General features: G+C 61.8%; 63 protein-coding genes and 1 pseudogene. 34 read left to right on the plus strand and 30 right to left on the minus strand.

What is annotated here, in order from left to right; translation table 11 throughout:
• The first annotated feature begins 4 nt into the window (after positions 1-4).
• The 9 genes from R4P65_RS21175 to R4P65_RS21210 all read left to right on the plus strand — a co-directional run bounded on the left by R4P65_RS21175 (position 5) and on the right by R4P65_RS21210 (position 7,955).
• Positions 5-190, plus strand: coding sequence for a hypothetical protein (locus tag R4P65_RS21175; RefSeq protein WP_317827995.1), 186 nt, complete (start codon positions 5-7; stop codon positions 188-190).
• 457 nt (positions 191-647) lie between these two features.
• Positions 648-1,070, plus strand: coding sequence for an HNH endonuclease signature motif containing protein (locus tag R4P65_RS33190; protein ID WP_411742572.1), 423 nt, complete (start codon positions 648-650; stop codon positions 1,068-1,070).
• 275 nt (positions 1,071-1,345) lie between these two features.
• Positions 1,346-1,780 carry a hypothetical protein gene (locus tag R4P65_RS21180; protein WP_021332926.1) on the plus strand — a complete coding sequence of 145 codons (435 nt, stop codon included), beginning with the start codon at positions 1,346-1,348 and terminating at the stop codon, positions 1,778-1,780.
• Entirely contained in the window at positions 1,777-3,804 is a 2,028-nt protein-coding gene (locus tag R4P65_RS21185; RefSeq protein ID WP_317827996.1) for a hypothetical protein, read from the plus strand. Before R4P65_RS21180 ends, R4P65_RS21185 begins: the two co-directional genes overlap by 4 nt.
• 58 nt (positions 3,805-3,862) lie before the next feature.
• On the plus strand, positions 3,863-5,188 hold the full coding sequence (locus R4P65_RS21190) for a phage portal protein (protein WP_317827997.1): 1,326 nt from the start codon (positions 3,863-3,865) through the stop codon (positions 5,186-5,188).
• Complete coding sequence (locus R4P65_RS21195; protein WP_317827998.1) at positions 5,185-5,592, plus strand: phage scaffolding protein; 408 nt, start codon at positions 5,185-5,187, stop codon at positions 5,590-5,592. Before R4P65_RS21190 ends, R4P65_RS21195 begins: the two co-directional genes overlap by 4 nt.
• Positions 5,593-5,746: 154 nt before the next feature.
• On the plus strand, positions 5,747-6,607 hold the full coding sequence (locus tag R4P65_RS21200; protein WP_317828082.1) for a phage major capsid protein: 861 nt from the start codon (positions 5,747-5,749) through the stop codon (positions 6,605-6,607).
• Between the two features lie 539 nt (positions 6,608-7,146).
• Positions 7,147-7,527, plus strand: coding sequence for a hypothetical protein (locus R4P65_RS21205; protein WP_317827999.1), 381 nt, complete (start codon positions 7,147-7,149; stop codon positions 7,525-7,527).
• 35 nt (positions 7,528-7,562) lie between these two features.
• Complete coding sequence (locus tag R4P65_RS21210) at positions 7,563-7,955, plus strand: hypothetical protein (RefSeq protein ID WP_075833149.1); 393 nt, start codon at positions 7,563-7,565, stop codon at positions 7,953-7,955.
• Positions 7,956-8,049: 94 nt separating this feature from the next.
• Here R4P65_RS21210 and R4P65_RS21215 read toward each other — a convergent pair whose 3' ends face one another.
• From R4P65_RS21215 to mptB, 6 genes are all read right to left on the minus strand, one after another.
• On the minus strand, positions 8,050-8,682 hold the full coding sequence (locus R4P65_RS21215; RefSeq protein ID WP_317828000.1) for a hypothetical protein: 633 nt from the start codon (positions 8,680-8,682) through the stop codon (positions 8,050-8,052).
• A 3-nt stretch (positions 8,683-8,685) separates the two neighbouring features.
• Positions 8,686-9,351, minus strand: a complete 666-nt coding sequence (locus R4P65_RS21220; RefSeq protein ID WP_317828001.1) for a hypothetical protein — start codon at positions 9,349-9,351, stop codon at positions 8,686-8,688.
• 378 nt (positions 9,352-9,729) lie between these two features.
• Positions 9,730-11,124, minus strand: coding sequence for a hypothetical protein (locus tag R4P65_RS21225; protein WP_317828083.1), 1,395 nt, complete (start codon positions 11,122-11,124; stop codon positions 9,730-9,732).
• 47 nt (positions 11,125-11,171) lie between these two features.
• Complete coding sequence (locus R4P65_RS21230) at positions 11,172-12,011, minus strand: ABC transporter permease (RefSeq protein WP_317828002.1); 840 nt, start codon at positions 12,009-12,011, stop codon at positions 11,172-11,174.
• A gap of 14 nt (positions 12,012-12,025) precedes the next feature.
• Positions 12,026-12,967, minus strand: a complete 942-nt coding sequence (locus R4P65_RS21235; RefSeq protein ID WP_230815577.1) for an ABC transporter ATP-binding protein — start codon at positions 12,965-12,967, stop codon at positions 12,026-12,028.
• Positions 12,964-14,718, minus strand: coding sequence for a polyprenol phosphomannose-dependent alpha 1,6 mannosyltransferase MptB (mptB, locus tag R4P65_RS21240; protein WP_003944776.1), 1,755 nt, complete (start codon positions 14,716-14,718; stop codon positions 12,964-12,966). Before mptB ends, R4P65_RS21235 begins: the two co-directional genes overlap by 4 nt.
• Positions 14,719-14,848: 130 nt before the next feature.
• On the opposite strand from mptB, the gene R4P65_RS21245 reads away from it, so the two are divergent.
• The 8 genes from R4P65_RS21245 (at position 14,849) to R4P65_RS21280 (ending at position 36,126) form a co-directional block, all read left to right on the plus strand.
• Complete coding sequence (locus tag R4P65_RS21245) at positions 14,849-15,595, plus strand: helix-turn-helix transcriptional regulator (protein WP_269455348.1); 747 nt, start codon at positions 14,849-14,851, stop codon at positions 15,593-15,595.
• Positions 15,596-15,765: 170 nt separating this feature from the next.
• Positions 15,766-17,226: a Fe-S cluster assembly protein SufB gene (gene sufB / locus R4P65_RS21250; protein WP_230815580.1), complete on the plus strand. Its 1,461-nt coding sequence runs from the start codon at positions 15,766-15,768 to the stop codon at positions 17,224-17,226.
• The gene (gene sufD, locus R4P65_RS21255; RefSeq protein ID WP_230815581.1) at positions 17,226-18,446 is read left to right on the plus strand and encodes a Fe-S cluster assembly protein SufD; all 1,221 of its coding nucleotides are present in this window, start codon (positions 17,226-17,228) and stop codon (positions 18,444-18,446) included. Before sufB ends, sufD begins: the two co-directional genes overlap by 1 nt.
• Before the next feature lie 61 nt (positions 18,447-18,507).
• Positions 18,508-19,314 carry a Fe-S cluster assembly ATPase SufC gene (gene sufC / locus R4P65_RS21260; protein WP_003944795.1) on the plus strand — a complete coding sequence of 269 codons (807 nt, stop codon included), beginning with the start codon at positions 18,508-18,510 and terminating at the stop codon, positions 19,312-19,314.
• A gap of 5 nt (positions 19,315-19,319) precedes the next feature.
• Positions 19,320-20,585: a cysteine desulfurase gene (locus R4P65_RS21265; protein WP_317828004.1), complete on the plus strand. Its 1,266-nt coding sequence runs from the start codon at positions 19,320-19,322 to the stop codon at positions 20,583-20,585.
• A gap of 3 nt (positions 20,586-20,588) precedes the next feature.
• Entirely contained in the window at positions 20,589-21,092 is a 504-nt protein-coding gene (gene sufU, locus R4P65_RS21270; protein ID WP_230815584.1) for a Fe-S cluster assembly sulfur transfer protein SufU, read from the plus strand.
• A complete protein-coding gene (locus R4P65_RS21275; protein WP_003944963.1) occupies positions 21,089-21,511 on the plus strand; it encodes a metal-sulfur cluster assembly factor in 423 nt (140 codons plus the stop codon). The genes sufU and R4P65_RS21275 overlap by 4 nt, the downstream gene beginning before the upstream one ends.
• Before the next feature lie 335 nt (positions 21,512-21,846).
• Complete coding sequence (locus tag R4P65_RS21280; protein WP_317828005.1) at positions 21,847-36,126, plus strand: non-ribosomal peptide synthetase; 14,280 nt, start codon at positions 21,847-21,849, stop codon at positions 36,124-36,126.
• Between the two features lies 1 nt (position 36,127).
• Here the strand turns inward: R4P65_RS21280 and R4P65_RS21285 are convergent, their stop codons facing one another.
• Positions 36,128-36,985 (minus strand): Ku protein, encoded by an 858-nt coding sequence (locus R4P65_RS21285; protein ID WP_317828006.1) that lies wholly within the window; start codon positions 36,983-36,985, stop codon positions 36,128-36,130.
• Between the two features lie 140 nt (positions 36,986-37,125).
• On the opposite strand from R4P65_RS21285, the gene R4P65_RS21290 reads away from it, so the two are divergent.
• Positions 37,126-38,097, plus strand: coding sequence for an alpha/beta hydrolase family protein (locus tag R4P65_RS21290; RefSeq protein WP_317828007.1), 972 nt, complete (start codon positions 37,126-37,128; stop codon positions 38,095-38,097).
• Positions 38,098-38,127: 30 nt separating this feature from the next.
• Here the strand turns inward: R4P65_RS21290 and R4P65_RS21295 are convergent, their stop codons facing one another.
• A complete protein-coding gene (locus R4P65_RS21295; RefSeq protein WP_317828008.1) occupies positions 38,128-39,258 on the minus strand; it encodes a lycopene cyclase family protein in 1,131 nt (376 codons plus the stop codon).
• Between the two features lie 10 nt (positions 39,259-39,268).
• Positions 39,269-40,054, minus strand: a complete 786-nt coding sequence (locus R4P65_RS21300; protein WP_317828009.1) for an SDR family oxidoreductase — start codon at positions 40,052-40,054, stop codon at positions 39,269-39,271.
• A gap of 129 nt (positions 40,055-40,183) precedes the next feature.
• On the opposite strand from R4P65_RS21300, the gene R4P65_RS21305 reads away from it, so the two are divergent.
• Positions 40,184-41,815 (plus strand): ABC-F family ATP-binding cassette domain-containing protein, encoded by a 1,632-nt coding sequence (locus R4P65_RS21305; RefSeq protein ID WP_020907739.1) that lies wholly within the window; start codon positions 40,184-40,186, stop codon positions 41,813-41,815.
• 60 nt (positions 41,816-41,875) lie between these two features.
• On the opposite strand, the gene R4P65_RS21310 is transcribed toward R4P65_RS21305, so the two are convergent.
• A complete protein-coding gene (locus R4P65_RS21310; RefSeq protein ID WP_214886600.1) occupies positions 41,876-42,442 on the minus strand; it encodes a TetR/AcrR family transcriptional regulator in 567 nt (188 codons plus the stop codon).
• A 180-nt stretch (positions 42,443-42,622) separates the two neighbouring features.
• Positions 42,623-45,424, minus strand: a complete 2,802-nt coding sequence (gene acnA / locus R4P65_RS21315; RefSeq protein ID WP_019748421.1) for an aconitate hydratase AcnA — start codon at positions 45,422-45,424, stop codon at positions 42,623-42,625.
• Between the two features lie 456 nt (positions 45,425-45,880).
• Between acnA and R4P65_RS21320 the strand changes: the two genes are divergently transcribed.
• From R4P65_RS21320 to R4P65_RS21355, 8 genes are all read left to right on the plus strand, one after another.
• Positions 45,881-46,471, plus strand: a complete 591-nt coding sequence (locus R4P65_RS21320) for a DUF6676 family protein (RefSeq protein WP_317828010.1) — start codon at positions 45,881-45,883, stop codon at positions 46,469-46,471.
• A 451-nt stretch (positions 46,472-46,922) separates the two neighbouring features.
• Entirely contained in the window at positions 46,923-48,467 is a 1,545-nt protein-coding gene (locus R4P65_RS21325; RefSeq protein WP_317828084.1) for an NlpC/P60 family protein, read from the plus strand.
• 152 nt (positions 48,468-48,619) lie between these two features.
• Entirely contained in the window at positions 48,620-49,798 is a 1,179-nt protein-coding gene (locus R4P65_RS21330; protein WP_411742570.1) for an AAA family ATPase, read from the plus strand.
• Positions 49,795-50,787, plus strand: coding sequence for a DUF58 domain-containing protein (locus R4P65_RS21335; protein WP_003944991.1), 993 nt, complete (start codon positions 49,795-49,797; stop codon positions 50,785-50,787). Before R4P65_RS21330 ends, R4P65_RS21335 begins: the two co-directional genes overlap by 4 nt.
• Complete coding sequence (locus tag R4P65_RS21340; protein WP_019748426.1) at positions 50,784-51,764, plus strand: VWA domain-containing protein; 981 nt, start codon at positions 50,784-50,786, stop codon at positions 51,762-51,764. Before R4P65_RS21335 ends, R4P65_RS21340 begins: the two co-directional genes overlap by 4 nt.
• 70 nt (positions 51,765-51,834) lie before the next feature.
• Positions 51,835-52,584, plus strand: coding sequence for a 3-oxoacyl-ACP reductase FabG1 (gene fabG1 / locus R4P65_RS21345; RefSeq protein ID WP_317828011.1), 750 nt, complete (start codon positions 51,835-51,837; stop codon positions 52,582-52,584).
• 57 nt (positions 52,585-52,641) lie between these two features.
• On the plus strand, positions 52,642-53,439 hold the full coding sequence (gene inhA, locus R4P65_RS21350; RefSeq protein ID WP_003944803.1) for an NADH-dependent enoyl-ACP reductase InhA: 798 nt from the start codon (positions 52,642-52,644) through the stop codon (positions 53,437-53,439).
• Positions 53,440-53,523: 84 nt separating this feature from the next.
• Positions 53,524-54,576, plus strand: a complete 1,053-nt coding sequence (locus R4P65_RS21355; protein ID WP_411742573.1) for a ferrochelatase — start codon at positions 53,524-53,526, stop codon at positions 54,574-54,576.
• Positions 54,577-54,587: 11 nt separating this feature from the next.
• Here the strand turns inward: R4P65_RS21355 and R4P65_RS21360 are convergent, their stop codons facing one another.
• A complete protein-coding gene (locus tag R4P65_RS21360) occupies positions 54,588-55,196 on the minus strand; it encodes a transcriptional regulator (RefSeq protein WP_230815595.1) in 609 nt (202 codons plus the stop codon).
• A gap of 106 nt (positions 55,197-55,302) precedes the next feature.
• Entirely contained in the window at positions 55,303-55,644 is a 342-nt protein-coding gene (locus R4P65_RS21365; RefSeq protein ID WP_317828086.1) for a metallopeptidase family protein, read from the minus strand.
• A 77-nt stretch (positions 55,645-55,721) separates the two neighbouring features.
• Between R4P65_RS21365 and R4P65_RS21370 the strand changes: the two genes are divergently transcribed.
• Positions 55,722-56,213 carry a hypothetical protein gene (locus tag R4P65_RS21370; protein WP_003944993.1) on the plus strand — a complete coding sequence of 164 codons (492 nt, stop codon included), beginning with the start codon at positions 55,722-55,724 and terminating at the stop codon, positions 56,211-56,213.
• A gap of 85 nt (positions 56,214-56,298) precedes the next feature.
• Here the strand turns inward: R4P65_RS21370 and R4P65_RS21375 are convergent, their stop codons facing one another.
• Together R4P65_RS21375 and R4P65_RS21380 are read right to left on the minus strand one after the other, a co-directional pair.
• A complete protein-coding gene (locus R4P65_RS21375) occupies positions 56,299-56,451 on the minus strand; it encodes a hypothetical protein (protein ID WP_317828013.1) in 153 nt (50 codons plus the stop codon).
• Between the two features lie 138 nt (positions 56,452-56,589).
• The gene (locus R4P65_RS21380) at positions 56,590-57,381 is read right to left on the minus strand and encodes a hypothetical protein (RefSeq protein ID WP_317828014.1); all 792 of its coding nucleotides are present in this window, start codon (positions 57,379-57,381) and stop codon (positions 56,590-56,592) included.
• 67 nt (positions 57,382-57,448) lie between these two features.
• Here R4P65_RS21380 and R4P65_RS21385 point away from each other — a divergent pair, with 67 nt between their 5' ends.
• Genes R4P65_RS21385 through R4P65_RS21395 form a run of 3 tightly spaced genes read left to right on the plus strand, consistent with a single transcriptional unit; the run spans position 57,449 to position 60,027 of the window.
• Complete coding sequence (locus R4P65_RS21385; protein ID WP_166810193.1) at positions 57,449-58,276, plus strand: DUF3097 domain-containing protein; 828 nt, start codon at positions 57,449-57,451, stop codon at positions 58,274-58,276.
• A gap of 42 nt (positions 58,277-58,318) precedes the next feature.
• Positions 58,319-58,750 (plus strand): NfeD family protein, encoded by a 432-nt coding sequence (locus R4P65_RS21390; RefSeq protein ID WP_003944877.1) that lies wholly within the window; start codon positions 58,319-58,321, stop codon positions 58,748-58,750.
• Positions 58,750-60,027: an SPFH domain-containing protein gene (locus R4P65_RS21395; protein ID WP_317828015.1), complete on the plus strand. Its 1,278-nt coding sequence runs from the start codon at positions 58,750-58,752 to the stop codon at positions 60,025-60,027. The genes R4P65_RS21390 and R4P65_RS21395 overlap by 1 nt, the downstream gene beginning before the upstream one ends.
• A 52-nt stretch (positions 60,028-60,079) precedes the next feature.
• Here R4P65_RS21395 and R4P65_RS21400 read toward each other — a convergent pair whose 3' ends face one another.
• From R4P65_RS21400 to R4P65_RS21410, 3 genes are read right to left on the minus strand one after another with little or no spacing between them, the layout of a single operon-like run.
• Positions 60,080-60,613: a hypothetical protein gene (locus tag R4P65_RS21400; protein ID WP_317828016.1), complete on the minus strand. Its 534-nt coding sequence runs from the start codon at positions 60,611-60,613 to the stop codon at positions 60,080-60,082.
• A gap of 54 nt (positions 60,614-60,667) precedes the next feature.
• The gene (locus R4P65_RS21405; RefSeq protein ID WP_317828017.1) at positions 60,668-61,264 is read right to left on the minus strand and encodes a hypothetical protein; all 597 of its coding nucleotides are present in this window, start codon (positions 61,262-61,264) and stop codon (positions 60,668-60,670) included.
• A gap of 31 nt (positions 61,265-61,295) precedes the next feature.
• Positions 61,296-62,003: a TVP38/TMEM64 family protein gene (locus R4P65_RS21410; RefSeq protein WP_317828087.1), complete on the minus strand. Its 708-nt coding sequence runs from the start codon at positions 62,001-62,003 to the stop codon at positions 61,296-61,298.
• 436 nt (positions 62,004-62,439) lie between these two features.
• On the opposite strand from R4P65_RS21410, the gene mutA reads away from it, so the two are divergent.
• Genes mutA through meaB form a run of 3 tightly spaced genes read left to right on the plus strand, consistent with a single transcriptional unit; the run spans position 62,440 to position 67,594 of the window.
• Positions 62,440-64,335 (plus strand): methylmalonyl-CoA mutase small subunit, encoded by a 1,896-nt coding sequence (gene mutA / locus R4P65_RS21415; protein ID WP_317828018.1) that lies wholly within the window; start codon positions 62,440-62,442, stop codon positions 64,333-64,335.
• Positions 64,332-66,584: a methylmalonyl-CoA mutase gene (scpA, locus tag R4P65_RS21420; RefSeq protein WP_019748436.1), complete on the plus strand. Its 2,253-nt coding sequence runs from the start codon at positions 64,332-64,334 to the stop codon at positions 66,582-66,584. Before mutA ends, scpA begins: the two co-directional genes overlap by 4 nt.
• Positions 66,585-66,601: 17 nt before the next feature.
• Complete coding sequence (meaB, locus tag R4P65_RS21425) at positions 66,602-67,594, plus strand: methylmalonyl Co-A mutase-associated GTPase MeaB (protein ID WP_317828019.1); 993 nt, start codon at positions 66,602-66,604, stop codon at positions 67,592-67,594.
• Positions 67,595-67,656: 62 nt separating this feature from the next.
• On the opposite strand, the gene R4P65_RS21430 is transcribed toward meaB, so the two are convergent.
• The 12 genes and pseudogenes from R4P65_RS21430 to R4P65_RS21485 form a co-directional block, all read right to left on the minus strand.
• Positions 67,657-68,601 carry a sulfite exporter TauE/SafE family protein gene (locus R4P65_RS21430; protein ID WP_317828020.1) on the minus strand — a complete coding sequence of 315 codons (945 nt, stop codon included), beginning with the start codon at positions 68,599-68,601 and terminating at the stop codon, positions 67,657-67,659.
• 233 nt (positions 68,602-68,834) lie between these two features.
• Positions 68,835-69,869, minus strand: coding sequence for a nucleoside hydrolase (locus R4P65_RS21435; protein ID WP_317828021.1), 1,035 nt, complete (start codon positions 69,867-69,869; stop codon positions 68,835-68,837).
• Positions 69,862-70,338 carry an OsmC family protein gene (locus R4P65_RS21440; RefSeq protein WP_230815609.1) on the minus strand — a complete coding sequence of 159 codons (477 nt, stop codon included), beginning with the start codon at positions 70,336-70,338 and terminating at the stop codon, positions 69,862-69,864. The genes R4P65_RS21435 and R4P65_RS21440 overlap by 8 nt, the downstream gene beginning before the upstream one ends.
• 31 nt (positions 70,339-70,369) lie before the next feature.
• Positions 70,370-71,671, minus strand: a complete 1,302-nt coding sequence (locus tag R4P65_RS21445) for a CoA transferase (protein ID WP_317828022.1) — start codon at positions 71,669-71,671, stop codon at positions 70,370-70,372.
• A gap of 18 nt (positions 71,672-71,689) precedes the next feature.
• The gene (locus R4P65_RS21450) at positions 71,690-72,568 is read right to left on the minus strand and encodes a 3-methyladenine DNA glycosylase (protein ID WP_317828023.1); all 879 of its coding nucleotides are present in this window, start codon (positions 72,566-72,568) and stop codon (positions 71,690-71,692) included.
• Positions 72,569-72,571: 3 nt separating this feature from the next.
• Positions 72,572-73,660: a hemolysin family protein gene (locus R4P65_RS21455; RefSeq protein ID WP_003944826.1), complete on the minus strand. Its 1,089-nt coding sequence runs from the start codon at positions 73,658-73,660 to the stop codon at positions 72,572-72,574.
• On the minus strand, positions 73,653-75,035 hold the full coding sequence (locus R4P65_RS21460) for a hemolysin family protein (RefSeq protein ID WP_230815613.1): 1,383 nt from the start codon (positions 75,033-75,035) through the stop codon (positions 73,653-73,655). Before R4P65_RS21460 ends, R4P65_RS21455 begins: the two co-directional genes overlap by 8 nt.
• Positions 75,036-75,346: 311 nt before the next feature.
• A complete protein-coding gene (locus tag R4P65_RS21465; protein WP_317828024.1) occupies positions 75,347-76,783 on the minus strand; it encodes a GuaB1 family IMP dehydrogenase-related protein in 1,437 nt (478 codons plus the stop codon).
• A 3-nt stretch (positions 76,784-76,786) separates the two neighbouring features.
• Positions 76,787-77,668 (minus strand): DMT family transporter, encoded by an 882-nt coding sequence (locus R4P65_RS21470; RefSeq protein WP_317828025.1) that lies wholly within the window; start codon positions 77,666-77,668, stop codon positions 76,787-76,789.
• A 4-nt stretch (positions 77,669-77,672) separates the two neighbouring features.
• Entirely contained in the window at positions 77,673-79,175 is a 1,503-nt protein-coding gene (locus R4P65_RS21475; protein ID WP_317828026.1) for a DEAD/DEAH box helicase, read from the minus strand.
• A 62-nt stretch (positions 79,176-79,237) separates the two neighbouring features.
• Positions 79,238-80,695: an NADP-dependent phosphogluconate dehydrogenase gene (gndA, locus tag R4P65_RS21480; protein ID WP_317828027.1), complete on the minus strand. Its 1,458-nt coding sequence runs from the start codon at positions 80,693-80,695 to the stop codon at positions 79,238-79,240.
• Positions 80,696-80,912: 217 nt separating this feature from the next.
• Positions 80,913-81,317: pseudogene (locus R4P65_RS21485) on the minus strand (RNA helicase); the annotation flags it as partial.

The raw sequence follows: 81,317 nt of genomic DNA on the forward strand, positions 1-81,317 counted from the left end.
TTGGATGACCGATTTTGAATTTGTAGAAGTTGAGTCGGAAGTAAATTCAGTCAACGAGATTGAAGAAAAGTTCGTTGACGAGCAGATCAAAGCGAAAGATGTTGCGGCAGAAGAGAAGTCAGAAGCGCAGCAGTTAGAAGAGGCTAAGAAGTATTTCAAAAACCTCTTTGCGAATATGGGTGCGAAGTGAACGAGTTTGAAGATTTTGATTTCGTAGCTATCGCGGTAGAAGCAAAAAGAGTCAGGCAAGAGCTTGAAGCGTTGTACGACACCAGAGGTCAGCGGATTGCAGATTAAATATGAGATGGAGGGGGAGTGTTGGCGCTACGTGGGTCCGTACAGCAGTGACGGTTATCCGCTAATCAAGCTAGACGGTAAACGTCAGCTACTTCGCCGGGTGTTGTATCAAAATTTGATTGAGTCAATTCCCTATGGAAAATCAATCGGCAACACTTGCCGACACAAATGGTGTATTCGGATAGAGCATTTGCAAATATATGCAGCGAGAACACACTGTTTGTACGGTCACGAATTGACTGATGACAATGTTTACAGACACAAGGGGCAAACCTGTAAACAGTGCAGAAAAGATCAACGTCAGAAACGTAAAGCGAAAAAGTTAAATGAATGATAAAGTAATAGATAAGATGCAAGAATGTAGTGACTCAGAAGCTAGTTCAGATGAAGACAAATATTCGAGGATTCTTGAGTACGTTGTCAACAAGAACAATTGCCATATATTCAAGCTTTCTGCGCGAGACCGTAACGGGTATGCAGTAGTAAAGATTGACGGCAAGAATTGGTATGCACACAAATATGTGTACGAACAGAAGCATGGTCCGGTTCCGGCCGGTATGGAAGTAATGCATTTGTGCAAGAATCAACGTGATTGCATCTCTATAAATCATCTACGTGCAGGTACACATGCTGAGAATATGGCTCAGATTCCAGAAGATAAAAAGGAATTTTGCGCGGCAGGGCATGAATTAACCAGATCCAACAGCTTCAAATTCAACAACAATCTGCATTGCAAAATATGTAGAGCGTTGAAGAGAGTTCAAGATGCCTAGCTATTGCGTAAACAAGCATGAACAGACTAGATCGAATACGTACTGGTTTGCAGGAACACTGATCTGCCGGATTTGTAGAAAAGATCGAACGGAACAGAGAAAGCTAGAAAGAATCAGGGCGGAAAGTCTTGATTAGGGTATTGCGAATCCGTGCCTGTACTTAAAAGCAGTTGTTTTCTTTTTACACAACTCTGACAGACGGACTCAAACCTAAATGAAAACAAGATTCAAGGAAGGAATAAAAATGAAAGTCATAATCAAAAAGCAGGTGCCGAATGGCGAAGTACGAAGAGGCTGAACGAAGAGCATTCGCTGAACTGGCGGGTGATGTTGGATTAAGCGCTGCCAGAAGGGAATTGGGCTATCCATCGAGCTGGGCAACTGGCAAAAAGTGGACAGAGGAATTCGGCATAGAGATTGAACTCGATGAGCTGAAGGCGAAAGCCAGTGCATACAATAATTGGTACAAAGACTCCGAACTGCTGATCGCACAGCAAGACCTGATTGCCAGAGCACGAGACCTGATGGACTCCAAGACTCTCAATCCGGCAGAGCTAGAGAAGCTTGGTCAGACGATCAAGCGCGCAACTGAGATGATCCGTGTCATCGACGGCAAGGCCAACGTCTACACAGCCAAGGAAGACACGACAGAGCTTGAAGCCTTGCAGATGTACGACGAGTTCCAGCGAAGCAGAGCTGATGATGCGTGAATCCGTTGGAGTACATCGGTCAGTTTCCGCGTGAACTGATTGCATCGTCCGAAGGTCGAAAACTGCTGACCAGGCAAGACCCTCTGTTGTTCAGTGTGGTCTACCTGAGTCACAGCATCAGGTTCGAAGGTCAAGAACCATCGTTCAGTCAGTTCCATCTTGACCTGGCTGAGTATGCGAAGTCTTGGATGCAGACCGATTCCCAACGAGACTGCTGGATTGCTCCGCGTGAAGCTGGCAAGTCTCAGTGGTTGTTCAAGATTCTGCCGTTGTGGGCAGCAAGTCATGGTCACCTGAAGTTCATTGCAGCCTTCTCGGATGCTGGCTCACAAGCGACTGATCATCTTGATTCGTTCAAGTTCGAACTAGATCACAACAAGCTGTTGCGCAAAGACTATCCAGAGTTGTGCAAGCCGATGATGCGCGGTGCGGTGAAGAGATATGTCAGTCAGAGCAACGAGCAGATTCAGCAAGCTAATGGTTTCAGCTTCTCGGCAAAAGGCATTGATGCAAAATCGCTGGGTATGAAGATCGGTGATCAAAGACCTGATCTGATTTTGTTGGATGATATTGAACCAACTGAATCCAACTACTCAGTCAATGAAGCAGAGAAGCGCAAGAGAACGATGCTTGATGGAATCTTCTATCTAGGATCAAGAGCGAAGATCGTCATAGTAGGTACGACCACCATGCCTGGATCAATCATCGACCAATGTCGCAAAGTTGCAGAGCAGAAATCGTTACAAACGAATCAGGATTCAAGTTTCGAAACTAGTTTGCAAAGCGAATCATATAGAGCCGATAATATTGATTATGTAAGTCTGACTAAGGATAACCTAACGAGTTCCTATTCGGTTTCTAGTACTTCAGATCATCTAGAAGCGATTGAACATGCTTTCGGGCGGTCAGTGACCGAACAGGGGATAAAGTCGCTCAAATCGGATATCAACGTGCAAACTCCGGCATCTCCAGATGATCGTTCAAATGAGCTTAGTAGAGATTTGTCAAGTTCGGAAAGTCGGAGCATTGATAGGGAAGTTGGATTTATTAGCAAGGGTGTTAACGAACTCGTTGATAACGATTCTGGCGAAAGCTTGACTTCGGTCCAGGAAAGTGATCTTAATTCGGTTTCGGTTTTTGACGGCACATCTACATCCATTTCTTGTATGAGTCAGCCAGACGATCAGACGCAACCGTCATTTTTTGAAAAGCAACAGGCAGAGCTTGAAAAATTCAATATCAAGTCAGAACCCAATAGGGGAGAGGCTGACATTGAACAGGCAGAGCTGGATGATTCGATTGATGCTGAGCTTCAGTGGGTTCTGGATGAACGAATCAATGTTCACTACTACCCGGCGATTGTCGTAGACGAACTGGGCAACGAGCAGTCATGGTGGCCTGAATTCAAGTCAATTCAGGTTCTAAATCGTGATCGTCATACTCGTGCATTCGCTATGAACATGATGAACAGACCGGTCAACGTCGATGCTCAATACTGGAACGAGCAGGACATTGTGATTACGGAGGCTGAGACGTACCTCAGAACCTTGATCAGTGTTGACCCGGCTGTCAGTACCAAGACTTCAAACGACTACACGGCGTTGGTTGTGGTCTCGCTGGCAAGTGACGGCAAAGTTTACGTACGTCATGCGGAACAGCTCAGGCTTGTCAGCACGGAACTCAAGGAACGTGTGAATGATCTGATTGAGCTTTTTGATGTTGGTCTTGTCTATGTAGAAACCAACCAGGGTGGCAACTTGTGGAAAGCAGTGTTCGACGGAATTAAGGCGAACTTCAGATCTGTTCATCAGACTGAACCGAAGTCGTTGCGAGCCGCTAGAGCGCTGGACTACTACAGAAAAGACAAAGTCCGTCATACTCGTCACTTTGACCAATTGGAGGAGCAAATGTATTCGTTTCCGAAGGTTGCGCATGATGATTTAATTGATGCTTGCGGGACCGGCATACACTATTTTCTATCGGCAAGTAGTCAGCCTAAAGCGGTACGAAAAACATATATTTAGAAAATGAACTATCATTAGGTGATAGTTACAACGAAAAGGAGAGTTATCAAGAAAGAATATGTCAGAATTGAAAACAGCAGTACAAACGATACTTGATAGAGCGAAAGGCTATCAAACAGCTCAGAATTATTATGACGGAACCGTTGACGAGATTTTCGCCAGCGCAAAGGTCAAACGAGCACTAGAAAAAACAGGCAATCAGTTCCGCGTGAACTACGCAAAGACACCTGTTGATGCAGTCGGTTCACGATTGGAAATTACAGGTGTAGCAACACTCAGCGATCAGGCCAAGCAGGTCGTAGACCAGGCATGGCAAGAGAACAATCTTGAGCTTGAGCTGTCTCAGATCATCACGAGCACGCTGGTCTACGGAGACGCATACGTCTTTGTGTGGCCTGACGAGCACGATCAGACCCAGATTTACTACAACAGTCCGTTGTCTACCGTGGTGATCTACGACGTAGAGAATCCTCGTACGCCTGCCTATGCCGCCAAGATGTGGACGATTGAGCTGGAAGACGGCAGACAGCGAGTCAGAGTCAATCTGTACTTTGCCGGCCGAATCTGCAAGTTCATCAGCAAGTCGGAATCTCTGCCAATGACAGTGCAGGACAGCGACTTTGAGCCGTTCGTTGACGAAGACACAGACGAGCGAGGTCAGCTAGTCAACGAGTACGGTCAGATTCCCATCTTTCACCTATCAACGGGTACACCCGAGCACCTAGCGGCATACGGACCACAGAACGCCATCAACAAGCTTCTGATCAGTCAGATGAGCAGTGTGGAGGCGTACGGCTTCCCAACGCGCTACGTGATCGCTGGAGACCACACAGGCAGTCCTAGCGACTTCGGTGACGACGATGACAGCAACAGTCTGAGTAACGAGCCTGGTGAACTCTGGTGGTTGCAGAACGTCAACAAGGTTGGTCAGTTCGATCCAGCTAAGCCAGAGACGCTGATCAGTCCGTACAGGGAGTACGTCAGAGCAATGGCGTCAGTGACGAGCACGCCGCTGAGCTACTTCGAGAACACACAGACGAACGTGTCAGGTGAAGCGCTCAGAGCTGCTGAAGCACCGCTAGTCAAGAAAGTTCGATTGCGTCAGCTTGCCATTGGCTCAGCTCTGCGCAAGGTGTTCCTGTTCGTGTTGAAGCTCAATCAGATAGACGAAGATGTACAGCTTCAGTGGCGACAGATCGAATCAATCGACACGTCAGAAACTTGGGACATTATCAAGAAAAAGCGTGATGCGGGTCTTCCAGCGGAACAGATTTGGCTTGAACATGGGTACGACACAGCTCTTATTGAGCAGTGGAAGAAAGCTGGTCTACTGGATCAGCCAGCAACAACAAATATTACAGAAATTGGAGATGAAGCAGCATGAACGAAGACACAAACGAGCTAGATCAGATGAGAGAAGCGCTGAAGAATGCAAATGGTGAATCAGCCGCGCATAGGCACAAGGTCAAAGAGCTTGAACAGCAGATTGAAACGTTGTCGGAAACGGCAGAGCGTGTGACCGCAAAGTACCGTCAGACTCAGATTGGCGCTGAGCTTGAACGAAACGGAATCACGAACACGAAGATCACGAAGTTGCTCGATCTGGATCAGATTGAGCTTGATGACGAAGGCAATGTGACCGGACTTGATGAGCAAATTCAATCAGTGAGGACAGAATTTCCTGAATTGTTCGAAACGAAGCGATCTGCGCCGAAGGTTGATGCAGCAGATAAGCCAGCAATCAAGCGTCAGCTAACAAGTGCAGAACGATTGCTTGGAGCGAATTAATACAATTCTTGATACAATAGAGATAACATAGAGCGAGATGCTTGTTAGTTATGGAGTGAGATACGAAATAGCTTTAGTCTATGCGGGACGTTAAATCGTAAATTCATAATGAAAGTAGTTTTTTGAAATAGCAGCATTAGTTTTAAATCAATGGATTCCTGAAGAGCTCGGCTCAGAGGTAATCGCAGCAGCAGAACAGAGCAGCGCCGTAGAAGCATACGGGCGAAAGATCGCGATGACTACCGATACATACAAGGTTCCGCGTATCGGAGAATCGTCAGTCGGAGTAGTTGGTAAGTCTCAGCCGTACCCTGAAGACCCAGCAAATATGGATACAGTCTTGCTTGATACCGTCAAGTTCGCTGGTCAGAATGTCCTAGCCGAAGAAGATTTAGATGATTCACATATTGACGTAATTGCAGCCTTGCAGAAGTCGTGGGCACTTGGTTACGCCAAGACATTCGACAACGCGTGTCTTGGAACAACAGCGGCAGGAAACGGTACAACCGTACCTTTTACCTCTGTCTACAAGGAAGTTAGTACCGGCGCAGCAGCTCACAAGATCGCTACCGCTGGACCTGTCACATATGACAAAGTTTCGCAGACGTTCGGCAAGGTCGAACAAGGTGGATTCTTCTCTGACAGTGACATTATCGTCATTGCTCATACGAGCTTGAAGGAGTCATTGCGCGGTCTTGTTGACGGCAACGGTAGACCGTTGTTCATCGAACAGGTATCGGCTATTCAGCCAGCAACTCTATTTGGATATGAGTTGCGATTCAGTGACGGAGCAAAGACGAGTGCAACCAACTTGCAGAATCCAACAGGTAATCCACTTTTGATCGTTGCAAATCGTCAACACTTGATTGTTGGTGTTCGCAAGCCGATTGAATCTCAGTTGAGCTATGAAGCTGGTTGGAACACTGATGAACCTCACTTGAAGATGCGAGCACGTAGAGCTTTTGCTGTCGGTAGAGCAAAAGCCTTTGGCATCTTGGAAGTCACAGGAGCGTAAGCAATTCGGAACAGCTCGGCGTTCGGTCGAATGTTGGGCTGTTCCGTTTTTCATATGGCAGATTACGAATACGAGTTCACAATGACGTTGCCGACTATCGATGACTATTTTCAGACACGTCAATTTCAGCTTGGATTCTCAGTTTCCGAGCAAGACTTGACGCTTGGTCGCTTGTTCGCTGTTGCAAGAATCAGTGATGCAACGTGAGAAATTTCTACGTAGGTCAGAATCCGCATGGTTCAGTCTTGTTCAAAATTGTTGACGAACGTAAGCAGCCTGTCGATGTGATGATGTATTACACAGCGAAGGTGTTCATTCGTAGACCTGACGGTTCAGTGTATTCGGATGGGTACGCAATTCCGATTGCAAATCCATATCACGCTGTTGACTACACGTTCGGTTCAACGAGTCCCTTCACTATGGCTGGTGAGTATCAAATACAGATCAGATTGAACCGCAACAGCGGAGAACCAGGGGATAAGTTCGACTACACAGATATTATTGCTATCGATGTTATAGAAAGTTTGGAGGGAAGTTAGATGTTAGCAACAGATTCAGATGTTTTGGATATGACTGGATATACAGTCAATGATCAGCAGATCAGACAAGCTCAGGGAATTGTTGAAGTATGTGCAGGCAGACCCGAAAGTCTTGTCACGAACGAAACAGACAAGCACTGGCTCAAGTATGCCGTGTGTTGGCAGTCTGCCTATTTGGACAACTCAGACGTGTTCGCACAAGCGAATGTGGAACAAGTGAAGCAGGACAAGACCACTGTTACCTATGGTGATAAGACGTATGCCGTCAGTCCGCTGGTGGTTGAAGCTGTCAAGCAACTCAGTTGGAACAAGTCTCGTTCGATCATGACCGGACCGAACACAGTCAAGGCGAATCGTATGCCTGATTGGTGGTACTGGTGATGCCGAGATTCATAGTGCGAACGTGGCCTAGCCTGGTGGACATTTACACCCAGCGAGTGACGTTTGATCCTGAAACAGGCTCAGCCGAGCGAAAGTGGAACTATCTCGATCCTGAGACAGTGCCGTGCAACGTCGTAGCGCTGAATCCAGAAGACAGCCTTGAGCAGTTCGGCGCGGAATACACCAAAAAGAAGTTCGTCAAGCTTGAGATTCCAACAGGTCAGTTCGAACTCAGTCAGCAAGCCGGAAATCTGCGCAGCAAAGACGGCAAACAGCGGTACTACGATCATTTGATCGACAACGAATTTTACCCAGAAGTGTTCAACATCAGCAACATTGGCACTCGTATCGACTTGAACGGTCAGATTGACTGCTATGAGCTGTATTTAGAACTGTTCGATGACAGTATTACCCAGATTGCAAGATGACAGAAAAAGGGCTACAAGCTGAATTGCTTGTAGCCCTTTTTCTTACCGAATCACTTATACGCGAAGGAGGATTGTGCGTAATAAGTCTATTATATCATAATTCGGGATATTCATGCATCTTGTGAATTCGTGTCGACTCCCTGATCATCCGCAGATTTCTAAATCGAGAGCGGAAGCCTACGACGCGAAGTTCAGCTTGTGAGAGCATGATGAGTTCTGTGTGAGCAATAGATATTTGTTTTTGCAGGACTTTCAGACCTTCACTGTCGTATTGCGTTTGTGTGATCATTGTTTGTGCGGCCGAGGTATTTTTTGTGAGTAAACCCAGGAAATTGAATATTCTCTCAGAATATGCGGGAGATGACATAACGTAGAGCAATTCCATGTGGCGACGAAAAGGAACGCCGATGATAGTTATTTCTCGGAGTGTATTGAGCTGCTTAGTGCGATCCTGCTGCAATATTCCATCTTGAATGCTGGCGCTGGCTAACGTATGGAAGAGTTGTTCGACTTTAGCGCAATCGTGAAGTACTTCGATAATTTTGTCCAGCAGCTGTTCTCGTCTCCAGCTTTCGTGTTCGCGTGCATTGCTACTGGCGTTGGCAATTATGACGGCAACCACCGCGACTGCCGCTGTAACCATGAATGCCCACCAGGGCGCTCCTGCTGGAGGCATTGCTTGCTCCGTTTCTGGGATGCTGTCTGAAATTTCTTGCGCGAGATTCATCTATTATCCGAGGGGCTTGTTGTTGAAGCCTGCTGGTCTTAGGTGTTTGTGCAATATTCGCAAATCGCCCGTAGACGGTTTGTCCTTAGAAAGGTTGAGCTCCACTTGCAGTGCTCTGATAATCTCACGATGGTTGTGGTCGAAACGAATGATGTCAATTTCTGCCAGAGCTTCGTTGTTTTTGATTTGCTCGTCGGTCATATTTCGAACTATTTCATAGGGTGTTTCTACATAGCTCCGCTGAAGTCGCTGAATCGCATCGGAACTACGTGCATGCAGTTTTATTATCTCCTCGGCGAATATAAGAACATCGTTCGCTTTACAAATCTGCACTTGGTATCGAGCCGCAAGCATTTTTCTCTGAGATTCCCGGACTTCTGAAGGTACTTCGTAACCCTGTTTTATTGTAAACCGGTCATAGTTGCCTATAGAAGCTTGAATATGGTCTCGGCGACTGATTGACGTTTCCACGATTGTCGATACCGCTTCCAATAACGTGGTCCGTCGCCAGTTCTTGAGGTCTCTGCTCTGGCTGGTGCGGTGTACGACAATCCAACCGCCGATTGCAATGACACCAGCGATGACAGCAGCGATGTAGACGTGCCAAGGTGTACCGCTGGAAAGGCTGATTTCGTGAACGATCACGTTCTGTCTGAGCATGGGAACCATTCGCTGATCGTAGGTTCTGGCAACTTTGCAGGTCAGACGCGACACGCTGAGGTCAGAACAACTGCGCACTAATCTGAGTAGCCAGGCACTCCGAAGACTCGCTTCCACGCAACGCATGCACACCACGCAGTGCGTAAAGATTCAATTGAGCGAGCTTGTTGCTTGCCGTTGCGAGAGGAACCCAAAACCCGCTGCTATTGTGCAGTGGAACGTACAACTACATGCGGTTATCCGGCATACACACGATTCACCACGCCAACGATCGTAGTTCCCCATCAACTACACAGTGTCGTTGGGGCCAGCTCGCTCCGCGCCTGCCCCGCGTCGTTGGGGCCAGCTCGCTCCGCGCCTGCCCCGCGTCGTTGGGGCCAGCTCGCGTCAGTTCGCGCTAACCCGCACGATTCCCGAGATCGTTCCCTGGAAGTACTCGCCGGACTCGGTGATGAGTGCCGACATCTGAAGGGTGTCGTTGAGGATGGTCGACGGCAGGGGAGTCGAACCGATCTGCGACCCGTCCTTCGAGTCGATCACCGCGAACGAGTAACCGTCCAGCGGAGAGGTGTTCGGAGTACCGTCCCGTGTCACGGTGTAAATCGAGCCGTCAGCCGTCGAGAGGTGGGGTACCGCGGAGCTGCGAATCGTGTTGTCCCACACGACATGGCAGCCGACCGGGTCGATGTCGACGCGGGTCATGCCGCCGTTGAAGGGTGCCGTGGCGGGGACCGCTGGGCCGGCGCCTTCAGGAGTCGTGGGGTACGGGTATCCGTAGGTGCCGGCGACGTAGACGGAATGACCGATGCCGACGGGGGAGTTCTCGCTGCCGCTCGGTGAGCCGTCCTGGCTGGCAGCGGACAACACCGGCTGCGTGCACACCTCGGTGCCCGTGTCAGCGCGATAGACATGCAAGCTCACTGTCGGGTGGGCGTTGTCGACGATGGTCAAGAAATCGCTGCCCGTCGAGGGGCCGAAGTACGTCGGAGTCGATCCGGTTCCCCAGCTGAGCTGACCCGGATTACGGGCCGGCCCGCGGTCGTACGGCTGACGCCAGTCGATGACGACCTCGTCGCCGTTTCGCTTCAGTTGGTAGAGCGCGTGGGTAGTTGCGACGGCAGTGCCCGTCGGGGAGGTGGAGATGCTGTTCTGCACCTGTTCACCTTCGGGGAGCGCAATGCTGTGCGCGATTCGATCCGTGCCGACATACCCGACGGTGCCGTGCCCCGTGGCGAACCAGACATTGCCGTCCCAATCCGGGGCGAGGCCGGTGACGTTGTCGTCGGCGGCAACCGCACCGCTGAGATCGACTACATCGGCGAGTTCCAGCCGCCAACTGCCGTCCGGATTCTGCGCATGGGAAATGCGGACCAGTTGACGGTTGCCGTCGACGGCGACGAGATGGTTCTCGTTGTCGAGGTAGGCGTAGACGCCGCCGAGGAGGCTGCCCTTCGCGAGCGGCAGTTGCGCGACCGACCGGCCCAACGGCGTGGCGTCGGCCTTCGGATCGATCAAATGGATGGTCGGGATCTGGCCGATCATCGTCGTGCAGAGTGAGACGACCATGCCGTCGGAACCCTGGAGGACCGTCGGGCAGGCGGCCATCATCGGGAAAGCTGTCACCTCGTGTGGGCCGGTTCCTGGACCAGGCAGCGGAGTGACGTCGGACGAGCCCGCGTCACCGTGCATGGTGGAAGTACCGACGGGACCGAGGTACGGATTTGCAGGTGCGAGTGGACCGGACACCGAGGGAGTCGCCGTTGCGGGTCCGGCACACAACATCACTGTTGCGGCCAGACAGCCGACGATCTGAGCTGTCCGTCGTGTACTCACGTGAACTTGAACCACCTTGCTGCGCAGACACCGGCCACCACAGCCCAGATGAGAAGTACGAGAATCGAGAACCAGTCCATCGAGGTGTCGAGGGCCGCTTCTAGAGCGTGTGCGAGAGCACCGGACGGAACTATGCGCACAAGCGTGTGAACAGCGGTCGGAAGTTCGCCACTGGCGAAGACCACACTGCCGATGCCCACCATGATGAACCACAAGACGTTGGCGAGAGCTAGAACGATCTCCGCTCGCAAAGTGCCGCCGAGCAGCAGTCCCAGCGCTGCAAACGTGACAGTACCGATGGCAATGACCACTGCGCCGAGTACCAGTTCGGCGAACGACGGACGCCACCCCAACGCCAAACCGATAGCGCCGAGCAGCAATGCCTGCAGTGCCACGACGATGATGACGGCAGCGCTCTTACCGGCGATGATTCCCCACCGCGGTAGCGGGGTTGCACCGAGTCGTTTGAGCGCGCCGTATCGGCGATCGAATCCGACGGCAATGGCCTGTCCGGTGAACGCCGTCGACATCACGGCAACCATCATGACACCAGGGAGCACGGTATCGACCCGAGAATCACCCAAATCGCCGATCGGAAGTAGGCACAGTCCGATGAGCAGGGTGATCGGGATGAACATGGTCAGCAGCAATTGCTCACCGTTGCGCAGCAGAAGAGTCAGTTCCAGTTTGGTCTGCGCCGCCAGCATTTCGGCCGCCGAACTGGGACGGGGATCCGGCGAGAAAGTGCCTGGCTCGAAGCGGTTCTCGGCGAGCCGGCGTTCCCTGGCTCCGTTGGCAGTCCCACTGTTCTGGTCGCTCGCTGCTGTTTCGTTCATGACCTTGATCTCCGTCATCCCCTCAGTTCCCGGCCCGTCAATTCGAGGAAGACGTCTTCCAGACTCCGTTGATCGACGCGGATGTCGTTGATCAGCACTTCCTGATCGGCACACCACGTCGCGACAGTCGCCACAGTTGCCGGATCGATTGCACCTTCGACGACGTAGGTGCCTGGGTTGGATTCTTCGACGCGGAACCCGGCGAGGGAGCCGACCAGCGAGTCGAGGCTCAAACCGGGAACCGTCGTCAGGCGGAGTTGTCCTTCGGCGCCCTTGCTGGTGACCTCGGCGGGCGTTCCCGACGCGACGATTTTGCCGTGATCGATGATGACCAGTTCGTCGGCGAGCGCTTCGGCCTCGTCCATGAGGTGCGTGGTGAGCAGGACGCTGACGCCGTCGCGGCGCAGAGCGTCGATGAGTTCCCACACGAGTAGACGTGCCTGAGCGTCGAGTCCAGCGGTGGGCTCGTCGAGAAATACCAACTCGGGACGGCCGACAAGCGCGCACGCCAGAGACAGTCGCTGCTGCTGGCCGCCGGAAAGGCGACGGTAGGGCGTCTTGCGCGCATCGGTGAGGCCGAGTTTGGAAAGAAGCCAGGTGGGATCGAGTGGGTCGGCCGAGTATGCGGCGACGAGGTCGAGCATTTCTCCGGCCTTGGACCCGGGGTACGCTCCGCCGCCCTGCAGCATGACGCCGATTCGCGAGCGGACTTCACCGGAGTCGGCGATGGGGTCGAGACCGAGCACTCGAACGGTGCCGGCATCGGGGGTGACAAACCCTTCGCACATCTCGACGGTGGTTGTCTTACCGGCTCCGTTGGGGCCGAGCAGGGCAACGACCTGGGCCGTCTCGACAGTGAGATCGATACCGTCGACGGCTCGAACACCGTCGAAGGACTTGACGACACCCTGAATCTGTACCGCCGGCGTCGACGATCTGGAAGCTCTCGAGGTCACGGGGAATCAGCGTAAGCCCCCGCCGAGTTGTCTTCGTCTACCGGTCCGCCTTTCGTGATCTCCGCTACTGGCTTGTCGCTACGCCAGGGGAGTGAATTGCGGGTGAAGACGATGAGCGTTCCGGCGGTGAGGATGGTCGCGATGACGGCCTGCACGATCATGAACGGAAGGTATTCGGCGCCGTTGGACATCAACATGACGCTGACGATCGAGGTGAATACCACGGCGGGGATGCGGAAAATTGGCGCGGTGGCCCAAGCTGCGAGCGGAAGTATCGCCCACAGCAGGTACCAGGGCTGAACGACCGGGAACAGGAGAACGATGGCTCCGAGTGCGATGCCGAGTCCACCGACCGGGTGAATGCGACCCATGTATACCGAGATCATCATCCGAGCGGTGACGAGCATGGCGACGAGAGTCGCGATGGGCCGCGTGATCGTGAGGATCGCCGTCGTGTGATCGCCGAGTCCGAGTAGTACACCCGCCAGTCCCGTGCCGACGCCCAGGAGCGTCGGGATGGACATCCAACTCCGGACTGCCGTCGCGGTGTCGAGGGTGTTGATCCAACCCATACCGAGCCCACTGGCCACGCTGATGACAAACGTGACGACGGCGGCAACGATGCCCAGGAGAATCGCGGCGCCCGCCAGGGCTTTCCAGGTTCCACCCCACCGCCGAGCCAAGGCCATGCCGACAAATCCGAGTGCAAGCAAGGACGGAATTTTGACGGTCGACGACAACGCGATCAACCCGGATCCCGCGACGAGATAGAACAGCGCTCGCCCACGGATGGGCCCGGACCCTTCGACTGCGCGGAGAGCGATCTCGATTCCGGCGAGCATCAACCCGAGCATGAGCGCTTCGTTGTGGATGCCGGCCACCAGGTGGAAGAGCAACAGCGGGTTCGCGGCACCGAGCCAGAGCGAACTGACGGCAGAGACACCGCATCGCTTGGCCAGTCGAGGTATCGCCCACACGATGAGCGCGACGCCGGCCAATGCGAGCAGGCGGTGCAAGAAGATTCCGGCCACGATGTTGTCGCCGGTCAGTGAGCTGATCCCGCGTCCCAGCCACAGGAAGAACGGTCCGTACGGAGCCGGGGTGTCGCGCCAGATCGTCGGAACCGTGCGGGTGAGAACGTGGTCGACGCCCAGTGCCGCCTTGGGGCCGATGGCGTACGGATCGAGTCCACGGGCCGCGATTTCGCTTTGTGCCAGATACGAGTAGACGTCGCGGCTGAACATCGGCGGTGCGACCGAGAGCGGCAGGATCCACAGCAGGAGTGTGCGGTCCAACTGGGAACGGGTCATGCGCCGCGGTGCGCCGGAACGGCTGCGTATGTCCCCGACTGCAAATCGGCCCATCATCAGCCAGGCCAGAACGACGAGCACGGTTCCGGTCATCGTCATGGTGAGTGAGACCGTCGGCATACGTCCGGGAAGGCTGAGGACTCGAAGTCCTGCGGTCGGATTCTGTAGGACGGGTTGTGCGCCGGCGCCGAGCGCTCCGACTGCCATCAAGACCGCGCCGGTCGCGCCGAATCGGCGGATCCCTCGCAGTTGTGCGGTTTCCTTCGCGTTCAGGCCCGGGCGCTCGTCCTCGTCGCCGTGCAGCACCGCGGCCATACTCTGGCGGGGAGCGGATCCGAAAGGTCGAACGCCGATTGTGGAAAGCGCGAGTGCCTTGGGTTTTTCCAGCAGGATCGCGCGCGCCGATCGCGCGGTCGTCGTCTTCTCGGGGGTCTGCGGCACACCAGGCAGCGTAGCGGCTCCATCGAGCCGGACAGACAAGCACAAACAACGTGCGTTGTCCGGATATTCCCGGATGTAATGCAGGTTGCCCTTAGTAGACCTGCGAAAAGAATTCCGTCACACTTGTGTTGTGAAAAGAAATGCGTCAGACCCACGAAGCAAGGAAGTTGCAGGTCAGCCCACTGTAGCGGCCTCGCCGAGTGCTGCCGCAAATCCGGTGACGGTGAGCGTCGAAGGTCAGACGCGGGCGGCAGTGGTCAAGCTGCTACTCGAAGAAGGCCCGATTACCGCCTCCGAAATCGGCACACGCCTCGGTTTGAGTGCCGCAGGTGTCCGACGTCACTTGGATGCGTTGATCGAGTCGGGCGAAGCCCGTACCGCTTCGGCGTCGTCGCTGCGTCAGCGCGGACGAGGTCGTCCCGCCAAGCAGTTCCAGATCACCGCGACCGGTCGCGGCCGCCTCGGCCACACCTACGACGATCTGGCGGGAGCCGCGATGCGGCAACTCCGCGAAATCGGCGGAGACGCGGCAATCGAGGAGTTCGCCAAGCGTCGGGTCCAGGCGATCGTCGGAGACGTCGAACCGGCTGATCCGACAGATGTCGACAACGTCGAGGCGACAGCGGACGCAATCGCCGAAGCCTTCAATGCGGTGGGGTTCGCAGCATCGACCCGGCCGGTCGGCAACGGCGTGCAGATCTGCCAACATCACTGCCCGGTTTCCCATGTGGCAGAAGAGTTTCCGGAACTGTGCGAGGCGGAGCAGCAAGCATTCCGGCAGTTGCTCGGAACGCATGTCCAGCGTCTGGCGACCATCGCCAACGGTGACTGCGCCTGCACGACGCACGTGCCCCTCGTGTCCACCGGGAGTAGATGACCGGACCACAGTGTTCTACAGAGCGTTGTTCTACTGAGCGTTACCTCAGAGCAGCGTTCGAATAGAGATTTTTCAGCTAGTTCTTCAAAGTCAGAACTGCTCGACCGCAGCGACCAGCCCTCGCTGAGACCGAGCAGCCGTCAAGAAACAAGACTCCGGAAGGAGCTCGCATGACCGTCACATCAGACCAGGCGACTACCACTGCAGCTGCAGGCACCGAGCCGCTCACGCAGGAAGAGACCATCGCGTCCCTCGGTCATTACGGCTACGGCTGGTCCGATTCCGACGAAGCCGGAGCCAGCGCGCAGCGCGGACTCTCCGAGGCTGTCGTGCGGGACATCTCCGCGAAGAAGAGCGAGCCGGAGTGGATGCTCGACATTCGACTCAAGGCTCTGCGCACCTTCGACAAGAAGCCGATGCCGAACTGGGGCTCCGACCTCGAAGGCATCCACTTCGACAACATCAAGTACTTCGTGCGCTCGAGCGAGAAGCAGGCCGAGTCCTGGGAAGACCTGCCCGAGGACATCAAGAACACGTACGACAAGCTCGGCATCCCCGAGGCAGAGAAGCAGCGCCTCGTGGCCGGCGTCGCAGCTCAGTACGAGTCCGAGGTCGTCTACCACTCGATCCGTGAGGATCTCGAGGAGCAGGGCGTCATCTTCCTCGACACCGACACCGGCCTCAAGACGCACCCGGAGCTGTTCAAGGAGTACTTCGGATCGGTCATCCCGGCCGGTGACAACAAGTTCTCCGCGCTGAACACCGCCGTGTGGTCGGGCGGCTCGTTCATCTACGTTCCGCCGGGAGTCCACGTTGACATCCCGCTGCAGGCGTACTTCCGCATCAACACCGAGAACATGGGTCAGTTCGAGCGCACCCTGATCATCGTCGACGAAGATGCCTCCGTGCACTACGTCGAAGGTTGCACCGCGCCGATCTACAAGTCCGATTCACTGCACTCGGCCGTAGTCGAGATCATCGTGAAGAAGGGCGGCCACTGCCGCTACACGACCATCCAGAACTGGTCCAACAACGTCTACAACCTGGTGACCAAGCGCACCAAGGTCGAAGCCGGTGGATCGATGGAGTGGGTCGACGGCAACATCGGTTCCAAGGTCACCATGAAGTACCCGGCCGTCTGGCTGATGGGTGAGTACGCCCGCGGTGAGGTTCTGTCCGTTGCGTTCTCCGGCGAGGGCCAGCACCAGGACACCGGCGCCAAAATGCTTCACCTCGCGCCGCACACGTCCTCGACCATCATCAGCAAGTCTGTCGCCCGTGGCGGTGGACGTGCGTCGTACCGCGGTCTGGTGCAGGTCAACAAGGGTGCCCACGGCTCGAAGTCGACCGTCAAGTGTGACGCTCTGCTCGTCGACCAGATCAGCCGCAGCGACACCTACCCGTACGTCGACATCCGCGAGGACGACGTCACCATGGGCCACGAGGCCACGGTTTCCAAGGTCAGCGACGATCAGCTCTTCTACCTGATGAGCCGCGGACTGACCGAGGACGAGGCGATGGCCACCATCGTGCGTGGATTCGTCGAGCCCATCGCGAAGGAACTCCCGATGGAGTACGCGCTCGAGCTCAACCGCCTTATCGAACTTCAGATGGAAGGGGCTGTGGGTTAGTGACCACGCCAGAGACCGGAGTCATCGGAGCTGTTGCCGGGGAGAACCCGACCGCTCCAGTAAAGGGTGCAGCCACCGGCTCGCCCATCACGAACAAGGGTGAGCAGTTCTCCTCGTTCGACGTCAATGCATTCGAGGTCCCGGGCGGACGTGACGAGATCTGGCGGTTCACCCCGCTGCGTCGTCTGCGTGGATTGCACGACGGCAGCGCAGTTGCCAACGCTCAGGTCACCGTCGAGGTGGACGGTGGAAGCGACATCACCGTCGAGACCGTCGGCCGTGACGACGAGCGTCTGGGCAAAGCTGGTGTTCCCGCTGATCGCATTGCAGCGCAGGCGTATTCGAGCTTCGAGACGGCAACGGTCATCTCGGTTGGCGCCGAGGTCGAGGTCGAGAAGCCCGTTGTGGTCACCATGACCGGCCCCGGAGTCGACAACGTCGCCTACGGACACACCCAGATTCGTCTGGCGCAGTTCGCCAAGGCGACGTTCGTGATCGACCAGCGCGGCAGCGGAACCTTCGCGGAGAACATCGAATTCGTTCTCGGTGACAGTTCGCAGCTGACCGTGGTGGCCATCCAGGACTGGGCGGACGACGCAGTTCACGTGACGTCACACCACGCTCGCCTGAACCGCGACGCAGTGCTTCGATACACCTCGATTAGCCTGGGCGGCGACCTGGTGCGCCTGTCCGCCACCGTCAAGTACGACGGACCGGGCGGCGACGCCGAACTGCTCGGCCTGTACTTCGCCGACGCCGGCCAGCATCTGGAACAGCGTCTGCTGGTGGACCATTCGCAGCCCAACTGCAAGTCCAACGTGGTCTACAAGGGTGCGCTTCAGGGAGATCCCGGATCCGGTAAGCCCGACGCGCACACCGTGTGGATCGGCGACGTTCTCATCCGCGCCGCAGCGGAGGGCACCGACACGTTCGAGCTCAACCGCAACCTGGTGCTGACCGACGGCGCCCGCGCCGACTCGGTTCCGAACCTCGAAATCGAAACCGGCGAGATCGTCGGGGCCGGCCACGCAAGTGCAACGGGACGTTTCGACGACGAGCAGCTGTTCTACCTGCGTGCTCGTGGTATCCCGGAGGATCAGGCTCGTCGTCTGGTCGTACGTGGGTTCTTCCACGAAATCATCAACAAGATCGCTGTTCCCGAGGTGCGCGATCGCCTCGAAGCCGCAGTCGAAGCCGAACTCGCAGCCGTCGGCTCCTGACCGCCCCGCCTGCGACACCACCCCGTCGCTACGCTCGCCCGCCTCATCTTGAAGGAATTTCATGTCTACCAGTGACAACACCACCACCTCGGTCCTCGAGGTTCGTGACCTGCACGTCGAGGTCGCCAACTCCGATGCCAACGCCGAGCCCATCCAGATCCTCAAGGGCGTCGACCTGACGGTCCGCTCGGGGGAGACCCACGCGATCATGGGCCCCAACGGCTCCGGCAAGTCGACTCTGTCGTACGCCATCGCCGGTCACCCCAAGTACCAGGTCACGTCCGGCTCCATCACCCTCAACGGTGAAGACGTCCTCGCAATGAGCGTCGACGAGCGTGCACGTGCCGGGCTCTTCCTGGCAATGCAGTACCCCGTCGAGGTTCCCGGCGTTTCCATGTCCAACTTCCTGCGCACCGCCGCTACGGCCGTGCGAGGCGAGGCTCCCAAGCTGCGCCACTGGGTCAAGGAAGTCAAGGAAGCCCTCAGCGAGCTCGAGATCGATCCCTCGTTCATCGAGCGCTCGGTCAACGAAGGCTTCTCCGGTGGCGAGAAGAAGCGCCACGAGATCCTGCAGTTGGGCATGCTCAAGCCGAAGATCGCGATCCTCGACGAGACCGACTCCGGCCTCGACGTCGACGCTCTGCGCACCGTCTCCGAAGGCGTCAACCGCTACAAGGAGCGCGAGAACGGCGGCGTTCTGCTGATCACGCACTACACGCGCATTCTGCGCTACATCAACCCCGACTTCGTTCACGTGTTCGTCGGTGGCCGCATCGTCGAGTCCGGTGGACCGGAGCTGGCCGACGAGCTCGAGACCAACGGCTACGTTCGTTTCACCGCGGACACCGCAGCTACCCAGGGAGCGTAATCACGATGACCACCTCGGTGCGCGAGCTCGACGTCACAGCGGTTCGGGCCGACTTCCCGATCCTGGCGCGAACCGTGCGCGACGGAAAACCTTTGGTGTACTTGGATTCCGGCGCTACCTCGCAGCGACCGGTCCAGGTTCTCGATGCCGAACGGGACTTCCTGACCACGTGTAACGCGGCAGTACACCGGGGTGCTCATCAGCTCGCAGAAGAGGCGACGGACGCGTACGAGAATGCTCGCGCCACCATCGCTTCCTTCGTGGGTGCGGATTCGGACGAGTTGGTGTTCACCAAGAACGCCACCGAGGCCCTGAATCTGGTGACCAACGTTCTCGGTGACGATCGCTTCGACCGCCACGTCGGTCCTGGCGACGAAATCGTCATCACCGAACTCGAACACCACGCCAACCTCGTTCCCTGGCAGGAACTTGCGCGCCGAACCGGTGCGACCCTCAAGTGGTACGGCGTCACCGACGACGGCCGGATCGATCTCGATTCGCTGGAGTTGACGGACGCGGTGAAGGTTGTTTCGTTCACCCACCAGTCCAACGTGACGGGTGCGATCGCACCGGTTGAGGAATTGGTGCGACGAGCACGCGCCGTCGGTGCACTCGTCGTGCTCGACGCGTGCCAGTCGGTGCCTCACATGGCAGTCGACTTCCACGAACTGGGAGTGGATTACGCGGCTTTCTCCGGCCACAAGATGCTCGGCCCTTCGGGTGTCGGAGTTCTGTACGGCCGTCGTGAGCTGCTGGCAGCGATGCCTCCGTTCATCACCGGCGGCTCGATGATCGAGACGGTCACCATGGAGGTCAGCACCTACGCGCCGCCGCCTCAGCGTTTCGAGGCCGGCGTACCGATGACCTCGCAGGTGGTCGGACTGGGCGCTGCCGTGGATTACCTGAACACCTTCGGGATGGACGCCGTCGCCGCGCACGAGCACGTGTTGGTGGAAGATGCTCTCGAGAAGTTGTCGGCGATCGAAGGTCTGCGCATCATCGGACCGCAGACGTCCGAGAACCGCGGCGGAGCGATTTCCTTTGTCGTGGACGGTATTCACGCCCACGACCTCGGACAGATCCTCGACGACGAGGGCGTCGCGATCCGTGTCGGACACCATTGTGCGTGGCCGCTGCATCGTAAGTTCGGTGTTGCTGCGACGGCCCGTGCGTCGTTTGCGCTCTACAACACCACCTCGGAAATCGATGTTCTCGTTGCAGCGATCAAGCGTGCGCAGGAATTTTTCGGTGTCGCAGGGGAGTTGAACTGAATCATGCGCATGGAGCAGATGTATCAGGAAGTGATCCTCGATCACTACAAACATCCGCACGGCCGCGGACTCCGTGAGCCGTTCGGCGCCGAGGTGCACCACGTCAACCCGACGTGTGGCGACGAGGTGACGTTGCGCGTCCAGATCTCTGAGGACGGAACGGTCTCAGACGTCTCGTACGACGGGCAGGGTTGCTCGATCAGCCAGGCGTCGACGTCGGTGCTCAACGACCTCGTCATCGGTATGCAGGTCACCGACGCACTGAAGACGGTGACGGCGTTCAACGAGATGGTGAGCAGTCGGGGCACCGTCGAGGGGGACGAGGACGTTCTCGGTGACGGCATCGCGTTCGTCGGTGTCTCGAAGTATCCGGCACGCGTCAAGTGCGCCTTGCTCGGATGGATGGCATTCAAGGATGCTGTAGTCCAGATTGTCGACGGCGGTGCTGTCACGGCGGCGGACAGCAGCAGTGAATTGGTCGACACGACTGAAGGACAGGGATCATGACCGAGACACAACCAGTGCAGGACGCCGAGGTCGGCGCTCCGGTGAATCCGAATCCCGATTCCACTGCGGAATTCGGTGGCGCACAGGGCAGTGGAACTGTTCCGTCGCCTGAGCGACTCGACGAACTCGAAGAAGCGATGCGCGACGTCGTCGACCCCGAACTGGGAATCAACGTCGTCGATCTCGGCTTGGTCTACGGACTCTTCGAAGACGACGGTGTCGTCACGATCGACATGACTCTGACGTCGGCTGCGTGCCCGTTGACCGACGTGATCGAGGACCAGGCACGCGGCGCACTGGTGCGTAGCGATCTGTGTACCGACATGAAGATCAACTGGGTGTGGTTGCCGCCGTGGGGACCGGACAAGATCACCGAGGATGGACGCGAGCAGCTTCGCGCACTCGGCTTCACCGTCTGACGAGTAATCGCAGCACGATCAATTGAAAAGATTTCGCCGGAGCGTCGGTGCCCGTTCGTCGGGTACCGGCGCTTCGGTTTGTTATATAGGGCCGTTTTAGCCATTATATTCAGGACAATAGTCCCAAATGGTTGTTTGATGAATATTTGCTGGAAGCTGACTGATCGGTAACATCGCAGCTGATTGTCACGATGTGATCTCCGGCGGGCGATTTGCCAGTTTCCATCCGAGCTTTCCGATGTATTCGTCTCATTTCGAAGTACCCCGAGTTCGAAGCGTCCTGCGGGCGCATATACCTGTTTGCATCATGATCAAGTTGTAAGAGGGAGATTCGTGTGGATGGCAGTCCCGACCGAGGAATCGTTTCCGCAGCTCGTCCGGACGACGAACTCACCTTCCCTCTTTCTGCCGCGCAACTTTCCCTGCTTGTCGCACAACAGCTTCGACCCGAGATTCCCGTCAGCATCGCTCAGTACGTCGATGTGGACGGCCCGCTCGACATCGAGCTGCTGACCGCTGCCAGTAAACAGACCGGCCGTGAGATCGGCTCCGGATATCTGCGCTTGGTCGAAGTAGACGGGGTTGCGCGTCAGTGGCTCGATGTCGACATGGACGATTCCCTCGACGTGGTCGACCTTCGCGCCGAATCGGATCCGGAATCGGCGGCGCGCGAATGGATGCGGCGCGAGCACACCGCCGCCATCGATCCGTTCACCGATCGCCTGGTCAGGCTCGCGGTCCTGATTCTTCGCGACGACCATTCCTACTGGTACAGCCGCATCCATCACGTAGCCCTCGACGGTTTCGGTGCGATGTCGATGATGAACCGCACAGCCGAGATCTACACCGCCGCCGTACGAGATCTGCCAGTTCCCCCAGCAGTAACTGCGCCTCTCCAGGCTTTGGTGAAGGCTGAGTCCGACTATCTCGGCTCTACGCGGTGGGAGCGCGATCGCGACTACTGGACTACGAAGATGGCCGACAAGCCGAGCGGAACCTCGCTCGCGTCCTCGACCGCTCCGTCGCAGGCATGGTCACGGCTGCGGTCGGCGACGGTGCCTTCGGAACTGCGAAGCTCCCTCGAACGCCTTGCCGAAGCGCACGACGTGACGACGTCGTCAGTGGTGATCGGCGCTCTGGCCGCCTACCTCGCCCGCGCGATCGGAACTCGCGATGTCGTACTCAGTCTCCCGGTTTCGGGGCGTACGACCAAAGCTGCTCGCAGGTCCGGCGGAATGATGTCGAACGTAGTCCCGATACGCGCGAGCGTCGACCCCTACTTCGCAGTGGGGGACTTGCTTCGTGAGGTGAAGATCGAACTCACCGGCGCACTGCGTCATCAGAAGTACCGCCACGAGGACCTGCGACGCGTCCTCAACGCCGGTGATCACAGTATCGCCGACGGCCGCGGCTTCCACGGTCCGCTGATCAACCTCATGTTGTTCCACTCCGGAATCACCCTCGGCGACGCGCACGGCGAACTCCACGTGATCTCGACCGGGCCGATCGAAGACCTCTCGGTCAACGTCTATCAGACTTCCGCAGCCGAAGAGATTCAGATCGACTTCGCCGCGAATCCAGACCTCTACACCGACGAGGACATCTCGCGTCACCATCAACGGTTCCTCGAATTCCTCGACTTGTTCTGCGCGGCAGAATCGGGAACTCGATTGATGGACATCGACCCGGACGCCGCGGGGAAGTGGATCGCAGAAGTCCAGCACGCCCGCAACGTCGAATACTGGTCGTCGACATTGTCGAACCCGGCCGAGGAGCTGGGGTTGCCGGTCGTCGCCGGAACCGGTCGAACGTCCACGCCCCTCCAGATCGAGGCAGACCTCTGCCGCCGCCTCGAGACGATGGCGACGACGATGAACACGAGTCTGTTCGTGCTGTTCCAGTCTGCGATGACCGGACTGCTGCGCCGCGTCGGTTCGGCCGAGGAGGTGTCGATCGGAGTCTCGGTTCGCGGATACGGCGCCTCCAATCCGGACGACTTCGTCTCGATGTTCGCCAACCAGCTGGTGCTTCGCTCGACGGTGTCGAACACCATGACGCTCACCGATCTGGTCGGTGCGGTGGACACCGTCGCGATCGACGCCTTCGAACACGCAGACATTCTTCTGTCTTCGGTGACCGCTGCCCTCGGTGATGGTCGATGGGTGGAGACGGGCCCGTTGTTCCGGGCGATGGTCTGCTTCGAGGAACCGCTCGATGCACACCCTAGATTTCCTGGACTCATGGTCGGTGCGCCTATCGGGTCCGACCTCGCGACAGCTCCAGAACTGTTTGTCTCCCTTGCGATTCCGACGGGTGAGCATGCCGACTTCGATCAGCCGATCTCCGGCGTTCTGGATTGGCTCGGCACGAAAGAGCAAGCCGAAGACCTCGCCGACCGCTATCTACGAATCTTGACCGCGATGGTCAGTGTTCCGCACTCGGTGCTCGGCGCTGTGGACTTGCTCCGCGCGGACGCGCGCCAGGCGCTTGTACCGCCGGTCCTGCCGACTACACCGGTCCGAACGCTCTTCGACATCTTTGCCGACCGTGTTCGCGCGACCCCTGACGCGATCGCCGTTGTCGTGGGCGACGAGCGAGTGTCGTACGTCGAACTCGATCGACGATCGAATCGGTTGACGCGCAAGCTCGTCGATCACGGCGTGCACTCGGAGTCGCTGGTCGGAATCATGCTGCCGAAGTCAGTCGACATGATCATCGCGGCTGTCGCGGTGCTGAAGGCCGGCGGCGGATATCTCCCGCTCGATCGTGCGCACCCGGCCGAGCGCTTGGCGTATGTGGTCGAGGATGCGCAACCGGTGTGCGTCATTTCCGATTCCACCTTCCCGAACGCGGATGTGGCGGTCGTCGGAGTCGACTCCGACGAGTACTCCGGTGCGAGTCTGGAAATCGATGAGCGCCCGCGCGGGCACGGAGCCGACAATCTGGCGTACGTGATCTACACCTCGGGGTCGACGGGTCGACCCAAAGGCGTCTCCGTCACCCACGCCACCGTGGTGCGATTGTTCGAGAACACGCACGTCGAGTTCGGATTCGACGGCAACGATGTGTGGACGATGTTCCACTCGTTCGCCTTCGACTTCTCGGTGTGGGAACTGTGGGGCGCGCTGCTCCACGGTGGAACTCTGGTGCTGGTCGATCACGAAGTCTCACGCGACCCCGATGCCTTCCGAGCGCTGGTCGCCGCAGAAGGCGTCACCGTGCTCAATCAGACGCCCTCGGCCTTCTACCAGTACATCGAAGCCGACCTCCGGGCCGATTCGGAGACTCGGCTCCGGTACGTGATCTTCGGTGGCGAAGCCTTGGATCTGCGTCGCCTCGGACGCTGGTACGACAATCATGCGGGCTACGACAATCACGACAATCTCTCGGAATCCGGGCCCGCACTCGTCAACATGTACGGCATCACCGAGACCACGGTGCATGTCACCCATCTCGAACTCGACCGACCGAGCGCGAGTGCGGTTACCGGCAGCCGGATCGGTGACGCGATCGACGGACTTCGTGTGTACCTGCTCGACGAGCATCTCTCGCCGGTCCCGGTGGGAATCGCGGGCGAGATCTACGTCGCCGGCGGTCAACTCGCCCGTGGTTATCTGGGCCGACCCGATCTCACCTCAGGCCGGTTCGTCGCGGATCCCTTCAATGCCGGCGGACGACGGCTGTACCGCTCCGGCGACCGCGCACGCTGGATCGCGCCCGGACAACTCGAATACCTCGGACGCGGCGACGCACAGGTCAAGATCCGCGGATTCCGTATCGAACTCGGCGAGATCGACTCCGTCATCCTCAGCGCGCCGGGAATCGACGACGCCGTGACCCTCGTGGCTCCGACGCCGGCCGGTGGCGCTCTCGTGACGTACGTGACGGTTTCCGGCGCCGTGGACGTCGACATCCTCCGTGCCCACGCTGCCGAAGTCCTCCCGACCTACATGGTTCCCGATGCCTTCATGGTCATCGATTCAATACCGTTGACCACCAACGGAAAACTCGACCGGCGTGCGCTGCCGTCGCCGATCCTGGCCTCCACCAAAGTCTTCCGGCCTCCGACGACACCGACCGAGGGCAAGGTTGCCGCGGTTCTGGCTGACATCTTGGGTAGTGGACCGCTCGGACTCGACGACAACTTCTTTCATCTGGGCGGAAACTCGCTGGTAGCGTCGACGGCGGTAGCGCGCTTGACCGAAGCTACCGGGGTTCGGATGCCGCTGCGTGCTCTCTTCGATCACCCCACGGTGTCCGGGATCGCGGCGACGATCGAGCGTGCCGCACAGACGCCGGACGCCGACGGTATTCAGGTCGTGGCCAGGCCGGCGGTACTACCGCTCGCTCCCGCGCAGCAGCGACTGTGGTTCCTCAACCGCGTCGCACCGGAATCAGGTGCCTACAACATTCCGCTGGCGGTGTCGCTGCGCGGCGACGTCGACGCCGACGCACTGGGCGCCGCGATCGTGGACGTGGTGTCCCGCCACGAGTCACTTCGCACCGTGTTTCCTCAGGTCGGGGACAACGCAACGCAAAAGGTTCTGGGCCTCGGCGAGGGTATCGCGGGGCTCGAGTCGATCGAGGTGGAACGCGAAAGCCTCGAGAGAGTGATCTTCGAATTCTCTTCGGCCGGTTTCGATCTGGTCCGCGAACGCCCGGTGCGCTACTTGCTGATCACTGTCGCCGACGACAAGGAAGGCAGAGACGAGGAGGCCGTCCTCGTCGTAGTTCTGCATCACATGGTGGCCGACGGTTGGTCACTCGCTCCGCTGGCCGCCGACCTCACCGGCGCCTACGCTGCCCGAGTCGGCGGCAACGGACCTCAGTGGGCGCCCCTTCCCGTTCAATATGCCGACTATGCGCTCTGGCACCGGGAACACCTCGGTGACGCTACGTCCGCCCAGTCTCTGGCCCACTCGCAGATTGCCTTCTGGAAGCAGCGGCTGGCGGGAGCGCCTGAGCAACTCCACCTGCCGACAGACCATCCGCGCCCACTGGATCCGTCCATGGGCGGAGCCGGCGTCGACATCAGGATCGGCGCTTCCACCCACCAGAAGCTTGTTGCGCTCGCTGCGGATCACGACGCCACTACATTCATCGCGCTGCACGCGTGCTTCGCGCTCCTTCTGGCCCGCTACAGCGGCACCGACGACGTCGTCGTCGGAACACCGGTGGCTGGACGAGGGGACAGGTCTCTCGATCTGCTGGTCGGCATGTTCGTCAACACCCTTGCCTTGCGGACCGTCGTCGATCGTGATGCAACCTTCGGGGAGTACCTCGCGCAGGTCAGAGCCGGCGATGTGGATGCCTTCGACAACGCGGACGTGCCGTTCGACGTCGTCGTGGACGCGCTCGAACTGGACCGCTCGTCCTCGCATCACCCGGTCTTTCAGGCGGCCATCACCTCGCGGATAACCACCACTCACACAGCCGAACTCGCTGGAGTGTCGATGACGGCGCGGGCAGTCGAGACGGGGCTGACCAAGTTCGACCTCGAGCTCACCGTCACGGAGCGTCACGAGGGCGGGTCCGCAGCGGGAATCGATGCCACGTTCACCTATTCCACCGACCTGTTCGACAGGACGACCGTCGAAGCGGTGGCGCGCAATTTTGTGACACTCGTGGAATCGGCAGTGTCGGAACCGTCTGCACCGGTTGGTGACCTTCGTGTACTCGGCGCCCGGGAGAGCGCCGTGATATTGCCGCGGCGCGGTGACCTCTCGCTCGGCGAATCGACCTTGGCGCAGATCCTGGGCGAGACCGCGCTGGCCCATTCCGACGCGATCGCCCTCGAAGACTCCGAGCGGTCACTCTCGTACGCAGAGTTGGAGCGCCGATCGAATCGGATCGCTCGATACCTCATGGACCTGGGCGTCGGCCCCGAAACACCGGTCGCGCTGGCCGTCGCCCGATCTGTCGACTCGGTGCTCGCAGTCTGGGCGGTCACCAAAGCCGGCGGCGTTTTTGTCCCGGTCGATCCCCGTTATCCCGCAGATCGAGTTGCGCACATGCTCGAGGATTCGGGCGTGCGAATCGGAATTCGGTCCGCCGAGGTTGCGGCCGGTCCGGCGGTCGGCGGGAACGTCGCAGTCTGGATCGACCTAGGCGACGCGGACACCGTTGCAGAATGTGCCGCCTACTCCGACGCTGCGATCGACGACGCGGACAGAACAGGATCGATCACTGCGGCGTCGGCTGCGTACGTCATCTACACGTCCGGTTCGACCGGAGTGCCGAAGGGCACCGTCGTCACTCACGCGGGTTTGGTCAATCTTTCTCGCGAACAACAGGATCGGTACCGGATCACCGCTGATTCGCGGACTCTGCATTTTGCGTCTCCGAGCTTCGACGGCGCCGTACTCGAACTTCTGCTCGCCGGTTCGACCGGCGCGACGATGGTGATCGCACCCCCCGACATTTACGGTGGGGACGCGTTGAGCGAGTTCCTCCGAAGCCGCGAAGTCACACATGCGTTCATTACTCCGGCCGCTCTGGCAACCGTCGATCCGGAGGGAGTGTCGGCGCTGGAATGCGTAGTCGTCGGCGGCGATGTGTGCACTCCGGAACTGGTCTCGAGCTGGGGCAACGGGCGCAGACTGCACAACGGATACGGTCCGACCGAAACCACCGTCATGGTCGCCATCAGTGATCCACTTTCACCGGGCGAGCCGATCACCATCGGCGGTCCCATCCGCGGGATCGACGCCCTGGTGCTCGACGCACGGCTGCAACCGGTCCCGATCGGCGGCGTCGGCGAGCTGTACATCGGTGGGCCGGGCCTCGCGCGTGGCTACCACCTTCGTCCCGCGCTGACATCGGATCGTTTTGTCGCGCATCCGTACTCGACGCCCGGTGCCCGGATGTACCGAACCGGTGACCTGGTCCGCTGGACCAAGGACCTGACTCTTCGCTACGTGGGCCGCAGCGACCATCAGCTCAAGATCCGCGGGTTCCGCATCGAACTCGGCGAGATCGACGCTGCTCTGATGGATTCCCCTCTCGTTCACTTCGCCACGACGATTCCCGTCGAATCCGCCGCCGGTACCACCCTGGCGTCGTACGTGTTGCTCAGCGGCGACGCTGATATCGAGTCGCTCTTTGTGGGACTCGCCGACACTCTGCCGCGGTACATGATCCCGTCGTCGATCACGCCGATCGACGCGATTCCGTTGACCCCGGTCGGCAAACTCGATCGCAGAGCATTGCCGACGCCGATACCGCGCGAAATCCTGGGAACGGGTCGTGAACCCGAGGCCGGGCTCGAACGAACCGTTGCCGACGTGTTCGCTTCACTGCTCGATGTACCCGAGGTCCGGGCCGGAGACAGCTTCTTCGATCTCGGGGGCAACTCCCTCGTCGCGACGCAGGTGTCCGCGCGGTTGAGTGCAGCGACGGGACTCGCCGTGGACGTGCGCTCGATCTTCGAAGCACCGACCGTCGAAGCTCTCGCTGCGCGTCTGGCGGCGAACGCCGAAGAATCAGACGATCGACCTGCCCTGAGCGCCGGTGCTCGCCCTGACCGATTGCCACTCTCCGCTGCACAACAACGACTGTGGTTCGTAAATCGCTTCGATCCGCAGTCCTCGGGCTACAACATCCCGTTCGCGATCCGGATCACCGGACACATCCACGGGGATGCACTCGAAGACGCACTTGCGGACGTCATCGCACGCCACGAGGTACTTCGAACGATCTACGTCGACAGCGTGGACGGCCCGAGCCAGGTCATCCGAGCGCTTTCCGACGTGCAGTTCTCTATCGAGCACTATGTCGGCTCCGAAGGAGTCGACGCGGCGACAACGGAGTTTGCGGCGCGGGGGTTCGATCTCGGTTCGGATCTGCCGATTCGGGCACTGCTCGTGCGCGAGGACACCGACGCTCACGTACTGGTCGTCGTCATCCACCACATCGCCTTCGACGGCTGGTCCCTGACTCCCTTTGCCGCAGATTTCATCGCGGCGTACTCCGCACGCGTTGTCGGAGATGCACCAGTTTTTGCTCCACTCGACGTGCAGTACGCCGATTACGCGCTGTGGCAGCAAGACTCGCTCGGACAGATCGACGACCAGGAGTCTCTGATTGCCCGCGAGCTGACATTCTGGACAGTTGTCATGGCGGGTGCCCCGGACGAGGTATTGCTACCCGTGGATCGCGCACGCGGATCTGTCACCACGACCGCTGTCGGCTCGGTGCCGATCGTCATCGACGCGGCGACGGGGGCGCGACTCGCCGCCTTGGCAAGGCGCAGTGGTACGACGCAGTTCATGGTCGTGCACGCGATCTTGACGGTCGTTCTGGCGCGTCTCGGTGCCACCGACGACGTGGTGATCGGCACCCCGGTGGCAGGCCGCGGGCGACCCGAACTGGATTCCCTGATCGGGATGTTCGTCAATTCGGTACCGCTTCGCACACCGGTCGATCACCGAGCGTCGTTCACCTCTTTGCTCGAGGTGGTCCGCGATCTCGACCTTGCTGCGTTCGCGCACGCCGAGCTGCCTTTCGAGGTGCTGGTCGACGCCCTCGATCTCGACCGGTCCACCACACGGCACCCCCTGTTCCAGGTCATGCTGTCGTACCACCAGAATCTGCTCTCGCCGCAGGTCACGGTCCACGACGCGCATCTAGAGGCGCAGCCACTCGAACCGTCCGTGGCGAAGTTCGACCTCGAATTCACCCTGCTGGCCGGCGATTCCGAGAACACGGAGATCACCGGATCGCTCAGATTTGCCGAGGCGCTCTTCGACACCGTCACCGCAGAATCGATCGCCGCCCGTGTGCAGTCTGTGGCCCGCGCCGTCGCCGTAGAACCGGACACGGCGATCGACGACATCGAATTCCTCAGCACCCTCGAGCGGGCGTCGCTGATGCCGGTCCGCGGTCCGGCGTGGACAGCCTCGCGTACCTTGGCTGAGATCTTGACACGGACTGCTACCCGCTCAGGCGAATCGGTGGCCCTTCGATCCGGTGACACCACCGTGCTCTACCGCGACCTGTTCGCCCGTGCGTCTTCCCTTGCCCGGCGCTTGACCACGGAGGGGATCGGCGCCGAAGACATTGTGGCAATAGCGATTCCGCGTTCGATCGACTCGATCGTCGCGTTGTGGGGCGTTTCCTTGACCGGCGCTGCGTTTGTTCCTGTCGATCCGCGATACCCCGCCGATCGCATTCTGCACATGCTCACCGACTCCGGAGCCACCCGCGGAGTGACGACGGAAGCGGTGATCGAGTCGCTGCCCCGCCCGGTTCCGTGGATGACGATCGACGACGTCGAGGACGACGGTGTCGGGCAGCCGGTTCCGGCCGCACCGATCCGAATCGACAACCTCGCCTACATCATCTACACCTCCGGATCGACGGGAAAGCCCAAGGGCGTCAGCGTCACTCACCGTGGGCTGAGCGCATTGGCCGCCGAGCAGACAGCGCGCTACGGCATCTCGGCGCAGTCGCGAACACTGCACTTCTCCTCACCGAGTTTCGACGCATCCATCCTCGAACTTCTGCTCGCCGTGGGTGAGGGCGGGACGATGGTGATCGCAACTCCCGACGTGTACGGGGGCGAGGACCTCGCGAAACTTGTCACCGATCACCAGGTGACCCACGCGTTCATCACGCCGGCTGCACTGGCCTCGGTCGATCCCACCGGGCTGGACGTCTTGCAGTCGATCGTTGTCGGCGGAGAGGCCTGCTCACCCGAACTGGTCCGCAAGTGGGCACCCGGTCGGCGGTTGTTCAACGGATACGGGCCGACGGAAACCACCGTCATGGTGTGCATCAGCGATGCCCTGACAGCGGGAGAGACCGTGACCATCGGCGGACCCGTCCGCGGAGTGTCCGCAGTGGTTCTCGACGGTTCCGCTCGGCCGGTTCCCGTCGGGGTCACCGGTGAGCTCTACATCGCCGGCCTGGGACTTGCCCGCGGCTACCTCGACCAACCCGCATTGACGGCGACGCGATTCGTGGCGGCGCCGTTCGGTCCGTCCGGCACCCGCATGTACCGGACCGGAGACCTGGTTCGGTGGACGCCGCATGAGACGCTCGAATACGTCGGACGCTCTGATCACCAGGTGAAAGTGCGCGGATTCCGCATCGAACTGGGCGAGATCGACTCCGTGCTCAGCGCATACCCCGGCGTCGAGTTCGCGGTCACCGTGGGCGTGAACGCAGCTTCCGGTGAGACGATGTTGGCGTCGTACGTGGTGCTCGGCACGGAAGTCGTCGAGGTGGACGAGCTGTTGAGCCACGCGCGCCGCTCGCTTCCGGCCTTCATGGTGCCGTCGGCGATCACCCCGATCGAGCGCGTTCCGCTCACCCCTGTCGGGAAACTCGACCGAGCGTCGCTGCCCGCACCGACACTGCGTTCGTCCGAACGAAGTGTCGAGCCGCTGATCACCGAGACCGAATTCCAGGTCGCCGGCGTCGTGGCAGAACTGCTGGGAATCGAACAGATCGGTGCGTCGGACAGTTTCTTCGAACTCGGTGGCAACTCACTGCTCGCCACCAGACTGGCCCAGCGACTCGGCGAAGCGATGGGTAGACAGATCTCTGTCCGAATGCTGTTCGAGCACCCCGAAATTCGGGAACTTGCCGCCGCACTCGACACTTCCGCCGAGGTAAAGGCACTGCCGCCGATCAGCGCTGCCGATCGCCCGGACCGGATTCCGCTTTCCTACGCGCAAGCACGCATCTGGTTCCTCAACCAGATGGATCCCAGCTCGCCGGCCTACAACGTCCCTGCCGCGATTTCGCTCGACGGTGCCCTCGACGTGCCGGCCCTCGAAGCTGCTGTCCTCGACGTGATCGAAAGGCACGAAATCCTGCGCACGGTGTTCCCCGACTCCGACACCGGTCCACACCAGGTGATCCAGGATGCGTTCACCTCGCTGGAATTCGGAAACGCCGACACCCGCGAACCGGCAGAGCTCGCCGGAGAATTTGCGTCGCGCGGATTCGACATCACAAACCAAGTCCCCGTTCGGGCACTTCTGCTCGAGTCGACGCCGCAACAACACACTTTGGTCATCGTGATCCACCACATCGCGGCGGACGGGTGGTCGATCGCGCCGTTGATGAAGGACGTACTCACCGCCTACGTCGCGAGAAGTTCGGGACACGCCCCCGAGTTCACGCCTCTCGAGGTGCACTACGCGGACTTCGCCATTTGGCAGCGGGAAGCGCTGGGCGCGGTGAACGAATCCGAGAGCGTGCTCGGGGCACAGGCGTCGTACTGGCGGGAAATATTGCGGGGAGCGCCCGAGCTGATCGACCTTCCCGGCGATCGAACTCGCCCGCTCACCCAGTCGTTGAGCGGTGCCCACACCGCGGTCTCGCTCCCGGCGCACACCCGGATCGCGGTCGAGGCGGTTGCCGGCGCGAATGCGGCGACGCCGTTCATGGTGTTGCACGCTGCCTACGCGGTGCTGCTGGCCAGGCTCAGCCGGAGCACCGACATCGTGATCGGATCCCCGGTCGCCGGGCGAGGACACCGAGTTCTCGACGACCTCGTCGGGATGTTCGTGGGCACGGTAGGGCTGCGTACGACGATTGATCCCGGATCCACCTTCGTCGACGTCCTGCGTACTGTCCGGTCCGTCGATCTCGACGCGTTCGCCCACGCGGACATTCCGTTCGAGCAGGTCGTGGACGTCGTGGCGCCGACCCGGACTACAGACCGTCATCCGGTGTTCCAGACGATGATCTCGTTCCACGGCGCTCATCCGAAGGCGTGGGATCTCCCGGGACTTACCGTTCGTGCCCACGAGATCACACCGGACATCGCCAAGTACGACCTGCAGTTCACCGTTGTCGAACAGACCGCGGAGGAGGGCGGCGGTTACGCGGCCTCCCTCACATATGCACAGGACCTCTTCGACGCGGACACGGCGGAGTCGTTTGCGGTAATGCTGGAAACGATCGTCGAGACACTGACCGCCCAGCCCTCCGTCGTCGTCGGTGACGTGGACCTCGTAGGACAAGGTCAGCGCGCGTTGCACGGACGTCCGGCCGGCCATGCTCTCACCTTGCCGGAATTGCTGCTTCGCGGCGCCGCCGATCCGCATGCCCCGGCGCTTGTCGACGTCGCGGCATCCACCACGCTCACGTACGGCGAACTCGACCGCCGCTCCGACGCGATGGCGTTTGCACTGATCGCTCGCGGAATCACTCCCGAAATGATTGTGGCATTGGCGCTTCCAAGGTCAGCCGACTACGTGATCGCGCTCTGGGCCGTGGCGAAAGCAGGCGGGGTGTTCCTTCCCGTCGATCCCGCGTATCCCGCCGAGCGGATCGAGCACATGCTCACCGACAGTGGGGCAGTCCTCGGTATCACCAGAGGCCGGTATCTGGCCGAACTCCCGGATGCCACGTCGTGGATCGAACTCGACGCGGCCGAATTCACCGCCGAAATCGAGGCCGTCCATTCCGAGACTCTGCCCGACGCGCCACTCGAGCGCGACAATCCGGCCTACCTGATCTACACCTCGGGCTCGACCGGAAAGCCCAAGGGCGTGTTGGTCACTCACGCCGGACTGGCAGCGTTCGCCGACGAACAGCGTGAACGCTTCGGCGTCACCGCACACTCCCGCGCTCTGAGCTTCGCCTCGACGAGCTTCGACGCTTCTGTGCTCGAGCTGTTGCTGGCTTTCGGCGCCGGCGCAACGATGGTGATAGCGCCCCCGACAATTATCGGCGGCGTCGAATTGCACGAATTGCTCGACGAGCAGGCAATCACCCATGCGTTTGTGACTCCGGCCGCGCTGGCGACTGTCGATCCCGCCGGACTCGACCATCTCGAAGCCGTTGTCGTCGGCGGTGACGCGTGCTCTGTCGACCTCGTATCTCGGTGGGCCCCGGGACGTCGAATGTTCAACGCGTACGGCCCGACCGAGGCAACCGTCGCGGTCACCATCAGCGATTCGCTCGCAGCGGGGGAGCCCCTGACGATCGGCGGTCCGATCCGCGGCGTGGAGGCGATGGTTCTTGATTCCCGTCTGCACTCGGTTCCCAGCCGAATCGTCGGTGAGCTCTACGTGAGCGGCGACGGTCTCGCCCGCGGGTACCTCGGCAACCCCGCGCTGACGGCGACGCGGTTCGTTGCCGACCCGCACGGACCCGAAGGCGCTCGCATGTACCGCACCGGGGATCTCGTGCGTGAAGATCGCGCGGGGTCGCTTGTCTACCTCGGACGCGCAGACCACCAGGTCAAGGTGCGAGGGTTCCGGATCGAACTCGGCGAAATCGACGCGGTGCTAGCGTCGGAGGCGTCCGTGCATTCGGCCGTGAGCGTGGTCGTCGGCGACGGCGTCGACGCTCGGATCGTCGCCTACGTCGTCCCGGCCAACGGGGCCGTCGACGCCTCCGCGTTACGCCGCCATGCAGCCATATCGCTGCCTGCGCACATGATCCCGTCCGCTGTTGTCGCGATCGATGCAGTCCCGACCACACCGGCCGGCAAGCTGGATCGCACCGCTCTACCTGTTCCCCTCTGGGAGTCGCCCAGTGGACGCGGCCCGGAAGGCAGCGACGAGATTGCGATCTGCGCTGCGTTCGCAGAGGTACTGGATCTCGCCGACGCCGACACCTTCGCCGATTCGAGTTTCTTCGAACTCGGCGGAAACTCACTCATGGCAACGCGTTTGGTCGCTGCCATCAAGGAACGCACCAGCCTGACCGTCCCCGTCGCATGGATATTCTCCGACCCGACTCCGGAGGCATTGGCGCGCAGACTCTTCGAACTCGAGGCAACAGTTGTGACAAGTGACGCGGATACCTCCGCACTTGCAGTAGTCCTGCCACTGCGCCCGGAAGGCCGCGCCGAGCCACTGTTCTGCGTCCATCCGGCTATCGGATTGGCCTGGTGCTACGGGGCGCTCGATCGCTACGTCGATTCGAGTCGGCCGCTGTACGGCCTGCAGTCGCCGGTCCTGACGGACCCCGAATTCCGGGCGGAGCTGATCGAGGACTTCGCTGCGCGGTACGTCGAGGAAATCCGCGGAGTCCAGCCGCACGGTCCGTATCACCTGCTGGGGTGGTCGATCGGCGGATTGATCGCTCATGCGGCGGCGGTGCAGTTGCAAGCAGCCGGTGAGAGCGTCGCCGACCTGATACTGCTTGACAGCTTCGTTCTCGAAGACCCGACGATGGCGGGCGCGCAGCCTTCTCTCGCCGAACTGATCGGCGGGTTGGGGATCGCGGTCCCGGACGCCGACGAGCGTGATCTGACACCCGAGGACGCCGAAGCGCTCTTGCATGAAGCCATCGGCGATCACCCTTTGGTCTCGAGCGATCGGATCGAGCGACTGTTCGAGGAATACTCCGCAGGCGCGGAGCTTGCCCACCGGTACCGCCCGGGCAAGTTCGTGGGCGATCTGCTGTTCTTCTCGGCACAGACCGACACCTTTGACCCGCTGCGAACTGCGTCGGCGTGGCGCCCGTTCGTGTCCGGGGTGATCATCGACCGTCCGGTGCCCACGTCACACGCCGAAATGTTCACCGAGGCAGGTCTGGAGGCGATCGGACTCGTGATCAACCTGGCGGTCGGAACGGGTCGTCACGCGGCTCCGGACGTCGACGCAGAACTGGACGCTCTGATCGAGATCCAAGACGTGCGGGGCTGACTCAGGCGCGCTTCTTCGCTCGCGTCTTGCTTCCACTCGTTTTGCTGGCAGAGGTTTTGCTTGCGTTCGACTTGGCTTCGTCCACACTGCGCTGCAGTGCGGCAACCAGATCGACCACCTCTGCATCGGTGCCCTCTTGGTCGACCTCGGCGGCGGGGATGACCTTCTTGCCGCCGTTCTCGATCATCTCGTCGAGCAACTGCCGGAGTTGGAGTTGGTAATCGTCGGTGAACTGGGTCGGATCGAAGTCGCCCGCCATGCTCTCGACGAGCGTCTGCGCCATCTTCAGTTCCTTGACCTTCGGCTTCTCCACGTCGTCGAGCGAAGGGAACTCCGCCGCGCGAACTTCGTCGGGCCAGAGGAGCGTCTGGATCACGAGGACGCCGTCGCGGGCGCGCATCGCGGCCAGACGCGTCTTCTGACGCAGCGTGAAATGCACCAGTGCTGTTCGATCACTCTCGGTGAGCACAGTCGAGAGCAGGACGTACGCCTTCGGTGACGCCGAATCAGGTTCGAGGAAGTAGCTCTTCTCGAACAAGATCGGATCGATCTGGTCGTTCGGCACGAATTCCAGCACCGGAATCTCGTGCTTCTCGGCCGCTGGGAGCTTGTTGAAGTCCTCGTCGCTCAGGATGACCCGTGACCCGTCTTCCGAGTCGTACGCCTTGTCGATGTCCGCGAACTGGACCGTGTTGCCGCACTCGGAACACACGCGGTTGTACTTGATGCGGCCACCGTCTTTTGCATGGACCTGGTGAAATCGGATGTCGTGGTCCTCGGTCGCCGAGTACACCTTGACCGGAACGTTGACCAGACCGAAGGCTATCGAGCCTTTCCAAATCGAGCGCATGTCTCCCATGATGGTCGCCGCCGGCCGTTTGCGCGAGGCAAACACTCTCGGTTGATCCCGAACCGTTGCGTCCGGGTGAGCCGGTTCGGGGGACAGCGAGCGGGTATCCGCTCCGAGAATCCGACTCGCACACCTGGGGGCATACTCCGATGAGTATCCGAACCTACCGTCGACGCGTCACCGCTGCGCTGGCGATTTCACTAGTTCCACTGTTGTTCGCACCGTGGCCCGCAACAGCCGAACAGGCACGCACCGTCAGGGTCACCGTTCATTCGGATGCGATGGACCGCGACATACCACTCGAGGTGATCCTTCCCGCCGACACCAGCGCCCCACGCCCGACGCTGTATCTGCTCAACGGCGCCGGCGGTGGCGAGGACAGTGCAACGTGGGAAGGGCGGACGGATGTCCTGGACTTCTTCGCCGACAAGAACGTCAACGTCGTGACGCCGTTGGAGGGAGCGTTCAGCTACTACACCGATTGGCAGAAAGACGATCCCGTACTCGGCCGCAACAAGTGGCAGACATTTCTCACCCGCGAACTACCGCCGGCGATCGACGCGCAGTTCGGTACTAACGGGGTCAACTCCATCGCGGCGATCTCGATGACCGCGACCTCGGTACTCAATCTCGCGATCTCAGCACCAGGGCTGTATCGGAGTGTCGGGGCCTACAGCGGATGCGCGGAGACCTCCACCCAGCCAGGGCAGGACTACGTACGGCTGGTTGTCGGCGCGCGGGGAGGCGCTGATCCGACAAACATGTGGGGACCGTTCGACGGTCCGGGATGGCGCGAGAACGATCCCGTCGTGAACGCGGAGAAGTTGCGGGGGACCGAACTGTACGTCTCCACCGGATCCGGGCTGCCAGGTCCGCACGACAACCTTCAGGCACCCGATGTGAACGGAAATCCCGGAGCCCTCCTGAATCAGATCATCGTCGGCGGCATCATCGAATCCGCGGTCAACGGGTGCACGCACGGATTGGCGGACCGATTGAACGCACTGGGCATCCCCGCGACCTTCGACTTCAAGCCGAGTGGAACGCACTCGTGGGGTTACTGGCAGGACGACCTACACAATTCCTGGCCGATGATCGCAAGCTCGATTGAAGTGCAGTAGTCGGTACGGAGCAGAGTCGGTACGGATCATTCACCGCAGAAACGGCGCGCGAATCAACGTCTTTCGAACGTGCCGCGGTGACGACCGGAACAGGGCTGCCATCACCTTCGCCGTCGCGGACGCGTCCCGCCGATCGGACAGGTAGGACCGCTGAGCCTCGACCGGCAGATCGAAGAACGCCTCGAAGAATGTCGCGACGTCGCCCGAGTCGAGGGTGAGAAGTGCGTTCAGGCCAACGCGTCGAAGGGCAGACACCGCCCTGGCCGATCGTGGCCAGAGTGCAGCGTTGGGATCCCCACCGTCGGCGATTGCTTTCGCGACAGCGTCTGCCTCGGCAAGTGAGGAGGCAACGCTGTATCCGGTTCCCGGATGCATCAAACCGCCTCGCCCGCCGAACCGGAGGACACCGTCCGGGGACGAGTCCCTCGGGCCTTCGACCGCAAAACGGACTCGCTCGATCGGCGCGTCGTCGGGGACTTCGCAGCCCCGATTGTGAAGTCGGGTGCGCAGACGTGTTTCGAGTTCGCGGAGCCCCAACGCCGGCCGGCCGACGAGGCAGGTCTCCTCGAGGAGGACTCGCTCGTCGTCGAGCGGGACCGCGTAGAGAAACGACGGAGTGTCGGCGTCGGAAGTGCCGTTGTCTCTTCGCCAGTCCATGAACCAGGCTTCGTTACCGCCCAGAATCGGAGATGCCAGGGCGCGGTCGACGATCACACCGAAGGCGGTCTGCTGCGCGGTTGTCACTGTCGGATCGGTGCCCCTGGCGTCGATGACGATGGATCCCGTCAGCTGCGATCCGTCCACGCATACGACGGTGGTGGGGGACAGTGTTCGCGCGCTCATTGCTCTGAACTGCATAGAAGCATCAGAGAGAAATGATTGCAGTAATGGTGTATTCAATACACAATATGCGCGATCAAGCGTTTTCTGTCCGTTGGTCCACACGCTCGGACGTTGAATCCGGCTCGCGATCACCTCCCGCGGCAGCCACGACGGCAGCTCGTCCGCCCACGCCGAATACGTCGGAGTCCACATCCGGCGGGGGTGTGGATCGACAACGACGACGGTGAGTTGCCGGGCGATACAGCGGGTCGCGAGTGCCCGTCCCGCCGGCCCGCCGCCCACGATCACCACGTCGGCGGAGGAGTCGTCTGTGGTCATGGTCGGCGCACTACATCGATCCCGTTGCGAGCAGACCACCGTCGACCCGGACGGTTTCGCCCGTGATCCATCCCGCCGCGTCGGAAACGAGGAAGCCGACCAGGCCGGCAACGTCCTCCGGGGTGCCGAGCCGCTTCATCGGGTAGCCCGCCGACGCCTTGTCCTCGCCGGCAGCGACCAGGGCTGCCGCGAACTGCGTCTTGACGATCCCGGGCGCTACGGCATTGACACGAATCTTCGGCCCCAGTTGCCAGGCCAGTTCTTCCGTCAATCTGATGAGCGCAGCCTTCGACGCGCCGTACGCCGCGATGACGCCCGTCGATCGGATCCCGGCCACACTTGCCAGGTTAACGACGGCTCCACCGTGTTCGCCCATCCACGCCCGATGTGCTTGTTGGACGTAACCGAGGGCGGCAACCACGTTCACGTCGAAGATCTTGCGCACGGCGTCGAGGTCGGCCTCCATGAGCGAACCGAAGACCGGATTGATGCCGGTGTTGTTGACCAGAATGTCGAGTGAACCGAACTCGGCGAGGGCGCGGTCGACGGCGCCGGAGCGGGCTTGGGCATCGGCAGCGTTGCCCGCGAATGCGACGACCTTGCCGCCGTGACCCAGAGCGGACAGTTCGGATGCAGCGGCGTCGAGGGGCTCCGGCTTGCGGGTGGTGATCAGGACGTCGGCGCCGCGCGCGAGGAGTTCGGCGGCGACAGCTTTGCCGATCCCGCGACTTGCGCCGGTGACGATGGCGGCGCGGCCTTCGAGGTCGCGAGGACGAGTGCTGTTTTCGCTAGTCATGTCCCGAACGTTAGCGGACTCACACGCTGCTGGTCGGAACGACCGTCAGGTCACGGTAAAATCGATAGTTCTTGTGTCTGTAGTCAGGCATTGTTTACCCGTATTCGTCGTTTTTCCTGAGGAGTTTGCTTGATTACCGCCACTGACCTCGAAGTTCGTGCCGGTGTCCGCACCCTTCTCACGGCTCCCGGGCCCTCGCTGCGCATCCAGCCGGGCGATCGGATCGGCCTCGTCGGACGTAACGGTGCCGGAAAGACGACCACTCTGCGCATCCTCGCCGGTGAAGGGGAGGCATATGCGGGAAGCGTCGTACGCACCGGTGAACTCGGATACCTCCCGCAGGACCCCAAAGAGGGCGACTTGAGCATCCTCGCCAAGGACCGGGTTCTCTCTGCCCGCGGCCTCGACACGATGCTCCGCGAGATGGAGAAGCAGCAGATCCTGATGGGCGAGGTGCTCGATCAGGAATCTCAGGACCGCGCGGTCAAGAAGTACGGCCAGCTCGAGGATCGATTCTCGGCCCTCGGCGGCTACGAAGCCGAGAGCGAAGCCGCACGTATCACCAGCAGCCTCGGCCTCGAAGACCGTATTCTCGGGCAGCCGCTCAGCACGCTGTCCGGCGGTCAGCGTCGTCGTGTCGAATTGGCGCGAATCCTCTTTGCCGCCTCCGACGGCAGCGGTGCCCGCTCCGACACGACTCTGCTGCTCGACGAGCCCACCAACCACCTCGACGCCGACTCCATCACCTGGCTGCGTGGATTCCTCCAGAACCACGAGGGTGGACTGGTGGTCATCAGCCACGACGTCGACCTGCTCAACGACGTAGTCAACCGCGTGTGGTTCCTCGATGCCGTTCGCGGTGAGGCCGACGTCTACAACATGAACTGGAAGAAGTACCTCGACGCACGCGCCACGGACGAGCAGCGTCGCCGTCGTGAGCGCGCCAATGCCGAGAAGAAGGCCGGCGCGCTGCGGATTCAGGCAGCGAAGATGGGCGCCAAGGCAACCAAGGCCGTCGCCGCGCAGAACATGGCGAAGCGAGCCGACAAGTTGATGGCGAATCTCGACGCCGAACGTGTCTCGGACAAGGTGGCGCGGATTCGTTTCCCCGAACCCGCAGCGTGTGGCAAGACTCCGCTGATGGGCAAGAACCTCACCAAGGTGTACGGCTCGCTCGAGATCTTCACCGGTGTCGATCTCGCAATCGACCGTGGATCGCGTGTGGTCATCCTCGGACTCAACGGTGCGGGTAAGACCACGCTGCTTCGCATCCTCGCGGGCGCGGAGAAGGCGGACGCGGGTGAGCTGATCGCCGGTCACGGACTCAAGGTCGGCTACTTCGCTCAGGAGCACGACACCCTCGACGACGACGCGTCCGTGTGGGAGAACATCCGCCACGCCGCGCCGGACACAGGGGAGCAGGAACTGCGTTCGCTGCTCGGTGCCTTCATGTTCACCGGCCCGCAGCTCGAACAGCCGGCCGGAACGCTCTCGGGTGGCGAGAAGACGCGTCTGGCTCTGGCCGGTCTGGTGTCGTCGGCCGCCAACGTTCTGCTTCTCGACGAGCCCACCAACAACCTGGACCCGATCTCACGCGAGCAGGTGCTCGATGCGCTCCGCAGTTACACCGGTGCCGTCGTCCTGGTCACCCACGATCCGGGTGCTGCCGAGGCACTCAACCCCGAGAGAGTCATCCTCCTGCCCGACGGTAACGAGGACCACTGGTCGCAGGAGTACCTCGAGCTGATCCAGCTCGCCTAACCCCCTGTGCGCCATTTTGGTAGTGGGAACTACCAAAAAGGCGCACAGGGGCGAAGCCCCTCAATCCCTTCGCCGCACAGACTCCTCGACCAGATCGAGAACAGCCGAAAGGTTGTCGACGCCGTGGCCGGAGGCGATTCTCGCGACCAGGCCGTCCATCACCAGATCCAGATACCCGATCAGGATTTCGGTGGGAACGTCGTCACGGAGTCGGCCGGCCGATTTCTGTCGGGCTAGCCGCGCACTGGTCGCTTCCGTCAGTTCTGCGGAGCGCTGCGACCACTTCTCGCGGAAATCGGCGTCATTGCGTAGTCGACGCGCTATCTCCAGGCGCGTTCCCAGCCAATCGAATTGATCGGGCTGCGCGAGCATGTCCCGCATGACCTGGACGAGGCCCTCTTCGGCGACGACATCTGCCATCCGGCTCGCATCCTCGCTGGCAAGCGCGAGGAACAAGCCGTCCTTGTCCTTGAAGTGATGAAAGATCGCTCCCCGGGACAAACCGGTGACTTCTTCGAGACGGCGAACTGTGGCGCCGTCGTAGCCGTATTCCGCAAAGCAGCGGCGGGCGCCGTCAAGGATCTGACTGCGCCGTGCCGCGAGATGGTCTTCACTGACCTTGGGCACGGGCATCCCTCCTTTGTCGGGTTGCCTGTGAGCACTTTCGGCCGTAGGCGCTGAATGTCGACTCAGTGCACAAAGCGCTCACGACCACCGATGAAACCTGGTTCGCCTTCCGGCGAAAGTGGTCGTGAGCGCTTTGTGACCCGTCAGGGGCCGAAAGTGCTCACAGGCACGTAGTGCCTACTAGCCCCGGATCATGTTGCGAAGCACGTACTGCAGGATGCCACCGTTGCGGTAGTAATCCGCTTCGCCGGGGGTATCGATGCGTACGACTGCGTCGAACACGACCTTCTCGCCGTTCTCGCGCGTCGCCGTGACCTTCATGGTCTTCGGGGTGACGCCCTCGTTGAGCTTCTCGACGCCTTCGATGTCGAAGGTCTCGGTGCCGTCGAGCTTGAGCGAACCTGCGGACTCGCCGACCGGGAACTGCAGCGGGACAACGCCCATGCCGATGAGGTTGGAGCGGTGGATGCGCTCGAACGACTCGGTGATGACGGCCTTGACGCCGAGCAGGCTGGTGCCCTTGGCTGCCCAGTCACGCGAGGATCCGGAGCCGTACTCCTTGCCGCCCAGGACGACCAGCGGGATGCCGGCTGCCTGGTAGTTCTGCGACGCGTCGTAGATGAATGCCTGCGGTGCGCCTTCCTGCGTGAAGTCGCGGGTGTAACCACCGGAGACGTCGTCGAGGAGCTGGTTGCGCAGACGGATGTTCGCGAACGTTCCGCGAATCATGACCTCGTGGTTACCGCGACGAGAACCGAGCGAGTTGTAATCCGCACGCTCGACGCCGTGGGAGTCGAGGTACTGCGCAGCGGGGGTACCGACCTTGATCGGACCTGCCGGGCTGATGTGGTCGGTGGTGACCGAGTCGCCGAGCAGAGCGAGGACGCGAGCGCCCTTGATGTCCTTGACCGGAGCCGGATCCATCGTCATGCCGTCGAAGTAGGGTGGCTTCCGCACGTAGGTGGAGTTCACGTCCCACTCGAAGGTGTCACCCTTCGGGGTTTCGAGGTTCTGCCAGCGGCTGTCGCCCGCAAAGATGGTTGCGTACGACTTGCGGAACATGTCCTGGTCGATCGAGGACTTGATGGTCTCTTCGATTTCCTGCGTGGACGGCCAGATGTCCTTGAGGTAGACGGGGTTTCCGTCGGTGTCGTTACCGAGCGAATCGGTCTCGAAGTCGAAGTCCATGGTTCCGGCGAGGCCGTAGGCAATCACGAGCGGCGGGGAAGCCAGGTAGTTCATCTTGACGTCGGGGGAGATACGTCCCTCGAAGTTGCGGTTACCCGAGAGCACCGCGGTGACCGAGAGGTCGTTGTCGTTGATGGCCTTCGAGACTGCCTCGGGCAGGGGTCCGGTGTTACCGATGCACGTGGTGCACCCGTAACCGCCGAGGTAGTAACCGAGCTTCTCGAGGTACGGCCACAGGCCGGCCTTCTCGTAGTAATCGGTGACGACCTGCGAACCGGGAGCCATGTTGGTCTTGACCCACGGCTTGGTGGCGAGGCCCTTTTCGACGGCGTTGCGTGCGAGCAGTGCAGCACCGAGCATGACCGACGGGTTGGACGTGTTTGTGCAGGAGGTGATACCTGCAACAACAACGGCGCCGTGATCGAGAACGAACTCACCGGCGTCGGACTTGACGACCACCGGCTTGCTCGGACGGCCTTCTGCACCGTTGGCAGCAGAGAGAACGTCGACCGCTCCGTCGTCGGCAAACGACAGAACCGCGGGATCGGAAGCCGGGAAGGACTCTTCGACGGCCTCGTCGAGCTGGGTGTGCTCGGTCGGGTAGTTCTCTTCCACGTAGTTGTGGATGTCCTTGCGGAACGCAGTCTTGGACTCCGACAACAGGATTCGGTCCTGCGGGCGCTTCGGGCCGGCGATCGAGGGAACAACGGTTCCCAGATCCAGCTCGATGTACTCCGAGAAGACGGGTTCCTTGTCGGGGTTGTGCCACAGGCCCTGTTCCTTGGCGTACGCCTCGACGAGAGCGAGCTGCTCGTCGCTGCGGCCGGTGAGGCGCAGGTACTCGATGGTCTCGGCGTCGATCGGGAAGATCGCTGCGGTGGAACCGAATTCGGGGCTCATGTTGCCCAGCGTTGCGCGGTTCGCGAGCGGAACCTCGGCAACACCGTTGCCGTAGAACTCGACGAACTTGCCGACGACGCCGTGCTTGCGGAGCATCTCGGTGGCGGTGAGCACGACGTCGGTTGCGGTGACGCCGGGCTTGATCTCACCGGAGAGCTTGAAGCCGACAACGCGGGGGATCAGCATGGAGACGGGCTGGCCGAGCATTGCTGCCTCGGCCTCGATGCCGCCGACGCCCCAGCCGAGCACGCCGAGGCCGTTGACCATCGTGGTGTGCGAGTCGGTGCCGACACAGGTGTCGGGGTAGGCCTGTCCGTTACGGGACATGACGGTGGGCGCCAGGTACTCGATGTTGACCTGGTGAACGATGCCCATTCCCGGGGGGACGACCTTGAAGTCGTCGAATGCGCCCTGGCCCCAACGAAGGAACTGGTAACGCTCGCCGTTGCGCTCGTATTCGAGGTCGACGTTGCGCTCGAGTGCGTCGGCCTGGCCGAAGACGTCGAGGATGACCGAGTGGTCGATGACCATGTCGGCGGGGGAGAGCGGGTTGACCTTGTTCGGGTCGCCGCCGAGGGTGGTGACTGCCTCACGCATGGTGGCGAGGTCGACGATGCAAGGGACGCCGGTGAAGTCCTGCATGATCACGCGGGCAGGCGTGAACTGGATTTCGATGCTCGGCTCAGCTGAGGGATCCCAGCTCGCGATGGCGCGGATGTGATCCGCGGTGATGTTGGCACCGTCTTCGGTGCGGAGAAGGTTCTCGGCGAGAACCTTCAAGGAATAGGGCAATTTCTCGGTGCCGGGGACGGCCGAGAGGCGGAAGATCTCGTAAGAGTTCTCACCGACCTCGAGGGTTCCCTTGGCTCCGAATGAATCGATACTGGTGCTCACGTCTGCTCCACTCGTCTATGAGGGTCGCCACCGACGGGGCTGTGTCGGCAGCTGAAGCGAGGTACTTCGGCTGGTAGATCCCTCCGTAGCTCACGCCAATCGCACAGTTCGCGTGAGAACTGTCCGAACATCGGAGCTGCAGTAGAACCCGTCCTGACCGGTGGTACCTCTTGGTCCAAGTCTAACAGTACGCTTGTCCTGTGAGAATTCAGGGCAAGTTGACCGAAACAATCTTCATGCAGACTGCGGGCCTGCGCAACGCAGGCTTGGCTGGGTGACCGCACCCACAGTTACCGCTCAGGTGGCACGCGCGACGGTTGTGTCTGACGCCGGGCGGCAGTCGACCTGAAGTAGGGTGCATGCAGGCCCGTCGCGGGTCGGCCGCCGAAAAACGACCTCGGACCAACTCCCCGCAACTCAGCGGTGGACGGAATCCGAACAGCACCCGGATGAGAGATGTCTGCTCCTACCAATCACGCTTTTGCGCCTGTGCACGTGAAGTCACCGTCGCACGCCGCTGTTCCGTCGGACGTCGATCTCGACGACGTACTTGCGGATCTCTCGACGGACGGCGTCTCCGCCCCCGAGTCCGATGTTGCCGAGCTGGCCGCGGTGGTGACCGACGCTCGCGAACGCGGTGTCGACTTGAGCGTCGTCGTCGTCGATGCGAATCCGGGCCGGCCGTCCGATCTTCGGGACATGGCCACGACGGTCGGCAAGTCTGAAGGCGGTACGGTCCTCGTTCTGAGCCCGGACTGGATGGGCAGCTACAGCGACTCGATCTCTCGCGTCCAACTCGAAACTGCACAGGACCGATCATTCGGTGAAACCGCGAGTGTGACCGCGGACCGTTTCTCGCACGAGATCGTGGAGCCTGGTCCGCCGTGGACGTTGTACACGGTTCTTGTCATCGCCGCGGTGGCGGTAATTGCCGGAATTACCTTCACCGTCAAGTGGCGGCGAGAGCCGGAAAACACGCAAACCAGACATATCGCTTCTGCTTCAGAGATTGCGACATCTTCCGACCACCGGGCCGATTCCGCCTGACCTTGGTCCTTTTGCGAGATTTTCAGTAACTCGTCGAAAACAGGTACTCACCGCTGTTTGTGGTGAGTACCTGCCCTTTTTGGTGCCTGCATGCCGTTCGACCAGCTCAAATACCGTTTGTGTTATTTGTGGCTAAAGTTTCCAAAGAACGCTTGAGTGTCGTACGGTACAACTGGCACTTTTTGGGGAAGAAGTGTCGCAGACAGGCTGATGTTGTTCGACGCGTACTTGTCGGTTGCCTTGTTCTCGAGGTTCCGTCGGCGGCGTTCTTACGGCACGTCCGGGTCGACCGTCAGCTCTCGGGCTGTGGGCGACCGGTGCTTGGTCTGCGCATTCCCTCCCCGCACGGATCGGCGACCCAGCGGGCCGTGGCGTTACACGCGAGGGAGAGTTATTTGTGAGGCAAGTAACACGTGGCGGCGAGTCCCGTCGTGGTCCTTCCCGTAAGTCGATGCGCCTGGCGCAACTGGTCATCGGATTCGGCGTCGTCGGATCCCTGATCGTCGGAACGCCGGCCATGTCCTCGGCCGTACCGCCGCCGCCGCCGAATCCGAGTGATTCGGACATCGCCGCGGCCGATTCGCAGGTCTCGTCGAGCGTCGGCACCGTCAGCGCGCTCATCAATCAAGTCGCATCGGCCAACGAACAGTTGTCGGCACTCGACAACGAAGTTGCGATCAAGCGTGAAGACGTCAACAAGACTCTCGTGGATCTGCAGACCGCCCGCGGCGCCGCAGACTCCGCAGCGCAGGCCGTCGGAGTCACCAAACAGGCTCTGAAAGACGCGTCGGCGCAGATCGAGGTCGCTCAGACGGACTTCGACAAGTACGCACGCTCGAGCTACGTCAAGGGCACCAATACCGCGTCCATCTCGTCGTTCCTCGACGCGAAGGGCCCGGGCGACGTCCTCGACCGCGCACAGGTCCTCAAACTGCTCGCCAATACGCAGAGCGCAGTGCTCGACGGTCTCCAACGAGCACGTACCGAGCAGGCGAACAAGGACTCCGCGACCCGCCAGGCAAAGCAGCAGGCCGACGCCGCCGCCGAGGTCGCGGCACAACTGAAGGATCTGGCCGAGCAGGCGATTCAGATCGCGCGCAACGCTCTCGATCAGCAGGTAGCCAAGAAGGCCGCGATCGAAGCCGAGCGCAACTCCGCTCAGGCCCAACTCGACGCCGCCCGCAATGCAGTCGCAGGCTTGCAGGGCCAACGCCAGGCGTACGCGACGTGGGACGACCAGCGTCGCGCCGAGGAAGCTCATCAGAAGGCGCTCGAAGCTGCCGCCAAGGAAGCTGCCGCACAAGCTGCTGCCCGCGCAGCTGCCGACCAGGCCGCGAAGGATCGAGCTGCAGCACTGGCAGCAGCTCAGCGTCCGCACACCGCTGTCGAAGACCCGACTCCGACCGTCATCCCGGACGACGACACCTGGACTGACGAAGAAACCGGGACCGACGAGGAAACAGGCACGGACGAAGAGACCGGCACCGACGAGGAAACGGTCACGACGCCCAAACCCACCACCCCCAAGCCGACGACTCCGAAACCCACCACTCCGAAGCCTTCCGTTACCGGAAGCGCTGCAATCGAATCCGTCATCGACCGCGGAATGTCTCAGCTCGGCGTGCAGTACGCCTGGGGCGGCGGCGACGAGAACGGTCCGACTCGAGGCATCCGTGACGGCGGCGTCGCTGACAGTTACGGAGACTTCAACAAAGTGGGTTTCGACTGCTCGGGCTTGATGATCTACGCCTTCGCCGGCATCGGAATCTCGCTGCCGCACTACACCGGCTATCAGTACACCGCGGGCACGCAGATTCCGTCTTCGGAGATGAAGCGCGGCGACATGATCTTCTACGGTCCCAACGCCAGCCAGCACGTGGCGCTCTACCTCGGTAACGGGCAGATGCTCGAGGCGCCACAATCCGGTTCGAGTGTCATGGTCTCCCCGGTTCGTTGGGGCGGAATGACGCCGTACGCCGTCCGACTGGTGTCCTGACGGTCAGAGGAAATTGTCGCTGACGCCCGCATTGTCAGGGGAAGTATCAAGTTCCCGACGTGGTGTTACGGCATCGAGCGCAACTACCTGGAATAGTTGACGGGGAACACGTTACTGTCGGTACTTTTCTAGGTGAAAGCGATGGATTCTTGGTGACCTCACGTGAAGATTCGGTCGGAACGGTCGACGTAAGCAAGGCGAGCGGAAGTGCGGACGGAGCAGCACCTTCCCTGGCAGCCGACGTTCAGACCTTGGAACGAGCGATTTACGAGGTCAAGCGAGTCATCGTCGGGCAGGACCGGCTTGTCGAGCGCATTCTCGTCGGGCTTCTTGCCAAGGGGCACGTCCTCCTCGAAGGCGTCCCCGGTGTCGCCAAGACGCTGGCCGTCGAGACTTTCGCGAAGGTCGTCGGCGGTTCGTTCTCCCGCGTCCAGTTCACCCCGGACCTGGTGCCCACCGACCTGATCGGCACGCGCATCTACCGTCAGGGCCGCGAGGAGTTCGACACCGAACTCGGACCCGTCGTCGCCAACTTCGTGTTGGCCGACGAAATCAACCGTGCCCCGGCCAAGGTGCAGTCCGCGCTCCTCGAGGTGATGGCCGAACGCCACGTGTCGATCGGCGGTAAGCGTTACCACATGCCCGACCCGTTCCTGGTGATGGCGACACAGAACCCCATCGAGAACGAGGGCGTCTATCCGCTCCCCGAAGCGCAGCGCGACCGCTTCCTGTTCAAGATCCTCGTCGACTACCCAACGGTCGAAGAAGAGCGCGAAATAGTCTACCGGATGGGCGTCGCGGCCCCGGAGCCGCACCAGATCCTCGGTCCGGAGGAGTTGGTCAGGCTCCAACGCGTCGCCAGCAACGTCTTCGTTCACCACGCGCTCGTCGACTACGTTGTCCGGGTCATCGCCGCTACGCGCACGCCGCGTGAGGTCGGACTGGAGGACGTCGCAGGCTGGATCGCGTATGGCGCCTCACCCCGAGCGACGCTCGGCATCATCGCCGCGTCGCGAGCTCTCGCTCTCGTCCGCGGGCGCGACTACGTCGTGCCGCAGGACGTCATCGAGGTGATCCCGGACGTGTTGCGCCACCGCCTCGTTCTTTCCTACGACGCCATGGCCGACGAGGTGACTCCCGACGCCGTCATCGCCCGGGTGCTGCAGACCGTCGGACTGCCGCAGATCGCCGCGCGGCCGGTCCCCACCGTTCCCGGCCCGCTCCAGCAGGGCGCACCGCAAGCACCCCAGTTCAACGCACAGGGCACAGCTAATCCGCAGGGCAACGGCGCGCCGATAGCGACCGCTGAGACGATGAGTCGCCCGCAGTGACCGAAGGCCGCGACGGTGGCCAGGCGACACCCGCCGGATCCACCGGTTCTCCGCCGTCGTTCCGATCCGGCGAGCTCAGCGATCCCAAACTCACCGCTGCGCTGCGCACCCTCGAGCTGACGGTTCGTCGTCGCCTCGACGGTGTGCTGCACGGCGATCACCTCGGCCTGATTCCCGGACCTGGTTCGGAACCGGGTGACGCCCGCGAGTATCAGCCAGGCGATGACGTTCGGCAGATGGATTGGTCCGTCACCGCCCGTACGACGCACCCGCACGTGCGCCAGTCGGTTGCAGATCGTGAGCTCGAAACGTGGCTCGTCATCGACCTGTCCGCAAGCCTCGACTTCGGGACCGCCGGATGCGAGAAGCGCGACCTGGTTGTCGCTGCAGCCGCAGCCATCACTCACCTGACCAGTTCGGGCGGTAACCGCGTCGGCGCCATCATCTCGACCGGCGCTCAGACAACTCGAATCCCGGCACGCGGTGGGCGAATTCACGCACAGGCGATGCTCCGCAAGATCGCGACGACTCCGCATGCTCCGGACGGGGTACGCGGTGATCTTGTCGGCGCGATCGAAGCGCTCAGACGCCCACAGCGGCGGCGCGGACTCGCGGTGGTCATCAGTGACTTCCTCGGGCCGATCGACTGGGAACGCTCGCTGCGCGCCATTTCGGGACGGCACGACGTGCTCGGCGTCGAAGTGGTCGATCCGCGTGACCTCGAACTGCCCGACGTCGGCGACGTGGTGCTCCACGATCCGGAGTCAGGTCGGACGAGAGAATTCACCACGACGCCGCAACTGCGAGCCGACTTCGCCAGAGTCGCCGCTGAGCACCGCGTCGAGGTCAGGCAAGCTCTACGTCGTTGCGGCGCTCCGCTGATGTCCCTGCACACCGACAGGGACTGGATCGCCGACGTCGTGAGATTCATCTCGGCACGCCGACACAGTTATGGTGCCGGCGCCGGAACTGGGGGCGTTCGTTCGTGAGTCTTTCTCAATTCACCGCACCGTGGTGGCTGCTGTTCCTCGCTGTCATCGCCGCGTTGGTGGTCGGTTACGTACTCGTGCAGAAGCAGCGGGCCAAGCACACACTTCGGTTCACGAACTTCGCACTGCTGGAGAAGGTGGCGCCTTCTCGGCCCGGGCGGTGGCGTCATATTCCGGCGATTCTGATGGTCGTCGCGTTGGTGTTCTTCACTGTCGCCCTTGCCGGTCCGACGGCGGACAAGAAGGTCCCACGAAACCGTGCCACGGTGATCCTCGTGATCGACGTGTCGCTGTCGATGCAGGCCACCGACGTCGAGCCGACGCGATTGGCAGCAGCGCAAGAAGCTGCCAAGTCGTTCGCTGACGGTCTGACCCCTGGCATCAACCTCGGGTTGGTCGCATTTGCCGGAACAGCTTCGGTTCTGGTGTCGCCCACCACGAATCGTGACGCGACAAAGGTCGCCATCGACAACCTCAAGCTCAGTGAGCGGACGGCGACGGGCGAGGCGATCTTCACCTCGTTGCAGTCGATCGACACGCTGTCGGCTGTCCTCGGTGGTAGCGATCAGGCCCCACCGGCGCGCATCGTGTTGCTGTCCGACGGCAAGCAGACCGTTCCCGAGAATTCGGACGATCCGCGGGGCGGATTCACCGCTGCCCGACAGGCCAAGGACAAGGGCGTCCCGATCTCCACCATTTCCTTCGGAACGACATACGGACGTGTCGAGATCGAGGGCGACCGAATTCCCGTCCCGGTCGACGACGCGTCTTTGAAGGAGATCGCCAACCTTTCCGGCGGAAGTTTCTTCACGGCATCGAGCCTCGAAGAATTGCGCCAGGTGTACGACACGCTCGAAGAGCAGATCGGTTTCGAGACGACACGAGGAGATGCGAGTCGACCGTGGTTGGTCCTCGGCGTCGTGTTCGCGACCGCTGGTCTGACGATTGCCCTGGTACGCAGGCAGCGTCTGCCCTGATCGAGAGCAGTTCCGAATTGTCCAAATACCGCTGGTACGCGGCCCGCAGAGAATTGATAGGTTGATCGCCATGTCTACCCCTCCCACGACAGTGGTTTCCGAACGGACCGTCACCACACCGCGCTCGGTGCTCGTCACCGGCGGTAACCGCGGAATCGGCTTGGCCGTCGCTCAGCGGCTCGCCGCAGACGGCCACAAGGTAGCCGTCACTCATCGCGGTTCCGGTGTCCCCGAAGGGTTGTTCGGCGTCGTGTGCGACGTCACCGACACCGAGTCGATCGACCGTGCATTCAAAGAGGTCGAAGCGCACCAGGGGGCGGTCGAGGTCATCGTCGCCAATGCCGGCGTCACCGACGACACACTGATCATGCGAATGAGCGAAGAGCAGTTCACGAGCGTCGTCGACGCGAACCTCACTGGTACGTTCCGCCTCTCGAAGCGTGCGACCCGGTCGATGCTGCGCGCGCGTTTCGGACGGTTCATCTTCCTCGGCTCGGTGGTGGGTCTGGCGGGACAAGCCGGCCAGGTCAACTACGCAGCGTCCAAGGCAGGGATCGTGGGTATCGCTCGTTCCCTGACCCGGGAACTCGGCTCTCGTTCGATCACCGCCAACGTCGTCGCACCAGGTTTCATCGAGACCGACATGACGGCAGCACTGGGCGACGACGTCAAGGACAAGGCCACCGAGTTCATCCCGTTGCAGCGGACCGGAAAGCCGGAAGATGTTGCAGCAGTGGTCAGTTTCCTCGCCTCCGACGATTCGGCATACGTCTCGGGTGCAGTCATCCCCGTCGACGGTGGACTCGGCATGGGCCACTGATCCGCTTTTTCGCACACGCACACCTTTCTCGTACGTCTGAAATCAGGAGGACATCTCATGGGCGGTTTGCTCGAGGGTAAGACCATTCTTGTCACCGGCATCATCACCGATTCGTCGATCGCGTTCCACGTGGCCAAGGTCGCGCAGGAGCAGGGCGCGAAGGTACTGATCACCGGATTCGATCGTCTGCGCCTCATCGACCGCATCGCCCAGCGCCTGCCGCAGCCCGTGCCGCCGGCAATCTCGCTCAACGTCCAGAGCTCGGAGGATCTCGCCTCTCTCGCCGAGCGTGTGCGCGAGCTGGCTCCCGAGGGTATCGACGGCGTGGTCCACTCGATCGGCTTCGCCCCCCGCTCCTGCCTGGGAAGCCCGTTCATGGACGCGCCGTGGGAGGACGTGGCGGTCGCACTCGAGGTGTCCGCATACTCGTACAGCGCACTGGCCAAGGCGTTACTGCCGGTGCTCAACGACAACGCGTCCATCGTCGGGATGGACTTCGATCCGGCGCGCGCGATGCCGTTCTACAACTGGATGGGCGTCTCCAAGGCGACCCTCGAGGCCGTCAACCGTTACGTCGCCAAAGAGGTCGGCGTTCGCGGCATCCGCTCGAACCTGGTGTCCTCCGGCCCGATCAAGACCCTGGCCGCCAAGGCCATCGCCGGTGACAGCACCGGTCCGGGCGCGGAGTTGGACAAGCTGAACACCGCATGGGACGGTGCTGCGCCCATCGGCTGGGACGTCGACGATCGCGAGCCCGTGGCCAAGACCGTCTGCACCGTGCTCTCGGATTGGTTGCCCGGCACGACCGCGTCGATCATCTACGTCGACGGCGGCTTCCACGCGATGGTCGGCTAGTAGCACCCCTTCTACTACGCAGTTGAGTACCCGGGTGACCCCCGCCGAACGGCATCGCGCAAGATTGAACTCATGACCGCAAGTATGGACATGCAGTTCGATGCTCTTCTCGTTTTGTCGTTCGGCGGTCCCGAAAAACCCGAAGACGTACGGCCGTTCCTCGAAAACGTCACGCGCGGTAGGGGAGTGCCACCGGAGCGGCTCGACGCCGTCGTCGAGCACTACATGCATTTCGGTGGAGTTTCGCCCATCAACGCGCTCAACCGAGACCTGATCGAACGGGTCGAAGGTGAGCTGGCAGCAGCCGGCGTGGATGTGCCCGTGTACTTCGGCAACCGCAACTGGCACCCGATGGTCGAAGACACCGTCGCCAAGATGCGCGAGGACGGTGTCCGCAACGCCGCCGTGTTCGCCACGTCGGCCTGGGGTGGTTACTCCGGATGTCGGCAGTACCACGAAGACATCACCCGCGCCCGTGACGCGGTCGGTGACGGCGCACCGACATTGACAAAACTTCGCCAGTACTACGACCATCCGCTGGTCGTCGGCGCGTTCGCCGACGGTGTGCGCGCGGCCCGCGCAGAGTTGCCCGAAGCGACTCGCGATACTGCGCGCCTGGTGTTCACGGCGCATTCGGTACCGAGTGCCGCAGACCGCAATGCAGGGCCGCCGGCAGAGGGCGGAAAGCTCTACAGCCGACAGGTCGCCGAGGCTGCGAAGTTGGTTGCCGAAGCCGTCGGCGTCGAAGATTTCGATCTGGTGTGGCAGTCGCGATCAGGCCCGCCGCAGGTTCCGTGGCTGGACCCCGACATCTGTGATCACCTGGATGCGTTGTCCGCCAAGGATGTTCGCGCCGTGATCGTGTGCCCCGTCGGTTTCGTCTCCGATCACCTCGAAGTGGTGTGGGACCTGGACACCGAGGCCAAGGACAAGGCAGCCGAACTCGGGATGGATTTCGTTCGCGCAGCAACACCCGGCCGCGATCAGCGTTTTGCGCAGCTGGTGCCCACGCTCATTCGGGAACTGGCCGAGGCCGAGCAGCCACTGCGACTGGGGGTCGAGCCGCTGCTCGGCTCGACCCCCAACGGTCGCTCGTGTGCGGTGAATTGCTGCGCGGCCGTTCAGCGCCCCCGCTGACGGCCCGCCGCTCAGGTGTTCGGCTGCTTGAGCTTTCCGCAGGGCCCCGGAACGGTGGACGTGCTGCGCGAGGTGAGGAGCGTCTCGACGATCTGTCGATCCTCGGGGCTCAGTGACGGGTCGATGTAGTTGAGCTTGGGCGCTCCCAGTTCGCGGACTCGTCCGGCGAGGGTCGCGACAAATGACACTCGTTCTTCGTCGTCGTCGTTGACGTCGTGGATCTGCAGCACCGACACCGGAAACTTGCGCAGCGTCACAGGCAGGAAGCGTGCGCCGAGCACATGGTCGACGTTGAATCCCGCCCACTGCCCCTGGTTGGCTTCCACGCATTCAGTGTCGGAGTGAACTGCGCTCTCGCCGATGTACTTACGTGCGGGCAGCATCTTCTTGGGTGCAAGTTCGGATGCGCCCTGCTGTAGGACGGGAAAGTCGCCGTCCGAGTACAACCAGGGTTGGTTGGCCATCGAGATCAACCGGCCGGCGTCCAGATCCGGGAGATAGCGAGACTTGAGGAGAAACGCGACGCTGTCGACCGAGATGCCCAGCAGTTCGGCGGCCTTCTGTCGGCTCATCGCAAACGTCGGGGTATTCTTCGGCGCGATCTGGATCAAATTGACCATGCGAACTCCTGTAAGTGTTCAATTGTTGCGGACTTGGTACAGCTGACATGACAATTCGTCGATTATCAACCTCTAGCTGATTTCCGACTTGTAGATGAGTCGGTTGTCACCATCCAAGTTCACGCAACCGGGGATCTCCGATCCCGAAGTGGTGGCCGATTTCGTGGATCACGGTCCGACGAACTTGCTCGATCACCTCGTCTTCGGTGTTGCAGATCGCACAGATTGCCCTGCGGTAGATCGTGATGTGGTCGGGAAGGACGCCGGCGTACGTGGTGGTTCTCTTGGTCAGTGGGATGCCCTGATACAGCCCGAGTAGCCCCGGTCGTCCACCTTCGAGTTGAACGGTCACCGCGACGTTGGCCATCTCCGCACCCAATTTCGGTGGCAGGCTGTCGAGCGCCCGCTTGACCATGCCCTCGAACTGACTGTCGTCCACGTCGATCATCTGCCCATTGTGCGTGCGCGGGCGGGATCCGGGTGTGTCCATGTGGAAACAGTGCAGCTTACGGCTATGTTCATTGCGTGGCCGAAGACCTCTATCACCGTTACGAATTCACATTCATCGTTCAGATGCTGACAGTCTCGCAAGAGCAGGCGATCGAAGAGAGCTTGGGCGGAAGGGTCGAGGACCGACGCGGGCTGCAGTTGCTGACGCTCACCTCGGAAGGTATGCGAGCGGCGACAACGGCTATCACCGTGGTGGACCAGTTGGTGGCTGCAGGCGTGCGTCCCCAGCGGACACATCCCGATTTGGTGTCACGTCAGGACATTGCCGACCGCGCGGGGGTGACGCGACAAGCTGTCGGGCAGTGGGTGCGAGGGGTCCGGCAGGCGGCTACACCTTTCCCGATTCCGTACAACTCGGTTGCCGGGGGGATCTGGTTCTGGGGCGACGTCCTGGATTGGTTGCGCCGTCAGGGATACAGCCAGGACACCGGTTTGCGCTACCCGACGCTGGATGAACATATTCGTATCGACCGCCATATCGCGATCAATCACAAGACTGTGGGTTGACCGATCGAACGGTTTGCTTGAAAATGGCTTTTTGAAACAAACCGACGGTCGTCTGCGAGCGTCGACGGCGGCGCTGTGCCGGTGCTCACGTCCACGCGCGACTTTCGCGCCACCGTTGCGCGTGCTTCTTCTCGTCACCTCCGACATCGGTCTCTCGCAGCGGGCTGGTCTTGTTCTTCGCGAGGCTGGACACCAAGTCCGCACAGGTGACTACGACAGATTCAGCAACGGTATCCACCTCAACGTCATCGAGGCGGCGTCGGATCAAGCCGGGGAAGCGTGTGCAGTGCGATCGGTATCCGTCGCGCATTGGACATCGGACTTGTCGACGCGATCGGCCCCAGCGGGTTTGCTGAGAAACGCCGGAACTTCGTGCTCAAGCTCTGATCGACACGCTGTTGGCCGAAGCAACACGGGCGATGCGGACGACGTCCCACAATCGTCGCAGCAGGTCTTCACGCGTCTGCGCGGTGGACACGCTCGGGGCCTGATTGGTCGAGACCGACGCAGCGACGGCAAGAATGGCTGCCACGTTGTCGGCTGTGTCGATCACCTGTAGATGCCGTGGTGACAGTGTCGACGGCCAGCGGTGTCCGGCCTGTGCCTGCAAGGCTTCGGCGACCAGCGTACGAGCGTCGTTTCCAGGCGTTCCGGTGGCTACGGTCGGAAGCCCAGCGAGCACCTCGGCTGCGTCCCGAACAGCTTGGCGCAGTTGGTATTCGGCTTCGCGGAGTCCGATCGATTCGGCGCTGCCCGCCACAGTGGGAATGGCGAAGACCGTCCACCGCAAGACGTCCTGGCCTTCCTTCGACGGCACGAGGCCGACTCCCGGCTTGCCGACGGCGCCGATCTGTATCCCTTCACCCGTTGCGATCGCAGCGCGCGCGAACTCGGTCCCGGTGGGCAGGCCACGTACGTCACCGGCCGTAGGAAGGACCAGGCGGACCTCAGCAGCCTCCGAGCGTGCGATTCTCAACAGGGTGGGCACACCGGAAGCCGTGACTCCCGGCCACTCGAGATCATGGCGGACCGCAGTTTCCGCATCGTGGGCGCCGATCAGGTGCATCGGTGCCCACACGGCAAGGGCGTCGATGACGTCGTCCGGCGCAGCGTCGCCGGCGAGCCATGACGCTGCCCACACGGTGAGGGTTGCGCTGGGAGAACTCATGACCGTGAAGTTTAGTTCGGCGTGGCGACATGCGCGGCCCCGGCGTTGTGACCTAGCGTGATCCGGCGTGAGCGGTGGCAACGGATACGGTGACATTTTTGCGGGTCATACCCGCAAACAGAAGCGCGTGACGCCTGAAGTGGCGGCCGAACGTGATCTTGTCGTCGAGGATGCGGCGACGGGATTCTGCGGGGCGGTAGTCGGTTTCGAGCGCACGTACGACGGCGATTTCGTGCGGCTCGAGGACGGTCGTTCCCGGACGCGGTTGTTCGCGATGCGCGAGGCGGCCTTCCTCATCGACGGCTCACCGGTCACGCTGGTCCGACCGGCACCCAAACCCGCATCCACCAAGCCCGCACGGTCGGCTTCGGGTTCGACGCGAGTCGAAGGCTTGCGGGCTCGTACGGCTCTGCCCAGCCGGATCTGGGTGGAGGGAGTGCACGATGCTGCCCTCGTCGAGCGAGTGTGGGGTCACGACCTTCGCGTCGAAGGTGTGGTCGTCGAACATCTCGAAGGTCTCGACAATCTGGGGGAGAGGCTTGCCGAATTCGGTCCAGGTCCCGGCCGCCGCGTCGGGGTCCTGGTCGACCACCTGGTCACCGGCTCCAAGGAAACCCAATTGACTCAGGGCCTCGGCCCGAATGTACTGGTGACCGGTCACCCGTACATCGACGTCTGGGAGGCAGTGCGCCCCAAATCCGTCGGTATCGCAGCCTGGCCGAAGATTCCGCGCGGTGAGGATTGGAAGACGGGAATCTGCCGAGAACTGGGCTGGGGAACACCTCAGGAGGGCTGGCGGCGGGTCTACAACTCGGTGGAGAGCTTCCGCGATCTCGAAGCTCCGCTGATCGGTGCTGTCGAACAACTTGTCGATTTCGTTACCGAGCCGAACTGACGTAGCAGCGGTCTGGGTCACACTCTCTGGTTAGATGGTGTTGTGGCTGCACTTATTTGGCTGATCGGAGCACTGGTGCTCGCCGGGGCCGAAGCTTTGGTGGGAGATTTCTTCCTGCTGATGCTCGCCGGTGGGGCGCTCGCTACTGCCGGTGTCAGTGCTGTCACCGACTTCCCGGTGTGGGTCGACGCCGTCATGTTCGGGGTGTTTTCCGCCGCCCTCGTCCTGGGTGTGCGACCGATCATGTTGCGTCGCTTCGGTAGTCCGCCGCCGACCCCGACCGGAATTCAGGCACTCGAAGGTAAGCACGCTCTGGTTCTGGAAGAAGTGGGCGAGCATTCCGGGCAGGTCAAGTTGGACGGCGAGGTGTGGACTGCCAGGCCGTACGACACCACCGAGGTGTACCCGCCGGGCACCAAGGTGACGGTGATGGAAATCAACGGCGCAACAGCAGTCGTCTGGAGGGGACCTTAATGGCAGCACTCATAGTGCTCGGTGTGTTGGTGCTATTCGTGATCTTGGTGGTCGCGAAATCGGTGGCACTGGTACCGCAGGCAGAAGCCGCGGTCATCGAACGGCTCGGCCGATATTCGAAGACGGTGTCCGGGCAGCTCACATTCTTGATCCCGTTCGCCGATCGCGTACGTGCCAAGGTGGATCTCCGCGAGCGGGTGGTCTCGTTCCCGCCGCAACCGGTGATCACCCAGGACAACCTGACACTGTCCATCGACACGGTGGTGTACTTCCAGGTCACCAACCCGCAAGCTGCGGTGTACGAGATCAGCAACTACATCGCTGCCGTCGAGCAGTTGGCGACCACGACGTTGCGAAATGTCGTCGGCGGAATGACCCTTGAAGAGACGTTGACCTCGCGTGATTCCATCAACGGTCAGCTTCGCGGTGTCCTCGACGAGGCGACCGGTCGCTGGGGCCTGCGAGTGGCCCGCGTCGAGCTCAAGAGCATCGATCCGCCGCCCTCGATCCAGGAGTCGATGGAAAAGCAGATGAAGGCGGACCGTGAAAAGCGCGCCATGATTTTGACGGCTGAAGGCCACCGTGAGTCCGCTATCAAGACCGCCGAGGGTGCAAAGCAGAGTCAGATTCTTTCTGCCGAGGGCAACAAGCAGGCGTCGATCCTGAACGCCGAGGGTGAGCGTCAGTCTCAGATCCTTCGCGCTCAAGGTGACCGCGCGGCCAAGTACCTGCAGGCCCAGGGCGAGGCCAAGGCCATCGAGAAGGTCTTCGCCGCCATCAAGTCCGGTAAGCCGACTCCGGAATTGCTTGCATACCAGTACCTTCAGACGTTGCCGCAGATGGCGCAGGGCGATGCGAACAAGGTCTGGCTCGTACCCAGTGACTTCGGTGACGCACTGAAGGGATTTGCGAAAACGCTTGGCGCGCAGGGGCAGGACGGTGTTTTCCGTTACGAGCCGCCGGCCGCCGAAGAGAATCTTCCCAACCCTGAGGACGATTCAGCTGAGGTGGCAGAGTGGTTCGAGACAAAATCCGACCCGGCCATCGCAGAAGCAGTGCGCGCCGCTGAAGTTGCTGCGCGCACACCCGTCGAAGACCCGGCAGCTGCGGTCAGGCACCGCCGTGAAAGTGCGCCCGAGCAGCCTGGACTGGTAGATCCCGCGCTGCCACAGCAGGGTGAAAATCCTTGGCCCGGTCAGCTGCCGCCCGAGCGTGAAGATTTCCAGCAGAAATACCCGTACCAGGGTCAGCCGCCCGAGGGCGGCCAGCGCCAATAGTCACCTCTCGCAGTAGTAATCCGTAGTGGTAATCGGGACGGGCACTCATCACCTACGTGATGAGTGCCCGTCCCGTTCCACATACAGCGATCGCCCAGAGGACGCTGACGAAGGTTCCCATGATGAACTGCTCGGACGCGTGCGGTTCGCGAAGTTCCGGGTACCGTGCGAGTCCTTTGACTGCCAAGACGATCGCGATGCCTTCCGGCCAGGTCGCGAGAATCGACGCCGCCACCGCGAGCCGCTCGAGTATCCCGATCACACGTCCGCCGCGAAGAGGTCCGGCATCCGGTGCCGGGCTCCCGTCCGGTTGGCGACGGGCGATCTTGAAGGTGGCAAGCACCAACGGTGCACCGGCAGTGGCGGCGGCAAGTACGCACAGGACAAGCGTCGCCCCGAGCGCAAAACCGTTGACCGGGCTCGTTCGGGTCGATGCGAGCGCGGCAACACCCAGCGCCGGCAACGCGACCACGGACGACGCCCATTCGGGCACCTCCAGTCGACCACGACTGAGCGGTCCCAGCGCCGCTGCAACTGCTGGTGCCGCGGCGGCGACGGCGAGTGCGATCAACGCCAGAACGACCATGTATCCGAGCCCCCTGCTGTGTCGACGAGTTCTACTGATGCGAGCGTGAGCAGTCTAGGGCTGGAGTCTGACCAAAAGTCGTTCTGCGAGGCGACGCCCGGCGAGTTCTGCGTGCCATCCGGCGGTCAGGAGTCGCTTCGACATGGCCTGCTTGGTGATTCCGAGTTGTGCGGCCGCGCTGACCTGAGTGAGTCCGCTGTCCATCAGAGCGATGGCTTCGCGCCCGTCCTTCGTCTGTCTCGTGACAATCGTGCCGAGCAAGGTGAACGCGGCATCGACGTCGGCGGCAAGTTCGGCGCGTGATCCCTCGGCCGGTGCCTGCTCGACGGCTATTTTGGCCGGCGCTCGCTTGGCGCGCTCGACGGCTACCCGCGCGGCTTCGAACGCCGGCCCGCGTCCGGCGCGAGTCTGCCGCGGTAGAGGCTGCTCGACTGGGCCGATCCCGATCCCGACACTCCAGTGTTCGCGCCGAATCAGCTCCAGTGCGACGAGGACGAGCAGTGCCGGATCGTCGGTCACCGCTTGAATCTCGTCGCCCGCAGTGCGCTCGAAGGGTCGAAGGAGTTGGTAGCTGGACAGCGCACCGAGAATCTCCCCGACGCGATCGACATCCCGTCGGCTACCTCGTTGATCCACCGTCAGTACGAGCATTAGTCAATGTTATGTAGTTGACTTTGAGTAGTCAATCGTTTTGGGTTGACTCAATCAAATCAACCTCTTGAGATTGACTGCTGTCGACGGTGGTTTCGCCCTGTGGAGGCTGACGACGAGCGTCGAACACCAGACCGGCGATCCCGATTGCAATGCAGATCCCGGACAGAATCAGGAGACGAGGATCGGCTTCGCCGGACAGCGCATCGCCCAGAACGACAATCCCGACAGTGCCGGGCAAAATGCCGACGACGGTGGCAAGGATGTAGGGCACGATCCGGATCGACGAAATGCCGCAGCAGTAGTTCACCACCGAGAAGGGGACAAACGCGATCAAGCGCAGGGACCCGACGGCCAGCCACCCCCGCTTTTCGATCCGCTCGTCCACCCGCCGGATCGTCGGACTCGAAATCCGTTGCCAAACGACGTCGCGGCCGATGGCGCGGACCAGGTAGAGGGCCAGCACGGCGCTCACAGTCGTTGCCGCCACCGTCAGGGCGATGCCGGTCACCGAGCCGAAAAGAACCCCCGCGCTGAGAGTGAAGACGGTCCGCGGAAACGGCGCAACGGTGACTATCGAATGAACCAGGAAGAACACTAGGGGGAACGCCGGGCCAACCGAGTCCGCCCACTCGCGCACCTGAGACACCGTGGGATGTGGGGCGAGGAGGGCAGCGAGGAACAAAGCGAGAACTACCAGGACTATTGCGATCAATCTTCGGTCCAGCAGGCGTCCCATCACAGGTCACAAGGCTACCTGTGAACGGTGAACCGAGTCGCTCGCACGCTGGGAACGGTGTGCCGAAGACCATCCCGAATGCTGGAAATTCACGTGCTCCAGGCGACAATGAAAGCTGTGCTGTGACGAAAACCACTACACCACCCAGGTGGTCCGCACCTGCAGTCCCGGCCAGTGAAACGAACTCGTGAGTAACTCACATACATGCTGAACAATCGCTAGGTAAGGACCAGTTGCACGGGTCCGAATCACTGAACACACACGCCGGCGGACCGGTCGGGAAGTGGTCGTGAACGGCGTCGTGAACGGCACTGTGAAGAACCTGACGTGATCCTCACGATATCTGAGCTCAGACGCGGGTTAGCATCACAGAACTAACGAACAATTCCGATTATCGGTACAGCGCTCACGCTAAAAATGAGAGGGAGCGGACACAGTGTCATTAGCTTCAGAAGCCGAGGCTGTCGAGCAGGCATACGCGGAGTGGCAGCGCTCCGTAGCCGGTGTGCTCGCCAAGTCCCGCAGAGTCGATGCGGCAGAACTGGGCCCCGAGCCACAGAAACTGCTCGAAACCGTCACCTACGACGGCGTCACTGTCGCACCGCTCTACAGCCCACGCGACGAGCGTCCTGAGCAGGCCCTGCCGGGCACGTTCCCGTACGTGCGGGGTGTCGATGCTCACCGTGACGTCAATGCCGGCTGGCTGGTCTCCGCAGCATTCGGAACGGTCTCGGCAGCCGAGACGAATCGCAGCGTCCTGGACGCCCTCGAAAACGGCGTCAGCGCACTCTGGTTGAAAGTGGGCGGGGGCGGCGTTCCGGTCACCGACCTGGGCGCTGCGCTCGAGGGCGTGCTTCTCGATCTCGCGCCGCTGACGCTCGACGCAGGCGCGGAGGCCGGCGATGCCGCCCGTGCACTCTTCTCGCTCCTCGACGCGCGTGCCGAGGCCGGTGACGGCGTCAGCGATCGCGCCGGTATCCGCATCGACCTCGGTGCCGCTCCGCTGACCAGTTCGTTTTCCGGCTCAGCCGACGTCGAACTTGCCGACGCCGTCGAGTTGTCCGCCCTCGCTGCAGCTCGCGCGGAAACTGTGCACGCGATCACCGTCGACGGCACGGCGTTCCACAACGCCGGTGCCGGGGATGCCGAAGAACTCGGAGCCGCGATTGCCGCAGGCCTCGAATACCTCCGCGCACTCACCGCAGAGAGCGGCCTGGCCATCGGTGCTGCGTTGTCGCAGTTGGCCTTCCGCTACTCGGCAACCGACGATCAGTTCCAGACCATCGCGAAGTTCCGTGCCGCACGTCTCGTGTGGGCCCGCATCGCTCAGGTCTGCGGAGCTTCCGACTTCGGTGGAGCGCCCCAGCATGCGGTCACCTCCGCAGCGATGATGGCTCAGCGTGATCCCTGGGTGAACATGCTGCGCACCACCCTCGCAGCATTCGGCGCCGGTGTCGGCGGAGCAGACGCTGTGACGGTTCTTCCGTTCGATGTCGCGCTTGCCGACGGCACCCTCGGCGTCAGTAAGTCGTTCTCCTCACGCATCGCCCGAAACACACAGCTGCTCCTGCTCGAAGAGTCGCACCTGGGCCGTGTCCTCGATCCTTCGGCCGGATCCTGGTACGTCGAAGACCTGACACAGCAGATCGCCGCCACCGCGTGGGAGTTCTTCCAGGAAATCGAAGCAGCCGGTGGATATCTTGCTGCACTCGAGGCGGGAATCGTCTCCGGTCGCATCGCTGCCACCAAAGCCAAGCGCGACTCCGACATCGCACACCGTAAGACCACGGTCACCGGTGTCAACGAGTTCCCGAACCTCGGTGAAACACCGCTGTCCGCCGAAGCAGTCGAGCCCGGTCAGGCCGTCGCCCGCTACGCAGCTGCGTTCGAAGCGCTTCGCGACCGTTCGGATGCGTTCCTCGCCGCCGGAGGCGCCCGTCCCGCTGCGCTTCTCGCGCCGCTGGGCTCAGTCGCAGAACACAACGTGCGCACCACGTTTGCGTCCAACCTGCTCGCTTCGGGCGGCATCGACGCAATCAACCCCGGCCCGCTCGAGGTGGGCGCCGAGGCTATCTCCGCTGCCGTCAAGGCTTCCGGTGCCACGGTCGCCGTGCTGTGCGGCACGGACAAGCGCTACGGCGAGAGCGCAGCAGCGGCCGTCGCCGAACTTCGCGCTGCCGGCATCACCAAGGTGCTGCTCGCAGGACCGGAAAAGGCAGTCGCCGACGCGACCGGCGATTCTCGCCCGGACGGATTCCTCACAGCCCGCATCGACGCAGTGTCGGCTCTGACCGAACTGCTCGACTTCATCGAGACGGGAAGCTCCAAGTGACGACACGAGAGGTCAAACACGTGATCGGCAGTTTCGCCGAGGTCCCACTCGAGGACCCGCAGTCTCCGGCACCCACACCGCCGTCGGTCGAGCAGGCACAGGCGCTCATCGAAGAGGGCGCAAACGCCAACAACTACGCCGCCGAGCAGGTTGTCTGGTCCACCCCGGAAGGCATCGACGTCAAGCCGGTGTACACCGGCGCCGACCGCACGGCGGCCGCCGAGTCCGGTTACCCGCTCGACAGCTTCCCGGGCGCAGCGCCGTTCCTGCGTGGTCCGTACCCGACCATGTACGTGAACCAGCCGTGGACCATTCGCCAGTACGCAGGCTTCTCCACTGCCGCCGAGTCCAACGCGTTCTACCGTCGTAACCTCGCGGCCGGTCAGAAGGGCCTGTCGGTCGCTTTCGACCTCGCCACGCACCGCGGCTACGACTCCGATCACCCGCGCGTCGCCGGTGACGTCGGAATGGCCGGTGTTGCAATCGATTCCATCCTCGACATGCGTCAGCTCTTCGACGGAATCGACCTCTCGCAGGTGTCGGTCTCGATGACGATGAACGGTGCCGTGTTGCCGATCCTCGCGCTGTACGTCGCTGCGGCAGGCGAGCAGGGTGTCACTCCGGACAAGCTGGCCGGAACGATCCAGAACGACATCCTCAAAGAGTTCATGGTTCGAAACACCTACATCTATCCGCCCAAGCCCTCGATGCGGATCATCTCGGACATCTTCGCGTACTCCAGCGCGGAAATGCCGAAGTACAACTCCATCTCCATCTCGGGCTACCACATCCAGGAAGCCGGAGCGACGGCCGATCTGGAACTGGCATACACCCTCGCCGACGGAGTCGAGTACATCCGCGCCGGCCTCGACGCCGGGATGGACATCGACAAGTTCGCGCCTCGCCTGTCCTTCTTCTGGGCCATCGGCATGAACTTCTTCATGGAGGTCGCCAAGCTCCGTGCCGGACGCCTCCTGTGGGCCGAGCTGGTTGCCAAGTTCGACCCCAAGAGCGCCAAGTCTCTGTCGCTGCGTACCCACTCGCAGACCTCGGGCTGGTCGCTCACCGCGCAGGACGTCTTCAACAACGTTCCGCGTACCTGCGTCGAAGCCATGGCTGCCACCCAGGGCCACACTCAGTCGCTGCACACCAACGCACTCGACGAAGCCATCGCACTGCCGACGGACTTCTCGGCCCGCATCGCCCGTAACACCCAGTTGCTGCTGCAGCAGGAGTCCGGCACCGTTCGCCCGATCGACCCGTGGGGCGGCTCGTACTACGTCGAGTGGCTCACCAACGAACTCGCCAACCGGGCTCGTAAGCACATCGAAGAGGTCGAGGAAGCCGGCGGAATGGCTCAGGCCATCAACGAAGGCATCCCGAAGCTGCGCATCGAGGAAGCTGCCGCCCGCACCCAGGCACGCATCGACTCCGGTCGGCAGCCGCTCGTCGGCGTCAACAAGTACGTTCCCGACGAGGTCGACACCATCGAAGTTCTCAAGGTCGAGAACTCCAAGGTGCGCAAGGAACAGCTCGAGAAGCTGGTTCGCCTTCGCGCAGAACGTGATCCGGAAGCCGTCGAGGCCGCACTCGCGAACCTCACCCGCGCTGCCGCATCCACCGAAGGCGGCATGGAGAACAACCTCCTCGCCCTCGCTGTCGTCGCCGCCCGCGCGATGGCTACCGTCGGCGAGATTTCCGACGCTCTCGAAAAGGTGTACGGACGCCACCAGGCCGAGATCCGCACCATCAGTGGTGTGTACCGCGACGAGGCAGGAACGGTGAGCAACATCAGCAAGGCGATGGAACTGGTCGAGAAGTTCGCCGAAGACGAGGGACGTCGTCCCCGTATTCTCGTCGCGAAGATGGGCCAGGACGGTCACGACCGTGGCCAGAAGGTCATCTCCACGGCCTTCGCGGACATCGGATTCGACGTTGACGTCGGACCGCTGTTCCAGACTCCCGAAGAGGTCGCCAATCAGGCGGCCGACAACGACGTCCACGTAGTCGGTGTGTCGTCGTTGGCAGCCGGTCACCTCACCCTGGTGCCGGCGCTGCGGGAGGCTCTGGCTGCGGCCGGTCGTCCCGACATCATGATCGTCGTCGGCGGCGTCATTCCGCCCGGGGACTTCGACGAACTCTACGAGGCCGGCGCTGCTGCCATCTTCCCGCCCGGCACCGTCATCGCCGACGCTGCCAGCGGATTGTTGGAGAAGCTCTCCGCCCAACTAGGTCACGACCACAGCTGAGAAGGGGGTCACTGAAGATGGCACGTCAGCCCATCGACATTGATTCTCTCGCCGAGGCGGTACGTGGAAATCAGCGTGCCGGCCTCGCTCGGGCGATCACACTCGTCGAGTCCACTCGCGACGACCACCGGGCTCTCGCGCAGCAGCTTTTGCTGAAGTTGTTGCCCGAGGCCGGGGGAGCACACCGGATCGGCATCACCGGCGTCCCCGGCGTCGGCAAGTCGACGTTCATCGACGCGCTCGGAATGTACTTGCTGGAGAAGGGGCATCGGGTTGCGGTGTTGGCGGTCGATCCGTCGTCCACTCGCACCGGTGGCTCAATTCTCGGCGACAAGACGCGCATGGCTCGGCTCACGGTCGAGAAGAACGCATATATTCGTCCGTCACCGACGTCCGGCACACTCGGCGGTGTCGCGAAGGCAACTCGCGAAACCATCGTGCTTCTCGAGGCTGCCGGTTTCGACGTCATCCTCGTGGAGACGGTGGGCGTCGGGCAGTCCGAGGTCACCGTCGCGAACATGGTGGACTGCTTCACGTTCTTGACCCTCGCTCGTACGGGCGATCAGCTGCAGGGGATCAAGAAGGGTGTACTCGAACTCGCGGATCTGGTCGCGGTCAACAAGGCCGACGGCAAGCACGAGCGCGAGGCGAAAGGCGCAGCCCGCGAATTGGCCGGAGCGCTGCGCCTGATCTACCCGCATGACGCGATCTGGAAGCCGCCCGTCATCACGATGAGCGGCCTCGAAGGTGTCGGTCTGGACGAGTTCTGGGGAACTGTCACCAAGCACCGTGAGGTGCTCACCGAAGCGGGGCAGTTCGAGGAGAAGCGTCGCAAGCAACAGGTCGATTGGACCTGGACAATGGTCAACGATCAGCTACTGCGCAGGCTCTCGAGCAACGATCGGGTGCGTGCGATCCGGGCCGACGTCGAGCAGAGCGTGCGTGACGGTTCGCTGACGGCGGCGTTGGCGGCGGGGCGAATTCTCGACGCGTTCGACGGAAGCAGCTAGAGCGGAAAGAACAAAATCCCGGGTATCCGAGCGCGGATACCCGGGATTTCTTCTGTGACGATCTATCGTTCGCGCTTGACTGCAGGCTCGGTGAGTTCGGTCTCGACAGCGAGTTCGACTCCCGTGAAATCGCCTTCTGCCTCGGCCGGGGTGAGTGTGGACCGCTTCCACGCGTAGAACAGCAACGCTGCCCAGGCGGCGATGATGGTGAGGTATCCGGCCGCCGTGACCGCTCCGGTGATGTCGAAGGATTTGAACAGCTTCTGCGCGTTGGTCAACACGATGACGCCGCCCACTGCCGTTCCGAGCAACGTCGCGGGCACCCGGCTGACCAACCACGCCGCAAACGGTGCTGCGATTACACCGCCGAGAGCGAGACCGGCAACAACGAGGAGGTTTCCCATCGACTCGTGACCGAGCCCGATGAGAAATCCCAGCGATGCAGCAGACGCGACCAGAAACTCCGACGCGCTGACCGAGCCGATCACCGTGCGCGGTGCGGTCTTGCCGCGGGAGAGCAGTGTGCTGGTGGTGATCGGGCCCCAACCGCCGCCGGATGCGTCGATGAAACCACCGAACAGGCCGAGCGGAGACAGGAAGCGAGCGGTGTGCGGGGTCGTGCGAGCATTCGCGACGGCCGGTGGGCGGACCGAAAAGCGAAGTGCCACATAGATACCGATTGCAAGCAGAATCGTCGCCGTGATGGGGACTGCTGCTTCGGTCGACAGACCCGAGAGAACGGTGGCACCGATGAATGCACCGACAGCGCCGGGCACGCCCAGCTTGGCGACCAGCTTCCAGTCGATGTTCTTGAACTTCCAATGCGACACACCCGAAGCGAGGGTGGTGCCGACCTCGGCCAGGTGAACCGCGGCGCTCGCCTGAGCTGGACCGAGTCCACCGATCATCAGCAGAGTGGTTGCGGTGACACCGAAGGCCATGCCGAGGGCGCCGTCGACGAGCTGAGCGCCGACGCCGACAAGGGTGAACAAAAGAAGGTTGAACATGAGAAGACAGACTCCGAGCGAAGAAGCGACAAAGTCAGGGGTGCAGGCAGCGAGAAATCGCCGCTCAGCAACACGCCTGATCGAAGCAAGCGCTACGACGAGTGGGCCAGAACGCCATCAATCCGAGCGCAAATGCCGGGGAGGCATCGTGACTGGAAATCTGCACGTCAGGGTCCTTCGGGTCTCGTTCGTTGGTGTTCTGTCCATGCGAGCATAGCCGGTGCCGCGCTCGATCAACCCACGACGCGGGCGTAATTTCCCACTCGGTGGACAAGTCGATCGAAGAATTCCGCCGGATCGGTGCTGACGGCGATGTCCGCGTTAGGTTCGCGTTTCCAATGTCCGACCCAGTCCGCGACAGTGGTTCCGATCAACAGTGGGCTCTCGGTTTCGACATCTACCGTTGCCGGTTTCAGGGTCGCCAGAGTCGGGTCGAGCGCGACGGCAGCCGCAAACGGGTCGTGCATGTGAGCTAGAAATCCCTGGTCGTACTCACGATGGAACTCCATGTAGAACCGGATCGCGTCGGACATGTGCCGGACCACGCTGTTGGACGCGGAGCTCCTGACATCGCGGCCGTCGTCAGGAGAGATGATCTCTTCCGGGGTACTCCCGGCAGCTTCGGCAAGCCGACGCACATGTTCGGGGAACATCTCGATGGATTCGGTGACGTTGAGGCCGCAGATGATCGGACGTCGGTGCGCGGGCACTACGGAGAAAGCGTCGAACACTTCCTTGGCGGCATGCGGATCGACGGAGACGTTCCACTCCGCGGTCGGCGTCGTGTTGCCCGGATAGTTGAACGACCCACCCATCACGACCAGTCGTTTCAGCAGAGAGGGAAGGTCGGGTTCGCGTCTGATCGCCAGGGCCAGATTGGTGAGGGGTCCCGTCACCAGTCCGGTGAGTTGTCCGGGGTACTCACGAACGAGATCCACCCAGAGATCGGTGGCGGTACGAACCGACAGCTCGCGGCCCGAATCGGGGAGCACGGCATGCCCGATCCCTTGTGGACCGTGAGTCTCCTCGGTGGTGCGCAGCGGGATGACCAGGGGCTCACGGGCACCGAGTGCAACCTCGATGTCCGGGGCCCCGCAGAGTGCGAGCCAGTTCAGATTGTTGGCCGCGACCTGTTCCACGGGAACGTTTCCGGCGGTACTCGCAATCCCCACGATCTCGGCCTCGGCGCTGGCGAGTAGATAGAGCAGTGCCAGCGAGTCGTCGATACCGGTGTCGACGTCGACAATGAGCTTGTGCACATCATTCATCGGTGGCCACCAGGATCGTCGGCGAGTGCAGGACCGGGAAGTTCACCGAACGAGCGATGAAGCACTTCGTGTGTGCCGGGCCGTGAAGATCCTCGGCCGTCTCGACCATCGACGCGTCGGCGACCAGCACTGTCGGATTCAACGTCACTTCGATGAACTGCCCACCGCCGTCGGACTCCTCGATCATGCTGCCGACCGGCTGATCGCTGTAGTCGAGGACAACCACCCCTGCGGCCGCTGCCAGGCCGAGGTACCAGAGCATGTGGCACTGGGCGAGCGAGGCTACGAGCAGTTCCTCGGGATTCCACCGCTGCGCGTCACCGCGGAACGAAGGATCGGAGCTGCCGAGAAGCTCCGGCTTCCCGACCGCGGATATTGCGTGATTGCGCGAATATGCCTGTGTGCTGGACGTTCCGGATCCCAGATCGCCTGTCCACTGGAGGTCGAGTGTGTAGGTATGTGACTTCACAGGTCCATCTTGCCCTGAATGTGCCCTTCCCTCAGTGAGCCCACTCCGCCGGATCCGATCCCCACGAATGTGCAGTTGAGGGGTAGTCCTCGAACTCTGCCAACGCGGGTCGTGCGGTGGTCACGTCGCCGTGGTTGACAACAGCATCGAAGCCAGGTGCCGTCGGCAGGCCGGGGTGGATGGTTCGCCCAGGCGCGTCCAGAAGACGGGTGCAGGTACCTGCCAGCGACACGTCGACAGAGCGGCCGCGGCCGTCGTGCGAGCGCAATGTCAACGCGTCGAGGATCCCTGCTGCAAGGAAGTACCCGCTCGCGTGGTCGAGTGCCTGCGCGGGAAGGGCGCCGGGTTTCTCTGCACCCTCGAGGAACGAGATGCCGGACGCGGCCTGCACGATGCTGTCGAAGCCGCGCCGATCCGCCCACGGACCTTCCCAACCCCACGCGCTGACACGCCCGTGAATCAGATGCGCGGGAAGGTCTCGCCCGATGAGCGCTTCGAGTGCACCCGGCCGGTAGCCGGTGACCAGCACGTCGGCGGTTTCGAGGAGTTCGCGGAACGCTGTCGCACCCTCCGAGGATTTCAGGTCGAGAAGCGCCGACCGCTTGCCCTGGCCACTGTCGAGGTGCTGCCATCCGATTTCAGGGATCGCCGGGGGATCGATCCGCAGAACTTCGGCGCCGACCAGCGCGAGGGCGCGGGTCGCGACCGGGCCGGCGATGACGCGGGTCAGGTCGAGAACACGTGGGTGCTTCGGGAGTGCGCGGGGTTTCCCATCGTCACTTGCTCGGATGGATACCAGAGGCGCAGACCTCGCGGCTGCACACTGCTCACTCAGGCGCCATTCGGTCTCGGTACGTACGCGGACCGCGATGGCACCGATCTCTGCGGCTCGCTGTTCGATCTCGATAGCAGAGAGTTCGGATATACGTTGCGCCACTGCTTCTTTGGACGATCCAGGTTCGAGTTCCAGAATGGTGAGCAGTCGGTCGCGATGGTGCGGATAGTTGCCGTGCGTGCGGACCCAACCGTCACGGGCGGCGAAGAATCCCGAGTACACGGAAAACCCGTTGATCGGTTCACCTCCGGTGCGGAACAGGCGATCGCTCGAAAAGGACGCGGCGATACGTTCGGGATTCAGGGTCCAGTGCCCGGATCCTCGATCAATCGCGGAGGCGAACGCCGCAACCGAACCCGCAGCGAGGTCGAACACCGGCAAGTGCGCCGCGAGAAAGCCCGCCGAGGCCGGGCATTCGATGCGCCCGCGCCGGTCGTCGGTGTGCATCCCCACGTCACGTTGGTATTCGTCGAGATAAAACCCGTACCCGTGATCCATGCGACGCCTTTCGGCAGTTCAGTGGTCGAGAAGCTCCCGGCACTTCTTTGCCAGCGTATCGCGGAGCGGCGCAGCACGATCCGCCAAGTGTTGTTGCTGACGCACGTATTCGGCGCGTCCGGCTGGAGTTTCGATGCGAATGGGGGAGTACCCGTACTCGGCGAGGTCGTAGGGGCTCGCGCGCATGTCGAGTTCGCGGGCCAGGAGCGCGTGTTCGAAGCACCGCATCACCAGATCCGAATCGACGAGCGGCAACAACTTGAACGACCACTTGTACAGGTCCATACCGGCGTGCAGGCAGCCCGGCTGCTCGTGATCCGCCTGAGTCTCCCGTGCAAGGGGGAGCGAATTCTTGGGGCCCGCGTCCGGCGTGAAGAACCGGAACGCGTCGTAGTGCGTGCATTTGAGCGGCAAGGATTCGACGACCGCGTCGGTACCGGCGAACCCGAGCCGCAGCGGCACTGACTGGTGACGGATCGCATCCTCGCCGCCGCGATAGACCATCGCCCATTCGTGGAGGCCGAAGCAGCCCAGCACAGCGGGCCGCGCAGACGTCTGATTCAACAGATTCCACACGAATTCGACAGTGTGACGCCGACGCTCCAGCACGGAGGCCTCGACCGTCGCGGTACCCGAATCGTCGACGCGGTAGCCGGAGAAGGCTGCATATTCGCCGGCGTTCTCGAGTGCGACTCCGTACCCGGGGTGCCAGCGGCGCAGTTGGGCGGGCTTGAAGTTGTAGTACGTGAAGAGGAAGTCGTGCACCGGGTGAGAGATACCGGCGCTACGACGCGCTCGGTGCGGCTCGACGAGCTTCTCCACCTCCTCGAGGTGAAGTGCCCGCCGAGCCGTCCACTCGCTCTGTGCGAGTGCGAGTGCATGCACCGAACGTGTCATCGATCAGCTGTTTCGTTGTCCGGGAACAGCATCTGTGCCGCGGTGCGTGCCGTCGCGAACCGTGCCGACGTACTCCTCGAGGAGATCCTCGAGCGCGACGATACCGATCACCACTCCGTCAGCGTCCGTGACTGCGCCGAGGTGCGAGCTGGCCCGACGAAGGCCGGCCAACGCTTCGGCCAGCGGCGTGCTGAGCGGAACGATGGGCAACGGGCGGATATCGGATGTCGGAACGACGGTGTCCGGCCCGGCAGCTTCGTCGAGCACCTCGTCGAGCACATCCTTGAGGTGCACGTACCCGGCCAGCGATCCGTCGCTCGCTCGGACCGGGTAACGCGAGTATCCGGTCTCGATGACCGCACGCTCGATCTCACCCAGTGTTGTTCCCGACGGTGTGAGGGGAATGGTCCGAACCTTGTCGAGAGTGATCAGAACCTCGGACACCGTGCGATCGGTCGATTCGAGAGCCTGCTTCAACCGCCGGTGTTCTTCGGCGTCGATCAGACCTTCGGATCGCGATTCACCGATCATCGCGGACAACTCCACGGCAGAGACCGTGACGTCGAGTTCGTCCTTCGGCTCGACGCGCAGGAGCTTCAGCACGCCGTTTGCGCACAGGTTGTAGAACGCGATGATCGGGCGAGCGATCTTGATGAAGGCGAGATGCACGGGAACGAGCAGCATGGCCGTCTTCTCGGGGCCGGCCAACGCGATGTTCTTGGGAACCATCTCGCCGAGCAGGATGTGCAGCACGACGACGAGCGACAGCGCGATCGCGAACGAGATCGGGTGCAGCAGTCCGTCAGGCAGGCCGACGGCTTCCATCGGCACCTCGAGGAGGTGCGCAATGGCAGGTTCGGCGACCTTACCCAGGAGAATCGAGCAGATCGTGATGCCCAGCTGAGCCGCCGCAAGCATCAGCGACAGGTTCTCACCGGCCTTGATGACCGTAAGCGCCCGCTTCTTACCCTGCGCGACAAGTGCCTCGAGGCGGTCGCGTCGTGCGGAGATCAGCGCGAACTCCGCACCGACGAAGAATGCGTTACCGGCAAGCAGCACGACGGTGAGGAGTACACCGAAGAGGTTATTCATCGTCGGACTCCTTCTTGTCGTCGTCTGCGGATTCGGGTTCGACGTAAGCGGGGACCGGCGTGATGGTCACCCGGTCGATACGACGGCCGTCCATGCTGGTCACTCGCGCGATCCACTTGCCACGGGAATCGCCGGACGAGTCGACATCGGGCAACTCCACTTCGTCACCTTCATCGGGGATGCGTCCCAATTCGGTGAGCACCAACCCACCGAGGGTGTCGTAGTCGCCTTCGGGGGCGGTGTATCCCGTCGCCGACGTGACCTCGTCGATGCGCAAGAGGCCGGAGCACGACCATCCGTCTCCGACCCGCTGTACGTCCAGCTCGGGCTCGTCGTGTTCGTCGCGCACATCGCCGACGATTTCCTCGATGAGGTCTTCCATCGTGACGATGCCGGCTGTTCCGCCGTATTCGTCGACGACAAGAGCGACCTGCATGCCGTCGGAGCGGATCCGCTCCATGACGGTGTCTCCGTCCAGACTCGACGGCACGACGGGAACACGTTGAGCCAGACTGTCGACGCGCGTCGTGCGCCTGCGCTCGGCCGGAACGGTGAACGCGTGCTTGATGTGTACGACGCCGACCGTGTCGTCGAGATCGCCGCGAACGACGGGGAAGCGCGAGTAGCCAGTTCGCGACGCCGTCACGATCAGGTCTGCGACGGTGTCCGAGAGTTCCAGCGATTCGATCTTCACTCGCGGAGTCATCAACTCTTCTGCGGTGCGGTCACCGAACTGCAGCGAACGGTCGACGAGCATCGCCGTGCCCTTGTCGATGGACCCGCGCTGCGCGGACGTCCGCACGAGTGATCCGAGTTCCTGCGGTGATCGCGCCGAGCGCAGTTCCTCTGCGGGTTCGATGCCCAGGCGTCGCACAATCCAGTTGGCGGCTCCGTTGAGGCCGTTGATGGCCCACCGGAAGATCAGCGAGAAGCCAGCCTGCAGGCCCGCAGTTGCACGAGCGGTGGGCATCGGCTTGGAGATTGCGAGGTTCTTGGGTACGAGCTCGCCGAAGATCATCGAGAACGACGTCGCGAGTACCAGCGCCAAGATCAAAGACGTTGTCGAGGCAGCGGATTCGCTGAGTCCGACGGCCTTCGCAACTGGTGTGATGAACCGCGCCAGAACGGGCTCGGCCAGGTAACCGGTGATCAGGGTCGTGATCGTGATGCCGAGTTGGGCACCGGAGAGCTGGAACGAGAGAGTCTTGTGTGCGTGTTGAACCTGGCGCGAGCGTCGGTCGCCGTCGCGAGCGGCTTCGTCGACGGTACTGCGCTCGAGCGCGGTCAGTGAGAATTCGGCCGCCACGAAGAGGGCGGTGCCTGCAGTCAGCGCGATGAAGCCGAAGAGGCTGAGAATGGTGAAAACGATGTCCATGTGTCATCGCCACCTGAATTGTGCACGGGGGCCGCCGGGTTTGTCTCCCGGCTCGCTAGAGGAGCCCTCCGAACCGGCGGAATCAGACGATTCCTCGGATAAAACGACGGGTGTAGCGCCGGGTAAGTGTGTGGGTGCCTCGGGCACCGGGTTCCTCTCGTCGGAGCCGAGGATTTCTCGGCTGTAGCGGGCTCGGTCGGGTCGCCGAAGGGCACCCGACCGAGTTTTGTTTTCTGTTTACGGAACCAATGATACCGGCGGGTGTCCGGGAGTAGGGACCCGAGCACCCGCCGACTGTCACGGAACCCTGATCACCAACCTGACGGAAGCGGCCGTCCTTCGGCGAATCCGGCAGCGGACTGAACACCGAGAACTGCCTTCTCATGCAACTCTTCGAGTGAGCGCGCACCCGCGTACGTGCAGGTACTGCGCACGCCGGAACAGATCTGATCGATCAGGTCCTCGACACCCGGGCGCTCGGGATCGAGACGCATCCGCGAACTGGAGATGCCCTCCTCGAACAATCCCTTACGGGCGCGATCAAAAGCCGTTTCAGTGGCCGTGCGAGCGGCAACGGCGCGCTTGGACGCCATGCCGAAGCTCTCCTTGTACGCATTGCCCGCCTGATCGACCTTGAGGTCGCCGGGGGACTCGTACGTACCGGCGAACCACGAGCCGATCATGACGTTCGACGCGCCCGCTGCGAGGGCGAGTGCGACGTCGCGGGGGTGGCGAACTCCGCCGTCGGCCCAGACGTGCTTGCCGAGCTCACGTGCCGCTGCGGCACATTCCGCGACGGCCGAGAACTGTGGGCGTCCGACGCCGGTCATCATGCGCGTCGTGCACATAGCGCCCGGCCCGACTCCGACCTTGACGATGTCCGCGCCGGCCGCGATCAGATCGCGGGTGCCCTGTGCCGACACGACGTTGCCTGCGACCAACGGGACGCCGAGGTCGAGCGCCTTGAGAGTGGTGAGCGCATCGATCATTCTCTGCTGGTGACCGTGCGCCGTGTCGACGACGATCACGTCGGCACCGGCGTCGACGAGTGCCTTTGCCTTGGCGCCCACGTCACCGTTGACACCCACCGCCGCGGCAACCCGGAGTGCGCCCCGCTCGTCGACTGCGGGATCGTAGATTCCCGCACGAATCGCACCGGTGCGGGTGAGGACGCCGGCAAGAGTGCCGTCTTCGTTGACGATGACCGCCAGCGGATCGTGCTTGGCTTCGAGAAGTTCGAACACCTCGCGAGGTGTAGCGGTGACCGGGGCGGTGACGAAGTCGGTGATGGCGACCGAGCGCAGACGCGTGAACCGATCGACGTCAGCACAGGCGGCCTCGGTGACTACACCGAGTGGCTTACCGTCCTCGACCACGACGACGGCGCCGTGAGCGCGCTCGGGCAGAAGCGCCAGCGCGTCGGAGACGGCGTCGTCCGGGCTCAAGGTGACCGGCGTATCGGCGACGAGGTGGCGGCTCTTGACGAATGCCACGGTCTCGGCGACGGCTTCGGTGGGGACGTCCTGCGGAATGATGACCAGCCCGCCGCGGCGGGCAACTGTCTCGGCCATACGGCGGCCGGCTACTGCGGTCATATTGGCGACGACGACGGGAATGGTGGTTCCGGATCCGTCGGAAGAAGTGAGATCGACGTCGAACCGGGAGGTGACCTCTGTCCGGTTAGGGACGAGAAAAACGTCGTCGTAGGTCAGGTCGTATGGGGGGCGTTGCCCTTCGAGGAACTGCACGTTTCACGAGCTTACCGTCGATTCCGCCGCGGCGCCCTCGGTATCGCGTGCCTGTGAGCGGGAGAGGGCGATCGTGGTCATGATCATGACGGCGACAGCGCACCCGATGAGAGCAATTCCGGGGCCGTCGACGCGGAGGCGTTCGTCCAGAACCGTCATCCCCAGGAAGATGGCCGCAATCGGCTCGCCGATCGTGAGAGCGGGCAGCGACGCTGACAGCGGCCCGACCTGGAACGCGCGTTGTTGCAGGTAGACCCCGATCGCACCCGAGGCGATCAGAGCCCACGTCTGCCAGGCCGAAATCACCCCGACGACGCCGTGTCCGAGTAGGTCGGTGACGTACTTGGTGAACGCGACCGCAACGCCGTAGAAGATGCCGGCCGCGGAGCCGAGAAGCAGTGCGCGCCAACCACCGTCGAGTTTGGACAAGCCGCCGATGGTCGCGACCACGGCGACTGCGACCGTGATCGTCAGGGGCACAGCCCAATCGGACCACGGGGCATTGCTGTCACCCTCGGTGGGATCGCCGACCACGAGGAAGATCGCCAACGAAATCGCGAGCATGATCGCCAGTGACCACGCCGAACGGGTGATGCGGATACCCGAGAACTTGGCCGAGAGCGGCAGCGCGAACAGCAGCGAGGTCACGATCAGCGGCTGCACCACCAACACCGAACCCAACGACAGTGCAACGGCCTGCATGACATAACCACCGCCGTCGCCGATCAATCCGGCCCACCACCGAGGGCTCCGAATCAGCGACGCCACCAGCGCCTCGCCCTCGGGAACCGCCGACGCTGCCCGCTGCTGAGCGACGGACGCGCACGCGAAGAGCAGTGCGGCGACGAGTGCGCAGAGAACCGAGATCAGTGGAAGATCACCCATGTCCTCAGTGTGCGCGCTTGCCCGCTCGATTTCCGGCAGACGGCTTTCCTGCGCCCGGTGCACCCCGCCGCGGCGTCAGGCCCTTGGAGGCCAAACGTTCCGAACGGGTCGGGACCGGGGTGCCGTCGGCCCGGATCTTCTTCACACTCTTGGGATCGGTGACGCGCCGCGAGGAGGCGGCTCGCTTGTCGCCGTCCTTTTTCATGCGGCCACCGGCAGCCGTCCGACCTGCGGTGTCGTGTTCCTGGCGGCCACGCTTTGCGGTGTGCTTGACGGCGACGGTCGTATCGGGAGCCTCGACCGGAATGCCCGTCGGCTCCATTGCTCCGGTGATACGCGTGAGTTCCAGATCGTCGGGGCGGACCCGCACACCGTGAACCTTGATGCCTGCCTGCTTGGTCAACTTCTCGACCGCGTCACGTTCTTCGTCGGTGACGATGGTGACGACGACGCCCGATTCACCGGCGCGAGCGGTCCGGCCGGCGCGGTGCAGGTAGTCCTTGGCCTCGGCCGGGGGATCGACGTGAACAACGAGGGTCACGTCGTCGACATGGATTCCGCGGGCCGCGACATCAGTGGCGACCAGGACGGGGGTTGTTCCGTCGGAGAACGACGCGAGGGTCTTGGTCCGGTTGTTCTGCGTCTTACCGCCGTGCAGTGCGCCGGCAGAAACGCCGATCAAATGCAGCTGCTGCGCAAGACGATCCACACCGTGCTTGGTCTTGACGAACATGATGGTCCGCCCCGCCCGTGAAGCAATATGTGCGACAACGGATCTCTTGTCGTCGCGGTCGACGAAGAGCAGGTGATGCTCCATGGTCGAGACGGTGGCATCCGGGGGAGCAGTCGAGTGCGACGCCGGATTGCGCAGGTAACCCGCGACCAGATCGTCGACCTTGCCGTCGAGTGTTGCCGAGAAGAGCAGGCGCTGACCGTCTTTCGGTGTCGTGTCGAGAATCTTCGCAACCTCGTCGATGAAACCCATGTCTGCCATGTGGTCGGCTTCGTCGATGGTCGTGATCACGACGTCGTCGAGAATCACCGACTTCTGCTCGAGTAGGTCGAGTAGGCGCCCGGGGGTTGCGATCAGGAGATCGACGCCGCGGGCAAGGATGTCGGCCTGACGCTTGATCGGAACGCCACCGACCGCATTTGCCACACGCAAACCGATCTCGGTAGCGGCGTCGTCGAGTGCTTTGTGAATCTGGATCGCCAGCTCACGGGTGGGAGCGAGCACCAAACCGCGCGGACGATTCCGCTTGCTCGCCCCACCCTTGAGGCGCACCAGCATCGGAAGCCCGAAGGCCAGAGTCTTTCCGGAACCCGTCGCGCCGCGCCCGAGGACATCCCGACCGGCAAGGACATCGGGGATGGTTGCAGACTGAATGGGGAAGGGGACATCGATGCCGCTACGGCGCAACGCGTGCACCATCACGGCGGGGATTCCGAGGTCGACGAACGAACGCCCTTCGGTCGAGGTGGGCGAGTCGATCGTCGATTCCTGCATTTGTCCAGGCTACCGGGTATCGGTAGACGCAGATGACCGCATCTACCGATACCCGCTGTGAATCAGGCCTCGATTTCGCTGCGGTCACCGCTCCACAGCGTGTGGAACTTGCCCGGCTTGTCGATGCGCTCGTAGGTGTGCGCGCCGAAGAAGTCGCGCTGACCCTGAGTCAGGGCGGCCGGCAGACGCTCCGCGCGGAGACCGTCGTAGTACGAGAGCGAAGACGCGAACGCCGGTACCGGAATGCCGAGCATCGTCGCGGTGGCGACCACGCGGCGCCAGCTGTCGATGCCTGCCTCGATGGCCTCACGGAAGTACGGTGCCAGAATCAAGCTCGACAGGCTCGGATCCGCGTCGAACGCGTCCTTGATGCGGTTGAGGAACTGCGCACGGATGATGCAGCCACCGCGCCAGATCGTCGCCAGGTCGGCAGGCTTGAGGTTCCAGTCGTACTCGGCGCTGCCGGCAGCGATCTGATCGAAGCCCTGCGCGTACGCCACGATCTTCGACGCGTACAGCGCGGCCTGGATGTCGGCGGCGAACTGCTCGGCGTCAGCAGGCTTGTCGCCGAGAGAGCCGGCAGCCAGACCCTGCGCCTGAGCTGCGGCGCGCTGATTGCGGCTACCGGACAGTGCGCGAGCAAACACGGCCTCGGCGATACCGGTGACCGGCACGCCCAGATCCAGAGCGGACTTGACGGTCCAGCGGCCCGTGCCCTTCTGCTCGGCAGCGTCGACGATGACGTCGACCAACGGCTTGCCCGTCTCGGCGTCGACCTGGCGGAGCACCTCGGCGGTGATCTCGATCAGGTAGGACTCGAGTGTGCCCTTGTTCCATTCGGTGAAGACGTCTGCGACCTGACCGGCGTCGTAACCGAGTGCGTCGCGGAAGAGGTTGTACGCCTCGCCGATGAGCTGCATGTCGGCGTACTCGATGCCGTTGTGCACCATCTTGACGAAGTGACCGCTACCGTCGGGGCCGATGTGCGTGCAGCACGGGGTGCCGTCGACGTGAGCGGAGATGGACTCGAGAAGCGGGCCGAGAGCCTCGTAGGACTCCTTCGGGCCGCCGGGCATGATCGACGGACCGTTGAGTGCGCCTTCTTCGCCACCGGAGATTCCAGCGCCGACGAAGTGCAGACCGCGGGCACGGATCGCTGCTTCACGACGGATCGTGTCGGTGTAGAGCGAGTTGCCACCGTCGATGATGATGTCGCCGGGCTCCATGGCGTTCGCGAGCTCTTCGATGACAGCGTCGGTCGGGGCGCCGGCCTTGACCATGATCAGGACGCGTCGCGGCTTCTGCAGTGCGGCAACAAACTCTTCGACGGTCTCGGTGCGCACGAAATCGCCCTCGGAACCATGCTCGGCGATCAGGGCATCGGTCTTCGCGATGCTGCGGTTGTGCAGGGCAACGGTGTGACCGTGGCGGGCGAAATTGCGGGCAATATTCGAACCCATGACGGCCAGGCCGGTGACGCCGATCTGAGCTCGGGGTGATTCGGTGCTAGTGGTTGACATACTTACAGCTTTCCCTCTCGGTCCGCGGCTGTGAAATCCTGCGCTGTGCGCAGCCGAAAACGGTGCGGCCACGACGCGCGTGAACATCAGACCGTGCATACAAAACACGGATGCAGATCACTTTAATTGCAGTGACCTGCATCCGTCTCGATACAGCTTCCGGCACAGCCGGAAGGTTCTCAGTGTTCAGTTGTCGAGCCGCAGCTCAGCGCAGGTATTACCGCTGATCGCGCTTCGGGCCGTCGAATCCGTCATAGCTACGACGGTCGGTGCGACTGCGAAAGCCACCACCGCTGGTCGCGGCTGCGCGGTTGTCGCCGCCGTCGCGGTTGCCCTGGTATCCACTGCCACCGGAAGAGCGGTTGCCCTGGTATCCGGTCGAGGGGCGGCTGTCGCGGTTGCCCTGGTATCCACTGCCACCGGAAGAGCGGTTGCCTTGGTATCCGCCGCGGCTCTCGCCGTCGCGGTTGCCCTGGTATCCACCGGAAGAGCGATTGCCCTGGTAGCCCGTTGACGGGCGGCTGTCGCGGTCTCCGTAGGACGGTCGGCTGTCGCGGTTGCCCTGGTATCCACTGCCACCGGAAGAGCGGTTGCCTTGGTATCCGCCGCGGCTCTCGCCGTC

It is taken from the genome of Rhodococcus sp. IEGM 1318, assembly GCF_033142465.1.
GTDB classification, from domain to species: domain Bacteria; phylum Actinomycetota; class Actinomycetes; order Mycobacteriales; family Mycobacteriaceae; genus Rhodococcus_F; species Rhodococcus_F qingshengii_B.

Excerpts from the sequence above, each read along its gene's own strand:
- R4P65_RS21175 (WP_317827995.1), top strand. The coding sequence starts at position 5 with ATGACCGATTTTGAATTTGTAGAAGTTGAGTCGGAAGTAAATTCAGTC.
- R4P65_RS33190 (WP_411742572.1), top strand. The coding sequence starts at position 648 with ATGCAAGAATGTAGTGACTCAGAAGCTAGTTCAGATGAAGACAAATAT.
- R4P65_RS21180 (WP_021332926.1), top strand. The coding sequence starts at position 1,346 with ATGGCGAAGTACGAAGAGGCTGAACGAAGAGCATTCGCTGAACTGGCG.
- R4P65_RS21190 (WP_317827997.1), top strand. The coding sequence starts at position 3,863 with ATGTCAGAATTGAAAACAGCAGTACAAACGATACTTGATAGAGCGAAA.
- R4P65_RS21195 (WP_317827998.1), top strand. The coding sequence starts at position 5,185 with ATGAACGAAGACACAAACGAGCTAGATCAGATGAGAGAAGCGCTGAAG.
- R4P65_RS21205 (WP_317827999.1), top strand. The coding sequence starts at position 7,147 with ATGTTAGCAACAGATTCAGATGTTTTGGATATGACTGGATATACAGTC.
- R4P65_RS21215 (WP_317828000.1), bottom strand. The coding sequence starts at position 8,682 with ATGAATCTCGCGCAAGAAATTTCAGACAGCATCCCAGAAACGGAGCAA.
- R4P65_RS21220 (WP_317828001.1), bottom strand. The coding sequence starts at position 9,351 with ATGGTTCCCATGCTCAGACAGAACGTGATCGTTCACGAAATCAGCCTT.
- R4P65_RS21225 (WP_317828083.1), bottom strand. The coding sequence starts at position 11,124 with ATGTTGTGTGCCGGACCCGCAACGGCGACTCCCTCGGTGTCCGGTCCA.
- R4P65_RS21230 (WP_317828002.1), bottom strand. The coding sequence starts at position 12,011 with ATGAACGAAACAGCAGCGAGCGACCAGAACAGTGGGACTGCCAACGGA.
- sufB (WP_230815580.1), top strand. The coding sequence starts at position 15,766 with ATGACCGTCACATCAGACCAGGCGACTACCACTGCAGCTGCAGGCACC.
- sufC (WP_003944795.1), top strand. The coding sequence starts at position 18,508 with ATGTCTACCAGTGACAACACCACCACCTCGGTCCTCGAGGTTCGTGAC.
- R4P65_RS21265 (WP_317828004.1), top strand. The coding sequence starts at position 19,320 with ATGACCACCTCGGTGCGCGAGCTCGACGTCACAGCGGTTCGGGCCGAC.
- sufU (WP_230815584.1), top strand. The coding sequence starts at position 20,589 with ATGCGCATGGAGCAGATGTATCAGGAAGTGATCCTCGATCACTACAAA.
- R4P65_RS21275 (WP_003944963.1), top strand. The coding sequence starts at position 21,089 with ATGACCGAGACACAACCAGTGCAGGACGCCGAGGTCGGCGCTCCGGTG.
- R4P65_RS21285 (WP_317828006.1), bottom strand. The coding sequence starts at position 36,985 with ATGGGAGACATGCGCTCGATTTGGAAAGGCTCGATAGCCTTCGGTCTG.
- R4P65_RS21290 (WP_317828007.1), top strand. The coding sequence starts at position 37,126 with ATGAGTATCCGAACCTACCGTCGACGCGTCACCGCTGCGCTGGCGATT.
- R4P65_RS21295 (WP_317828008.1), bottom strand. The coding sequence starts at position 39,258 with ATGACCACAGACGACTCCTCCGCCGACGTGGTGATCGTGGGCGGCGGG.
- R4P65_RS21300 (WP_317828009.1), bottom strand. The coding sequence starts at position 40,054 with ATGACTAGCGAAAACAGCACTCGTCCTCGCGACCTCGAAGGCCGCGCC.
- R4P65_RS21320 (WP_317828010.1), top strand. The coding sequence starts at position 45,881 with ATGTCTGCTCCTACCAATCACGCTTTTGCGCCTGTGCACGTGAAGTCA.
- R4P65_RS21325 (WP_317828084.1), top strand. The coding sequence starts at position 46,923 with ATGCGCCTGGCGCAACTGGTCATCGGATTCGGCGTCGTCGGATCCCTG.
- fabG1 (WP_317828011.1), top strand. The coding sequence starts at position 51,835 with ATGTCTACCCCTCCCACGACAGTGGTTTCCGAACGGACCGTCACCACA.
- inhA (WP_003944803.1), top strand. The coding sequence starts at position 52,642 with ATGGGCGGTTTGCTCGAGGGTAAGACCATTCTTGTCACCGGCATCATC.
- R4P65_RS21355 (WP_411742573.1), top strand. The coding sequence starts at position 53,524 with ATGGACATGCAGTTCGATGCTCTTCTCGTTTTGTCGTTCGGCGGTCCC.
- R4P65_RS21360 (WP_230815595.1), bottom strand. The coding sequence starts at position 55,196 with ATGGTCAATTTGATCCAGATCGCGCCGAAGAATACCCCGACGTTTGCG.
- R4P65_RS21365 (WP_317828086.1), bottom strand. The coding sequence starts at position 55,644 with ATGATCGACGTGGACGACAGTCAGTTCGAGGGCATGGTCAAGCGGGCG.
- R4P65_RS21380 (WP_317828014.1), bottom strand. The coding sequence starts at position 57,381 with ATGAGTTCTCCCAGCGCAACCCTCACCGTGTGGGCAGCGTCATGGCTC.
- R4P65_RS21395 (WP_317828015.1), top strand. The coding sequence starts at position 58,750 with ATGGCAGCACTCATAGTGCTCGGTGTGTTGGTGCTATTCGTGATCTTG.
- R4P65_RS21400 (WP_317828016.1), bottom strand. The coding sequence starts at position 60,613 with ATGGTCGTTCTGGCGTTGATCGCACTCGCCGTCGCCGCCGCGGCACCA.
- R4P65_RS21405 (WP_317828017.1), bottom strand. The coding sequence starts at position 61,264 with ATGCTCGTACTGACGGTGGATCAACGAGGTAGCCGACGGGATGTCGAT.
- R4P65_RS21410 (WP_317828087.1), bottom strand. The coding sequence starts at position 62,003 with ATGGGACGCCTGCTGGACCGAAGATTGATCGCAATAGTCCTGGTAGTT.
- meaB (WP_317828019.1), top strand. The coding sequence starts at position 66,602 with ATGGCACGTCAGCCCATCGACATTGATTCTCTCGCCGAGGCGGTACGT.
- R4P65_RS21430 (WP_317828020.1), bottom strand. The coding sequence starts at position 68,601 with ATGTTCAACCTTCTTTTGTTCACCCTTGTCGGCGTCGGCGCTCAGCTC.
- R4P65_RS21435 (WP_317828021.1), bottom strand. The coding sequence starts at position 69,869 with ATGAATGATGTGCACAAGCTCATTGTCGACGTCGACACCGGTATCGAC.
- R4P65_RS21445 (WP_317828022.1), bottom strand. The coding sequence starts at position 71,671 with ATGGATCACGGGTACGGGTTTTATCTCGACGAATACCAACGTGACGTG.
- R4P65_RS21450 (WP_317828023.1), bottom strand. The coding sequence starts at position 72,568 with ATGACACGTTCGGTGCATGCACTCGCACTCGCACAGAGCGAGTGGACG.
- R4P65_RS21455 (WP_003944826.1), bottom strand. The coding sequence starts at position 73,660 with ATGAATAACCTCTTCGGTGTACTCCTCACCGTCGTGCTGCTTGCCGGT.
- R4P65_RS21460 (WP_230815613.1), bottom strand. The coding sequence starts at position 75,035 with ATGGACATCGTTTTCACCATTCTCAGCCTCTTCGGCTTCATCGCGCTG.
- R4P65_RS21470 (WP_317828025.1), bottom strand. The coding sequence starts at position 77,668 with ATGGGTGATCTTCCACTGATCTCGGTTCTCTGCGCACTCGTCGCCGCA.
- R4P65_RS21475 (WP_317828026.1), bottom strand. The coding sequence starts at position 79,175 with ATGCAGGAATCGACGATCGACTCGCCCACCTCGACCGAAGGGCGTTCG.
- gndA (WP_317828027.1), bottom strand. The coding sequence starts at position 80,695 with ATGTCAACCACTAGCACCGAATCACCCCGAGCTCAGATCGGCGTCACC.